The sequence below is a fragment of the Micromonospora rhizosphaerae genome (assembly GCF_900091465.1).
Lineage (GTDB): Bacteria > Actinomycetota > Actinomycetes > Mycobacteriales > Micromonosporaceae > Micromonospora > Micromonospora rhizosphaerae.
The window spans coordinates 2985115-3094735 of record NZ_FMHV01000002.1 but is presented as its reverse complement, the minus strand read 5'-3'; the positions used below and the strand labels follow the sequence as shown (position 1 = coordinate 3094735).

Annotated in this window: 112 protein-coding genes and 2 pseudogenes (2 of these 114 running past the window's edge); 47 read left to right on the top strand and 67 right to left on the bottom strand. The window is 73.4% G+C overall.

The window, feature by feature from the left end:
- The 6 genes from GA0070624_RS14870 to GA0070624_RS14845 all read right to left on the bottom strand — a co-directional run.
- Positions 1-118 carry the 5' portion of a branched-chain amino acid ABC transporter permease gene (locus GA0070624_RS14870; RefSeq protein ID WP_091341502.1) on the bottom strand. 905 nt of this gene lie to the left of the window's left edge, so 118 of the gene's 1023 nt are visible here — the first part of the coding sequence; the start codon lies at positions 116-118; its stop codon lies off the left edge, out of view.
- A complete protein-coding gene (locus GA0070624_RS14865) occupies positions 115-999 on the bottom strand; it encodes a branched-chain amino acid ABC transporter permease (RefSeq protein ID WP_091341499.1) in 885 nt (294 codons plus the stop codon). Before GA0070624_RS14865 ends, GA0070624_RS14870 begins: the two co-directional genes overlap by 4 nt.
- A gap of 7 nt (positions 1000-1006) precedes the next feature.
- Entirely contained in the window at positions 1007-2251 is a 1245-nt protein-coding gene (locus tag GA0070624_RS14860; protein WP_176731697.1) for an ABC transporter substrate-binding protein, read from the bottom strand.
- Between the two features lie 59 nt (positions 2252-2310).
- Positions 2311-3003 (bottom strand): ABC transporter ATP-binding protein, encoded by a 693-nt coding sequence (locus tag GA0070624_RS14855; RefSeq protein ID WP_091341494.1) that lies wholly within the window; start codon positions 3001-3003, stop codon positions 2311-2313.
- Positions 2990-3751 (bottom strand): ABC transporter ATP-binding protein, encoded by a 762-nt coding sequence (locus GA0070624_RS14850; RefSeq protein WP_091341492.1) that lies wholly within the window; start codon positions 3749-3751, stop codon positions 2990-2992. The genes GA0070624_RS14855 and GA0070624_RS14850 overlap by 14 nt, the downstream gene beginning before the upstream one ends.
- Before the next feature lie 239 nt (positions 3752-3990).
- Positions 3991-5190, bottom strand: coding sequence for an FAD-dependent monooxygenase (locus GA0070624_RS14845; protein WP_091341489.1), 1200 nt, complete (start codon positions 5188-5190; stop codon positions 3991-3993).
- Between the two features lie 184 nt (positions 5191-5374).
- Between GA0070624_RS14845 and GA0070624_RS14840 the strand changes: the two genes are divergently transcribed.
- Complete coding sequence (locus GA0070624_RS14840) at positions 5375-6304, top strand: TetR/AcrR family transcriptional regulator C-terminal domain-containing protein (RefSeq protein WP_091341487.1); 930 nt, start codon at positions 5375-5377, stop codon at positions 6302-6304.
- A gap of 10 nt (positions 6305-6314) precedes the next feature.
- Here GA0070624_RS14840 and GA0070624_RS14835 read toward each other — a convergent pair whose 3' ends face one another.
- From GA0070624_RS14835 to GA0070624_RS14825, 3 genes are read right to left on the bottom strand one after another with little or no spacing between them, the layout of a single operon-like run.
- On the bottom strand, positions 6315-7391 hold the full coding sequence (locus GA0070624_RS14835) for a Zn-dependent alcohol dehydrogenase (protein WP_245718793.1): 1077 nt from the start codon (positions 7389-7391) through the stop codon (positions 6315-6317).
- Positions 7388-8830, bottom strand: a complete 1443-nt coding sequence (locus GA0070624_RS14830) for an aldehyde dehydrogenase family protein (protein WP_091341485.1) — start codon at positions 8828-8830, stop codon at positions 7388-7390. The genes GA0070624_RS14835 and GA0070624_RS14830 overlap by 4 nt, the downstream gene beginning before the upstream one ends.
- Positions 8831-8871: 41 nt before the next feature.
- Complete coding sequence (locus GA0070624_RS14825) at positions 8872-9528, bottom strand: TetR/AcrR family transcriptional regulator C-terminal domain-containing protein (protein WP_091341483.1); 657 nt, start codon at positions 9526-9528, stop codon at positions 8872-8874.
- A gap of 90 nt (positions 9529-9618) precedes the next feature.
- Between GA0070624_RS14825 and GA0070624_RS14820 the strand changes: the two genes are divergently transcribed.
- A complete protein-coding gene (locus GA0070624_RS14820) occupies positions 9619-10791 on the top strand; it encodes an acyl-CoA dehydrogenase family protein (protein ID WP_091341480.1) in 1173 nt (390 codons plus the stop codon).
- 48 nt (positions 10792-10839) lie between these two features.
- Here the strand turns inward: GA0070624_RS14820 and GA0070624_RS14815 are convergent, their stop codons facing one another.
- Positions 10840-12030, bottom strand: coding sequence for a YVTN family beta-propeller repeat protein (locus tag GA0070624_RS14815; protein ID WP_245718792.1), 1191 nt, complete (start codon positions 12028-12030; stop codon positions 10840-10842).
- Positions 12031-12156: 126 nt separating this feature from the next.
- Entirely contained in the window at positions 12157-13194 is a 1038-nt protein-coding gene (locus GA0070624_RS14810; RefSeq protein ID WP_091341477.1) for an aminotransferase class V-fold PLP-dependent enzyme, read from the bottom strand.
- Between the two features lie 111 nt (positions 13195-13305).
- Between GA0070624_RS14810 and GA0070624_RS14805 the strand changes: the two genes are divergently transcribed.
- Complete coding sequence (locus tag GA0070624_RS14805; protein WP_091341474.1) at positions 13306-13647, top strand: NIPSNAP family protein; 342 nt, start codon at positions 13306-13308, stop codon at positions 13645-13647.
- A 188-nt stretch (positions 13648-13835) separates the two neighbouring features.
- On the opposite strand, the gene GA0070624_RS14800 is transcribed toward GA0070624_RS14805, so the two are convergent.
- A complete protein-coding gene (locus tag GA0070624_RS14800; RefSeq protein WP_091341472.1) occupies positions 13836-15227 on the bottom strand; it encodes a cation:dicarboxylate symporter family transporter in 1392 nt (463 codons plus the stop codon).
- A 149-nt stretch (positions 15228-15376) separates the two neighbouring features.
- Here GA0070624_RS14800 and GA0070624_RS14795 point away from each other — a divergent pair, with 149 nt between their 5' ends.
- Both GA0070624_RS14795 and GA0070624_RS14790 read left to right on the top strand, forming a co-directional pair.
- The gene (locus GA0070624_RS14795; RefSeq protein WP_091348865.1) at positions 15377-16963 is read left to right on the top strand and encodes an ATP-binding protein; all 1587 of its coding nucleotides are present in this window, start codon (positions 15377-15379) and stop codon (positions 16961-16963) included.
- The gene (locus GA0070624_RS14790) at positions 16960-17643 is read left to right on the top strand and encodes a response regulator (protein WP_091341469.1); all 684 of its coding nucleotides are present in this window, start codon (positions 16960-16962) and stop codon (positions 17641-17643) included. The genes GA0070624_RS14795 and GA0070624_RS14790 overlap by 4 nt, the downstream gene beginning before the upstream one ends.
- 18 nt (positions 17644-17661) lie before the next feature.
- Here the strand turns inward: GA0070624_RS14790 and dnaE are convergent, their stop codons facing one another.
- Positions 17662-21195, bottom strand: coding sequence for a DNA polymerase III subunit alpha (gene dnaE / locus GA0070624_RS14785; RefSeq protein ID WP_091341467.1), 3534 nt, complete (start codon positions 21193-21195; stop codon positions 17662-17664).
- A 164-nt stretch (positions 21196-21359) separates the two neighbouring features.
- Positions 21360-22040, bottom strand: coding sequence for a TetR/AcrR family transcriptional regulator C-terminal domain-containing protein (locus tag GA0070624_RS14780; RefSeq protein WP_091341463.1), 681 nt, complete (start codon positions 22038-22040; stop codon positions 21360-21362).
- Positions 22041-22088: 48 nt separating this feature from the next.
- On the opposite strand from GA0070624_RS14780, the gene GA0070624_RS14775 reads away from it, so the two are divergent.
- Positions 22089-22484, top strand: coding sequence for a hypothetical protein (locus GA0070624_RS14775; protein WP_091341460.1), 396 nt, complete (start codon positions 22089-22091; stop codon positions 22482-22484).
- Complete coding sequence (locus tag GA0070624_RS34725) at positions 22400-23086, top strand: glycoside hydrolase family 113 protein (RefSeq protein WP_091341458.1); 687 nt, start codon at positions 22400-22402, stop codon at positions 23084-23086. Before GA0070624_RS14775 ends, GA0070624_RS34725 begins: the two co-directional genes overlap by 85 nt.
- Positions 23087-23134: 48 nt before the next feature.
- Here the strand turns inward: GA0070624_RS34725 and GA0070624_RS14765 are convergent, their stop codons facing one another.
- The 7 genes from GA0070624_RS14765 to pgsA all read right to left on the bottom strand — a co-directional run bounded on the left by GA0070624_RS14765 (position 23135) and on the right by pgsA (position 29279).
- Positions 23135-23884 (bottom strand): YebC/PmpR family DNA-binding transcriptional regulator, encoded by a 750-nt coding sequence (locus tag GA0070624_RS14765; RefSeq protein WP_091341456.1) that lies wholly within the window; start codon positions 23882-23884, stop codon positions 23135-23137.
- Positions 23885-24205: 321 nt separating this feature from the next.
- Positions 24206-24805, bottom strand: coding sequence for a pyridoxal 5'-phosphate synthase glutaminase subunit PdxT (gene pdxT / locus GA0070624_RS14760; protein WP_091341453.1), 600 nt, complete (start codon positions 24803-24805; stop codon positions 24206-24208).
- Positions 24806-24882: 77 nt separating this feature from the next.
- Positions 24883-25800 (bottom strand): pyridoxal 5'-phosphate synthase lyase subunit PdxS, encoded by a 918-nt coding sequence (gene pdxS, locus GA0070624_RS14755; protein WP_091341451.1) that lies wholly within the window; start codon positions 25798-25800, stop codon positions 24883-24885.
- Positions 25801-25961: 161 nt separating this feature from the next.
- A complete protein-coding gene (locus GA0070624_RS14750) occupies positions 25962-26465 on the bottom strand; it encodes a hypothetical protein (protein WP_091341449.1) in 504 nt (167 codons plus the stop codon).
- Positions 26466-26546: 81 nt separating this feature from the next.
- On the bottom strand, positions 26547-27707 hold the full coding sequence (locus tag GA0070624_RS14745) for a glycosyltransferase family 4 protein (protein ID WP_091341446.1): 1161 nt from the start codon (positions 27705-27707) through the stop codon (positions 26547-26549).
- Between the two features lie 16 nt (positions 27708-27723).
- Positions 27724-28665, bottom strand: a complete 942-nt coding sequence (locus GA0070624_RS14740; protein ID WP_091341444.1) for a phosphatidylinositol mannoside acyltransferase — start codon at positions 28663-28665, stop codon at positions 27724-27726.
- Positions 28662-29279 (bottom strand): phosphatidylinositol phosphate synthase, encoded by a 618-nt coding sequence (pgsA, locus tag GA0070624_RS14735; protein WP_091341441.1) that lies wholly within the window; start codon positions 29277-29279, stop codon positions 28662-28664. Before pgsA ends, GA0070624_RS14740 begins: the two co-directional genes overlap by 4 nt.
- A 251-nt stretch (positions 29280-29530) precedes the next feature.
- Here pgsA and GA0070624_RS14730 point away from each other — a divergent pair, with 251 nt between their 5' ends.
- On the top strand, positions 29531-31693 hold the full coding sequence (locus tag GA0070624_RS14730; RefSeq protein WP_091341439.1) for an elongation factor G-like protein EF-G2: 2163 nt from the start codon (positions 29531-29533) through the stop codon (positions 31691-31693).
- Positions 31694-31857: 164 nt separating this feature from the next.
- Here the strand turns inward: GA0070624_RS14730 and GA0070624_RS14725 are convergent.
- From GA0070624_RS14725 to thrS, 4 genes and pseudogenes are all read right to left on the bottom strand, one after another.
- Positions 31858-32915: pseudogene (locus tag GA0070624_RS14725) on the bottom strand (aldo/keto reductase).
- Positions 32916-33001: 86 nt separating this feature from the next.
- Positions 33002-33631, bottom strand: a complete 630-nt coding sequence (locus GA0070624_RS14720) for a CG0192-related protein (RefSeq protein WP_091341437.1) — start codon at positions 33629-33631, stop codon at positions 33002-33004.
- Positions 33632-33669: 38 nt separating this feature from the next.
- Positions 33670-34227 carry an HIT family protein gene (locus GA0070624_RS14715; RefSeq protein ID WP_425413507.1) on the bottom strand — a complete coding sequence of 186 codons (558 nt, stop codon included), beginning with the start codon at positions 34225-34227 and terminating at the stop codon, positions 33670-33672.
- An 87-nt stretch (positions 34228-34314) separates the two neighbouring features.
- Entirely contained in the window at positions 34315-36330 is a 2016-nt protein-coding gene (gene thrS, locus GA0070624_RS14710; RefSeq protein ID WP_091341434.1) for a threonine--tRNA ligase, read from the bottom strand.
- Between the two features lie 216 nt (positions 36331-36546).
- Here thrS and GA0070624_RS14705 point away from each other — a divergent pair, with 216 nt between their 5' ends.
- Positions 36547-37395 carry a YcnI family protein gene (locus GA0070624_RS14705; RefSeq protein WP_091348859.1) on the top strand — a complete coding sequence of 283 codons (849 nt, stop codon included), beginning with the start codon at positions 36547-36549 and terminating at the stop codon, positions 37393-37395.
- 226 nt (positions 37396-37621) lie between these two features.
- Here GA0070624_RS14705 and GA0070624_RS14700 read toward each other — a convergent pair whose 3' ends face one another.
- Positions 37622-38542, bottom strand: coding sequence for an ADP-ribosylglycohydrolase family protein (locus GA0070624_RS14700; RefSeq protein WP_091341432.1), 921 nt, complete (start codon positions 38540-38542; stop codon positions 37622-37624).
- 73 nt (positions 38543-38615) lie between these two features.
- On the opposite strand from GA0070624_RS14700, the gene GA0070624_RS14695 reads away from it, so the two are divergent.
- Together GA0070624_RS14695 and GA0070624_RS14690 are read left to right on the top strand one after the other, a co-directional pair.
- Positions 38616-39305 (top strand): response regulator transcription factor, encoded by a 690-nt coding sequence (locus GA0070624_RS14695; protein WP_091341430.1) that lies wholly within the window; start codon positions 38616-38618, stop codon positions 39303-39305.
- A 29-nt stretch (positions 39306-39334) separates the two neighbouring features.
- Positions 39335-40717 carry a HAMP domain-containing sensor histidine kinase gene (locus GA0070624_RS14690; RefSeq protein ID WP_091341427.1) on the top strand — a complete coding sequence of 461 codons (1383 nt, stop codon included), beginning with the start codon at positions 39335-39337 and terminating at the stop codon, positions 40715-40717.
- Between the two features lie 238 nt (positions 40718-40955).
- On the opposite strand, the gene GA0070624_RS14685 is transcribed toward GA0070624_RS14690, so the two are convergent.
- Both GA0070624_RS14685 and GA0070624_RS14680 read right to left on the bottom strand, forming a co-directional pair.
- A complete protein-coding gene (locus GA0070624_RS14685) occupies positions 40956-41981 on the bottom strand; it encodes an adenosine deaminase (RefSeq protein ID WP_091341425.1) in 1026 nt (341 codons plus the stop codon).
- Positions 41978-42772 carry a trans-aconitate 2-methyltransferase gene (locus tag GA0070624_RS14680; protein WP_091341422.1) on the bottom strand — a complete coding sequence of 265 codons (795 nt, stop codon included), beginning with the start codon at positions 42770-42772 and terminating at the stop codon, positions 41978-41980. Before GA0070624_RS14680 ends, GA0070624_RS14685 begins: the two co-directional genes overlap by 4 nt.
- An 84-nt stretch (positions 42773-42856) precedes the next feature.
- On the opposite strand from GA0070624_RS14680, the gene GA0070624_RS14675 reads away from it, so the two are divergent.
- Positions 42857-43840: an aldo/keto reductase gene (locus tag GA0070624_RS14675; RefSeq protein ID WP_091341420.1), complete on the top strand. Its 984-nt coding sequence runs from the start codon at positions 42857-42859 to the stop codon at positions 43838-43840.
- 28 nt (positions 43841-43868) lie between these two features.
- Entirely contained in the window at positions 43869-44063 is a 195-nt protein-coding gene (locus tag GA0070624_RS14670; protein ID WP_091341418.1) for a hypothetical protein, read from the top strand.
- A gap of 117 nt (positions 44064-44180) precedes the next feature.
- Here GA0070624_RS14670 and GA0070624_RS14665 read toward each other — a convergent pair whose 3' ends face one another.
- From GA0070624_RS14665 to GA0070624_RS14635, 7 genes are all read right to left on the bottom strand, one after another.
- Positions 44181-44384, bottom strand: coding sequence for a cold-shock protein (locus GA0070624_RS14665; RefSeq protein WP_007075740.1), 204 nt, complete (start codon positions 44382-44384; stop codon positions 44181-44183).
- Positions 44385-44675: 291 nt separating this feature from the next.
- Entirely contained in the window at positions 44676-44948 is a 273-nt protein-coding gene (locus tag GA0070624_RS14660; RefSeq protein ID WP_091341416.1) for a DUF4235 domain-containing protein, read from the bottom strand.
- Positions 44945-45313 (bottom strand): DUF3618 domain-containing protein, encoded by a 369-nt coding sequence (locus tag GA0070624_RS14655; RefSeq protein WP_091341414.1) that lies wholly within the window; start codon positions 45311-45313, stop codon positions 44945-44947. Before GA0070624_RS14655 ends, GA0070624_RS14660 begins: the two co-directional genes overlap by 4 nt.
- Positions 45310-45744: a phage holin family protein gene (locus GA0070624_RS14650; protein ID WP_091341412.1), complete on the bottom strand. Its 435-nt coding sequence runs from the start codon at positions 45742-45744 to the stop codon at positions 45310-45312. The genes GA0070624_RS14655 and GA0070624_RS14650 overlap by 4 nt, the downstream gene beginning before the upstream one ends.
- 344 nt (positions 45745-46088) lie before the next feature.
- A complete protein-coding gene (locus GA0070624_RS14645; RefSeq protein ID WP_091341410.1) occupies positions 46089-47285 on the bottom strand; it encodes a mechanosensitive ion channel family protein in 1197 nt (398 codons plus the stop codon).
- Positions 47286-47364: 79 nt separating this feature from the next.
- Positions 47365-48186: a DUF1206 domain-containing protein gene (locus GA0070624_RS14640; protein ID WP_091341408.1), complete on the bottom strand. Its 822-nt coding sequence runs from the start codon at positions 48184-48186 to the stop codon at positions 47365-47367.
- A gap of 61 nt (positions 48187-48247) precedes the next feature.
- Positions 48248-48613, bottom strand: coding sequence for a hypothetical protein (locus GA0070624_RS14635; protein ID WP_091341406.1), 366 nt, complete (start codon positions 48611-48613; stop codon positions 48248-48250).
- Positions 48614-48690: 77 nt separating this feature from the next.
- On the opposite strand from GA0070624_RS14635, the gene GA0070624_RS14630 reads away from it, so the two are divergent.
- Both GA0070624_RS14630 and GA0070624_RS14625 read left to right on the top strand, forming a co-directional pair.
- Positions 48691-49914 carry a cysteine desulfurase-like protein gene (locus GA0070624_RS14630; protein ID WP_091341404.1) on the top strand — a complete coding sequence of 408 codons (1224 nt, stop codon included), beginning with the start codon at positions 48691-48693 and terminating at the stop codon, positions 49912-49914.
- A complete protein-coding gene (locus GA0070624_RS14625; protein WP_091341402.1) occupies positions 49911-50198 on the top strand; it encodes a GNAT family N-acetyltransferase in 288 nt (95 codons plus the stop codon). The genes GA0070624_RS14630 and GA0070624_RS14625 overlap by 4 nt, the downstream gene beginning before the upstream one ends.
- Before the next feature lie 4 nt (positions 50199-50202).
- Here GA0070624_RS14625 and GA0070624_RS14620 read toward each other — a convergent pair whose 3' ends face one another.
- Positions 50203-51705: a glycoside hydrolase family 3 protein gene (locus GA0070624_RS14620; RefSeq protein WP_091341399.1), complete on the bottom strand. Its 1503-nt coding sequence runs from the start codon at positions 51703-51705 to the stop codon at positions 50203-50205.
- 131 nt (positions 51706-51836) lie between these two features.
- On the opposite strand from GA0070624_RS14620, the gene GA0070624_RS36405 reads away from it, so the two are divergent.
- The 3 genes from GA0070624_RS36405 (at position 51837) to GA0070624_RS14610 (ending at position 54457) form a co-directional block, all read left to right on the top strand.
- Positions 51837-51959 (top strand): hypothetical protein, encoded by a 123-nt coding sequence (locus GA0070624_RS36405; RefSeq protein WP_281180977.1) that lies wholly within the window; start codon positions 51837-51839, stop codon positions 51957-51959.
- Between the two features lie 96 nt (positions 51960-52055).
- Positions 52056-53006, top strand: coding sequence for a TIGR03557 family F420-dependent LLM class oxidoreductase (locus GA0070624_RS14615; RefSeq protein ID WP_091341396.1), 951 nt, complete (start codon positions 52056-52058; stop codon positions 53004-53006).
- 11 nt (positions 53007-53017) lie between these two features.
- Positions 53018-54457: a vWA domain-containing protein gene (locus tag GA0070624_RS14610; RefSeq protein WP_245718791.1), complete on the top strand. Its 1440-nt coding sequence runs from the start codon at positions 53018-53020 to the stop codon at positions 54455-54457.
- Positions 54458-54478: 21 nt separating this feature from the next.
- Here the strand turns inward: GA0070624_RS14610 and GA0070624_RS14605 are convergent, their stop codons facing one another.
- Entirely contained in the window at positions 54479-55114 is a 636-nt protein-coding gene (locus tag GA0070624_RS14605; protein WP_091341394.1) for a TetR/AcrR family transcriptional regulator, read from the bottom strand.
- Positions 55114-55971 carry a class I SAM-dependent methyltransferase gene (locus GA0070624_RS14600; protein WP_091341391.1) on the bottom strand — a complete coding sequence of 286 codons (858 nt, stop codon included), beginning with the start codon at positions 55969-55971 and terminating at the stop codon, positions 55114-55116. Before GA0070624_RS14600 ends, GA0070624_RS14605 begins: the two co-directional genes overlap by 1 nt.
- A 113-nt stretch (positions 55972-56084) precedes the next feature.
- Here GA0070624_RS14600 and GA0070624_RS14595 point away from each other — a divergent pair, with 113 nt between their 5' ends.
- The 3 genes from GA0070624_RS14595 to GA0070624_RS14585 all read left to right on the top strand — a co-directional run bounded on the left by GA0070624_RS14595 (position 56085) and on the right by GA0070624_RS14585 (position 59484).
- The gene (locus tag GA0070624_RS14595) at positions 56085-57716 is read left to right on the top strand and encodes a RecQ family ATP-dependent DNA helicase (RefSeq protein WP_091341388.1); all 1632 of its coding nucleotides are present in this window, start codon (positions 56085-56087) and stop codon (positions 57714-57716) included.
- Between the two features lie 84 nt (positions 57717-57800).
- The gene (locus tag GA0070624_RS14590) at positions 57801-58304 is read left to right on the top strand and encodes a hypothetical protein (RefSeq protein WP_091341386.1); all 504 of its coding nucleotides are present in this window, start codon (positions 57801-57803) and stop codon (positions 58302-58304) included.
- A gap of 148 nt (positions 58305-58452) precedes the next feature.
- A complete protein-coding gene (locus GA0070624_RS14585) occupies positions 58453-59484 on the top strand; it encodes a helix-turn-helix domain-containing protein (RefSeq protein ID WP_245718790.1) in 1032 nt (343 codons plus the stop codon).
- Positions 59485-59605: 121 nt separating this feature from the next.
- Here GA0070624_RS14585 and GA0070624_RS14580 read toward each other — a convergent pair whose 3' ends face one another.
- Genes GA0070624_RS14580 through GA0070624_RS14545 form a run of 8 tightly spaced genes read right to left on the bottom strand, consistent with a single transcriptional unit; the run spans position 59606 to position 68231 of the window.
- Complete coding sequence (locus tag GA0070624_RS14580; protein ID WP_091341383.1) at positions 59606-60589, bottom strand: DNA topoisomerase IB; 984 nt, start codon at positions 60587-60589, stop codon at positions 59606-59608.
- A complete protein-coding gene (locus tag GA0070624_RS14575) occupies positions 60573-61541 on the bottom strand; it encodes a glycosyltransferase family 9 protein (protein ID WP_091341380.1) in 969 nt (322 codons plus the stop codon). Before GA0070624_RS14575 ends, GA0070624_RS14580 begins: the two co-directional genes overlap by 17 nt.
- Positions 61538-62239, bottom strand: a complete 702-nt coding sequence (locus GA0070624_RS14570) for an SDR family oxidoreductase (protein WP_091341377.1) — start codon at positions 62237-62239, stop codon at positions 61538-61540. Before GA0070624_RS14570 ends, GA0070624_RS14575 begins: the two co-directional genes overlap by 4 nt.
- Complete coding sequence (locus tag GA0070624_RS14565) at positions 62236-63717, bottom strand: PfkB family carbohydrate kinase (RefSeq protein WP_091341375.1); 1482 nt, start codon at positions 63715-63717, stop codon at positions 62236-62238. The genes GA0070624_RS14570 and GA0070624_RS14565 overlap by 4 nt, the downstream gene beginning before the upstream one ends.
- An 11-nt stretch (positions 63718-63728) precedes the next feature.
- A complete protein-coding gene (locus GA0070624_RS14560) occupies positions 63729-64436 on the bottom strand; it encodes a D-sedoheptulose-7-phosphate isomerase (protein ID WP_091341372.1) in 708 nt (235 codons plus the stop codon).
- A complete protein-coding gene (locus GA0070624_RS14555; protein WP_091341370.1) occupies positions 64436-65647 on the bottom strand; it encodes a glycosyltransferase in 1212 nt (403 codons plus the stop codon). Before GA0070624_RS14555 ends, GA0070624_RS14560 begins: the two co-directional genes overlap by 1 nt.
- Positions 65632-66606 (bottom strand): glycosyltransferase, encoded by a 975-nt coding sequence (locus tag GA0070624_RS14550; protein ID WP_091341368.1) that lies wholly within the window; start codon positions 66604-66606, stop codon positions 65632-65634. The genes GA0070624_RS14555 and GA0070624_RS14550 overlap by 16 nt, the downstream gene beginning before the upstream one ends.
- Positions 66603-68231: an HAD-IIIA family hydrolase gene (locus GA0070624_RS14545; RefSeq protein ID WP_245719156.1), complete on the bottom strand. Its 1629-nt coding sequence runs from the start codon at positions 68229-68231 to the stop codon at positions 66603-66605. The genes GA0070624_RS14550 and GA0070624_RS14545 overlap by 4 nt, the downstream gene beginning before the upstream one ends.
- A gap of 293 nt (positions 68232-68524) precedes the next feature.
- On the opposite strand from GA0070624_RS14545, the gene GA0070624_RS14540 reads away from it, so the two are divergent.
- On the top strand, positions 68525-68971 hold the full coding sequence (locus tag GA0070624_RS14540) for an SRPBCC family protein (RefSeq protein ID WP_091341366.1): 447 nt from the start codon (positions 68525-68527) through the stop codon (positions 68969-68971).
- A gap of 226 nt (positions 68972-69197) precedes the next feature.
- Positions 69198-69965: a polyprenol monophosphomannose synthase gene (locus GA0070624_RS14535; protein WP_091341363.1), complete on the top strand. Its 768-nt coding sequence runs from the start codon at positions 69198-69200 to the stop codon at positions 69963-69965.
- 33 nt (positions 69966-69998) lie between these two features.
- On the opposite strand, the gene GA0070624_RS14530 is transcribed toward GA0070624_RS14535, so the two are convergent.
- On the bottom strand, positions 69999-71603 hold the full coding sequence (locus GA0070624_RS14530; protein ID WP_091341360.1) for a phytoene desaturase family protein: 1605 nt from the start codon (positions 71601-71603) through the stop codon (positions 69999-70001).
- Between the two features lie 72 nt (positions 71604-71675).
- Here GA0070624_RS14530 and GA0070624_RS14525 point away from each other — a divergent pair, with 72 nt between their 5' ends.
- The gene (locus tag GA0070624_RS14525; RefSeq protein ID WP_091341358.1) at positions 71676-73109 is read left to right on the top strand and encodes an aldehyde dehydrogenase family protein; all 1434 of its coding nucleotides are present in this window, start codon (positions 71676-71678) and stop codon (positions 73107-73109) included.
- A 103-nt stretch (positions 73110-73212) separates the two neighbouring features.
- Here GA0070624_RS14525 and GA0070624_RS14520 read toward each other — a convergent pair whose 3' ends face one another.
- Positions 73213-73617 carry a ChaB family protein gene (locus GA0070624_RS14520; RefSeq protein WP_091341355.1) on the bottom strand — a complete coding sequence of 135 codons (405 nt, stop codon included), beginning with the start codon at positions 73615-73617 and terminating at the stop codon, positions 73213-73215.
- 140 nt (positions 73618-73757) lie between these two features.
- On the opposite strand from GA0070624_RS14520, the gene GA0070624_RS14515 reads away from it, so the two are divergent.
- From GA0070624_RS14515 to GA0070624_RS14500, 4 genes are all read left to right on the top strand, one after another.
- Entirely contained in the window at positions 73758-74735 is a 978-nt protein-coding gene (locus GA0070624_RS14515) for a YihY/virulence factor BrkB family protein (protein ID WP_091341353.1), read from the top strand.
- Between the two features lie 64 nt (positions 74736-74799).
- Positions 74800-75216 (top strand): DUF2795 domain-containing protein, encoded by a 417-nt coding sequence (locus tag GA0070624_RS14510; RefSeq protein ID WP_091341350.1) that lies wholly within the window; start codon positions 74800-74802, stop codon positions 75214-75216.
- A gap of 52 nt (positions 75217-75268) precedes the next feature.
- Positions 75269-75730, top strand: coding sequence for an SRPBCC family protein (locus tag GA0070624_RS14505; RefSeq protein ID WP_091341347.1), 462 nt, complete (start codon positions 75269-75271; stop codon positions 75728-75730).
- A 111-nt stretch (positions 75731-75841) separates the two neighbouring features.
- Complete coding sequence (locus GA0070624_RS14500; RefSeq protein WP_091341346.1) at positions 75842-76099, top strand: hypothetical protein; 258 nt, start codon at positions 75842-75844, stop codon at positions 76097-76099.
- Between the two features lie 58 nt (positions 76100-76157).
- On the opposite strand, the gene GA0070624_RS14495 is transcribed toward GA0070624_RS14500, so the two are convergent.
- The gene (locus tag GA0070624_RS14495) at positions 76158-77501 is read right to left on the bottom strand and encodes an MFS transporter (protein ID WP_091341342.1); all 1344 of its coding nucleotides are present in this window, start codon (positions 77499-77501) and stop codon (positions 76158-76160) included.
- A 162-nt stretch (positions 77502-77663) separates the two neighbouring features.
- Here GA0070624_RS14495 and GA0070624_RS14490 point away from each other — a divergent pair, with 162 nt between their 5' ends.
- Positions 77664-77876, top strand: a complete 213-nt coding sequence (locus GA0070624_RS14490; RefSeq protein WP_091341340.1) for a hypothetical protein — start codon at positions 77664-77666, stop codon at positions 77874-77876.
- A 304-nt stretch (positions 77877-78180) separates the two neighbouring features.
- Positions 78181-78543 carry a DUF6401 family natural product biosynthesis protein gene (locus GA0070624_RS14485; RefSeq protein WP_091341337.1) on the top strand — a complete coding sequence of 121 codons (363 nt, stop codon included), beginning with the start codon at positions 78181-78183 and terminating at the stop codon, positions 78541-78543.
- Positions 78544-78601: 58 nt separating this feature from the next.
- Here GA0070624_RS14485 and GA0070624_RS14480 read toward each other — a convergent pair whose 3' ends face one another.
- Positions 78602-79441 carry a mechanosensitive ion channel family protein gene (locus tag GA0070624_RS14480; protein WP_091341335.1) on the bottom strand — a complete coding sequence of 280 codons (840 nt, stop codon included), beginning with the start codon at positions 79439-79441 and terminating at the stop codon, positions 78602-78604.
- Positions 79442-79643: 202 nt separating this feature from the next.
- On the opposite strand from GA0070624_RS14480, the gene GA0070624_RS14475 reads away from it, so the two are divergent.
- The 4 genes from GA0070624_RS14475 to GA0070624_RS14460 all read left to right on the top strand — a co-directional run bounded on the left by GA0070624_RS14475 (position 79644) and on the right by GA0070624_RS14460 (position 84209).
- Positions 79644-81779 carry a SpoIIE family protein phosphatase gene (locus tag GA0070624_RS14475; protein WP_141715018.1) on the top strand — a complete coding sequence of 712 codons (2136 nt, stop codon included), beginning with the start codon at positions 79644-79646 and terminating at the stop codon, positions 81777-81779.
- A 41-nt stretch (positions 81780-81820) separates the two neighbouring features.
- Positions 81821-82498: an HAD family hydrolase gene (locus GA0070624_RS14470; RefSeq protein ID WP_091341332.1), complete on the top strand. Its 678-nt coding sequence runs from the start codon at positions 81821-81823 to the stop codon at positions 82496-82498.
- Between the two features lie 140 nt (positions 82499-82638).
- The gene (locus tag GA0070624_RS14465; protein ID WP_091341330.1) at positions 82639-83934 is read left to right on the top strand and encodes a cation:proton antiporter; all 1296 of its coding nucleotides are present in this window, start codon (positions 82639-82641) and stop codon (positions 83932-83934) included.
- 59 nt (positions 83935-83993) lie between these two features.
- Positions 83994-84209, top strand: a complete 216-nt coding sequence (locus GA0070624_RS14460) for a DUF3072 domain-containing protein (RefSeq protein ID WP_091348846.1) — start codon at positions 83994-83996, stop codon at positions 84207-84209.
- Between the two features lies 1 nt (position 84210).
- Here GA0070624_RS14460 and GA0070624_RS14455 read toward each other — a convergent pair whose 3' ends face one another.
- From GA0070624_RS14455 to GA0070624_RS14445, 3 genes and pseudogenes are all read right to left on the bottom strand, one after another.
- Entirely contained in the window at positions 84211-84711 is a 501-nt protein-coding gene (locus tag GA0070624_RS14455) for a metallophosphoesterase family protein (RefSeq protein ID WP_091341327.1), read from the bottom strand.
- Between the two features lie 33 nt (positions 84712-84744).
- Positions 84745-85193: pseudogene (locus GA0070624_RS14450) on the bottom strand (SDR family oxidoreductase).
- Positions 85190-87040 carry a glycoside hydrolase family 15 protein gene (locus GA0070624_RS14445; RefSeq protein ID WP_091341324.1) on the bottom strand — a complete coding sequence of 617 codons (1851 nt, stop codon included), beginning with the start codon at positions 87038-87040 and terminating at the stop codon, positions 85190-85192. Before GA0070624_RS14445 ends, GA0070624_RS14450 begins: the two are co-directional and overlap by 4 nt.
- A gap of 159 nt (positions 87041-87199) precedes the next feature.
- On the opposite strand from GA0070624_RS14445, the gene GA0070624_RS14440 reads away from it, so the two are divergent.
- Complete coding sequence (locus GA0070624_RS14440) at positions 87200-87787, top strand: general stress protein (RefSeq protein ID WP_091348842.1); 588 nt, start codon at positions 87200-87202, stop codon at positions 87785-87787.
- Positions 87788-87839: 52 nt separating this feature from the next.
- Here GA0070624_RS14440 and GA0070624_RS14435 read toward each other — a convergent pair whose 3' ends face one another.
- Entirely contained in the window at positions 87840-88427 is a 588-nt protein-coding gene (locus GA0070624_RS14435) for a DUF1684 domain-containing protein (protein ID WP_091341321.1), read from the bottom strand.
- A gap of 28 nt (positions 88428-88455) precedes the next feature.
- A complete protein-coding gene (locus GA0070624_RS14430; protein WP_091341319.1) occupies positions 88456-88986 on the bottom strand; it encodes a GNAT family N-acetyltransferase in 531 nt (176 codons plus the stop codon).
- A 161-nt stretch (positions 88987-89147) separates the two neighbouring features.
- Between GA0070624_RS14430 and GA0070624_RS14425 the strand changes: the two genes are divergently transcribed.
- Complete coding sequence (locus GA0070624_RS14425) at positions 89148-89630, top strand: MarR family winged helix-turn-helix transcriptional regulator (RefSeq protein WP_091341317.1); 483 nt, start codon at positions 89148-89150, stop codon at positions 89628-89630.
- 10 nt (positions 89631-89640) lie between these two features.
- Entirely contained in the window at positions 89641-90627 is a 987-nt protein-coding gene (locus tag GA0070624_RS14420) for a pirin family protein (RefSeq protein WP_091341315.1), read from the top strand.
- 65 nt (positions 90628-90692) lie between these two features.
- On the opposite strand, the gene GA0070624_RS36400 is transcribed toward GA0070624_RS14420, so the two are convergent.
- The gene (locus GA0070624_RS36400) at positions 90693-90821 is read right to left on the bottom strand and encodes a hypothetical protein (protein WP_281180976.1); all 129 of its coding nucleotides are present in this window, start codon (positions 90819-90821) and stop codon (positions 90693-90695) included.
- 136 nt (positions 90822-90957) lie between these two features.
- Here GA0070624_RS36400 and GA0070624_RS14415 point away from each other — a divergent pair, with 136 nt between their 5' ends.
- On the top strand, positions 90958-92541 hold the full coding sequence (locus GA0070624_RS14415) for a phospholipase D family protein (RefSeq protein WP_425413550.1): 1584 nt from the start codon (positions 90958-90960) through the stop codon (positions 92539-92541).
- Here GA0070624_RS14415 and GA0070624_RS14410 read toward each other — a convergent pair.
- Complete coding sequence (locus GA0070624_RS14410; protein WP_091341309.1) at positions 92490-93260, bottom strand: hypothetical protein; 771 nt, start codon at positions 93258-93260, stop codon at positions 92490-92492. The genes GA0070624_RS14415 and GA0070624_RS14410 overlap by 52 nt on opposite strands.
- 375 nt (positions 93261-93635) lie before the next feature.
- On the opposite strand from GA0070624_RS14410, the gene GA0070624_RS14405 reads away from it, so the two are divergent.
- Positions 93636-94460, top strand: a complete 825-nt coding sequence (locus GA0070624_RS14405) for a SigB/SigF/SigG family RNA polymerase sigma factor (RefSeq protein WP_091341307.1) — start codon at positions 93636-93638, stop codon at positions 94458-94460.
- 196 nt (positions 94461-94656) lie between these two features.
- Here GA0070624_RS14405 and GA0070624_RS14400 read toward each other — a convergent pair whose 3' ends face one another.
- Genes GA0070624_RS14400 through GA0070624_RS14390 form a run of 3 tightly spaced genes read right to left on the bottom strand, consistent with a single transcriptional unit; the run spans position 94657 to position 97441 of the window.
- Positions 94657-95247, bottom strand: coding sequence for a GNAT family N-acetyltransferase (locus GA0070624_RS14400; RefSeq protein WP_091341306.1), 591 nt, complete (start codon positions 95245-95247; stop codon positions 94657-94659).
- Entirely contained in the window at positions 95244-96767 is a 1524-nt protein-coding gene (locus tag GA0070624_RS14395; RefSeq protein ID WP_091341304.1) for an APC family permease, read from the bottom strand. Before GA0070624_RS14395 ends, GA0070624_RS14400 begins: the two co-directional genes overlap by 4 nt.
- 47 nt (positions 96768-96814) lie before the next feature.
- Positions 96815-97441: a GOLPH3/VPS74 family protein gene (locus GA0070624_RS14390; protein WP_245718788.1), complete on the bottom strand. Its 627-nt coding sequence runs from the start codon at positions 97439-97441 to the stop codon at positions 96815-96817.
- A 139-nt stretch (positions 97442-97580) separates the two neighbouring features.
- Here GA0070624_RS14390 and GA0070624_RS14385 point away from each other — a divergent pair, with 139 nt between their 5' ends.
- From GA0070624_RS14385 to hrpB, 3 genes are read left to right on the top strand one after another with little or no spacing between them, the layout of a single operon-like run.
- Positions 97581-98423: a helix-turn-helix domain-containing protein gene (locus tag GA0070624_RS14385; protein ID WP_091341302.1), complete on the top strand. Its 843-nt coding sequence runs from the start codon at positions 97581-97583 to the stop codon at positions 98421-98423.
- A 40-nt stretch (positions 98424-98463) separates the two neighbouring features.
- A complete protein-coding gene (locus GA0070624_RS14380) occupies positions 98464-98664 on the top strand; it encodes a DUF397 domain-containing protein (RefSeq protein ID WP_091341301.1) in 201 nt (66 codons plus the stop codon).
- A 23-nt stretch (positions 98665-98687) separates the two neighbouring features.
- Positions 98688-101267 carry an ATP-dependent helicase HrpB gene (gene hrpB, locus GA0070624_RS14375; RefSeq protein WP_091341300.1) on the top strand — a complete coding sequence of 860 codons (2580 nt, stop codon included), beginning with the start codon at positions 98688-98690 and terminating at the stop codon, positions 101265-101267.
- Positions 101268-101272: 5 nt separating this feature from the next.
- Here hrpB and GA0070624_RS14370 read toward each other — a convergent pair whose 3' ends face one another.
- The gene (locus tag GA0070624_RS14370) at positions 101273-101998 is read right to left on the bottom strand and encodes a PP2C family protein-serine/threonine phosphatase (RefSeq protein WP_091341299.1); all 726 of its coding nucleotides are present in this window, start codon (positions 101996-101998) and stop codon (positions 101273-101275) included.
- Between the two features lie 170 nt (positions 101999-102168).
- The gene (locus GA0070624_RS14365; protein WP_245718787.1) at positions 102169-102462 is read right to left on the bottom strand and encodes a flavin reductase; all 294 of its coding nucleotides are present in this window, start codon (positions 102460-102462) and stop codon (positions 102169-102171) included.
- 254 nt (positions 102463-102716) lie between these two features.
- Between GA0070624_RS14365 and GA0070624_RS14360 the strand changes: the two genes are divergently transcribed.
- The 4 genes from GA0070624_RS14360 to GA0070624_RS14345 all read left to right on the top strand — a co-directional run bounded on the left by GA0070624_RS14360 (position 102717) and on the right by GA0070624_RS14345 (position 105063).
- Positions 102717-103442, top strand: coding sequence for a DUF5753 domain-containing protein (locus tag GA0070624_RS14360; RefSeq protein ID WP_425413549.1), 726 nt, complete (start codon positions 102717-102719; stop codon positions 103440-103442).
- Positions 103430-103630 carry a DUF397 domain-containing protein gene (locus GA0070624_RS14355; RefSeq protein ID WP_091341296.1) on the top strand — a complete coding sequence of 67 codons (201 nt, stop codon included), beginning with the start codon at positions 103430-103432 and terminating at the stop codon, positions 103628-103630. Before GA0070624_RS14360 ends, GA0070624_RS14355 begins: the two co-directional genes overlap by 13 nt.
- A 99-nt stretch (positions 103631-103729) precedes the next feature.
- Entirely contained in the window at positions 103730-104050 is a 321-nt protein-coding gene (locus GA0070624_RS14350) for a DMT family transporter (RefSeq protein ID WP_091341295.1), read from the top strand.
- Between the two features lie 77 nt (positions 104051-104127).
- Positions 104128-105063 carry a hypothetical protein gene (locus GA0070624_RS14345; RefSeq protein WP_091348836.1) on the top strand — a complete coding sequence of 312 codons (936 nt, stop codon included), beginning with the start codon at positions 104128-104130 and terminating at the stop codon, positions 105061-105063.
- A gap of 181 nt (positions 105064-105244) precedes the next feature.
- Here GA0070624_RS14345 and GA0070624_RS36395 read toward each other — a convergent pair whose 3' ends face one another.
- Positions 105245-105367 (bottom strand): hypothetical protein, encoded by a 123-nt coding sequence (locus GA0070624_RS36395; RefSeq protein ID WP_281180975.1) that lies wholly within the window; start codon positions 105365-105367, stop codon positions 105245-105247.
- Positions 105368-105393: 26 nt separating this feature from the next.
- Here GA0070624_RS36395 and GA0070624_RS14340 point away from each other — a divergent pair, with 26 nt between their 5' ends.
- Positions 105394-105927: a GNAT family N-acetyltransferase gene (locus GA0070624_RS14340; RefSeq protein ID WP_091348832.1), complete on the top strand. Its 534-nt coding sequence runs from the start codon at positions 105394-105396 to the stop codon at positions 105925-105927.
- A gap of 56 nt (positions 105928-105983) precedes the next feature.
- Here the strand turns inward: GA0070624_RS14340 and GA0070624_RS14335 are convergent, their stop codons facing one another.
- The 4 genes in view from GA0070624_RS14335 to GA0070624_RS14320 are tightly spaced (at most 41 nt apart) and all read right to left on the bottom strand, a layout consistent with a single transcriptional unit that may run on beyond the window.
- On the bottom strand, positions 105984-106241 hold the full coding sequence (locus GA0070624_RS14335; protein ID WP_091341294.1) for a UBP-type zinc finger domain-containing protein: 258 nt from the start codon (positions 106239-106241) through the stop codon (positions 105984-105986).
- A 25-nt stretch (positions 106242-106266) separates the two neighbouring features.
- Complete coding sequence (locus tag GA0070624_RS14330; protein WP_091341293.1) at positions 106267-107847, bottom strand: Na+/H+ antiporter; 1581 nt, start codon at positions 107845-107847, stop codon at positions 106267-106269.
- 36 nt (positions 107848-107883) lie between these two features.
- On the bottom strand, positions 107884-108849 hold the full coding sequence (locus tag GA0070624_RS14325; protein WP_091341290.1) for a TIGR03885 family FMN-dependent LLM class oxidoreductase: 966 nt from the start codon (positions 108847-108849) through the stop codon (positions 107884-107886).
- Between the two features lie 41 nt (positions 108850-108890).
- A protein-coding gene (locus GA0070624_RS14320) for an NADP-dependent succinic semialdehyde dehydrogenase (protein ID WP_091341289.1) crosses the window boundary here: on the bottom strand, positions 108891-109621 show its 3' portion. Its footprint extends 682 nt past the window's final position; only the last 731 of its 1413 coding nucleotides appear in the window; the start codon falls outside the window, past its right edge — the gene reads right to left on this strand; it ends in the stop codon at positions 108891-108893.

Here is a 109621-nt window from a genome sequence, read left to right as displayed (position 1 = left end):
CGGCGGCGAGCAGCAGGTAGCGGACCCAGCCGGGAGCCCGGCTGACAGCGCCGAGCGCCGAGCGGGGCGCAGCCGCGGCGGGTTCTTCCGTCGGCTGCACAGTGGACGTCTCGGTCATGCCGGCGTCTCCTCCCGCCCGAACAGGCCCGCCGGGCGCCACAGCAGCACGACGGCCATCACGATGAAGACGAGCGTCTGCGCCAGGATGGGCATCCGCTCCGCCAGGTACGCCTCGCCCCACGCCTGCAACAGGCCGATGCCGAAGCCGGCGGCGACGGAGCCGAAGATCGAGCCGAGCCCGCCGATCACCACCACCGCGAAGACCACGATGATCAGGTCGGCGCCCATCAGCGGGTTGACCGCCCGCATCGGCGCGGCGAGGACTCCGGCGAGGCCCGCCAGGGCGATGCCGAAGCCGAACACCGGAGTGACCCACCGCCCGACGTTGATGCCGAAGGCCCGCGTCAGCTCGGGTCGTTCGGTCGATGCCCGCACCACCATGCCGATCCGGGTGCGGCTGAGCAGCCACCACACGCCGAGGCAGAGCAGGCCGGCGAAGACCAGCACGAAGACCCGGTACATCGGGAAGTCGAAGACTCCGAAGTCGACCGAGCCCTGCATCTCGGCGGGCGGGAGGTACTGGCTGGAGTTCACCCCGTACCTCGACTTGACCAGGTCCTGCAGGATCAACGTCAGCCCGAAGGTGAGCAGGAAGTTGTAGAGCGGGTCGAGCCGGGTCAGCCGGTGGATGAACGCCCGCTCGAGCGCCATGCCGAGCAGACCCAGCGCGACCGGCACGATCACCAGCGCACCCCAGAACGGCACCCCGGCCTCGGTCAGCAGCACGTACGCCCCGAATGCGCCGAGCATGTAGAACGCACCGTGGGCGAAGTTCACCACCCGCAGCATCCCGAAGATGACGGAGAGCCCGAGGGCGAGCAGGGCGTAGAACGCCCCGCTCACCAGCCCGTTGAACGTGTGTTGCAGGAAACCGCTCATCGCCTCGTCACATCTTGCATTCGCCCGACGGAGGCGCGAACGCCTCGGCCGCGGGGATCGTCTTGAGGACCTTCACGTAGTCCCACGGCTCCTTCACCTCGGCCGCCGGCTTGACCTGGGCCAGGTAGGCGTCGTGGATGACCCGGTGGTCCTCGGCGCGAATCTTGCCGTTGCGCAGGAAGACGTCCTCGATGCTCTTGCCCTCCAACTGCGCGACCACCTTGTCGGCGTTGTCGGTGCCGGCGGCCTGCACGGCCTCCAGGTACTGCATGGCCGCGGAGTAGTTGGCCGCGTGCGCGAAGGTGGGCCGGGCGCCCGTCTCCTTCTGGAACCGGTCGGCGAACTCGCGGTTCTTCTGGTCGAAGTTCCAGTACCAGGCGTCCGTGTAGGTGGTGCCGGCCAGCGCGGCGGGCGTCAGCGAGTGAATGTCGGTCAGGAACATCAGGCCGACGGCCAGGCCGATGCCCTTGTCCCGGAGCTTGAACTCGTTGTACTGCTTGACCAGGTTGACCAGGTCACCGCCGGCCTGCATGGTGGCCAGCACGTCGGGCTTCGGGCTGAGCGTGGGCGCCTTGAGCAGGAAGGTGGAGAAGTTGTCGTTCGGGAACGGCGTCGGGGCCTTGGAGATGACCTTGCCGCCGGCGCCCTCCACCGCGGTGGAGAACTTCTTCTCCATGTCCTGCCCGAACGCGTAGTCCGGGTAGACGACGTACCAGTTCTTGGCGCCCTGCTCGGTGACCGCCTTGCCCGTGCCGTGGGCCAGCATGTAGCTGTCGTACGCGTAGTGGAAGGTGTACTTGTTGCACGACTTGCCGGTCAGGTCGGTGGTCGCGCCGGTGATGTTGAAGTACAGCTTCTTCTTCGCCTTGGCGACGTCGGCGACCTTCAGCGCGGCGGAGGAGGTCGGCACGTCGAAGATGGCGTCGGCCGACTTCCGGTCGTAGAGCTCGGCCGCCTTGGTGTTGGCGATGTCCGGCTTGTTCTGGTGGTCGGCGGACTCGACGCTGATGTTGGTGGTCACCGCCTTGTCGCCGTACTTGGCCTTGAAGTCGGCGATGGCCATCTCCACGGCCTTCACCGAGTTCTTGCCGGAGAGGTCCGCGTAGACCCCGGACTGGTCGTTGAGGACGCCGAGCACGATCTTGTCGTCGGTCAGCTTCGAGTCGCCCGACGCGCTCGGCCCGCCACCACCGCATCCGGCGGCGAGCAGCACGGCGGCCGAAGCCGCCGCCAGACCTGCGGTTCTGCGCATGCCAATCCCTCCACATCCGCGCCGCGGCGCGGCTCACGGTCCGTCTTTGAATTTGGAAATCAGATGCCGAGGTACGCCAGCAGCTCGCGCTCCCGCGAGCGCACCTCGGAGTTGTCCATCGCCTCCGCGATCCGTCCCTCGGCCAGCAGGTAGTGCCGGTCGGCGACGCCGGTGGCGAAGTGCAGGTTCTGCTCGACCAGCAGCACGGTCACCCCGTGCTTCTTGGCCTCCCGCAGCAGGTCGCCGACCTGCTGCACGAGCAGCGGCGAGAGCCCCTCGGTGGGCTCGTCGCAGAGCAGCAGCCGGGCACCCATCCGCAGCACCCGGGCCAGGGCGAGCATCTGCTGCTCGCCGCCGGAGAGCATGGTCGCCGCCGAGTCGCGCCGGGCGTACAGGGCGGGGAACGCCTCGTACACCCGCTCCAGCGGCCACGGATCGGGCCCGACCCGCGGCGGGAGTGTCAGGTTCTCGGTGACGCTGAGGGTGGCGTACGCGCCGCGGTCGTCGGGGACCCAGCCGAGCCCGAGCCGCGCCCGCTGATACGCCGGCAGCTTCGTGATGTCGCGGCCGTCCAGGCTGACCGTGCCCCGCTGCCCCGGGTGCAGCCCCATCACGCAGCGCAGCAGGGTGGACTTGCCCGCTCCGTTGCGCCCGACCAGGGTGACCACCTCGCCGGCCGCGACGTCCAGGCTCACCTCCCGCAGCACCTGCGCCTCGCCGTAGAAGGCGGAGAGGTTCTCAATGCGCAGCATCAGCGGCTCCCAGGTAGGCGGTGATGACCCGCTCGTCGGCGCGGACCTGCTCGTAGGGCCCCTCGACCAGCACCTTGCCGGCCTGCAGGACGGTGACGGTGTCGGCGAGCCGGCCGACGACGCTCATGTTGTGCTCGACCATCACCACGGTCCGGCCCTGCCGGACCCGGGAGATCAGCTCGACGGTGCGGTCGACGTCCTCCAGCCCCATCCCGGCGGTGGGCTCGTCGAGCAGCAGCACCTTCGGGTCCAGGGCGAGCGCGATGGCCAGCTCCAGGGCGCGCTTGCGCCCGTACGCGAGCGCCTCGGCCGGTGCCTCGGCGAGCTCGGCGAGGCCGACCATGGCCAGCAGCTCGTCGGCCCGCTCCCGGTAGCGGCGCATCAGCTTCGCCGAACGCCAGAACCGCCAGCCCAGCCCGCTCGGTGACTGCAACGCCAGCTCGACGTGCTCGCGGGCGGACAGCTGCGGGAAGAGGCTGGTGATCTGGAACGACCGGGCCACGCCGAGCCGGGCGACCCGCTCCGGGGGCAGTCCGGTGACGTCCCGGCCGGCCAGCTCGATCCGGCCGGCGGTCGGCGGCAGGAAGCCGGTGAGCAGGTTGAACAGGGTGGTCTTCCCGGCCCCGTTGGGACCGACCAGGGCGTGTACGGTCTCCGGCGCCACGTCGAGGTCCACCCCGTCGACGGCCCGGAAGCCCCGGAAGTCGCGGGTCAGCCCGCGGGCCGACAGGAGCGCTTGCCCGGCCATCGCCACATCCTCCGCAGGTCTCCGGCGACGACCAGGTCGGTGATGGGGGTCACAGGGCCGTCGCGTGCAGGAAACCTACGTGCATCGCCGGAGACGGGCCATGTCGATCACCCACACATTCGGCCCGGATCGGACGGGCCCATCCCCCATACGGACGGGCCCGTCGACCCAGGTGACCGGCCGGCGGAAGCGATCGGTTGCCGCCGATCGGTGACGACATGTGGGGGCGCCACCGGAGGTCACCGGCTCGCGGCGTACTCCGGCAGGCTCAGGCCGTCGGCCTTGCTGAAGAACGCCCTGGCCGCCAGCCGGCGCAGCGGGCGGGAGGTCATCGCCCGCATCGACTGGCCGCGCAGCCAGATGGCGGCCCGGCTGGCCGGCAGGAAGCCGGAGACGCCGCCCCCGGGCAGCTCCTGGCCACGCCGGACGTGGTCCCGCAGGGCCTCCTCGTAGCGGGCGAAGGCGACCGTGTGGTCGCCTTCGGCGGCGGCCAGCTCACCGGCCAGCACGTACGCCCCGACCAGCGAGAGGCTGGTGCCCTGACCGGTCAGCGGAGACGGACACCAGGCGGCGTCGCCGAGCAGCGCGACCCGGCCCCGGCTCCACCGGTCCATCCGCACCTGGCCGTAGATGTCGAAGTAGAAGTCCCGGGCGGCGGGCATGGCGGCCAGCAGCTCGGACGTGCGCCAGCCGACGTCGGCGAACTGGTCGGCGAGGATCCGCTGCTGCTCGGCGACGTCCCGGCGGTCCACGTCCAGCGGCGGCGAGACGAAGCTGAACAGCGCGCTGGTCCGCCCACCGCGGGTCGGCCGGGTGCCCACCACCCGGCCACCGGGCGCGTTGTGCAACAGGAACCAGCCCTCATCTTCGGCGTACGGCGTGGTGAAGTACGCCAGGTACGCCCCGAGCGGGCGGAGGTACGCCGACTCCGGCCCGAAGGCCAGCGCGCGGGTCCGGGAGTGCACGCCGTCCGCGCCGACCACGAGGTCGAACGTTCGCGGGGCGGACCGCTCGAAGGTGACCCGCACCCCGTCGTCGGTCTGGATCAGCGTCTCGATCGAGTCGTCGAAGAGGTAGTCCACCTCGGCGCGGGTCTCCTCGTACAGCAGCCGGGCCAGGTCGCCCCGCTCGATCTCGATCTCCGCGACGATACCCTCGCCGTCGAACGCGTGCACCGGCATCCGACAGGTCACCGCGCCGTCGGCGGCCACGTACGCCATGCCACGCTCGGCGACGCACTCAGCGCGTACCCGCGCGGTCAGCCCCATCCGCTCGAGCACCTCTCGGGCCGTGCCCCGGATGTCGACGGCCTGTCCGCCGGGGCGGGCGCTCGGGGCACGCTCCACCACCGTGGAGTGGAAGCCGTGCCGGCGCAGCCACCAGGCCAGGGCCGGGCCGGCGATGCCGGCGCCGGAGATGAGGACGTTCCTGTTGTTCATCGCACCGCTCCCGAGATCCTGCGTACGCCGTCAACCCGGCGACCGCCGGGTGCGGGCGGAGTGCTTCGTCCGCACGGCGAACGGTAGATTCTGCAGGCAGTACGCGCTCAGCTCGTACTAGTACACTGCCCAGAGCGGCCGCCCACGGCGCCTCGTACTAGTACGCTCGTCCGGAGGTGTTCCCTTGCCCAGTTCCGGGTCGGAGCCGCCGTACCGGCGCATCGCCGCGGAGATCCGCCGCCGCATCCATGTCGGCGAGCTGCGGCCCGGGGATCCGGTGCCGTCCGCCCGGCGGATCACCCGCGAGCACGGCGTCGCCATCGCCACCGCCACCAAGGTCCTCGCGCTGCTCCGCGAGGAGGGGCTGGTGTTGACCCGACCCGGCGCCGGCACCATCGTCGCCCCCGACCGGGCGTCGGCACCGCGACCACGACGGGACCGATCCGACCCGGAGCTGAGCCGCGAGCGTGTAGTCCGTACCGCGATCGCGCTCGCCGACGCCGGCGGCCTGGCCGGGGTCTCCATGCGGCAGATCGCGGCCGACCTGGGGGTCGCCACCATGTCGCTCTACCGACACGTGCGCGGCCGGGACGAGCTGATCCTGGCGATGGCCGACACGGCGCTGGCCGACGCGCCACTGCCGGCCGCCCGGCCGACCGGCTGGCGGGCCCAGCTGGAGCTGCTCGCCCGGGCGCAGTGGGCGGTCTACCGGCGGCACCGCTGGCTGCCGCACGTCATCTCGATCTCCCGGCCGCAGCCGCTGCCGCGCGGCATGGCGCACACCGAGTGGGCGCTGGGTGCCACCGCCGGTCTCGGCCTCGACACGCACCTGCGCTGGCACGTCGCGGTGACGCTGATGGCCTACGTGCGCGGCATTGCCACCAACCTGGAGCCGCAGGCCCAGGCGGAGCAGGACACCGGCCTCACCGACGAGCAGTGGGTGGAAACCCACGAGATGGCTTTCCAGCGGATGTTCACCGGCGGGCACTACCCCACCCTCGCCGCGCTCGACGAGTCCGTCGACCTCGACCTCGGCAGCGTCTTCGAGTTCGGCCTGCACCGGCTGCTGGACGGCTACGCCATGCTGATCCACAGCGGGGGGCCGGCGGGCTGAGCCGGCGCCATCAGTCCGGGAAGGTGACCACCCAGCGGGCGCCCTCGCCCCGGGCCAGCCGGTCGAACGCCGCCGGCGCCTCGTCCAGCGAGATCCGCCCGCTGATCAGCGGGCGCAGGTCGAGCGTGCCGTCACCGACCGTCCGGGCCAGCTCGGGCACCTCCCGGTCCGGGTCGGACGAGCCGTACACGGAGGAGCGCAGCGTCCGGGCGGAGTGGAAGATGTCCAGTGCGGCCAGGCTGACCAGGTCGTCCTTCGCCCCCATGCCGACCACGGTGACCGCTCCCCCGCGCCGGGCGAGCCGCCAGGCCGCCCGGATGGTCGCCGACCGGCCGACGCACTCGAAGGCGTGGTCGACGCCGCGGCCCTCGGTGAGCGCCCGGACCGCCTTCGACAACTGGTCGTCGGAGAGGACGAAGTCGCTGGCGCCGGCGGCGACGGCCAGCTCGCGCTTGGCCGCGGAGACGTCGATCGCGATGATCGGCGTCGCGCCGGCGGCCCGGGCGGCGGTGAGCACGCTGAGCCCGACGCCGCCGAGGCCGATCACCGCGACCGACTCGCCGGCGGTCACCCGGGCGGTGTTGCGGACCGCGCCGGTGCCGGTGAGCACCGCGCAGCCGAGCAGTGCGGCCTGCTCCGGCGGCAGGTCGCCGGGGACCGCGACGGCGGCGTGCTCCGGGACCACCACCTCCTCGGCGAGGGCGCCGAGCCCGAGGGTGACGTGCAGTGGGGTGCCGTCGGCCGCCTCACCCCGGGCCGTCGCGGGCGCGCCGTTGGCGGCGCAGAGCCACGGTTCGCCCCGTCGGCAGAACCAGCAGGCCCGGCAGGCGGGCGCCCAGTTGAGCACCACCTGCGTGCCGACCGGCAGCCGGGTGCCCGGGCCGGCCTCGACCACCACACCGGCCGCCTCGTGCCCGAGCACCAGCGGGTACGCCGGCGCGAGCGTGCCGTCCACCATGGACAGATCGGAGTGGCAGATGCCGGCGGCCCGGATCCGGACCCGCAGCTCGCCGCGGCCGGGCGCGGGCAGGCGTACCTCCTCGACGGCCGGGGTGGCGCCCCGCCCGCGGACCACGAGGGCCCTCACCGCTGGATCGCCTTGAGCTCGCAGAACTCCTCGATCCCGTACGTGCCCAGCTCTCGGCCGAGGCCGGACTGCTGATAGCCGCCGAACGGTGCCAGGGGGTTGAACGCGCCGCCGTTGACGTCCACCTGGCCGGTGCGCAGCCGCCGGGCGACCGCGAGGGCCTGCTCCTCGTCCGCGGACCAGACCGCCCCGGCGAGGCCGTAGCGGGAGTTGTTGGCGATGGCTACCGCCTCGTCGGTGTCGGCGAACGGGATGACGGCGAGCACCGGGCCGAAGACCTCCTCCTGAGCGAGCGCGCTGTCCGGGTGCACGTCGGCGAAGACGGTGGGCGCGACGAAGTGCCCGCGCGGCGGCAGCGGTGCGTCGGGACCGCCGGCCACGAGGCGCGCCCCGTCGGCCAGGGCCCGCTCGACGTGCCCGCGCACCCGCTCTGCCTGGGCGGCGGAGACCAGCGGGCCGAGTCGGGTCGCCGGGTCGAAGGGATTCCCCAGGGTGTACGTCCCGACGGCGCGCGCGGCGAGGTCGAGCGCCTCGTCGTAGCGGTCGCGGTGCACCAGCATCCGGGTCCAGGCCGTGCAGGTCTGACCCGAGTTGAGGAAGGCGTTGCCGACGCCGACCTTCACCGCGGTGGCCAGGTCGGCGTCGGCGAGGATCAGGTTGGCCGACTTGCCGCCGAGTTCGAGGGCGACCCGGGCGATCCGGTCGGCGGCGAGGTGGGCGATCCGGCGGCCGGTGGCGGTGGACCCGGTGAACGACACCATGTCGACTCCCGGATGGGCGGCCAGGGCCTCGCCGACCACCGGACCGGTGCCGGGGACCAGGTTGACCACGCCGGCCGGCAGCCCGGCCTCGGTGACCGCGTCGAAGAGCAGGTACGCCGTCAGCGGGGTCAGCTCGCTGGGCTTGAGCACCACCGTGCAGCCGGCCGCCAGGGCGGGGGCCAGCTTGGCCACGACCTGGTGCAGCGGGTAGTTCCACGGGGTGATCGCGCCGACCACGCCGACCGGTTCGCGTACCACGAGGGAGTTGCCGACGGTCTCCTCGGCGGGCGGACGGGCGGCGAGGTCCACCATGCCGCGCAGCACGGTCAGCGGGAGGCCGGTCTGCACCCGGGCGGCGAGCTTGAGCGGGGTGCCGAGCTCCAGCGCGACGGTCCGGGCGATCTCGTCGGCGCGAGCGGCCAGCGCGGTGTGCAGCCGGTCGAGGTGGGCGGCGCGCTCCGCGGGTGCGGTGGCCGCCCAGCCGGGAAAGGCGTCCCGGGCGGCGGCGACTGCCCGGTCGACGTCGGCCGGGGTGGCGGCCGGCACCTGTCCGACGAGGTCGCCGGTGGCCGGGTTCTCGACCGGGATCGCCGCGCCGTCCGACGGGTCGACCCAGCCGCCCGCGATGTGCAGGTGGCGGCGGACGAGGAGGGCGGCGGGCGCGGCGGCGAGATCCATGTCGTCCTTCGCGGGGGAAACTAGCGCTGGGAGTTTTGACGCTACTCCGAACGGCCGGTCGACTCCAGCGGGCCGACGGTCCGCTCGTACTCGGCGGCGAGGCCGTGCAGCAGCGCGTCCAGGCCGAGCGCGAAGGCGCCCTCGTCCACACTGGCCTGATGGCCGGCGAGCCGGTGCGCCTGGGTCAGGTGTGGGTAGTGCGCGGCGTAGAGCGCCGGATCCTCGACGAAGCCGCGGGCGAACGAGCCGAGCGCGGAGCCGGCCACGTAGTAGCGCAGCGCGGCGCCGATGTGGGTGGCCCGGGCCGGCGGCCAGCCGGCGCGGACCAGTCCGCCGTAGACCGCGTCGGCCATGGCGAGCGCGGCCGGCCGCCGCCCCGGCCCCTGGGCAAGGTAGGGAACGATGTTCGGGTGCGCACTCAACGCCCGCCGGTAGGACAGGGCCCAGTGCCGCAGCGCCTCCCGCCAGTCCCGGCCGGCGAAGGCCGAGGTGTCGACGGTCGCGGTGACGCTGTCGGCGACGGCGTCGAGGATCTGGTCCTTGGTGGCGAAGTGGTTGTAGAGCGAGGGGCCGCGCACGCCCAGCTCGGCGGCGAGCCGACGGGTGGAGAGCGCGGCCAGCCCCTCGGCGTCGATCAGCGCGCGGGCCGCCTCGACGATCCGCTGCCGGTCGAGCAGGGGCTGCCGGGGTCGGGGCACGTGGCCTCCTCGCGGGTCTGGACGGGGCAAAACTTACACCGCTAGTTTAGGGCGACGGCGGCACCGAGGGCCTCCGGGGAGGGAAACGGCATGGACTTCTCACTGACCGAGGAACAGCGGGCGGTCCGGGACACCGTCCGGTCGTTCATCGCCCGCGAGGTGATGCCGCTGGAGCAGGAGGTGCTGCGCCGCGAGCGCGCCCACCAGCCCGGCCTGGACCGGTCCGAGCTGCGCGAGTTGCAGCTCAAGGCGAGGAAGTTCGGCTTCTGGGGGCTGGCCACCCCGGAGGAGTACGGCGGGATGGACCTGCCGGCGGTCATGCAGGCGCTGATCTGGATCGAGCTCGGCCGCACCTTCGTGCCGTTCCGCTTCGGCGGCGAGGCGGACAACATCCTCTTCCACGCCACCGAGGAGCAGAAGCGCGAGTTCCTCATCCCCACCATCGAGGGGGAACGGATCTCCTGCTTCGCCATCACCGAGCCGGGCGCCGGCTCGGACGCGGCCAACATCCGGCTCTCCGCCCGCCGGGACGGCGACGACTGGATCCTCGACGGCGAGAAGACGTTCATCACCAACGGCAACGACGCCGACTTCGCCATCGTGATCGCGGTGACCGACCGGGAGAAGGGCGCCCGCAACGGCGGCGCCACGGCGTTCCTGGTGGACCGGGCGATGGGCTGGCGTTCGGAGTTCATCCAGACCATGGGCGAGGGCGGGCCCGCGTCGCTGATCTTCGACGGCGTCCGGGTGCCGCACCGCAACATCCTCGGCGAGGTCGGGCAGGGCTTCGCGCTGGGCATGGAGTGGATCGGCAAGGGCCGCTACACCATCCCCTCGCACGCCATCGGCATCGCCGAGCGCGCCCTGCAGATGGCGATCGACCAGGCCAACACCCGGGAGACCTTCGGCGCGAAGATCGGCACCAACCAGGCGATCCAGTGGATGATCGCCGACTCGGAAACCGAGCTGGAGGCGGCCCGCTGGCTGGTGCTCCGCGCCGCCTGGACGGTGGACCAGGGGATGGACCCGCGGCACTCGTCGTCGATGGCCAAGCTCTACGGCGCCGGCATGGTGAACCGGGTGGTGGACCGGGTGCTGCAGATCCACGGCGGCATGGGCTACACCCGGGAACTGCCGATCGAGCGCTGGTACCGGCAGGTGCGGCTCTACCGGATCTTCGAGGGCACCGACGAGATGCAGCGGCTGATCATCGCGCGCGACCTGCTGCGCGGGTACACGAAGATCGGCGGCCACCTGGCCTGAAGGGGCGCTCCCGACCCGGCGGGCAGGCGGCGACGGGATGGCGGGCCGCTACCGGATGTTGGCGGTGTGGCCGAGGGAGTAGCGGCCGGGCTGTGGCCAGATCGTCAGCCCGTGCGGCCCGCGCCCCACCGGGATCCGGGCGAGGAGTCTGCCGTCGGCGGTGCTGAACGCGTAGACCTCGTCGTGGTAGCGGCCGGAGAGCCAGAGCACCCGGCCGTCGGCGGAGAGGCCGCCCATGTCCGGGCTGCCCCCACCGGGGATCCGCCAGGTGGTGGTGGGCTTCAGCGTGGCGAGGTCCAGCACGGTGATGGTGCCCGCGTCCCGGTTGGTGACGTACCCGAGCCGGCCGTCCCGGCTGAAGTAGATGCCGTGCGCCCCGCGGCCGGTCGGGATGAACCCGGTCTGCCGGGTGGCCTGGCCGTCGAAGACGTAGACGCCGTGGGCGTGCATGTCGGCGACGAGGAAGTGCCGCCCGTCCGGGGTGAGCCGGGTGTCCTGCGGCATCCCGTCGGACGCCCGGGTCAGCTGGAACTCCCGCAGCTTGCGGAGCGTGGCGGTGTCCAGCACGAGCATCCGGTTGGCGAACTCGCAGCTCCACAGCATCGTCTTGCCGTCGGCCGAGTAGTCCATGTGGTTGATGCCGCCGCACTGCGGGAACCGCACCGACCGGGTGCGGTGCCAGGTCCGCGGGTCGTATAGGTCCAACCGCTGGTACGCCTCGGCGACCACGATCGCCTCTCGGCCGTCAGGGGTGAAGTAGAGGTTGTAGACGTCCTGCAGGGTGACGAATTGCCCCGGTCTGCCGGTCCGCGGATCGACCGGCACGACCCCACCGTCGGGGATATGGCTGGAGGCGACGTAGAGCGTGCGCAGGTCGTACGACGGCACGACGTGCTGCGGTTCGGGACCGCCGGGAAACTTCGCCACCACCTTGTACGTGGCGGGGTCGATCACCCACACGTCGTTGCTCTTGGTGTTCGGCACGTAGACCAGGGCCCGGTCGCCCCGCACGGCCTCGCTGAGCATGCCCGGCCCCGCACCGGCGTAGACGTTGTCGCCCGCCCGGTAGGGCGGCATGCCGGGGAGCAGCGGGCCGAACAGCGCGGCGGACGCGGACGGCGTCCGCGAGCCCGGGGAGGGAGCCGCCACCCGGTCCCCTGCCTCCGTTTCGGTGCAGGCCGCTGGGGCGGCGAGGAGGACCGCCGCCAGTGCGGTGGCGGTCCGCGCTCGACTGGGCACGCGCCGACTTTAGCGGCAATTCGGGCAGATCTCCCCCGGTTCGGTCGACCCGTGAATCGCCCTCCCCCCGGGGCGGCCGCTGCCGCTGGCCGCCCGCGCGGCGGGCAGGTCGTGGCTGAACCCAGCTCAGCCGGTGAGCGCCGCCAGTGCCAGGTCCACGTCCTCTGTGGTCGAGTAGAGGTGGAAGGACGCGCGGACCCGGCCGGCCCGTACCGCCGCGCGGACCCCGGCCCGCTCCAGCTTCTCCTGCGCCCGGGGCACCTCAACGGTCACGATCGCGCTCTCGCCGGGCGGTCGGCCCAGCCCGGCGAGGAACCGGTTGGCCAGGCCCACGTTGTGCGCGCGGATCGCCGGCAGGCCGATCTCGGCAAGCAGTTCCAGGGCGGGCGCCGCCCCCACGTAGCAGAACCAGGCCGGGGAGATGTCGAAGCGCCGGGCATCGTCGGCCAGCCGCAGCGGCGGGCCGTAGTAGGCGGCGTGCGGGTCGGGGCCCGCGTACCAGCCGGCGGCGTCGGGACGCAGCCGGTCGCGCAGCGCCGGGGCCAGGTAGGCGAAGGCGGCGCCACGGGGGGCCATCAGCCACTTGTACGCCCCGACCGCCACCACGTCCGCCCGGCCCGCCTCGAAGGGCAGCCAGCCGCACGCCTGGCTGGCGTCGACCGCGACGAGCGCGTCGTACGCCCGGGCCGCCCCGACGATCTGGTCGTACGCGGCGACCGTGCCGTCGGCCGACTGCACCAGGCTGAACGCGACCAGGTCGGTGTCGGCGTCGATGGCGTCGACGAGCCGGTCCAGCGGGACCGTGCGTACCTTGATCCCCCGCTCCTCCTGCGCCAGCCAGGGGAAGAGGTTCGAGGTGAACTCGACCTCCGGGACGACCACCGTCGCGCCCGGCCGCAGCGCGGCCGCCACCGGGGCGAGCAACTGGGAGACCGTGCTGCCGATCGCCACGTCCGCCGCCGCCACCCCGACCAGGCCGGCGAACGCGGCCCGGGACCGCTCGGCCGCCTCGCCCCACCCCTCCCACGAGGTACGCCCCACCCGCCAGTCGGCCAGCGCCTCCTGCAGCGCCGCCCACGCCGGGTCGGGCGGCAGTCCGTAACTGGCGGTGTTCAACCAGCCGGGCTGCGGCTGCCACAGCTTCTGCGCCTGCTCCAGCTCCATGCCGGGGAGGGTAGTGCGGTCGATCGGCGGTGGTCAGCGCCAATTGCGCGATGGTGGCCCCTCGGACGCGGCGTTACGGTCGGGGTTACGCGCCACTCCCGGAGGCCGCCGATGTTTCTCGAGATCCGCACGTACCGCCTGAGGCCCGGCACCATCGACGAGTTCGTCCGGGTGATGCGCGAGGAGGCGATGCCGCTGCTGGCCCGCTTCGGCATCCGGGTGGTCGCCGCCGGGGCGTCCCTGGTCCGGGAGGACGGCCACGAGGAGGCGTACCTGATCCGGGCGTTCCCGTCCCTGGCGGTCCGCGACCGGCAGGAGGCCGCGTTCTACGGCAGCGACGCCTGGCGCGACGGCCCGCGCGAGGCGATCCTGTCCCGGATCGAGAGCTACCACACCGTGGTACTGGAGACCGCCGACCAGTCGGTCGAGGTGCTGCGACCGCGCCGGCCGTGAGGCTGGCAGCCGTTTGAAGGACTCGGTTTGCGGCAAACCGCGGCTTCCAGCCGCCCTGACACCCCGATCTCCCGCACGTCGAGTCGATCAAGCGGCCATCGCCCGGGATCCGGCGACGCCGCACCCGGGGTCGCACCGGAGAGCGTCCGTTGCGACCCCGGGTGCGGGGTGATCCTCGACCGGCCGGCTCAGGCCGGCGTGTCGGCCAGCGCCGGCGACTGCTGCGCCGGCACCTGACCGCCCGGCTGATCGGCCGGCTCGTCCTCGTCGAGCATGGTGGCCTCGTCGAACGGGCGCTGGCCGCTGAGCACGGCCTGCGCCTGGTCGCGGTCGAACTCGCCGGTCCAGGTGCCGACCAGCACGGTGGCGACCGCGTTGCCGGCGAAGTTGGTCAGTGCCCGGGCCTCGGACATGAACCGGTCGATGCCGACGATCAGCCCGACGCCGTCGACCAGGTCCGGCCGGTGCGACTGCAGGCCGCCGGCCAGGGTGGCCAGTCCGGCGCCGGTGACCCCGGCGGCGCCCTTCGAGGCGATGATCATGAACACCAGCAGCGAGATCTGCTGACCCACCGAGAACGGCTTGCCCAGCGCCTCGGCGATGAAGAGCGACGCCATGGTCAGGTAGATCGCGGTGCCGTCGAGGTTGAAGGAGTAACCGGTCGGCACCGTGATGCCGACGACCGGCTTGCTGACCCCGAAGTGCTCCATCTTGGCGATCAGGCGCGGCAGCGCCGACTCGGACGACGAGGTCGACAGGATCAGCAGGAACTCCCGGCCCAGGTAGCCGAGCAGCTTGAAGATCGAGATACGAGCGACGAACCAGAGCAGCGCACCGAGCACCACGAAGACGAAGACCGCGCAGGTGGCGTAGAAGCCGAACATCACCTGGGCCAGGCTCTTCAACGCGTCCACACCGGTGGCGCCGACCACGGCGGCGATCGCGCCGAACGCGCCGATCGGGGCCACCCACATGATCATCGCGAGCACCTTGAAGACCAGCCGCTGAAGCACGTCCACCGCCCGCAGCACCGGCTCGCCCCGGGCGCCCATCGCCTGGACGGCGAAGCCGACCAGCAGGGCGATCAGCAGCGTCTGCAGCACCGAGCCCTCGGTCAGCGCGGAGAAGAGCGAGGTCGGGATGACGCCGAGCAGGAAGTCGACCGTGTCGCCGGTCTCGCCACCGGCGGCGGCCTTGCCCGCGTCCGCCACCTCCGGGCCCAGGTTCAGGCCGGAGCCGGGGTGGATGATGTTGCCGACCACCAGGCCGATCGCCAGCGCGACCGTCGACATGATCAGGAAGTAGCCGAGGGCCAGGCCGCCGACCTTGCCGACCCGGGCCGCCTGCCGCACGCAACCGACACCGAGGACGATCGTGCAGAAGATGACCGGGCTGATCATCATCTTGATCAGGTTCACGAAGCCGGTGCCGAGCGGCTTCAGCTCCTTGCCGACCTCGGGGGCGACGAAGCCGACCACGATGCCGGCCAGCACGGCCACGATGACCGCCAGATAGAGGTAGCGCGTCCGGTCCCGGCGGGCCGGCCGGGCGGTCGCGGGGGTGGGTGTGGTGATGTCCATGCCGACAATGTGAAGCAGCTCTCACCCCGAGGCAGCCTTGCGTTCATTCTGTTCACCTCTGTGACCCGCATGTGACTTACGGGCGAAATCGGGAGCTGACCGGTGCGCCACACTTGCGAGCGGACGCCGAACGGTACGAGGAGGTGGGCGTGGCCCGACGGCAGTCGAGCATCGCGGGGCAGCTGTTCGCCCTCCAGGCCGTGGTGGTGACGCTGCTCGTGCTGGTCGGCGCGGCGGGCGCCGTGTGGCTCGCCCGCGACGACTCCCGGCATGCGGCAGAGGAGGAGGTGCTCGCGGTGGCCCAGACCGTCGCCCGCGCCCCCCACGTCCGCGCGGCCCTCACCTCCCCCGATCCGGCGGCCAGCCTCCAGCCGTACGCGGAAGCGACGCGGCTGGCGACCGGAACGCGTTTCGTGGTCGTAATGGCCCCCGACCGGACCCGGTACTCCCACCCCAACCCCGATCTGATCGGGCGGCCGTTCATCGGCGAGATCGGCCCCGCCCTCGCCGGTGAGCCCTTCACCACGACCAACGTCGGCACCCTCGGCGAGTCGGTACGCGCCGTGGTGCCGGTGTACGGCGACGACGGCCGGATCATCGGCCTGGTCTCCGTGGGCATCACCACCCAGGCGATCAACCGCAAGCTGCTCGCCAAGGTTCCGGTGCTGCTGGGCGCCGCCGCGCCGGCGCTCGCCCTCGCCGCCACCGGCTCCTGGCTGCTCAGCCGCCGGCTCCGCCGGCAGACGCACGGCCTCGGACCGGCCCAGATGACCCGGATGTACGAGTACTACGACGCGGTGCTGCACTCGGTGCGGGAGGGGCTGGTGGTACTGACCCGGGATCGCCGGGTGGCGCTGGTCAACGACGAGGGGCGCCGGCTGCTGGGGCTCGACGACGATGCGGCGGTGACCGATCAGCCGGTGGCCGGGATCGACCTGCCGCCAGCAGTAGCCGAGCTGCTGACCTCCGGCCGGGACGCGCACGACGAGCCGGTCCTGGCCGGCGACCGGGTGCTGGTGGCCAACCAGCGGACCACCCGCTTCGAGGGGACCGTGCTCGGCACCGTGCTGACCCTGCGCGACCAGACCGAGCTGCGCAACCTGGCCAGCGAGCTGGACTCGGTACGCGCGCTGACCGAGGCCCTGCAGGCGCAGACCCACGAGTCGGCCAACCGGCTGCACACCGTGCTGACCCTGGTGGAGCTGGGCCGCGCCGACGAGGCGGTCCGGCTCGCCACCCGGGACCTCGAGCTGGCCCAGCAACTCACCGACCGGGTGGTCGGCGCGGTGACCGAGCCGGCGCTGGCCGCCCTGCTGCTCGGCAAGTCGGCGCGGGCCGGCGAGCGCGGCATCGACCTGGTGATCGAGCCGGACTGCCGGCTCGACGACAGTCCCCTGCCCACCGCCGACCTGCTCACCGTCGTCGGCAACCTGGTCGACAACGCCCTGGAGGCGGTGGCCGGCACCCCGCCGCCGCGCCGGGTACGGGTCTTCGTCGGCGTCGTCGAGGACGAGATCGTGATCCGGATCGGCGACTCCGGTCCCGGGCTGGCCCCGGACCGGGTGGCGGACGCGTTCCGGCGCGGCTGGTCGACCAAGAGCGCCGGCCGGGGCCTCGGCCTGGCGCTGGTCGGCCAGGTGGTCAACCGGCACGGTGGGCGCTCCGAGGTCGGCCGCTCCGAGGAGGGCGGAACGCTGTTCACCGTCCGGCTGCCGATCAAGGAAGACCGGTCATGACCGACATCCGGGTACTGGTCGTCGAGGACGAACCGCTGCTGGCGGAGGCGCACAAGGCGTACACGGAGCGGGTGCCGGGCTTCGTGGTGGTCGGGGTGGCGCACACCGCTCAGGAGGCGATGGCGACGCTGCGGCACCGGACGGGCGAGGACGTCGACCTGGTGCTGCTCGACTTCCGGCTGCCCGACCTGCACGGTCTGGACGTCTGCCGGGCGCTGCGTGCGGCGGGCAGCAGTGTCGACGTGCTCGCGGTGACCTCGGTCCGCGACCTCGCGGTGGTCCGCACCGCCGTCTCCCTCGGGGTGACCCACTACCTGCTCAAGCCGTTCACCTTCGGCGCCTTCCGCGACAAGCTGGAGCGCTACGCCGACTACCGCCGCCAGGCGCTCGCCGACGGGGAGGTCGCCGCCCAGCACGAGGTGGACCGGATGTTCGCCACCCTGCGCGGCGCGGCCCAGCAGACCTTGCCCAAGGGCCTGGACGTGCAGACCTTGAACCGGGTGCTGTCTGCCCTCGCGGAGGGGGCGGGGCGCTCCGCGACCGAGGTCAGCCAGCGGACGGGCATCTCCCGGGTGACCGCCCGCCGGTACCTGGAGTACCTGGTGACCATCGACCGCGCGGTGCGCACGCCCCGCTACGGCACGCCCGGCCGGCCGGAGGTCGAGTACCGGCCGGTGTGACGGCGAGCCGGCTAGCGGTCAGCTGACGTTGGCCGGGCCGAGGACGCTCTTCAGGTCGCCCATCAGCGCGGTGGTGGCGGCCACCCGGAACGGCCCGAGCCGCAGCGTGGTGACCTTGCCGCCGTTGAGCAGCTTGACGTGTACCTCGGTGTCGCCGGGGTGCAGCACCAGGGTCTCCTTGAGCCGTTCGACCAGCGGCGGCGTGCACCGGTGCACCGGGATGGTCAGCGTGATGGGCTTGTTCGCCGGGTTGCTGCTGATGTCCGGCATGGACATGTCCATCGCCATGATCCGCGGGGTGTCGTCGCGCCGGTCCACCCGCCCCTTGACCACCACGATGGCGTCCTCGGCGATGTACTGGCCGATCACCTCGTAGGTGTTGGGGAAGAAGAGTGTCTCCACCCCGCCGGCGAGGTCCTCCAGGGTCGCCGACGCCCAGGCCCGGCCCTGCTTGGTGACCCGGCGCTGCACCCCGGAGAGGATGCCGGCGAGCGTGACCACCGCCCCGTCGGGCACGGTGCCCTCCTCGGAGAGCGCGGCGATGGTGGTGTCCGCCGCGGCGCCGAGCACGTGCTCCAGGCCGAAGAGCGGGTGGTCGGAAACATACAGGCCGAGCATCTCGCGTTCGAAGGCGAGCTTGTCGCGCTTGTCCCACTCCCCCTCGCCGATGGCGGGCATCACCGTCGTGCTGCCGCCGGTGTCCGCATCGCCGAAGCCGGCGCCGAAGAGGTCGTACTGGCCGACGGCCTCCTTGCGCTTGACGTCGGCGAAGGCGTCGATGGCGTCGGCGTGCACGGCGAGCAGGCCCTTGCGCGGGTGGCCCATCGAGTCGAAGGCGCCCGCCTTGATCAGCGATTCGATGGTCTTCTTGTTGCACACCACCGCGTCCACCTTGGACAGGAAGTCGTAGAAGTCGGCGTACTCGCCCTTCTCCTCGCGGCACCGCATGATCGAGGCGACCACGTTCGCGCCGACGTTGCGGATCGCGGCCAGGCCGAAGCGGATGTCCCGGCCGACCGGGGTGAACGGCCCGGCCGAGGTGTTGACGTCGGGCGGCAGGACCTGGATGCCCATCCGTCGACACTCCGACAGGTAGAGCGCCATCTTGTCCTTGTCGTCACCGACCGAGGTGAGCAGCGCCGCCATGTACTCGGCCGGGTAGTTGGCCTTGAGGTAGCCGGTCCAGTACGACACCAGGCCGTAGCCGGCGGTGTGCGCCTTGTTGAACGCGTAGTCGGCGAACGGGACGAGGATGTCCCAGAGCGTCTGGATGGCCTCGTCGGAGTACCCGTTGCGCCGCATGCCGTCGCGGAACGGGATGAACTCCTTGTCGAGAACCTCCTTCTTCTTCTTGCCCATCGCCCGGCGGAGCAGGTCGGCCTGGCCGAGGCTGTAGCCGGCGAGCTTCTGCGCGGCGCGCTGCACCTGCTCCTGGTAGACGATCAGGCCGTAGGTGGGGCCGAGGATCTCCTCCAGCGGCTCGGCCAGCTCCGGGTGGATCGGGGTGATGTCCTGCTGGCCGTTCTTGCGCAGCGCGTAGTTGGTGTGCGAGTTGGCGCCCATCGGACCGGGCCGGTAGAGCGCCAGGACCGCGGAGATGTCCTCGAAGTTGTCCGGCTTCATCAGCCGCAGCAGCGAGCGCATCGGCCCGCCGTCGAGCTGGAAGACGCCGAGGGTGTCGCCCCGGGCCAGCAGCTCGTACGTGGGCTTGTCGTCCAGCGGCAGCTTGAGCAGGTCGACCTTGCGGCCATGGTTGGACTCGATGTTCTTCAGCGCGTCATCGATGATGGTCAGGTTGCGCAGGCCGAGGAAGTCCATCTTCAACAGCCCGAGCGACTCGCACGTCGGGTAGTCGAACTGGGTGATGATCGCCCCGTCGGCGTCCCGGCGCATCAGCGGGATGTGCTCGATGATCGGCTCGGCGGACATGATGACGCCCGCGGCGTGCACGCCGGTCTGCCGGATCAGCCCCTCGATGCCGCGCGCGGTGTCGATGACCTTCTTGACGTCCGGATCCGACTCGTAGAGTCCGCGGATCTCGCCGGCCTCGGCGTACCGGGGGTGCTTCGGGTCGAAGATTCCGGTGAGCGGGATGTCCTTGCCCATCACCGCCGGCGGCATCGCCTTGGTGATCCGGTCGCCCACCGCGTACGGGTAGCCGAGCACCCGGGCCGAGTCCTTGATCGCGGCCTTCGCCTTGATCGTGCCGAAGGTCGCGATCTGAGCGACCTTGTCCTCGCCCCACTTCTCGGTGACGTATTTGATCACCTCACCGCGCCGACGCTCGTCGAAGTCGATGTCGACATCCGGCATCGAGACGCGCTCGGGATTGAGGAAGCGCTCGAAGATCAGGCCGTGCGGGATCGGGTCCAGGTCGGTGATGCCCAGGGCGTACGCGACCAGCGAGCCGGCGGCCGAGCCACGACCCGGACCGACCGCGATGCCCTGGCTCTTTGCCCACTGGATGAAGTCGGCGACCACGAGGAAGTACGACGGGAAGCCCATCTGGATGATGACGCCCAGCTCGTACTCGGCCTGCTTGACGTGCCCCTCCGGGACGCCGCCGGGGTAGCGGCGGGCTAGGCCGGCGAAGGTCTCCTTGCGGAACCAGGACTCCTCGGTCTCTCCCTCGGGCACCGGGAAGCGCGGCATCAGGTTGCGGAACTCGAACATCCCGGTGGGGTCGACCTTCTCGGCGACCAGCAGGGTGTTGCGGCAGCCCTGCTGCCAGAGCTCCGAGGTGTTGACCGCGCGCATCTGGTCGGCCGACTTGATGTAGTAGCCGCCGCCCTCGAGGCGGAACCGGTTGGGGTCGTCGATGTTGCTGGCGGTCTGCACGCAGAGCAGCACGTCGTGCGCCTCCGCCTGATCCTCGCGCGTGTAGTGCGAGTCGTTGGTGACCACCGGTGGGATGTCGAGCTTGCGGGCGATCTCGATGAGCCCGTCGCGGACTCGGCGCTCGATCTCCAGGCCGTGGTCCATGACCTCCAGGAAGTAGTTCTCCTTGCCGAAGATGTCCTGGTACGCGGCGGCGACCTTGAGCGCCTCGTCGAACTGGCCGAGCCGCAGCCGGGTCTGCACCGCACCGGACGGGCAGCCCGTGGTCGCCATGATCCCCTCGGCGTACTCGGCGATCAGCTCCATGTCCATCCGGGGCCACTTGATGTAGTGGCCCTCCATCGAGGCGCGGGAGTTGAGCTTGAAGAGGTTGTGCAGCCCGGTCCTGTTCTGCGCCCACATGGTCATGTGGGTGATCGCGCCGCTACCGGAGACGTCGTCGCTCTTCTGCTCCGGGCGACCCCACCTGACCCGCTGCTTGTGGAAGCGCGACTCCGGCGCCACGTACGCCTCGACGCCGAGGATCGGGGTGATCCCGGCGGCCGTCGCCTGCTTGTAGAACTCGTTCGCGCCGTGCATGTTGCCGTGGTCGGTCATCGCCACCGCCGGCATGCCGAGCCGGTTGGCCTCGGCGAAGAGGTCCTTGAGCCGGGCCGCGCCGTCGAGCATCGAGTACTCGGTGTGTACGTGCAGATGCGCGAACGAATCGCCCATGCGTGGCGCCCCCCGGGGTGTGATCACGGCTCCGTCGGAGCCGACCGACTCACCCTACCGAGGTCATCTGTCCGGCTCCACCGTGCGCGCCGACGGTGGTCGGCGTCTCCCTTGCACCAGTCGTCTCCGCCCCGGTCGAGGGGCAGGCGCCGGTGCGCCCGCGGTCAGCCCAGTTTCTCCGCGATGCCGTCGAGGACGATCTCCAGGCCGGCGTCGAACGCCTCGATCGCGTCCAGTTGGCGCCCCTCGCGGAAGAGCCGGGCCAGCGTGGGGTGCCGGCCGTCACCGACCGCCCGGGCGAGGTAGCGAAGCTGCTCCGGCGACGGCACGTGGGCGGTCGCCCCGGCCGGCACCCGGAGCAGTTCGAGGTGGAGTTGGCCGACCACGTAGCCGAGGAAGGTGTTCGCCACGTGCATCAGCGTCGCCGGATCCAGGCCGGGCCGGTCCACGGCGGCGAAGAGCGCCTCCTGGTACGCCAGCCCGTTCGGGCCGTACGGCGGGCGGCTGCCGAGCAGCGGCACGTACCAGGGGTGGCGGCGGGCCACCGTGGCGGTGGCGGCGGCGAGGGCGCGCAGCCGCGCCCGCCAGTCCCCGTGGTCCGGGCCGGGCAGCGCGATCTCACCGCACGCCGCGTCGGCGATCAGGTCGAGCAGGTCGTCCCGGGAGTCGAGGTGACGGTAGAGCCGCATCGGCAGCACCCCGACCCGGGCGGCGACCCCGCGCAGCGTCACCGCGTCAAGGCCGCCGGCGTCGGCGAGGGCCGATGCCGCGGCGACGATCGCGGGACGATCCACCGCAGGCGGGTGCCGGCGGGCCGGTTCGGGGCGTTCCCAGACGACGGTCATGCGATACAGTGTATCGGTACCGATACGGCGTATCGATAAGGAGCGGCCATGCGGATCCGCGGCGTCGTCTACGACACGGGCATTGAGCTGCTGCCCGGCCGGCCGTCCCGGCCCGACTTCGATCCGGACCAGGTCCGCGACGACCTGCGGGTGATCGCGACCGCGCTGGGGGCCACCGCGGTACGCCTGGTCGGGCAGGACCTGGGGCGGCTACGCCTGGCCGCCGAGGCCGCCGCCGAGGCGGGGCTGGCGGTCTGGCTCTCCCCCGGGCTGCCGGACGCTGAGCCGCCCGCCGCCCGGGCACACCTGGCGGCCTGCGCGGACGACGCCGAGCGGCTGCGGACGCGGGGCGCTGAGGTGTGCTGGTCGTCGGCTGGGAGGCCGCCCTGTTCCTGCGCGGCATCGTCACCGGTGCCACCGCCGCAGACCGGATGGCGACCATGACCACCCCGCGCCGGCTGCTCTGGAGCACGCTGCGGCACGGCCCCTTCCCCTGGGCACTCAACCGCCACCTGCGCCGAGCGGCGGCCGCGGCCCGGAAGCGCTTCGCCGGCCCGCTCACTTACGCGGCGCTGGGCTTCGAGAGCGTCGACTGGAGACCGTTCGACCACGTCGGCGTGGACCACTACCGCAGCGGGGAGCCGCTGGACGTCTGGGCCGCGCGGATCGCCGAGCGGCGCCGCCACGGCAAGCCGGTGGTGCTGACCGAGTTGGGCTGCGCCACCTACGCCGGTGCCGCCGCACGGGGCGCACTGGCCTGGACCGTGGTCGACCGGAGCACGGACCCGCCCCGGCTCGGGGAGCCGGTGGTCCGGGACGAGCGGGCGCAGGCCGAGGAGGTGGGCGCGCTGCTGGACGCGGCGCAGGCGGCCGGCGTGGACGGCGCCTTCGTCTTCACGTACGCGGCCTTCAGCTATCCGCACCAACCGGAACCGGAGTTCGACCTGGACACCGCCGGCTACGGCCTGGTCGCCGTGCTGCCCGACGGCAGTGTCCGCCGCAAGGCGGCCTTCGACGCGGTCGCCCGACGCTTCACCGCTGGTTGAGGGCGTTCGGCCGATGTCGGAGGTGCCGGGCTCGACGTGGACAAGAGATCAGCCGACGGCGGCCATGATCTCGTCGGAGACGTCGAAGTTCGCGTAGACGTTCTGCACGTCGTCGCAGTCCTCCAGGACGTCGATCAGCTTGAAGATCTTGCGCGCGCCGTCCTCGTCCAGCGGCACGTTGACGCTGGGGATGAGGGAGGACTCGGCCGACTCGTACTCGATGCCGGCGTCCTGCAGGGCGGTGCGCACGGCGATCAGGTCGCCGGGCTCGGAGACCACCTCGAAGGCCTCACCGAGGTCGTTGACCTCCTCGGCGCCGGCGTCGAGGACGGCCATCATCACGTCGTCCTCGGTGGTCCCGGCCTTGGGGGCGATCACCACACCCTTGCGGGAGAACATGTACGACACCGAGCCGGCGTCGGCGAACGAGCCGCCGTTGCGGGTCAGGGCGGTGCGCACCTCGGTGGCCGCCCGGTTCCGGTTGTCGGTGAGGCACTCGATGAGCAGGGCGACGCCGTTCGGGCCGTAACCCTCATACATGATCGTCTGGTAGTCGGCGCCGCCGGCCTCCAGGCCGGAGCCCCGCTTGACCGCCCGATCGATGTTGTCGTTCGGGACGGAGTTCTTCTTCGCCTTCTGGATGGCGTCGTAGAGGGTCGGGTTGCCCGCCGGGTCACCACCGCCGGTCCGGGCCGCGACCTCGACGTTCTTGATCAGCTTGGCGAACATCTTGCCGCGCTTGGCGTCGATGACGGCCTTCTTGTGCTTGGTGGTCGCCCACTTTGAGTGGCCGGACATCTCATACCTCCGTTTAATGATCCACGCCTGCGTCGACTGCCCGCGCCGATTCCACGGTCAACCGGTGCGAGTGGATCTGGCCGGTCGGCTCCGCGTGGAAGGCTGCGGCGAGCGGTGGCCCTGCCGAACCGCGGCAATCCTACCGAGACCGCATCCCCGCTTGTCACACCCGGCACCCGGACACGGGCGCGTCGAAGGGTCGGCGGGGTGGCCGAGCCATTGCCAGAAGACAACAACCACGGGCCGGAAAACATGCCCGCGGGCGTTAGGAGGGGCCCCTTCCTATACCAAAGACGATAGGAAGGGGCCCCTCCTAACACCTCAGGCGGCGCGGACCAGCTCCACGAAGTAGCGGTGCAGCCGCAGGTCGCCGGTGAGCTCCGGGTGGAACGAGGTGGCCAGCAGGTTGCTTTGCCGGACCGCGACGATCCGGTCGGCCGACGGCCCCTCGGTGACCCGGCCCAGCACCTCCACGCCGTCCCCGACCCGCTCCACCCACGGCGCCCGGATGAACACCGCGTGGAACGGCTCGCCCTCGACGCCGGCGATCTCCACCGGCGCCTCGAACGAGTCGACCTGCCGGCCGAACGCGTTGCGCCGCACCGTCATCTCGATGCCGGCGAAGCCGCGCTGGTCGGGACGGCCGTCCAGGACCTCGGACGCCAGCATGATCATCCCTGCGCAGGACCCGTAGACCGGCATCCCGCCGGCGATCCGCTTGTCGATCGGCTCACGCATCTCGAAGATGTCCGCGAGCTTGCTGATCGTGGTCGACTCGCCGCCCGGGATCACCAGCCCGTCCACGGCGTCCAGCTCGGTGGGACGTCGTACCGGACGGGCGTCCGCGCCCGCCGCGGCCAGGGCCGCGACGTGCTCGCGGACGTCGCCCTGCAGCGCGAGCACCCCGATGACGGGTGTCACGTTCGCTCCTCTCGTGGAGTGTTAGGAGGGGACCCCTGCTCTACCGGAGGCGTAAACAGGGGGCCCTTCCTTTCGCGTCACCAACCCCGCTCGGCCAGGCGGTGCGGCTGCGGGATCTCGTCGACGTTGATGCCGACCATCGCCTCGCCCAGGCCGCGGGAGACCTTGGCCAGCACGTCCGGGTCGTCGTGGAAGGTGGTGGCCTTGACGATCGCGGCGGCCCGCTGAGCCGGGTTGCCCGACTTGAAGATGCCGGAACCGACGAAGACGCCCTCGGCGCCGAGCTGCATCATCATGGCAGCGTCGGCGGGGGTGGCGATGCCACCCGCGGTGAAGAGCACCACCGGCAGCTTGCCGGTCTGGGCGACCTCCTTCACCAGCTCGTACGGCGCCTGCAGCTCCTTTGCGGCCACGTACAGCTCGTCCTCCGGCAGCGACTGCAGCCGGCGGATCTCCTTACGGATCTTGCGCATGTGGGTGGTGGCGTTCGAGACGTCACCCGTGCCCGCCTCACCCTTCGAACGGATCATGGCCGCGCCCTCGGTGATCCGGCGCAGCGCCTCGCCCAGGTTGGTCGCGCCGCAGACGAACGGGACGGTGAAGGCCCACTTGTCGATGTGGTTCTCGTAGTCGGCCGGGGTCAGCACCTCGGACTCGTCGATGTAGTCGACGCCGAGCGACTGGAGGATCTGCGCCTCGACGAAGTGGCCGATCCGGGCCTTGGCCATCACCGGGATGGAGACGGCGTTGATGATGCCGTCGATCATGTCGGGGTCGCTCATCCGGGACACGCCGCCCTGGGCGCGGATGTCGGCGGGCACCCGCTCCAGCGCCATGACGGCGACGGCGCCGGCGTCCTCGGCGATCTTGGCCTGCTCGGGGGTGACCACGTCCATGATCACACCGCCCTTGAGCATCTCGGCCATGCCCCGCTTGACGCGGGCGGTGCCGACGACGGGCGCGGCGTTGGCGTTCGGGGAGGTGGATTCGGACACGGGTCATCGCTCCTTGGGGCGTGCTCGGAGGGTGGCTGCAAAAAATGCTACGACGGGGCCAACGCCGGTCCGACAGCCAATCAGACCCACGGTGGCCTGCCCTGTGGCCCGCATCACGGCGGACCAGGGCCGGTGAGCGCGGCGGAACGGGGCCGCGGCGCTCAGCCGGTGGTGACGTCCGCGGGGGCGGCCAGGGTGGGGTCGTCGATGTCGAAGTAGCGCGGCCACTCGTGCTGGCGTCCCATCCGGAACAGCCGCACCAGAGGGCGACCGCGGGCCGCGCGGGCGTCCCGGACCAGGTCGGTGTGCACCTGCCGGGCCAGCGCGAGCCGCCGGCTGGCCGCGATCACCGCCTCGTAAGCCGGGTCGGCCGGGTCCAGCTCGACGCTGCGCAGCTGCCGGGTGAGGTCGTTCTCGGCCGCCTCACGCTCCTCCGGCACAGCGTCCAGGGCGATCCGCGCGGCTGCGTACAGCTCCACGCCGTAACGCTGCTCGGCCAGGACCGCCGCGGCCGCCGCGCGGCGCAGCAGGTGGGCGTCGAGCGCCCGGGCCGCCGACTCGGCCCGGGTCTGCAACCGCTCCACCCGGCCGGCCGTCCAGATCAGGTACGCCGCGACCAGCCCGACGACCAGGACCGCGCCCACCACCCACCACATGCCCGGCATCGTAGTGCTGCTCCGTTCCCACCCGTCCGGGCGCGGTCCGGGGCGACGCGCTCGTCACACCCGCCCCACCGGCCACGCCGATCAGTCCAGACCCACCCATTCCTGGTCGATGACCCGACCGTCGGTGGCCTCGATCGCCGCTGCGTATACCTCCAGAACGCGGCGGGCAACCACGGGCCAGTCGAAATTCGCCACCACCTGATCGCCGCAGGCGGTCAGGGTGGCCCGCTGCTCGGGGTCATCGAGCAGCTCGGCCAGGGCGGTACGCAGGGCTACCGGGTCGCCGGTCGGGAAGAGCCGGCCGGCCCGCCCGCCGTCGAGCACCCGGCGGAACGCGTCCAGGTCGCTGGCGACGACGGTGGTGCCGGCGGCCAGGGCCTCGGTGAGGATCATCCCGAATGATTCCCCGCCGGTGTTCGGTGCGACGTAAAGGTGCACGCTGCGCAGCATGCGCGCCTTGTCCTCCTCGGAGACCAGGCCGAGGAAGGTGACCCGGTCGCGCAGCTCGGCCGGGAACCGGTCGAACAGCTCGTCCGGGTCGCCCGGGCCGGCCACCAGCAGCCGCAGGCCAGGGCGCTGCCGGGCCAGCTCGACGAAGGCGTCGCGGAGGATCGGGAAGCCCTTGCGGGCCTCGGTGAACCGGCCGAGGAAGCCGATCGTGCCGCCGGTGCCCGAGCCGCACTCCCCCGGCCAGCCGGGCAGCGGCTCGACCCCCGCGAACTTCGCCACGGTCACCCCGTTCGGGATCTCCACCGCGCCGCCGTCCATGTGCTCGACCTGCACCTTTCGCGCGAGGGCACTGACCGCGATCCGGGCGGTGATCCGCTCCAGCACGATCTGCAGCACGCCCTGCGCGGCGGCGAGCACGCGGGAACGGGTGATCGCGGTGTGGAAGGTGGCCACCACCGGGCCGCGGGCGGAGAGCACGGCGAGCATCGACAGGCTCAGCGTCAGCGGCTCGTGCACGTGCAGCACGTCGAAGTCACCGCGGGTGATCCAGCGCCGCACCCGGGCGGTGGAGACCGGCCCGAACGCGATCCGGGCCACCGAGCCGTTGTACGGCAGCGGCACGGCCCGACCGGCCGGCACCACGTACGACGGCAGCGGCGAGTCCTCGTCGGCCGGAGCCAGCACGCTCACCTCGTGCCCCAGCCCGATCAACGCCTCGGCCAGGTCTATGACGTGGTTCTGCACCCCGCCCGGGACGTCGAAGGAGTAAGGGCACACGATGCCGATCCGCATTGGCGCGCCCTCTCCCTCAGACCGATCCGGTGGTGGCCGGGGGCTGCACCGAGGGGGACCCGCCGTCGGCGGCGCCGCGCTGGTCCAGCCACATCCGCTGCAACATGTGCCAGTCTTCCGGATGCCGGGCGATGCCCGCCGCCAGACCGTCGGCAATCCGCTGGGTCAGCACCCGGACCCGCTGGTCCAGCGGCCCGCTGTCCGGGCCGGGCAGCTCCAGCGGCCCCTCGAGCGAGGCGCGGGCCACGTCCAGCTCGTACCACATCGAGGCGACGTAGAGCGGCGCGCCGGTGCGCAGCGCGAGCAGGGCCGGCCCGGCCGGCATCCGGGTCCGCGCGCCGAAGAACTCGACCTCCACGCCCCGGGCGGAGAGGTCCCGGTCGGCGAGCAGCGGCACCACCGCGCCGGCCCTGAGCCGGTCCAGCAGCACATCGAACGTCGGCCGGTCGCCGCCGTGGGTGGGCAGGATCTCCATGCCGAGGCCCTGCCGGAACGCGAGGAACCGTTCGTACACGCCCTCCGGCTTCAGCCGCTCCGCGACGGTGGTGATCGGCCAGCCGCTGGCCGCCACCCAGGCCCCGGCGGCGTCCCAGTTACCGGCGTGCGGGAGCGCAACCACGGCGCCTCGGCCGGATTCCACGTCGGCGGCGAGCTTCTCCACCCCGTCGAGCCGAAAGCTGGCGAGGATCTGCTGGCGGCTCAGCGTGGGCAGCCGGAACGCCTCCATCCAGTACCGGGCGTACGAGCGCAGGCCGCACTTGACCAGCGCGTCCAGCTCGGCCTCGGGCAGCTCGGGGCCGACCACCCGGCGCAGGTTGGCGCGCAGTCGGGCCGTACCCTGGCCGCCCTTGCGGTGGGCGCGGTCCGCGCCCGCCCGGAAGGCCGCGGCCACCACGGGCCGGGGCAGCGCGCGGACCAGGCGCCAGCCGGCGACGAAGCCGAGCTCCGTGAGGTTCACTCCCGGCCGACCTGGGCCTGCCGGTACACGTGCGCCATGCGCTGCCCGACCGTGAAGATCGAGACGGCGGCGAGCAGCCAGAGCGCGATCGGCAGGGCGAGGTCGACGCCGAGGCCGGTGAGCAGGCCACCCACCCCGACGATCAGCAGCCGCTCGGTGCGTTCCGCGATGCCCACGTTGCCGCTCATGCCCAGCCCCTCGGCGCGGGCCTTGACGTAGGAGACCAGCGCACCGGCGGCCAGGCAGAGCAGCGCCGCGGCCACCCCGGCGTGGTTGCCCTCGGTGGCGAGCCAGTACGCGACCGCGCCGAAGACCGCGCTGTCGGCGATCCGGTCCATGCTGGAATCCAGGAAGGCGCCGAACCGGGTGGAGCCGCCACTCATCCGGGCCATCGTCCCGTCGAGCAGGTCGGTGAGCGCGAAGACCGTGACGATCAGGGCGCCGGCGACCAGGTCGCCGCGGGCGCCGAAGCCGAGCGCGCCGACGAGCACGCCGAGGGTGCCGGTCACGGTGACCGCGTTGGGGGATACGCCCGCGCGGAGCAGACCGCGCGCGACCGGCTCGACGACACGGGTCATCCCCGCGCGGGCCGTCACTTGGAAGATCTTCGCCATGGCGGTCCCACGATAACGGCCGGCAGCGGCCGGCGATACCGCCGGTCGGGCGACCCGCCCGGAGGAGGCTTGTGCCGGGTCGGCAACGGGTGTGAGATCGAGCGGGGAGGTGAGCCAGCTCACCGACCCGCCCATTGAGTACCCGTCGTCCAGGAGACCACCGGAGGATATCGCCGCGGCACCAGCTCGGGCCCGCTTCCCCGTCGCGCGCGGCGGTCGCCACCACCACCGGCTGAGGGAGGTGCGCCGCCATGGCGCAGAAAAATCAGGAGAAGGGTGTCACCGGCGCCGCGCCGGTGGTGACCGAGCCCGGCAGGGTTCGCAACGTGGTGCTCGTCGGGCACTCCGGAGCGGGCAAGACGACGCTGGTGGAGGCGCTGCTCGCGACCAGCGGCACGATCGGCCGGGCCGGCAACGTCACCGACGGCACCACGGTCAGCGACCACGACCCCGCGGCGGTGCGCCAGCAGCGCTCGGTGAGTCTGGCCTGCGCGCCGCTGATGCACCAGGACGTCAAGGTCAACCTCCTGGACACCCCCGGTTACGGCGACTTCGTCGGCGAACTGCGCGCCGGCCTGCGGGCCGCCGACGCGGCGCTCTTCGTGGTCTCCGCGACCGACGGGATGGACGCCGCCACCGCCGCTCTCTGGGAGGAGTGCGCCGCCGTCGGCATGCCGCGGGCCGTCGCGGTGTCCCGGCTGGACCACCCCCGCGCCGACTTCGACGAGGCGGTGGCGCTCTGCCAGCGGGTCTTCGGTGACAACGTGCTCCCGCTCTACCTGCCGATGCTCGGCGACGACGGCGTGACGGTCGTCGGCCTGATGGGGCTGATCACCCGACGGGTCTTCGACTACTCCAACGGGCTGCCCGCGACGGTGCGCGAACCGGACCCGGAGCACCTGCCGGCCATCCAGGAGGCGCGCAACGAGCTGATCGAGGGGATCATCGCCGAGAGCGAGGACGAGACCCTGATGGACCGCTACCTCGGCGGCGAGGAGATCGACACCCAGGTGCTGATCACCGACCTGGAGAAGGCCGTCGCCCGGGGCCACTTCTACCCGGTGGTGCCGGTCTGCGCGGAGACCGGCGTCGGGCTGGACGTGCTGCTGGACGGCCTGGTCGCCGCCTCCCCGTCGCCGCTGGAGCACGAACTGCCCGCGGTGACCGGGTTGGACGGCTCGCCTCGGCCGCCGCTGAGCTGCGACCCCGACGGCCCGCTTGTCGCCGAGGTGGTGAAGACGACGGTCGACCGACACGTCGGGCGGGTCTCCCTGGTCCGGGTCTTCTCCGGCACGCTCCGCCCCGACCAGACGGTGCACGTCTCCGGGCACGGCATGGCCGAGCGCGGGCACCCGGACCACGACGCCGACGAACGGGTCGGACACATCTACAGTCCCCTGGGCGCGACGCTGCGCGAGGTCAGCGCCTGCATCGCGGGCGACCTCTGCGCGATCACCAAGTCGGGCAGCGCGGAGACCGGCGACACCATCTCCGCCAAGGAGGAGCCGCTGCTCATCGCGCCATGGGAGATGCCCGAGCCGCTGCTGCCGGTGGCGATCGTGGCGAAGAGCCGGGCCGACGAGGACGCGCTGGCCCGCAACCTGGCCCGGCTGGTCGCCGGCGACCCGACGCTGCGGCTGGAGCGCAACCCGGAGACCCACCAGCTGGTGCTCTGGTGCATGGGCGAGGCGCACGCCGACGTGGTACTCGACCGGCTGCGCAGCGGCGGCGTCGAGCTGGAGACCGAGCCGGTACGGGTGGCGCTGCGCGAGACGCTGACCGTCGGCACCAAGGGGCACGGACGACACGTCAAGCAGTCCGGCGGCCACGGCCAGTACGCCGTCTGCGACATCGCGGTGGAGCCGCTGCCGCGCGGCGCCGGCTTCGAGTTCGTCGACAAGGTGGTGGGCGGTGCGGTCCCGCACAACTACATCCCGTCGGTGGAGAAGGGCGTCCGGGCCCAGATGGAGCGCGGCCTGGTCGCCGGCCACCCGGTGGTGGACCTGCGGGTGACCCTCTTCGACGGCAAGGCGCACAGCGTCGACTCCTCGGACGCGGCCTTCCAGACCGCCGGGGCCCTCGCGCTGCGGGACGCCGCCGACAAGGGGCAGCCGACGCTGCTGGAGCCGGTGGACGAGGTGACCATCCGGGTGCCCGACTCCTCGGTGGGCGCGGTGATGGGCGATCTCTCCGGCCGGCGCGGCCGGGTGCTCGGCACCGAGCCGGACCCGGACGCCGAGGGGCGCACCCTGGTTCGCGCCGAGGTCCCCGCCACCGAGCTGCTGCGGTACGCGGTCGAGCTGCGCTCGATGACCGCCGGCACCGGCACCTTCCGCCGCGAGTTCGCCCGCTACGACCCGATGCCCCCGCACCTCGCCGAGCAGGTCCGCAAGGAACACGCCGCCCGCACCTGACGCACTCACGCCCTCCGCTCGCCAACCCCTGGCCGCGCGGTCGGTGCGAATTCACGGAGAGAGTGGCCTCGCTGGCGCGGGCGGCCACGCATTCCGTGAATTGTGCCCACAGGCGGGCGGTGAGGTGGGGGCGGCGCGTGGGGCGTGGTCCCGGAGGGCGGGGGTCAGGGGCGGGCGGCGGGGACGGGGGGCATCGGCCAGTGGGGGCGGTCGGCGTCGCGGAGGGCCGCCGTACGCAGGGCGGCGAGCTGGCGTTCCACCTCGGCGAACTGGTCGGGGGCGAGCGGGCCCCGGCGCAGCGCGGCGGCGTTCTCCTCGACCTGGGCAACCGTCCGCGCGCCGGGGATCGGGACGCTCCGGCCGCTGCGCGCCCAGATCCAGCCCAGCGCCCCCTGCGCGAGGGTCCGGCCGTCGGCGGTGAGCGCGCCGCGGACCGCGGCCACCCGGCGCAGCCACTCCGGCGCCGGCCGGCCGCTGCGGAACCACTCGAGCCAGGTCGGAGCGGTCCCCCGCACGTCGTCCCGGGGCAGCGTCGAGTCGGTGGTGTACTTGCCGGTCAGCAGCCCCATGCCGAGCGGCCCCCGGGCGATGCTGGCCAGATCGTGCTTGTCGCAGGCGGCCAGCATGGCCGGGGCGTCGCGGAGCACCGACAGGCCGTGCTGCACGGCGGTGGCGTGCGGCGCCACCTGGGCGAAGGCCGCAGCTCGGTCGGCCCGGTCGGTGCTCCAGCGTACGCCCGGACGTGGCCGTCGGCGACCAGGTCCTCCAGGGTCCCGATCAGCGCCTCGGCCCGGGGCACCGGCAGGTCACCGAGGTGCAGCTGGTAGAGGTCGATCCGGTCGGTGTCCAGCCGACGCAGCGAGTCGGTGACCGCGCGCCGCAGGTACGCCGGGGAGGCGTCCTCCCCGGTGGCCTGCCGGGTCGCCTCGTCGAAGGTGTAGCCCCACTTGGTGGCGAGCACCGCCTCGTCGCGGCGGCCGGCGAGCGCCCGGCCGAGGACCCGCTCGCCGTGCCCCGCCCCGTACGTGTCCGCGGTGTCGAAGAGGGTCACGCCGAGGTCGAGCGCGCGCCGGACCGCCCGGACCGACTCCGCGTCGTCCACCGCGCCCCAGCCCAGCGGCCGGGCGCCCTCCGCCCACGGGCCGCCGATCGCCCAGCACCCCATGCCGAGCGCGCTGACCTCGATGCCGCTGCGGCCCAACGGCCGCGTGCTGACTGCCATCGCCGCATCCTGTCACCTTCCCGGCGGCCGCGGGCGGCATCGTCGCCGGGCGTTCCGGGACGACCCCTCGCGGCCGACGCCCCCGGTCAGCGGGCCACGGCGTACGCCAGCAGCAGCGGGGTGGCCTGTCCCGGCCAGGCGCCGGCCAGCCAGGCGTCGGACGGCGCCTCGGCGCCGGCCGGCTGCCGGACGACGGCCAGCTCGACCTGGTCGGTCCGGATCAGCGTCGGGTTGCCGTCGACCACCTCCCCGGGTACGCCGACGGCCGGCGGCTCGCCGCCGGGGTGGCTACCGGTGATCGTCATGTTGGGCGGGCGGACGTCCCGCCGGCCGTCCACCTCGAAGTACTCCTCGGCCGGCCCGGCACCGGCCAGCACGGCGGCGGCGAGGGCGGGCGTGTACACCGGGTCGGCGCAGGCGTCGTACACCCAGCGCGGGCCCAGCACGGAGTGCTCGGTGGTGCCGACCAGCCAGCGGTCGGCACCGGCCAGCGGCCCACCCCGGTAGGTGAGCGGCACCTGCAGGACCGGCCCGTCGCCGGCGCGGACGAGCAGCGTCTCGATCCCGACCTCGCCGGCCGGGTCGTCGAAGCGGAACGTCGCCACCCGGGTGACGTCCGCGCCCGCCGTCCCGGCGAACCAGGGGCGGCCGGGCAGCCAGGCGGTGAGCAGGTCGAGCTTCGAGGGGCGCAGTTCCGCGCGGTGCAGCAGAGCCATGCGCAAGATCGTAGAGCGGTCCACCGGCGGGGGCCGGGTCAGGCCGGCCAGGCCTTGGCAAGCAGGTCGCGGGTGTCGGCGAGCAGTTGCGGCAGGACCTTCGTCCGGCCGATCACCGGCATGAAGTTGGCGTCCCCGCCCCAGCGCGGCACCACGTGCTGGTGCAGGTGCGCGGCGATGCCGGCGCCGGCCACGCCGCCCTGGTTCATCCCGAGGTTGAAGCCGTGCGCGTTGGAGACCTGCCGGACCACCCGCATCGCGTCCTGGGTGAACGACGCCAGCTCGGCCGTCTCCGGCACGTCCAGCTGAGTGTAGTCCGCGACGTGCCGGTACGGGCAGACCAGCAGGTGCCCCGGGTTGTACGGGTAGAGGTTGAGCACCGCGAAGACGTGCTGGCCCCGGGCGACGACCAGGCTCTCGTCCGGCGGCAGCCCCGGGGCCAGGCAGAACGGGCAGCCGGTCGGCCTCTCGTAGCCATCCTCGGGCCGGTCCTCGCCCGAGATGTACGTCATCCGGTGTGGCGTCCAGAGCCGTTCCAGCCCGTCCGCCAGACCGTCGTCGATGCCGTGCTCAGAGTGCCGCGCCGCCCCAGTCACACCGCCGATCCTATGGTCCGGGGTGGGTTGCGGCGAATGGCGGTGCCCCGGGCCAGGGACACCGCCATTCGCGGCGAACCGGGTCGATCAGCTGTCGGCGGCGGACGGGCCCGAGTTCGTGCGGGAGTTCACCACGTCCAGCACGTGGGCGACCGCGTCGGGAATCGGCACCCCGTTGCGCTGCGAGCCGTCCCGGTAGCGGAACGAGACCGTCTCGGCGGCCACGTCGTCGTCACCGGCGATCACCATGAACGGGATCTTCTGCTGCTGCGCGGTCCGGATCTTCTTCTGCATCCGGTCGTCACCGGTGTCCACCTCGGCCCGGATACCTTCGGCGCGCAGGGCGGCGACGAACTCGGCCAGGTACGCCGCGTGCTCGTCGCGGATCGGGATGCCAACCACCTGCACCGGGGCCAGCCAGGCCGGGAACGCGCCCGCGTAGTGCTCGGTGAGCACGCCGATGAAGCGCTCGATCGACCCGAACTTGGCGCAGTGGATCATGACCGGCTGCTGCCGGGTGCCGTCCGCCGCCTGGTACTCCAGCCCGAAGCCCTTCGGCTGGTTGAAGTCGTACTGGATGGTCGACATCTGCCAGGTCCGGCCGATGGCGTCCTTGGCCTGCACGGAGATCTTCGGGCCGTAGAAGGCCGCGCCGCCCGGGTCGGGCACCAGGTCGAGCCCGGTCTCCCGGGCGCACTGCTCGAGCACCGCGGTCGCCGTGGCCCAGTCCTCGTCCGTGCCGACGAACTTGTCCGGCCGGGAGTCGTCCCGGGTCGACAACTCCAGGTAGAAGTCGTCGATGCCGAAGTCCTTGAGCAGGCCGAGCACGAAGCCCAGCAGGTGCTTGATCTCGGCCGGCGCCTGCTCCTGGGTGCAGTAGGAGTGCGAGTCGTCCTGGGTGAAGCCACGCACCCGGGTCAGCCCGTGGATGACGCCCGACTTCTCGTACCGGTAGACCGAACCGAACTCGAACAGCCGCATCGGCAGCTCACGGTAGGACCGCCCGCGCGACCGGTAGATCAGGTTGTGCATCGGGCAGTTCATCGCCTTGAGGTAGTAGTCGCTGCCCTCCATCTCCATCGGCGGGAACATCGTGTCCTTGTAGTAGGGCAGGTGCCCCGAGGTGTGGAAGAGCCCTTCCTTGGAGATGTGCGGCGTCCCAACGTACTCGAAGCCCTCTTCGATGTGGCGGACCCGGACGTAGTCCTCCATCACCCGCTTGAGCACCCCACCCTTGGGGTGAAAGACCGCCAGGCCCGAGCCGATCTCGTCGGGGAAGCTGAACAGGTCGAGGTCCGCGCCGAGCTTGCGGTGGTCGCGCCGGGCGGCCTCCTCCAGCAGCTTCAGGTACGCCTTGAGCTCGTCCCGGGTCGGCCAGGCCGTGCCGTACACCCGCTGGAGCTGCGGGTTCTTCTCCGAGCCCCGCCAGTACGCGGCGGCCGAGCGCATCAGCTTGAACGCGCCGATCAGCCGGGTGTTCGGCAGGTGCGGGCCACGGCACAGGTCCGACCAGCAGACCTTGTCCTCGTTCGCGGCGAGGTTGTCGTAGATGGTCAGCTCGCCGCCGCCCACCTCCATCACCTCGGAGGAGTCCAGCCCCTCCCCCTTGACCTCGATCAGCTCCAGCTTGAACGGCTCGTTGGCCAGTTCGCCCCGCGCCTCGTCCAGGTTCTTGAAGCGGCGCCGCCGGAACCGCTGGCCGGACTTGACGATCTCCTGCATCCGCTTCTCAAGCTTGCCGAGGTCGTCCGGCTGGAACGGCTTGTCGACGGCGAAGTCGTAGTAGAAGCCGTTCTCGATGGGCGGGCCGATGCCGAGCTTCGCCTCCGGGAAGACGTCCTGCACCGCCTGGGCGAGCACGTGCGCGGTGGAGTGGCGCAGCACGTTGAGCCCGTCCGGCGAGTCGATGCTCACCGGCTCGACGGTGGTCTCCTCGGCCGGCTTCCAGTCCAGGTCGCGCAGCACGCCCTGCGGGTCGCGGACCACGACGATCGCCTTCGGGCCCGTGGCGGGCAGCCCGGCTGCGGCCACCGCGTCGGCCGCCGTCGTCCCGGCGGCGACGACGACGGGGTCGGCCACGACGGGGGTACGGGGTGCGGACACGATGGCTCCTGTCGTCGATGGGGATCGAATGTGCCGGGTACCGGCTCCTGCGATGCTATCGGTCGCCCTTTCCGCACCGTCGGCGACGCCGCCGGCGTCCCAGTTCGCGGCATCCGGCCCGAGTTGGACGACCGTTGAACCTTTCCGCCCGCCCGGCCGAACTACCGGGTGCGGCCGGAACGAGTGCCGGCCGCCTGGAGACGGATGGGGACGATCATGACGATGACCCGTCGCGGCCGGGTCCGGACGGCGACTCTGCTGGCCGCCGTCGTCGCCAGTGTGCTGGGCTGGCCCGCCGCCGCCCGGGCGACCGAGGTGACGGTGACGACCGCCCCGGGGCAGGTCCACCAGGGCGACGCGGTGGAGGTGACCTTCGTGCTGCCCGAGGAGCGGCCCGGCGCCCGGACCGACCGGATCGAGATCACCCTGCCCGCCGACGCCCCGGTCGGGGAGGTCTACCCCATGTCGGTGCCCGGCTGGGCGCCCCGGATCACCACCCGCACGCTCGACCAGCCGGTGGCCGGCATGCATGCCGCCGGGGTGGACAGGGTCACCGACGCGGTCGTCTGGACCCGGGCCCCCGGCGCGCAAGCGGGCCCGGCCCGGCTCGCCCTCGCCATGGGCCCGATGCCGTGGACCGAGCGCCTCTCCTTCCGGGTCGTGCAGCGGTACTCGGACGGCACGGTGGTGCGCTGGGCCGACCCGGCCGGTGGCGCGCACCCCGCCCCGGCGCTCACCCTGCTGCCCCCGGCGCCGGGCTCCGACCTGGCCGGGCACACCGGCCATGGCGGCACCGGCGACTCGCCGGCAGGCGCGGCCGTTGAGGCCCCGGCCGCTCCCCCGGCCGCCGACGACCCGGACACCCCGAACGCGGACCTCCTGCTGGGCGCCGGGCTGCTCGCCGGGCTCGGCGGCGGCGCGGCGATCGGCTGGCTGCTCAGCCGGTGGCGACGGGGCGGGATGGCCTTCGCGCCCGAGGAGAACGAGGACCTCGGCGGCAGTGGGGCGCCAGCAGTGGTGCCGGCCGCGGCCGCGACGGCCGAGCCGGGCCAGCCCCGGCGATGACGACCGGCCCGTCGGCTGCTGCCCGACAGGGAGTCGTCTCCCCGCTTTGCTCTGCTGCAGCCCACGCAACATGGCAGCGCTCCCGGTGTTGCCATCGGGGCAGCAGAGCAAAGCGAGCGAAGGAGGTCCTGGTCAGGGGACGGGCTGACGGGCGGAGTCAGGCCGCCCCGCCGCTGCGGCCGCTGGTCAGCCGGGCGGTCGTCGTGGCGGAGGGCCCGTCCGGAGGTCAGGCCACCCAGTCCGGCAGTGGCTCGCGGGCGGCCAGCCAGCCGTCCGGCACGCCGCCGGGCGTGCCGACGCCGGTATGCGCGGCGACCACCGATCCGACGATCGCGCTGGTGGTGTCGACGTCCCCGCCGGACTCGACACACACCCGGATCGCCGCCGGGTAGTCGGCGAGGTGGGTGGCGGCCACCCAGAGGGTGAACGGGACGGTGTCCTGGGCGGTGACCCGGGAGCCGTTGCCGAGATCGTCGGCGACCTCCGCCGCCGGCCGGCCCAGCAGCGTGGCCGCCCGCCGTACGCCCCGATGCACCTCGCCGGCCGGGTCGAGCGCCGCCGCGACCGCGGCGAGCAGCCGGGCCGGCGTCGGTCGGTCGCCGTCCAGGCGGGCCCGGGCGGCGAGCGAGGCGGCCACCGCCACCGCGACCGCGCCGGCGATCCCCTCCGGGTGGGCGTGGGTCACCTCGGCCGAGGCCCGCGCCTGGTCGGCGGCCCGGCGGGTCGAGTCGGCGTACCAGGCGCCCAGCGGCCCGACCCGCATCGCCGCCCCGTTGCCGCAGGAACCCTGCCCGTCGAACGCGGACGCGGCGGCCACCGGCCACGGCGTCCCGGTCCGGATCAGCCGCAGAACGGTCACGGCGCCCGGCCCGTACCCGCGGTAGGGCTCGCAGCGCTCGGCGAAGTCCAGCGCCAGCCGGTCCCGCTCGATCTCCCCCTTGCCGGCCAGCGCGGCCACCACCGAGCAGGCCATCTCGGTGTCGTCGGTCCATGGCCAGGGCGGTCGCGGCAGTCGTCCGGCGGCCAGATCCGCGGGGTGCCGGCCAGGCACGAAGAACTGCGAACCGAGGGCGTCGCCGACGGAGAGGCCGGCCAGGGCGTCCCGGGCGAGCGCCAGCCGGGTGTCGGGGAAGAGGGTGAACGGCATGGTCGTCCCAGCTTGCCCGGTTCGCGGGAGTGCCGCAACGCGATCGACTTGCCACGCCAAGTACGGTCTTGACGTGGCAACCGTCATCCTGGTCGAAGACGATCACGTCGTCCGCGGCGCGATCCTCCGTTCCCTCACCGACCGGGGGCACGCCGTGCACGCCGTCGGTACGGCGTTGGACGCGCTGCGCCGGGTCGCCGCCGAGACCCCCGATCTGGTCGTACTCGACCTCGGCCTGCCCGACCTGGACGGCTCGGATGCCCTGCGGATGCTGCGCGGGATCACCGACGTGCCGATCATCATCGCCACCGCCCGGGACGACGAGCAGTCGGTGGTCCGGCTGCTGCGGGCCGGCGCCGACGACTACATGGTCAAGCCGTTCACCGGCGCCCACCTGGACGCCCGGATCACCAGCGTGCTGCGCCGGGCCGGCCGGGCCAGCCGTACGGCTCAGCCCGCCGTGCACAGCGTCGGTGGCCTGCGGGTGGACGTGGGTGAGCGCAGCGCGGTGCTCGACGGGGAGCCGCTGGCGCTGACCCGCAAGGAATTCGACCTGCTGGCGTATCTCGCCGCACGTCCCGGCCGGGTAGTGTCCCGGCGGGAACTCTTGGAGGAGGTATGGCGGCAGCCATCGGTCGGCGAGGACCAGACCATCGACGTTCATCTTTACTGGCTGCGTCGCAAAATGGGCGAGTCCGCGGCGAAGCCGCGCTACCTGCGCACCGTGCGGGGGGTGGGCTTCCGGCTGGTGGCACCGGACTGAGGCCGGCGCTGGCCTGGCTCACGGCCGGCATGTGCAGCCTCGTCGCGCTCGCTTTCCTCGTCCCGCTCGGGATCAGCCTGCACGACCAGGGGCGCGCGGAGAAGCTCGCCGACGCCGCCCGCCGCAGCGCCCTGGTCACCGGCGCCCTCGCCGTCAGCACCGACCCGGCGGTCGTCCAGCGGGCCGTGGCGGCCAGCGGTGGCGACCCGGCGACCCGCCCGGTCGTACACGGGCTCGGTGGTGACGAGTCCGCGGGCCGGGCCGACCCGGCGGCGCTGGCCCGCGCCGGCGCCGAGCGTCGCTCGCTGGTCATCGACGTGCCCGGCGGCGTGCTCCGGCTGGATCCCGTGGTGCTCGGCGACAAGGTCGCCGTGGTGGAGGTCTTCGTCCCGGAGTCCGTGCTCGAGGAGGGGGCCCGCGGTCGGTGGCTGCTGCTGCTCGCGGTGGCGGTGGCCCTGGTCGGCGCCGCGGTCATCGTGGTCGACCGGGTCGCCGCCCGCACGGTGGACGCGACCGGCGAGCTGGTCAAGGCCGCCCTGGCGATCGGCGACGGCGACCTCGGCGTACGCGTCGAGCCGAGCGGCCCCCGGGAGCTGGCCGAGGCGGGTCACGCGGTCAACCGGATGGCGGGCCGACTCGTGGCGTTGCGCGCCGACGAGCGGGAACTGGTCGCGGACCTCTCCCACCGGCTGCGCACCCCGCTGACCGCGCTGCGGCTGGACGCCGAGGCACTGGAGTCCGACGACACCAGCGTAGGCGCGTTCAGCGAGGCGGAGCTGGACCGCCGGCGTGGTATCCGGCGGATCCGGCAGGCCATCGTCACCCTCGAGGGCGAGGTCGACGAGCTGATCAAGACCACCCGCAAGGCGGTCACCCAGGAGACCGGCCCGGCGATGTGCGACGTGAGCGAGGTGGTCCGCGACCGGATGGTGTTCTGGTCCGCCCTCGCCGGCGACCAGAACCGCCCGCACCGGGTCATCGGGGCGCAGCTGCGGATTCCCGCGCCGGTGCCCCGCGCCGAGCTGGCCGCCGCGCTCGACGCGGTGATCGGCAACGTCTTCCGCTACACCCCGCAGGGCACCGCCTTCGAGGTTGCGGTGAGCCGGCGGGACGGGTACGTGGCGATCCGCATCGACGACGCCGGGCCGGGCATCGCCAACCCGGATCGGGCGCTGCGCCGGGGCGCCAGCGACCAGGGCTCGACCGGGCTGGGGCTGGACATCGCCAAGCGGGTGGCGCTGCAGGCCAACGGGTCCGTGAGCATCGACCGGGCCGGGCTGGGCGGCGCCAGCGTGGTGATGCTGCTGTCCGATCCGGAGGCGACGCCCCGACAGGTCAGCCGGTTCGGCCTGGTCGGGCGGATGGCCCGGGAGCAGAAGACCGGCCGTCGCTGGCCCCGGCAGCGCTCCTGACGGCGATCGATCCCCACCGGCGGCTGTGCGCCGGCGCAAGTCTTCCTTAGATCCGGGTTAACGACGGCGACGCGGCCGTCCTGGGCTGACAGGATCAGTGCCGAACCCATCAGTTCAAATCCGTCGGCCGGAACGCCCCGTAACACCCATCCGGTCGGTGGAGGCGGTGCGCGTGGCGGGAGTTGGTCCCCCCACACCTCACTCCCGCCGCGCGCCACTCCCCGCTCGACCCGCCGGCTCAGCGGGTCTCGGCCGCCAGGTGGGCGTCGATCTCGGCGCTGATCCGCGACTTCTCCCCCGGCTCCAGGAACGAGGCGGTGACCGCGTTGCGGGCCAGCCCGGCCAGCCCCTCCGGGCCGATGCCGAGCAGCCGGGCGGCCATCGCGTACTCGTCGTTGAGGGTGGTGCCGAACATCGGCGGGTCGTCGGAGTTGACGGTGACCAGCAGGCCGGCCTCGACGAGCTGCGGCAGCGGGTGCTCCTCGATGGTCGCCACCGCGCGGGTGCGGACGTTGGAGGTGGGGCAGACCTCCAGGGCGATCTGCCGCTCGGCGAGGTCGGCCAGCAGCTGCGGGTCGAGCACGGCGGAGATGCCGTGGCCGATCCGCTCCGCGCCCAGCTCGCGCAACGCGTCCCAGACGGTCTCCGGGCCCGTGGTCTCCCCGGCGTGCGGCACCGAGCGCAGCCCGGCCGCCCGGGCCTGGTCGAAGTACGGCTTGAACTGCGGCCGCGGCACGCCGATCTCCGGGCCGCCCAGGCCGAAGCTGATCAGCCCGTCCGGCCGCTGCTCCAACGCGATCCGCAGGGTCTGCTCGGCCGCGGGCAGGCCGGCCTCGCCGGGGATGTCGAAGCACCAGCGCAGCTCGATGCCGAAGTCGGCCTCGGCGCGCTTACGGGCGTCCTCGATGGCCTCGCAGAACGCCGGCGCGGGGATGCCCCGGTGCACGTGCGAGTACGGCGTGACGGTCAGCTCCGCGTACCGGACCTGCTGGCGGGCCAGCTCCCGGGCCACCTCGTGGGTGAGGATCCAGACGTCCTCCGGGTCGCGGATCAGGTCGACGACGCTCAGGTAGACCTCGATGAAGTGGGCGAAGTCGCGGAACGCGAAGTAGTCGGCGAGCAGCTCCGGATCCGCCGGGACCGGGCTGCGCCCCTCGTGCCGGGCGGCCAGCTCGGCGACGATCCGGGGCGAGGCGGAGCCGACGTGGTGCACGTGCAGCTCCACCTTGGGCAGTCCGGCGATGAAGGTGGGCAGGTCGGTCACGGCTTCTCCTCTGCGCGGGCGCCGGTGCGGGCGACGACGAAGATCCGGCGGAACGGGAAGTACACCTGACCCTGCCGGACCGGGTACGCCTCGGCGAGCCGCACGGCCAGCGCGGCGCGGAAGTCGGCCCAGCCGGCGGCGTCCAGCGCGGCCCGGACCGGGCGCAACGCCGTCCCCTCCATCCAGCTCAGCACCGGATGGTCCGCGTCGGCGGCGGCCGGGAGCAGATGCACGTAGGTAGTCTCCCAGGCGTCGACCGCGCAGCCGGCACCGACCAGCAGCGCCGCGTAGTCCACCGGGTCGCCGACGGGCGTCTCGCGCAGCAGGTGGCCCAGCTCGGCGCGCCACCGGTCCCGCCCGGCGACCTCGCGCAGCGCCCGGTGCGACGGCGCGTCGAAGTTGCCGGGCACCTGCATCGCCAGCCACGCCCCGGCCGGCAGCTGGCGGGCCCAGCGGCTGAGCAGCTCCTGGTGGCCGGGCACCCACTGGAGCACCGCGTTGGAGACGACCACGTCCACGTCGGCGGCCGGACGCCAGTCGCGGACGTCACCGACGGCGAAGTCGACCCCTCCGGCGAGGGCGGCGGCCCGGTCGATCATCTCCGGGGAGGAGTCCAGGCCGACGACCCGGCTCTCCGGCCAGCGCTCGGCCAGGGTCGCGGTGAGCGTGCCGGGTCCGCAGCCCAGGTCGATCACGGCCCGGGGCCGCTCGGCCGGGATCCGGGCCACCAGGTCGTGGAACGGCCGGGACCGTTCGTCGCCGTAGCGCAGATAGGTGGTCGGATCCCACATCACAGCCTCCCAAACCGTACGTCCGTCTTGTTTACCGTACGACCCCTCGTGCGGCCCGGCAAGCGGCTCACTAGGCTCGGTCGGGTGGAACAGCGCAGCTTCGACCGGCTCGGCCGGCACGTCGGCATCGTGGGACTCGGCGCCTGGCAGCTCGGCGCCGACTGGGGCCAGGTCACCGAGAGCGCGGCGATGGACGTCCTGGCCGCCGCCGTGGACGCCGGGGTCACCTTCCTGGACACCGCCGACGTCTACGGCGACGGCCGCAGCGAGCAGCTCATCGGCCGGTTCCTCCGGGGCCGGCCGGGGCACGGGCTGACCGTCGCCACCAAGATGGGCCGCCGGGTGCCCCAGACGCCGGAGGCGTACACGTTGGACAACTTCCGGGCCTGGACCGACCGGTCCCGGGCCAACCTCGGCGTGGACACCCTGGACGTGGTCCAGTTGCACTGCCCGCCGACCGAGGTCGTCAAGGACGACGCGGTCTTCGACGCGCTGGACACCCTGGTCGCAGAGGAACGGATCGTCGGGTACGGGGTCAGCGTGGAGACCTGCGACCAGGCGCTCACCGCCATCGCCCGGCCGGGCGTGGCCAGCGTGCAGATCATCCTCAACGCGGTCCGGCACAAGCCCGCGGAGCAGGTGCTGCCCGCCGCCGCCGCGGCCGGGGTCGGCATCATCGCCCGGGTGCCGCTGGCCAGCGGCCTGCTCTCCGGCCGGTACGACGAGCACACCACCTTCCCCGCCGACGACCACCGGAACTTCAACCGGCACGGCGAGTCCTTCGACGTCGGCGAGACCTTCTCCGGCGTGGACTACGACCTCGGCCTGGCCGCCGTGCGCCGCCTCACCCCGCTGGTCGGCGACGGCCGGACGATGGCCCAGTTCGCGCTGCGCTGGATCCTCGACCAGCCCGGGGTCACCGTGGTCATCCCCGGCGCCCGTAACGCCGAGCAGGCCCGGCGCAACGCCGCCGCGGCCGACCTGGCGCCGCTGACCGACGCGGAGCTGGCCGCGGTGCGGGAGACCTACGACGGGCTGATCCGGCCGCAGGTGCACGGCCGGTGGTGACCGGCGGCCGGCAGCCGAGGGGGATTCGATGAGGGGCTGGCTTCGGCTCACGCTCGGCCTGCTGGCCGTGGTGATCGGTGCGGTCTGGACCGTGCAGGGACTGGGCTATGTCAACGGCAGCGTGCTGACCGACCAACGGATCTGGGCGGTGATCGGCCCGGTCATCGTCCTGATCGGACTCGTGGCGCTCTGGTACGGGATGCGCGCCCGGCGGCGCGGCTGAGTCCGGCAGCCACGCCGCCGGGAACGCGGAAAGCCCCGCATCCCGGGGTGGGGATACGGGGCTTCACATCGATCCGGGTGCCGGATCGCACCGGCCGGCGCGGCCGGCCGGCACTGCTCAGATGGGGCGGACCTGCTCGGCCTGCGGACCCTTCTGACCCTGGGCGATCTCGAACTCCACCCGCTGGTTCTCCTCCAGCGTCCGGTAGCCGCTGGTCTGGATGGCCGAGAAGTGGACGAAAACGTCAGCACCCCCGCCGTCGACGGTGATGAAGCCGAAGCCCTTGTCTGCGTTGAACCACTTCACGGTTCCCTGCGCCATGTGTATCTCCTTCTAAAACTGGCGGCCGAGCACGCCGTGCGGCCGGTTGGCCGTTTTCGAGCAGCGGCGCCTGAGGCGGCCCCCCAAGGAAGGAGACTTCTCTCAACCCACGCCATCTCTCAACAGCGTGGAACAGCAAACCACGTACGCAAAAACTCTGCACAGCCTACCCGACGAATTTCTCCGACATGTGACCTGACGGATGCGGCAGATCCACTGTGCGGGCCGGGGGGACGATGCGAATGGCCCCTTCCCCGCCGACGGTGGGAAAGGGGCCGAAACGCTTGCGGGTCAGTTGGGCCATCGGCCGGTCAACCGGCGTACGCCCATCGCGCCGCCGCGATCGACGGCGGCCCGGACGACCGCGAAGATCGCCCCCTGCAACGCCGCGGCGGCCAGGATCTCCCCCCAGCCGCGGTCCTCGTCGGTGGCGCTCGGCGCCTCGCCGTCGCCCGCGGTCACCTTCCAGACCTGCCGGAAGATCACCCCGGCGATCGTGCCGGCGGCCAGACCGAGCAGCACGCCGACCGGCTTGTACGCGGCCTTGTTGATGCGCTTGCTCACCCGCGCCTCCCCCGGAGGATCAGCAGCACCACCGCGGTCGCCAGCGCGCCGGCCGCGACGGCCGCCCACGGCGCGGCGCTGCGGGCCGCCCCACCCTTCTCGTACGCCTGCACCCGCGCGACCCGGGCCTTCTGCGCGACCTGCCCGCGCACCCCGCCGGCCTTCTGCGCCTGCCCGCGCACCCGGGCCATGGTCAGTGCGGCCCGCTCGCGCATCCGTTCCTTCGTCTGCTCGGCGGATTCCCGCAGCCGTGCCTTGACGTCGGCCCTGGCGGCCAGCATCTCCATGGTCTCGCCCAGCTCCACCCGGGTCCGCCGGATCTCCTCGCGGAGCGCCTCGACGTCGCCGGTCCCGTTGCCCGTCATGCCCGCCTCCCGTCCTTCACTGCGGCGGTGACGGTGTCCACGTCCGCCCGCACGCTGCGGACCGTCGCCTCCGGCACCGGTGGGACGGCACGGCTGACCTGCTTCTTGCCGACCAGCGCGAGGATCCCGGCGAGCAGGAAGAGCGCCACCGCCACGATCAGTGCGGCCAGCCACCCCGGCATGACCAGCGCCAGCAGCAGGATCGCCGCGGCGACCAGCGCGCCCAGGCCGTAGAACGCCATCGCCCCGCCGCCACCGAAGAGGCCGATCCCGATGCCGGCGTGCTTGCCCTTCGCGGTCAGCTCCACCCGGGCGAGCGCCAGCTCGTCCCGCACCAGCCGGGAGACCTGCTCGGTGGCCCGCTGTACGAGTTCCGCGGTGGACGGCTCGCTCCCGTTCCGGGACGTGCTGCGACTCGCGACGTCAGCCATGCTGTCCTCCTTTCATCATCACCGCGCTGTATGCCCGGAGTCGCCGCCCGTCAATCCTGCGCGGATCGGCCGGTGGACCCGACCGCATCGCCCCCCGTCCGGCCTGCCTGCCGCGGGCCGGACACGGGGCGTGCGCAGCAGGTCCCCAGGAACCGACGAAACAAACGCACCAGGGGGCAGATCTCCCGCAACGGGCGACCCGACGGGCGCCGGCCGTCCCGGCAGATGCACCGGGCACGCGGCGGGGAGATCACGTCGTCGGCCGGGTCGGCGACGGGCGGAGACAGAGCCGAGCCCCCGGCGCCGCGCGGGGCGACGGCCGGGGGCTCCAAGGTGGTACGGGGTCAGCGACGCGAGTCGGCGTGCTCGTCGGGGCCGACGAAGACCTCGCTGCGGGCCTCGCCGTCCTCGCTGCCGCCGAAGAGCCGCGCGTCGTCCGGCATCTCGGTGTCGGGCAGCCGCCGGACCGGCCGGCGCGGCCGCACCGCCTGCCACGGCAGGGCGCCGGAGGCGTCGCCCACCTCGGCACGCATCCGCGGCAGCGCGGTCGGCCGGTGGTCGTTCACCCAGGCCACCAGGTGCTCGCGGACCAGGCAGCGCAGGTCCCAGAGGCTGCCGGCGTCGGCGGCGCTGACCAGCGCCCGGACCTTGATCATGCCGCCGGTGGCATCGGTCACCTGGAGCACGCAGACCCGGCCGTCCCAGAGCTCGCTGGACTCGACCAGGCGGCGCAGTTCCTCCCGCATCGCCTGCACCGGGATGGACCAGTCGAGGTCGAACTCGGCGGTGCCGAGCACCGCCGCCTCGGTCCGGGTCCAGTTCTGGAAGGGCGTCTTGGTGAAGTACGAGGTAGGCAGGATCAGCCGACGGTCGTCCCAGATCTGCACCACCACGTAGCTGAGGGTCAGCTCCTCGATCCGGCCCCACTCCCCCTCGACCACGACCACGTCGTCGAGGCGTACCGCGTCGCTGAAGGCGAGCTGGAGGCCGGCGAAGACGTTGCCGAGCAGGCTCTGCGCGGCCAGCGCGGCGACCACACCGGCCACGCCGGCACTGGTCAGCACGCCGGCGCCGAGGCCGCGGACGGCGGGGAAGGTCATCAGCATGACGCCGACCGTGAGGATGACGATCACCGCGATGGTGAGCCGGCGCAGCATCACCACCTGGGTGCGGACCCGCCGCGCGTGTCGGTTGTTCGGCACGTCCACCCGGAACCGGGCCAGCGCGGTGTCCTCGATCACCACCAGCAGCGCGGCGACCAGCCAGGCGGCGCTGGCGATGACGGCGAGCACGAGCGTGTGCAGCACCACCTGCCGCCACGGCGTGCCGACGGCGTATCCGGTGCTGAACCGGACCCCGAACTGGACGGCGAGGACGGTGACGGCCACCTGGAACGGACGGTGCGCGTGCTCGGTCAGCTCGGTCATCAGCAGTGAGCGCAGGCCGAGCCGACCGATGACCCGGTGCACCACCTCGACCAGCAGCAAAGCGATCGCCGCCGCGGCCAGCGCGGCGACGATCGTTTCGAGGTAGTTCTGCACGGGTTGTCTCTCCCTCCGGCCGGTCGGGATGCTTCGGGCAAAGACCCAATGGTGCCCGGGGCCGGTGGAATCGACCAGGTCAGACCTTCCGGTAGCGGGACTGGAGGAAGCAGTAGACGCCGAAGGCGGCAATGCCGAGCGCCATCAGCGTCAGCAGCACCGGGCCGTACGACTGGTCACGCAGCGTCCGCAGCGCGGCGTCCAGGCCGCGGGCCTTCTCCGGGTCGTACCTGACGGCGGCGACGACGATCAGCAGGCCGGTGACCGCGATGACGACGCCCCGGGCGGCGTACCCGGCCATGCCGAGGCGGCGGGCCAGCTTGTGCGCCTTCGGGCTCATCTCAACGGTCTTGAGGTTCCTGAAGAACTTCTTCTTCAGCCCGTAGATGACCATGCCGATGCCGACGGCGGCGATCACCAGGCCGGCCAGCCCGACCAGCCAGCGGCCGCCGGCGGACGCCATCAGCTTCTCGGTGAGGGCTTCCTGCCGGTTGGCGGCGTTGGAGCTGGCGTCTTGGAAGACCTTGACGGCGGTCCAGGCGAGCCAGAGGAAGACCACGGTGCGGACCACGGAGGCGATCCGCTCGAAGAGCCGGTCCTTGTCGCGCAGGGTGCGGTGGCCGAAGAGTGCCTCCAGCGCCTGCCAGATCGCCATGGCGAACAGGCCGACCGCGATCGTGATCAGCAGGAACTTCCCGAAGGGTTGGGCGCCCAGGGTGCGCAGCGCACCGTTCTGGTTGCCCTCCTCGCCCGACTTGCCGAAGGCGATCTGCAGCGCAAGCCAGGCGAAGAGGAGGTGCACGACGCCGTAGCCGATGAAGCCGACGCGGGCGAGTAGTTCCAGCCACCGGCTGTGAGCGGTGCGGGAGGCGGCGGCTTCGGCGTTCCAGGCGAGCGACATGGCGCCTCAATCACCAGATGCGAAGATTTCCAAACGTCGGGCCGCCGCCACCCGGGCCGCGTCAGCTCTCGGCGTTCTTCGCCACGCGGATCTTCACCTGCTCCTGGGTGACGCTGTCCAGGGTGACGGCGAGACCGCCGACCTCGGTGGCCTGCTGGCCGACGGTGAGGGTGACCTGCTCGCCGGCGACCTCGACGGTCACCTGGTCGCCCTGGGCGCCGACCAGCTTGGCCTCGACGCCGAGGATGTTGGCGCTCGCGTCGACGCCGCGGTCGAAGGTGACCGTGCAGGCGTCCAGGCCGCAGTCGGTGGAGGCGCCCTCCGAGCTGCAGCCGGCCAGCAGGGCCACGCCGAGCGTCAGGCCGGCCAGCAGGCCGGCGGCGCGACGGATGGGGGTCAGTGCGGGGGAAAGGGGTCGGTTCGTCACCCGGCCTAGGGTACGAGACGCCGCCGAGCCGGGCACCCGCCGGTGAACGTCGCGGGACACCGCACTAGGGTCCCGGCATGCCGTTCGACCCCGCCCGCACCCGGGCCGCCTACCCCGCCCTGCGCGAGGGCTTCGTTCACTTCGACGGTGCCGGCGGCACCCAGACCGCGCAGCCGGTGATCGACGCGATCGCCGACGCGATGGGCGCCGCGCTGGGCAACCGCAGCGCCTCGGTGCCCGGCCGGCGTTCGCTGGAGCTGATGGCGGCCGCCCGGTCGGCGGTGGCCGACCTGCTCGGCGCGCGACCCGAGGGCGTGGTCTTCGGGCCCAGCGCCACCGCGCTGACGTACACCCTGGCCCGGACGCTCGGCGCCGGCTGGCGGCCCGGCGACGAGGTGGTGGTCTCCCGGCTCGACCACGACGCCAACGTGCGGCCGTGGGTGCAGGCCGCCGAGGTGGCCGGTGTGACGGTGCGCTGGGCCGAGTTCGACCCGACCACCGGTGAGCTGCCCGCCGGCCAGTACGCCGACCTGATCGGCGAGCGGACCCGGCTGGTCGCGGTGACCGCCGGAAGCAACGCGATCGGTACCATGCCCGACGTCGCCGCGATCACCAAGACCGCGCACGCGGCCGGCGCGCTCGTCTGCGTCGACGGGGTGCACGCGGTGCCGCACGGCCCGACCGACCTCGCCTCCCTGGGCGCCGACTTCCTGTTCACCAGCGCGTACAAGTGGTCCGGGCCGCACCTGGCGGCGATGGTCGCCGACCCGGCGCGCTGGGAGCAGCTGCGCCCGGCGAAGCTGATCCCCTCCTCGGACGTGGTGCCGGAGCGGTTCGAGTACGGCACGCCGAGCTTTCCGCTGCTGGCCGGCGTGACCGCCGCGGTGGACCACCTGGCCACGCTGGACCCGACTGCCACCGGCGGCCGGCGGGAGCGGGTGCAGGCCGGGATGGCCGCCGCGCAGGCCCACGAGGAGCGGGTCTTCGACCGGCTGCTCGCCGGGCTGGCCGCGCTGCCCGGCGTGACCCTGTACGGCTCACCGACCCGGCGCTGCCCGACGGTGTCGTTCCGGGTGGCCGGGCTGGCGCCGGCCGAGACCGCGGCGGCGCTGGGCGAGGCCGGCTTCTGCCTCTCCTCCGGCGACTACTACGCCTACGAGTACTTCCGGACGATGGGGCTGCGGGACACCGGCGGGGCGGTTCGGGCCAGCATCTACCACTACAACACCGCCGACGAGGTGGATCGGTTGCTGGCCGAACTGGATCGGCTGTCCGCCGGTGGGGGGAGAATGGCCGGGTGAGCTTCCTGGTCAGGGAGAACCCCGCCAAGCACCGGTTCGAGATCCTCGTCGACGACGCGCTGGCCGCGTTCACCGCGTACATCCCGCGCGGCGAGGTGCTGGTCTTCACCCACACCGAGGTCGAGCAGCGGTTCCGGGACATGGGCGTCGGCTCGGCGCTGATCCGGGGCACCCTGGACCAGATCCGCGAGCGCGGCGTCCGGGTGGTGCCGCAGTGCCCGTTCATGGCCGCCTTCATCGACCGCCACCCCGAGTACGCCGACCTGGTCCTCGCTGTGGCCTGACCGGTCAGCGCGCCCCGGCGAGGAGTTCGGTGGCGGCCCGGGCGGCCGCGTGGGTGGCGCCGTGGGTGGCGAGGTGGACCGCGCCGATGATCAGCTCCGGCACGCCGAGCTCGATCACCACCGCGTCCGGCCGGGCGGCCAGCGCCCGGGCCACCGCGTCCCGCATCCAGTCGTGGCGGTGCAGGTCCCGCACGACCAGCAGCAGAGGGCGCCCGGCGGCGGCGACGGTCGGGTCGACCGGCACCTCCCGCTCGGCGTATCGGGCGGTGGTCGTGCCGGGCAGGAGGTCGGCGAGCGGTGCGCCGATCCCCCACGGCGTTTCCGGGCCGATCGCCATGTTGTGCGCCGGGGCGAACTCCACCACGTGCGCGGCCCGGGTCAGCGGCAGCGCGCCGGCGCCGGCCGGACCGGTGACCACGCGGATCGCCCGCCGGGCCGCGGCCAGCCCGATGGTGGACCCCGCGGTCGCGGGGCGGGGTGAGCCGGCGCGGCGGTCGGCGCGGGCGGCGACGGTCCAGGCCGCGAGCTGACCCACCCGCTTGGCCGCCTCGGCCAGCCGCTCCTCCGGCAGCTCACCGGCGACCACCGCCGCGACGATGGCGTCGCGCAGCTCCCGGGCCGCGTCCTCGTCGGCCCGCTCACCGCCCACGCAGATCGCGTCCGCCCCCGCGGCAAGGGCCCGGACCGCCGCCCCGGCAAAACCGTACCGGTCCGCGACGGCCCGCATCTCCACCGCGTCGGTCACCACCACCCCCTGGAAGCCGAGTTCCTCGCGGAGCAGCCCGCCGAGGATGCGTGGACTGAGGGTGGCCGGCAACTCGGGGTCCAGCGCGGGCACCAGCAGGTGCCCGGTCATCACCGCCTGCACCCCGGCGGCCACGGCGGCCCGGAACGGCGCCAGCTCGATGGCGTCCAGCCGGGCCCGGTCGCCGCCGATCCGGGGCAGGCCGTGGTGGGAGTCCACCCGGGTGTCGCCGTGCCCGGGGAAGTGCTTGGCGCAGGCGGCCACGCCGCCGGCCTGGAGGCCGCGTATCCAGGCGGCCGTGTGCCGGGCGACCAGGCCGGGCTCGGCCCCGAAGGACCGGACCCCGATGACCGGGTTGCCCGGGTTGGAGTTGACGTCGGCGTCCGGCGCGTAGTTGAGGGTGACGCCCACCGCGGCCAGCTCGGCGCCCAGGTCCCGGGCCACCTCCTCGGTGAGCCCGGGGTCGTCGACCACGCCGAGAGCGTAGTTGCCGGGGCGGGAGCTGCCCCGGGCCGACTCGATCCGGGTGACGTCGCCGGCCTCCTCGTCGATGGCGACGACGACGTCGGGCCGCTCGGCGCGCAGCGCCGCGGTGAGCGCGGCGAGCTGCTCGGGGTCGACGATGTTGCGGGCGAAGAGCACCACCGAGCCGAGCCCCTCGCCGAGCCACCGGCAGACCCAGTGCGGCGGGGTGGTGCCGACGAATCCGGGCTGCAGGACGGCGGCGGCCAGCCCGGCCAGGTCCCTGATCCGCTCGCTCATGCGCCCCCCGCCTCCCCCGCGGCCCGCCGGGCCGGCGGGTGCAGCCATGGTCACATCCGGGGGCGGAAATAGTCAATAAACCTTACTGTTACCGCCTGGCGTGGTCCGGGACACCGTGGGAGAGTGCCCGCATGCACCCCGCGCTGCTCGCCGACGCCACGAGCGCGGCCGACGTTCCCGGCGTCCGACTGCTCGGCCTGGTGGTCGGCGGCCTCTTCCTGCTGATCGCGATCCGGGCGATGTTCCGCCGCTGAACCCGCCGGTGCGGACCGGTTCGGGCCGCGCCCACGGGGGTACGGCGGTCGTTGTCCAGCGGTACGCCCGGCACCGGGACGCGGCGAGGGGAAACTATGAGAATCGGCTACTTCCTGTCCAGCGAGGAGTACAGCCCGGCGGAGCTGCTCGAGCAGGCGCGCGGCGCCGAGCGGGCCGGCTTCGAGGCACTGTGGATCTCCGACCACTACCACCCGTGGGTGGACGCGCAGGGTCAGAGCGCCTTCGTCTGGTCGACGATCGGCGCGCTCAGCCAGGTCTGCTCCGTGCCGGTGACCACCGCGGTCACCTGCCCGACGATGCGCATCCACCCGGCGATCATCGCCCAGGCCGCGGCCACCAGCGCGGTCCTGCACTCCGGTCGGTTCTGCCTCGGCGTCGGCAGCGGGGAGGCGCTCAACGAGCACATCCTCGGTGACGCCTGGCCGCAGACCGACCTCCGGCTGGAGATGCTGGAGGAGGCGGTCGAGGTGATGCGCAAGCTGTGGCAGGGCCGCTTCGTCAACCACTACGGGGACCACTACGTCGTCCAGCACGCCCGGATCTACACGCGGCCGGACACTCCCCCGCCGGTCTACGTCTCCGGCTTCGGCCCGAAGGCGATCGACCTGGCCGCCCGGATCGGCGACGGCTACATCTGCACCATGCCCGACGCCGACATGGTCCGCCGGTTCCGGGACAACGGCGGCGGCGACAAGCCGTGCCAGGGCGGCTTCAAGGCGGCGTACGCCGACAGCGAGGACGAGGGCGCGCGGATCGCGTACGAGAAGTGGCCGAACGCCGCCCTGCCCGGCGAGCTGTCCCAGGTGCTCGCCTCGCCACGGCACTTCGAGCAGGCCGCGCAGCTGGTGCAGCCGGAGATGATGAAGCGGTCGTTCGTCTGCGGCAACGGCGCCGAGGCGCACCTGGAAAAGATCGACAAGTACGCCAAGGCCGGTTTCGACGAGCTCTACGTCGCCAACACCGGGCCGAACACCCAGGGCCTGTTCGACCTCTACCAGCGCGAGGTGTTCCCCCGCATACGCTGATCGCGACTGTCGTGGTCGGCCAACCGCCGGCCGGCCGGGCCCGGTTGGCCCGGTGGCGCGAGACCGGGATCCCGGACGGCTACGCCGGCTGCGGCGTCGGCGGACACGGCTCCGACCTCGACCGCCGGCCCCGGCCGATGGAACGGCACTTCTGGCAGCCGCCCGCCGGCATCCGGTGGCAGAGCTGGCCGGAGCGGTTCGCGGTGGGGCTGGCGGCGGCGGCGAGCGCGGCGGTGGAGGCGGCCGGAGCGCCGAAGATCAGCTCCCGGGGCGTGGCCGGGGACGGGGTCTGGGAACGCGCTCGCCGCTGGTTCGTCTCGTCGTACCCACTGCTCGGGGCGCTGGCCGCGGGCTTCCGGATCGTCGCCGACGTGGAACTGGCTCGCTCCTGGGAGATCTCGATCGCGGCGGTGGACGCCCACGCCGGCGAGATCTACGTCAACCCGGTGCGGGTGCTGCCGGAGGAGGAGTGCCGCTTCGTGCTGGCCCACGAGATGCTGCACGCCGCCCTGCGGCACGCCGACCGGGTGGCGCACCGCGATCCGTACCTGTGGAACATCGCCACCGACTACGTGATCAACGGCTGGCTGGTGGAGATGGCAGTGGGCACCATGCCGGACGGCCTGCTGCACGACCCGCAGCTGCGCGGCATGTCGGCCGAGGCGGTCTACGACCGGATCGTCACCGACCTGCGACGGCACCGGAAGCTGGCCACCCTGCGCGGCGCCGGGCTGGGCGACATGCTTGGCGAACGGGCGCCGGGTCCGGGCGAGGCGCGGCGCGCGGTGGACCTGGACGAGTACTACCGCCGCGCGTTGACCAGTGGGCTGGCGTTCCACGAGTCGGCTGGTCGGGGTTTTCCCCCGGCCGGGCTGGTGGCCGAGATCCGGGTCCTCGACGCGCCGCCCCCGCCCTGGGACGTGCAGCTGGCCCGCTGGTTCGACGAGCGCTTTCCGGCCCGGGATCGGCAGCGGTCGTACGCCCGCCCGTCCCGCCGCCAGGCGAGCACCCCGGACATCCCGCGGCCCGGCTGGCATCGCCCGGAGGAGGAGGAACGACGGCCGACGTTCGGGGTGCTGCTGGACACCTCGGGTTCGATGGGCGTCCGGCTCATGGGACGAGCGCTCGGCGCCGTCGCCTCGTACGCGCTGGCCCGGGATGTGCCCACCGCGCGGGTGGTGTTCTGCGATGCCGTCGCGTACGACGCGGGCTACCTGCCAGTGGAGGAGATCGCCGGCCGGGTCCGGGTACGCGGTCGCGGCGGCACGATGCTGCAACCCGGCGTCCGGCTACTGGAGCGGGCCGCCGATTTCCCAGCCGACGGCCCGATCCTGGTCATCACCGACGGGGAGTGCGACGTGCTGAGGATCCGGCGCGACCACGCGTTCCTGGTCCCGCGCACCGCCCGGCTGCCGTTCACCCCGCGTGGCCCGGTCTTCCGCATCGGTTGAGACAGCCCAGGCTGGAACGGTTCACGGGGCGGACGGGAGGATCCCGCGCAGCAGGGTGCGGACCAGATCGTCGATCAGGTGCGGCGAGGGCTCGGGCGCCGGCCGGGACGGGTCGAGCAGGTGGCCGAGCACCAGGTCGTGGCAGACGCCGACGACCAGCGCGGCGACCGCCTCCGCGCTGGCGTCGCCGGCCACCCGGCCGAGCCGCTGCTCGCCGCGGACGTACCCGGCCAGCTCGGTCCGCAGCCCGTGCCCGCCGGCCATCGGGTTGGGCAGCCCCGCCAGGCGGGCGAGCACCTTCGGCTGGGTGACCACCCCGGCGAACGCCGGCAGGATCGCCGCGTGCAGGGCCAGCGCCCGGCTCAGGTACGCCCGCAGGTTCGCCTCGACCGTGCCACTGCCCGCCTCGGACGGCGCCTCGGTCAGGGCGGCCTCGGCGGAGCGGACGTGCGCGTGCAGGGCGTACGCCAGCAGCTCTTCCTTGTCGGCGAAGTGGTTGTAGAGCACCCCGTCGGCGACCTGTGCCTCGCGGGCGATGTCGCGCACGGTCAGCCCGCCCGCGCCGCGCCGGGCGATCAGCCGTTCGGCGGCGGCGATCAGGTGCTCGCGCAGACTCTGCTCCCCGCCACGCAGCGCGACCGCTCTTCTCGGTGACATCATCCCGCATCGTAGGGCTGGTCCGGGCGGCGGGCGCTGACCAGCCAGGCGGTGCCGCGCAGGCGTACCCCGTCGGGCTGCTCGTACGGACGCAGCGCCTCGGCCAGCGCCGCCCGGGCCCGGTCCGCCGTGGCGGGATCGACCCGGTCGAGCTGGTGCCGGATCGGTCCCCAGCCCGCGAGGAACCCGGCCGCGTCGGCGGCGTCCCGTCCCCAGACCTGTGGCGCCTCGACCGGGGCGCACTCCACCCCGGCGAAGCCGGCGGCGGTGACGACCCGGTGCACGACCGCCGGGTCGGCGAGGGAGAGCGGCTCGGCCGCGCCGGTGCCCTCGGTCTGCGGCGGTGGCAGATGAGCCGCGAGGGCGGCGAGCACCCGGCCCAGGTCGGCGCGGCGGAGATCGTCCAGGCAGACGAAGGCGAGCCGGCCGCCCGGGCGCAGCGCCCGCCCGATGTTGCCGAACGCGGCGACCGGGTCGGCGAAGAACATCACCCCGAACCGGCTGAGCGCGACGTCGAAGGCGGCGGCCGGGAACGGGTGGACCTGGGCGTCGGCGCGGACGAACTCGACGTTGCCCACGCCCTCGTCGGCGGCCGACGCCCGGGCCCGGTCGAGCATCGGCGCGGAGAGGTCGATGCCCACGGCGCGACCGGCGCCGGCCCGGCGGGCGGCGAGGCGGGTCAGCTGCCCGTTGCCGCAGCCGACGTCGAGGACCCGGTCACCGGGCTCCACCGCGGTGAGCAGTACGTCGTTGAACCCGCTGTTCACCGCGTCGTAGCGGGCCTGGTGGTCGGCCCAGTGCCGCCCCTCGTACCCGTTCCACGCCTCCGCCTGGTGCTGGTTGACGACCGTCCCCATGCGACCCTCCCCGTTATGAACGTATGTTCATGAATGCTCGTTCATGATGAGCCGGCGGATCCGGACGTGTCAACGGTTTCGGCGGTGATCGGCTCGGGTACCTCCGGCCACCGATGAAGCTGTCCACACACTCCACGACGCTGCGCCGCGCGGCACGGAGCCTCTTCGGCTGGACCGCGCTGCGGCCCAACCAACTGGCCGCGATGCGCGCGGTGATGAAGCGACGCGACGCCCTGGTGGTCCTGCCCACCGGCGCCGGCAAGTCGGCGATCTACCAGATCCCGGCCAGCCTGATCCCCGGGCCCACCGTGGTCATCTCCCCGCTGCTGGCCCTGCAGCAGGATCAGATCGCGGCGCTCAACGAACGGCAGCGCCCCGAGCTGCGGGCGGTCCGGATCAGCTCCGACGAGACCCCGGCGCAGCAGGCCGAGGCGATAGCCGAGGTCCGCGCGGGGCGGGCCGAGTTCCTCTTCATCACGCCGGAGGCGCTCAGCGACCCGGACCGGATGGCCGAGGTCAGGTCGCTGAAGCCGGCGCTGGTGGCGGTCGACGAGGCGCACTGCATCTCGGCCTGGGGCCACGACTTCCGCCCCGACTACCTGGCCCTCGGCCATCTCATCGAGGGCATCGGCCGGCCGCCCGTGGTCGCGCTGACCGCCACCGCCTCCCCGCCGGTACGCGACGACATCGTCGCCCGGCTGCGGCTGTGCGACCCGGAGGTGGTGGTCTCCGGGCTGGACCGGCCCAACCTCTTCCTCGAGGTGGCGTACTGCCCGACCGACGACTACCGCTGGCGCCGGCTGGTCGCGCTCCTCCGCGAGGACAACCGGCCGGGCATCAGCTACGTGCCCACCCGGCGGGCGGCGGAGGAGTTGGCCCAGCGCCTCACCGACGCCGGGTTCCCGTCGCGGTACTACCACGGCGGGATGCCCACCGGAGCCCGCAACGAGCTGCACGAGGCGTTCCTCGCCGACCAGGTGCCGATCATGGTGGCGACCTCCGCCTTCGGCATGGGCATCGACAAGCCGAACATCGCCTGGGTGGTGCACATGGCGCTACCCGACTCCCCGGACAGCTACTTCCAGGAGATCGGCCGGGCCGGCCGGGACGGCGAGCCGGCCCGGGTGCTGCTGCTCTGGCGCGCCGAGGACGTCGGGCTGCAGCGCTACTTCAGCGGCGGCCTGCCCGACCCGAACGAGCTGCGGGACCTGGCGGCGTTGCTGCGCAAGCAGGCCCGGACGAGGAAGGAGCTGCGCGAGCTGACCGGGCTCGGCCCCCGCAAGCTCGGCCAGTACCTGTCGCTGCTGGAGCACGTGGGCGCCGCCGAGCCGCGGGCGAAGCAGCACATCGCCGCCCCCCGGTACGCCCCGAAGCCGGCCGAGTCGGGCCGGGCGGCGCTGGCCGAGGCGGAACGGCAGCAGACGGTCACCCGGTCGCGCACCGACATGATGCGCGCGTTCGCCGAGACCACCGGGTGCCGGGGGCAGGCGCTGCTGGCGTACTTCGGCGAGCAGATGGGCGAGGTCTGCGGGCACTGCGACAACTGCCACGCCGGCACCAGCGTCGCCGACGACGGGGCGATCGGGCCGTTCCCGGTGCACAGCCAGGTCCGGCATCCGGAGTGGGGTCCCGGCCTGGTGCTGAGCTACGAGGAGGACCGGATGACGGTGCTCTTCGACGAGGTGGGGTACAAGACGCTGTCCGTGCGCGTGGTGTCCGAACAGGGCCTGCTGACGCTCGACTAGGGTGAGCCGGGTTCCGCGCGCTTGCGCCCTCGCCGGACCGGACCGGCGGAGCACGGGAGACCAGGTGAGAGGGGTGTTGTTGTCGTGATCGAGCAGCCGGCGTACACCGGGTTCGGTTTTTCCGACGAGGAGTGGGGGCTGCTGGTCGGCCTGCCGCAGTCGGTCCTGGCCGCGGCGAGCGCGGCGGAGTCCGACGGCACCCGGCGCACCATGGCCGAGAACGCCGCCGGGCTTGAGACCATCGCCGCCGGGCGCGAGTCGGCGAGCCCGCTGGTCGCCGCGGTCGCCGGCGAGGTCGTCTCCCGGGTCGGCGACCCGGAGGCCGGCGAGGAACTGCCGGTCATCGAGGCCGCCGATCCGCAGGCGATGATCGACGACGTGCTGGGCCGGGCCAGGCAGGCGGCGACCCTGCTGGCCGCCAAGCTGGACGAGGGTGCGGCCGGGGCGTACAAGCACTGGCTGGTGGAGATCGCCGAGCAGGTGGTGAGCGCGGCCTCCACCGGGGGCCTCCTGGGCCTCGGTGGCGACGTGGTCAGCGACTCGGAGCGCCGCTTCCGGGACCGGCTCGCGCACGTGCTCAACGACTGATCCCGCGGCGGAAGCAGCAACAACAGAAGAAGATACCGTCGTCAATGCCGGATGTCCGACGCCCCACGACGGCCGCTGCGCGGCCCCGTTGGGGCGTCGTCAAGAATGGCGGCTGACGAACCACGGGGATCGTGGCAAGGACGCGCAGGTGAAACGACACGTTTTCGACACGGAGCAGGTGCCCGCGCCCGACCGCTTCGGGCTGTGGCTGGACATGCTCGCCGACACGCCCGGGCTGGTGCGGGTACGCACCGAGCACGCCGACGACTTCGTCGCGCGGGCGGAGTTCATCGAGCTGGGCCCGGTGCGGCTGGTCCGCCACCGCTACCCCTCGTTGGACGCCGTCCGGACCCGGAAGCTGATCCAGCGCTCCGACGCGGACTTCTACCTGCTCGCGCTGACCCTCGCCGGCAACTCCAGCGCGGACCAGGAGGGACGGCGCAGCATCATCCGCCCCGGCGACTTCACCTTCTACGACTGCGCCCGGCCGCACGAGGTCAGCCACCACGGTGACGACCACGGGCGCGAGCGGGCCAGCTCCATCGTGGCCTTCATCCCGTACGACGCGGTGCCGCTGCCCCACCACCGGCTCAGCGCGCTCTTCGCCGCCCGGATGTCCGGCACCGAGGGGATCGGGGCGCTGCTGGCCGACTACCTCATCCAGCTCGCCGGCCATCCCGAGCAGTACCACGCGGCGGACGCGGAACGGCTGGCCGGCGTCGGGCTCGACCTCGTCTCCATGCTGCTCGGCCGGCACCTGGTCTCCGAGGACGCGGTGCCCACCGAGGTGCGGCGGCGGGCCCTGCTGTCCCAGGTACGCTCCCACATCCATCAGCACCTCGGGGATTCCACGCTGAACCCCCAGTCGATCGCCGACGCGCACCACATCTCGGTCCGGTCGCTGCACCGGCTGTTCGAGGCCGAGGAGACCACGGTCGCGGCGTACATCCGGGACCAGCGACTGGAGCGGTGCCGCCGCGACCTCACCGACCCGGCGCTGCGGGACCGGCCGATCCAGGTGATCGCCGGCCGCTGGGGCTTCCGGGACAAGGCCCACTTCAGCCGGGCCTTCCGCACCGCGCACGAAGAGACCCCTCAGGCGTACCGGGTGCGACACCTCGAACAGGCACGCATCGTCAACACTCCGGCGTCCCTGGTCAACTCGCGGCGGACATACTGATCGCGGGCCGACGGCCGGGAGACCGGCGCGGCCCACTGGTATCGGGGGGCCGTGGCGAGGCGCCCGCGACAGTCGACGTCGCGGGCGGCCGCCCGGTGTCCGACGGTCCCCCGGGGGCCGGTCACGCCTCCTCCAACAGCGCCAGGACGACCCGCTCCGCCGCGGCGCGCGGCATCTCCGGCTCGATCGGCGCCACCACCCCGTCGTGGTAGAGATCGACCACCCGTGGATCCACGTAGGACGTCCGGGCCACGGTCGGGGTATTGCCGAGCAGCTCGGCCACCTCCCGCATCACCGCGGCGACCGCCCTCCTCCGGGCCGTGACGGACTGCTGCGAGCCACGCGTGGCCAGCTCGGCCGCCGCCAGCACCGTCGCGTGCCAGGTGCGGAAGTCCTTCGCGGTCATCTCCCCGCCGCTGGCGTCGCGCAGGTAGTCGTTCACCTCGTCGCTGCGCACGTCTCGCCAGACGCGGCCGTCCCAGTAGCCGAAGAGGCGCTCCTCGGCCCGCCGTCGCCGACGCAGGTTGGTCAGTACCCGGCACAGCTCCGGGTCCTCGATCCGGCGTACCTGGTCGATGCCGCCCTTGGCCGGGAACTCCAGGACCACACATCCCCGCCGCGACCGGGCGTGCTCGGGGCGCAGCGTGGAGACGCCGAAGGTCGGGTCGTCGCCCGACGCGTACTGGTCGTTGCCGACCCGGAACATGCCCATGTCGAGCAGCCGGGCGACCGTGGCCAGCACCCGGTCCCGATTGAGCCCCCGGCCGGCCAGGTCCTGGTCGACCCGGTCGCGCAGCGCCGGTAGCCGGTGGGCCACCTCCAGCACGTGGTCGAACTTGGCCTCGTCCCGCTTCTGGCGCCAGTGCGGGTGGTAGAGGTACTGCTTGCGCCCGGCCGCGTCGATGCCGGTGGCCTGAATGTGCCCGTTCGGGTGCGGGCAGATCCAGACGTCCCGCCAGGCGGGCGGGATGACGAGGTCGCGCAGCCGGGCCAGTTCGCCGGGATCGCGCACCGGCTCGCCCTTCGGGTCGAGGAAGAGCCAGCCCTTGCCGCGCCGGCGGCGTCCGTACCCCGGCCTTCCCGGATCGCTACGCCGCAACCGCACCGGAGACCCGCACCGCCTCTTCCGCCCGGTCCACGGCGGCCAGCACCTCGCCGACCGGGATGGCCGCCAACGTCGGATGGCTTCGTACCCCGCCGGCCCCGCGCCAACCCCGGTCGGCTCCGGCCTCCCCGGTGGCGCCGAGCACCCGGTGCCGGGGCCGCTCCGGGGGCGGGCCCCACCGGGCCGCGGAGACCGGCCCGAACAGCACCACCGAGGCGGTGCCGTACCCGGTGGCCAGATGGGCCACCCCGGTGTCGCCGCTGACCACCACCCGGGCGTCGGCCACCAGGGCGGCCAGCGCGGCCAGGTCGGTCCGGCCGGCGAGGACCGCCTCCGCGGGCAGCCCGGCGTCGGCGGCCACCCGGGCGGCGAGGTCCCGTTCGTCGGCGGTGCCGGTCAACACCACCCGGTGTCCCCGGCCGGTCAGTGCGCGGGCGAGCGCCGCGAAGCGCCGGGCCGGCCAGCGCTTGGCGGCGATCTTGCTGCCCGGGTGCAGCACGGTGGCGCCGGCCGGGACCCGGGCGGCGGGCGGCCGGAGCAGGGCCAGGTCGGCGGGGTCGGCCGGCAGGTCGTACCAGTGCAGCAGCCGGCACCAGCGGCGGACCTCGTGTTCGTCGGAGTCCCACTTCGGCCCGTCGGGGTGCCCGGCCTCGGTGTTGGCGAACGCGAGCAGTCGGTCCGAGCCGGCTGCGGCCAGCATCCGGTGCGACTGCGGGCCGCGGCCGTGCAGGTTGACCGCCGCCTCGGGCGGCGGTCCCGGCCAGGCCGGCCGGCCCAGGCCGTCGGTGGGCAGCACCCGGTCGATCCCGCCGACCAGCTCGGCCAGCGGCGCCAGCCAGCCGGGGGCGGCCAGCACCAGCTCCCGGTCGGGGAACCCGGCCCGCAGCCCGCGCAACGCCGGGACGGCGGTGGCCAGGTCGCCGACCCCGAGCGCGCGCAGGACCAGGATCATGGGTACGACGACTCCCGCTGGGCGCAGACCACCATCTCCCGTACCGCGCAACCCGGCGGCTGGGAGAGCGCGAACATGATCGCGGCGGCGGTGTCGGCCGGCTCGTTGAGCGCCGCGTCCGGACCCGGCTGGTACTGCGGGTCCCGCTCGTCGAAGAACGCGGTGCGCATCCCACCGGGGATCAGCAGGGTGACCCCGACCGACCCGGCGAGTTCCGCCGCGAGGGCCCGGGTGAAGCCGACCACCCCGAACTTCGCCGCGCAGTACGCGGTGGCGTCGCTGACCGCCTTGACCCCGAGGGTGGAGGCGACGGTGACGATGCTTCCCCGGGACGCCTCCAGATACGGCAGCGCGGCCCGGATCACCGCGGCGGTGGCCAGCAGGTCGACGGCGACGATCCGCTCCCAGGTCTCCCGGGGGACGTCGGCCAGCCTGCCCGGCACGTCCACGCCGGCCGCGGTGACCACCGCGTCCAGGCCACCGGAGCGTTCGGCGAGTTCCCGGGTCGCCGCCTCGGCGGCCCGGGTGTCGGCGAGGTCGCACTCGACCCAGGGCACTCCGTCCCCCGGTCGCTGCCGGTCCAGGACGAGGGGCCGGCCGCCGGCGCGGGCCACCGCGGTGACCACCGCGGCGCCCAGCCCGCTCGATCCGCCGGTGATCAGGACGGTCTGGCCGGCGCCGGGTGCACCGCCGCTCATCGTGCTCCCTCCGCCGTCGACCGGATGACCGTCGCGCCGGGCCCGGCCGCGCTCGGGACGCCGCCCTGGCGACCCGACCGGGCCGCGGCGATCATGTCGGTGGTGGAGCGGCCGTCGAGGTACGGCACCAGCACGGTGTGCCCGCCCCAGCGGCCCAGGATCTCCGCCTCCGGCAGCGTCTCGTCGCCGCCGCCGGTGGCGTAGTCACCGCCCTTGACCCAGATGTCCGGGCGGAGCCAGGACAGGGCCGCGTCCGGGGTGGGCTCGTCGAAGATCATCACCGCGTCCACACAGCTCAACGCGGCGAGGAGGCGGCTGCGGTCGCCCTGCGACACGACCGGGCGGTCGGGCCCTTTCAGGCCGGCGACGCTCGCGTCGGAGTTGAGGCAGACGACCAGGCAGTCGCCGAGCTGCCGGGCGGCCTGGAGGGTGGCCACGTGTCCGGCGTGCAGCAGGTCGAAGCACCCGCCGGTGGCCACCACCGTGCCGCCCGCCGCGCGGACCTCGGCGACCACCGCCCCGGCGGCCGCCGCCCCGATCCGGTCCCCGCCGTGGCCGACGACCGTGGGCGGGGCGGCCCGGACCGGCTGCGGCAGCGCGGTGGCCACTCCCCCGGCCGCCACGTACGCGGACGCCTCGGCGACCGCCTCCTGCACCGCCTCGGAGACCAGGGCGCCCCGGGCCAGGGCGAGGCTCGCCGCAGTTGCGAACCGGTCCCCCGCCCCGCAGGTGTCCCCCTCGGCGCTGGCCGGGGCCGGCACCACCAGCGGGGTGGAGCCGGCGTGGCAGAGCAGCGCCCCCTCACCGCCGAGGGTCACCGCCACCGCGCCCGCCCGCCACCGCTGGCGCAGCGTCTGCGCGCCCCGCGACGCGGTGACCAGCCGGGACGCCCCCGGGGGCAGCTTCGCCAGCTCGCGCGCCTCGGACTCGTTCGGCGTGAGCAGGTGCACCCCGGGCACCGCGGCCGGGCCGCGCGGGTGCGGATCCCAGACGACCGGCGCCCGGGTGGCGGCGAGCGCGGCCCGCAACGCCGGCTGCCGGGCGACGCCCCGGCCGTAGTCGCTGACCAGCACGGCGGACGCGCGGGCAATCAGGCGCAGGACGGCCTCGCCCGGGTTGCCGGGCTCACCGGGCGACCCGCCCCGGTCATGCCGCAGCAGCACCCGGCCGCGCGCCCGCAGCCGGATCTTCTCCGGAGTTGCGCCGACCAGCGGCAGCGCATACAGCTGCACGCCCGCGGCGGCGAGCAGCGAGCTGAGCCGGGCGCCGCCGGCGTCGTCGGCGAGGCCGGTGACCAGCGCCACCTCACCGCCCTGGGCGGCGGCGAAGACCGCCGCCAGCCCCGCCCCGCCCGGCCGGTCGACGTACGTGGTCTCGTCGAGCACCGGGACCGGGGAGTCCGGACAGAGCCGGTTCACCACCCCCTCGACGTCCCGGTCCAGCAGGGTGTCGCCGATCACCACCACGGGTCCCGTCACGCTCGACCTCCTCATCGGGCCTGGACCTCCCGACCGGTGGCGTCGCCGAGCACCACCTCGACGCCGGTGCGCACCGGCCCGGACCGGGTCTCTCCGGTCGGCACCGGCTGCCGGGCGACGAGCGCCGCCGGCAGCATCCGCTCGACGTACTCGCAGAGCACGTGGACGGCGACCAGGTGGAGTTCCTGCACCACCTGCCGGTCCGGCGAGTCGATGGCGAGGGTCTCCTGGCAGGCCTCGGCGAGCGGGTTGGGGGCCGGTCCGGTGAAGGCCCAGCAGCGCAGGCCGGTGTCGCGGCCGGCGTGGGCGGCGGTGAGGAGGTTGGTGCTGGTGCCGCTGGTGGACATGAGCAGGAGGATGTCGTCGGCTCGGCCGTGGGCGCGAACCTGGCGGGCGAAGACCTCGTGGTAGCCGTAGTCGTTGCCGATGGCGGTCAGGGCGGAGGTTTCGGCGTGCAGGGCGATGGCGGACAGCGGTTCGCGGTCGTCGCGGAGTTTGCCGACGAGTTCGGCGGTGAGGTGCTGTGCCTCGGCGGCGCTGCCGCCGTTGCCGGCCACCAGCAGCCGGCCGCCGGTGGCCAGCCGATGCGCCAGTTCCGCGCCCCAGCGGGCCAGCAGCTGTTCGGACCGGCGGAAGGGCAGCAGCGCGGCGGCCAGGCTGGTCAGGTGGGCGTCCAGCACCGTCCCGGCGGCGCCGCCGGTCCCGCCGGCCGCCGTCATCAGGCGACCACCGGCCGTCGCACGGCCGCCACCGCGCCGTACACCTCCGCCAGCCGCTCCGCGGTGGTCGACCAGGAGTAGCACCGGCGGGCCCGTTGCTGGGCCGCCGTGGCGTACGCCAGGCGCCGGATCCGGTCGGTGAGCAGCCGGTTGATCGCGGCAGCCAGCGCCTGCGCGTCCCGGGGCGGCACCAGGTCGCCGGTCCGCCCGTCGACCACGGTGTCGATCAGCCCGCCGACCGCGCTGCCGATCACCGGCACGCCGCAGGCCATCGCCTCCAGCGGGGTGAGCCCGAACGGCTCGTACCAGGGGGCGGCGACCAGGACGTCGGCGGAGCGGTACCAGCGGCCCATCTCCTCGCGCGGCACCGCGCCGATCAGCTTGACCCGGTCGGCCACCCCGCACGACTCGGCGAGGGACCGCAGCCGCAGCGCGTACGGGTCGGTCTCCAGCAGTCCGGCCGGCGGACCGCCGACCACGACGCACTCGGCCCCGGGGACCAGGGCCGTCGCGCGGATGACGTCCTGGAAGCCCTTGCGTTCCACCAACCGGCCGACGGTGAGGATGCGGGGCCGGTCGCCGTCCCGCTCGGCGGCGGGACCGAGCGGCGCGAAGGTGGTGAGGTTGACCCCGGACGGGACCACCGTCATCCGGGCCCGGGGCACGCCCATCCGCACCAACTCGCCGACCTCGTCCTGGCACTGGGCGATCACCCGGTCGACCGACCGGCCGAGCTCCCGCTCGTAGCGGACCCGGCCGCGCGGGCTGGTGTCCTGCACGCCCTGGTGACGTCGCTTCACCGTGCCGAGCGCGTGGTACGTCTGCACCACCGGCACCCCGGTACGCCGGCCGGCGGCCAGCGCGGCGAGGCCGCTCATCCAGAAGTGCGCGTGGATCACCTCGGGCTGCCAGTCGCCGGTCTGCCACTGCGCCACCAGCCACCGGCCGAACTCCTTCATGTGCGGCAGGAGCGCGTCCTTGGCGACCGGCTCGGCCGGGCCGGCGGGCACGTGCACCACGTCGTAGCCGTCCGGCGCGCGTACCGTCACGGGCAGGTCCACGGCGTGGCGGCGGGTGTAGACACGGACGTCGTGGCCGGCGGCCGCGAGCGCGGCGGAAAGCTCCGCGACGTGCGTGTTCTGGCCGCCGGCGTCCTCGCCGCCGAGGACGGCGAGCGGGCTGGCGTGCTCCGAGATCATCGCGATGCGCATGTTTCCTCCTCCATCAGCCGGTCCCAGTCGGCGAGGAAGCGGTCCAGGCCGTAGCGGTTCGCGGCGGCCACCCGGGCCTTGGCGCCCGCCCGGCGGGCGGCAGCCGGGTCTTCGAGGAACCCCCGGGTCGCCTCCAGCAGGACGTCGACGCGGGTGGAGAGGGCGCCGGCGGACGCCGGCACCGCCTCCAGGGCCTCGGTGGTGGCGAGCGCGACGACCGGCATCCCCATGGTCATGGCCTCGATCAGGCTCAGCCCGAGCGAGGTCCACCGGCACAGGTGCAGGTACGCCCGCCGGCGGGCCAGCTCGGCGTGCATCTCGCGCTGCGGAATGTCGTCGTGGCTGGCCATCCGGTCCGCCGGCAGCCCGAGCCGGCCGGCCAGCCCGGCGACCCCCATGCCGAAGACGTCCAGCGGGGCGATCTCGGCGAACCGGGGCAGCAGGTCGGTGCCGGTGACCCGCCACCGGCGCACCGGTTCGTTGATCACCACCGCGAGCCGGTCCAGCTCGCCGCTCCACTCGACCTCCGGTGGGACGACGCCGTGCTCGATGACCTCGGTCCGGGTGCCGCCGTTGTCCCAGAACAGCTCGTTGAAGTGCGTGACGTGGGCGATCAGCAGGTCGTCGCGGTCGGCCATCGGGTGCCGGGTGTTCGGCACGTCCCCCTTGGGGGTGTTGTGCTCGACGTAGATCGCCGGCACGTCCCGTCCCACCCGGCGGCCCAGCCACTCGCAGGCCAGGTCGAACTCCTCGGGACGCTGGAGCAGGACCACGTCCACCTCGGTCTGGCGCAACTGCTGCGGGGTCACCTCGACGGCGCTCTCCGGCCACGGATAGGTCCGCGCCCGACCGAGCCCGTACGGGCCGCGGTCCGGCGTGACCGGCACCAGGTACCGGTGCTTCCCGTGCACGAACGACGTGGTCCACGACCCGTGCACGTGCCACAGGAGAATGTTCATCGCCCGCCCCCGCCGGTGCTGGTGACCGCGGGCGCGCGTGGCGGGACGGCGACCACCGTCCCGGCGCCCACCGGGCTGTCGGCGGGTACGCCGAGCAGCCGCAGCGCCTCCAGGACCCGTCCCGGCTCCACCGCGGAAAGGCAGGGGTGGCCCGGCACCGGGCAGCGGGTCGCCCGGCTGTCCCGGCAGGCCGCGCCGGCGTCGCCGAGCCGGACCGTCGGCACCCGGTACGGCCCCCACTGCCCGAACGGGACGGTCGGGGCGAAGAGGCTGATCACCGGCACCGCCAGCGCGGCGGCCAGGTGCGCCGGTCCGGTGTTGCCGACCACCAGCGCGCCGGCCCGCGCGATGATCGCCGCCAGCTCGCCGAGTCCGGTGCGACCGCCCAGGTCCAGCCCGCCGGCCCCGGCCACCCGGGCGGTCAGCTCCTGCTCGTCCGGCCCGCCGGTGACCACCACCCGGTACCCGGCGGCGCTGAGCACCCGGACGATCCGGGTGGCCAGCTCGGGCGGGCAGGCCCGGGTCTCGACCGACGAGCCCGGGTGCAGCACGACGTAGCCGGGCTCACCGAGCCCGGCCGGGGGCGGTGGCAGCGCGTCCGCGCGCAGCCGTAGCCCCGGTTCGTCGCCGGCCGGCAGCGGGAAGCCGGCGGCGGCGGCCAGCGACAGCGCCCGTTCCGGTTCCGGTACGCCGGCCGGGACGCGGTGCCGGACGTCGAGCAGGGAACCCGGGTAGTCGTCGCTGATCGCGCTGATCCTGTGCACGCCGGCCATCCGCAGCAGCAGCGCCAGGGGCAGCGGCGACTGGTGGAACGAGGTGAAGATGACCGCCTCGTCGGCGCCGACCTCGGCGAGGCGGTCGGTGAGCCGGCGCATGTCGTGCGGGTCCACCGGGGCGGGTGTGCCGTCGATCCAGGGCAGCGGCCACTCGACGACCTCGTCGACGCCGGGCAGCAGGTCGGCGGCGGCCCGCCCACGCGGGCCGCAGAGCAGCACCACCCGTTGCGCGCCGGCCGCCACCGCCCGGATGCCGGGGCCGGTGACCAGCACGTCCCCGGCCGCGTCGCTGCGTACCACCAGCACCCGCCCGTGCCGGACGGCCGGCGGGGCACCGCAGACCAGGCCGATCCGCCGCAGGATCTCCGTCACCGCGCCGGGCAGGTCATTGACCACCGTGGGCGCGAGCGACACCTCGGCCGAACGGGTCGCCGGCGTGGGCACCAGGATGCCGGCGGCGCCGGCCGCGCCGGCCGCGGTCATGTCGGCGCCGATGTCACCGACCAGCACGCAACGGCTCGGGGTCGTGCCGAGCGCGTGGGCCGCGACGTGCACCAGTCCCGGGGCCGGCTTGCGGCAGACGCAGCCGTCCCGCTCGCCGTGCGGGCAGATCTGCCAGGTGTCGAACGGCCCGAGCAGCTCCTCCACCCGCGCGTTCACCCGGCGCAGCTCCTCGGCGGTGAACAGTCCCCGGGCCAGCCCCGACTGGTTGGTCACCACCCCGAGCCGCAACCCGGCCGCGCGCAACCGGTCGAGGGCCTCCCGGGCGCCCGGCACCGGTCGGACCTTCTCCGGGTCCCCGTTGTAGGGCACGTCCTCGACCAGGGTGCCGTCCCGGTCCAGCAGCACCGCGTCGAACAGCCCGGGGCGGAACCGGTCGAAACCCGGGTCTACCCGGGCTGACCTGGACTGATCCCGCTCGCGGTCCCGTCGCACGGCGGGCGGGTTCCCGACCCCCCGAGGAGTAAACATCATCTTCGGCGGGGCCGCCTCCATCGCCGCTCGGCGCACCGCCGCCCTCAGCCTGTCCGGCCGGCCCATCACCGCCTTCTCGCCGACCCGGTGCGGCGTTACCCGTCGCCCCGGAGAAGCTAACCCGGCGGAGCCGTTAGCCCCGGACCGGGCGAGGGTATGGGGTCGCGGTGGCGATTGTGGAGAAAGTGATCGACGCACCCCCGCAGCAGGTCTTCGACGTGCTGGCCGACGGGTGGACGTACAGCGACTGGGTGGTCGGCACGGCGCACGTCCGGGGCGTGGACGACAGCTGGCCCCGCCCGGGCAGCCAACTGCACCACCGCGCCGGGCCGTGGCCGTTCTCGTTGCAGGACTCCTCCACCGTGCTGGCCTGCGAGCCGCCGCGCAAGCTCGTCCTCCGGGCGGGGCTGTGGCCGGCTGGCGAGGCGACGGTGGTCTTCACCCTGAAACCGGCGGGCGAGGGCGCCACCCGGGTGAGCATCGGGGAGGACTTCGCCGCCGGGCCGCTGCGCTGGGTCCGCAACAAGCTCAACGACCTGGTGCTGCACCTGCGCAACAAGGAGACCTTGAACCGGCTCTCCGACATCGCCAGCCGGAAGAAGGCGGCCCACTGACGCAACGGGTGGTGATCACCGGGCCCTGGGTGAGCGCGCACAAGCCGACGGTGTCCGTCCTGGCCCTCGGCGGACTGGCGACGGCCGCCACCGGACTGGCCCGCCGGCTACGCTGACCGCCCGCGCCGACGACGCGCGGGGCGCCCGTTCGGGCGTCCTTCGCAACGGGGCGATGGCCACTGGCTACCCTCTCAGTGAACCTGTCGGCGAACCGAGGATGTCCGTGATGATCGAACCCGTGCAGTTGCCCTCGCCCTGGCGGGACGCACGCCTGACCGTCGTCGTTCCCACCTACAACGAGGCGGGCAACCTCCCGGTGCTGGTCGAGCGGCTCCTCGCCCTCCCGCTGCCGGGGCTGAAGGTGCTCGTCGCCGACGACAACTCCCCCGACGGGACCGGCGAGGTGGCCGACAAGCTGGCCATCGAGCACCCGGACCGGGTCCAGGTCGTGCACCGCGCCGGCAAGGAGGGGCTCGGCCGGGCGTACGTGGACGGGATCGGGCGGGCGCTCGACGGCGGCGCCGACTACGTGGCGCAGATGGATGCCGACCTGTCGCACCCGCCGGAGGCGCTGCCCGGCATGCTGGGCGCGCTGCTCTCCACCCGGGCCGGCGTGGTCATCGGCTCCCGGTACGTGCCGGGCGGTCAGCTCGACGAGGCGTGGCCGCTCTACCGGCGGGCGCTCAGCGGCTGGGCCAACCTCTACGTGCACACCCTGCTGCAGGTGCGGATCCGCGACCTCACCGCCGGCTTCAAGATCTGGCGTGCCGACGCCCTGCGCGACATCGGGCTGGACCGGGTGCAGTCCAACGGCTACAGCTTCCAGGTGGAGATGCACTACCTCGCCACCAAGCTCGGGCACACCATCCTCGAGGTGCCGATCCGGTTCGAGGAGCGGCGGGAGGGCACGTCGAAGATGACCACCGCCACCAAGATCGAGAGCGCGCTGATGCCGTTCAAGCTGCGCGCCCGGCACCGCAACATCCAGCGCTGAGGCCCCGACCGAGGGCGGGCGGCGCGGGCGCGTTCAGCGGTACACCACCCGGTGCGCGGCGCCGATCACACCGGCGTAGAGATCGCCGGTGACCGCGCGGTCCCGGGCCAGGGCGGCCCGGGCGGCGTTCGCCCCGGGGGCGCCGTGCACGCCGCCCCCGGGGTGGGCCGACGAGCTCGCCAGGAAGAGCCGGTCCACCGGGGTGTCCGCGCGGCCCAGGCCGGGGATCGGGCGCAGGAAGAGCTGCTGGTACGCGGCCCCGGTGCCGCCGCCGATCGCGCCGCCGACCAGGCTCGGGTCGCCCTTCTCGAGCTCGGCCGGGCCGGCCACGTGCCGGCCCAGGATCAGGTTGCGGAAGCCGGGCGCGGCGTCCTCCAGCACCTCCTCCATCCGCTCGACGTGCGCCGCCACCTCCTCGGCCCGCCATTCCCGGCGGAACGGCAGATGGGTGTACGACCAGAGCGACTCGGTGCCCGCCGGGGAGTGGTTCGGGTCCGCCACCGACATCTGTCCGACCAGCAGGAACGGGTCGCGCGGCAGCTCGCCCCGGGCGAGCGCGGCGGAGTAGCTGGTCAGCCCGTTCAGGTCGGCGCCGAGGTGCACCGTGCCGGCGCCCGCCACGGCCCGGTTCTTCCACGGCACCGGCGCGGACAGGGCCCAGTCCACCTTGAGCGTGGACCCGTCCCACTTGAAGTGGGCAAGGTCCTCCACCAGCCGGGGCGGCAGCAGCGCCGCGCCGACCAGGTCCAGATAGAGGGCCGGCGCCGGCACGTCGGCCAGCACCGCGCGCCGGGCCCGCCAGGTGGCGCCGCCGACGGTGCGGACTCCCGTGGCCCGACCCCGCGCGACAAGCACCCGGTCGACCCGGGCGCCGTAGTCGATCCGGCCGCCGCGCTCCTTCAGCCGGGCCACCAGCGCGTCGGTGATCTTCTGCGCGCCGCCGACCGGGACCGGCCAGCCGACCTGCTGGCCGAGCATGGCGAGCAGCCAGCCGTACACCCCGGAGCCGGCTTCCTCGGGGGAGAGATCGGTGTGCAGCGCGCAGCCGGCGAGCAGGGCCGGCCCGCCCTCGCCGTCGAAGAGCTCCTCGCCCAGCTTCCGGACCGGCACCACCAGCCGGCGGGCCAGCCGGAGCGCGCCGGAGACGCGCAGCCGGCGCAGCAGGGTCAACCCGCCGCGCACCGGCGGGAAGGGCGTGGTGATGGTGGCGAGCATCGGCTCGGCCACCGCCAGCCAGCCGGCGTACGCGTTGCGCCAGCGCTGCCCGTCGCCGGGCGCGAACGTCTCCAGCGAGGCGGCGGTGGCGTCCAGGTCCCGGTTGATCACCGCGGCGCGCCCGTCGGGCAGCAGGTGGGCCAGGACGTCCGGGGCGTGGGTCCAGTTGAGGCCGTACCGGTCCAGGTCCAGCCGGCGCAGCACCGGCGAGGCGTACCCGAGGGGGTAGAAGGAGCTGTAAAGGTCGCTGAGGTAGCCGGGGACGGTCACAACGGCGGAGCGGACCGCGCCGCCCGGCACCTCGGTCGCCTCCAGTACCAGGACGTCCCAGCCCGCGTCGGCCAGCAGGTTGGCGGCCACCAGACCGTTGTGGCCGGCGCCGATGACGACGGCGTCCGCACTCTCCGCGCCGGTCGAAATCATCCGACCCGCCTACCCGGCCGGTTACCGGGCGAAACGCGTTTGCCTTGGCGGGGCCGGGGCATCCACTGCCGCATGTACACGGTTGCGCAGCTCATAGGTGGAGTGTGGGGCGCGGGCGGCGAGGGGGGCGAGCTGGTCGTACACGATCCGGCCGACGGCACCCCGGTCACCACCGTGCCGGTGGCGACAGCGGACGAGGTGGGCAAGGCGGTCGAGGCCGCCGGGGGCGTGGCGACGGAGTGGGCGGCGACCGCGCCCGCGGAGCGGGCGGCGGCGCTGCACCGCGCCGCGGACGCGGTCCAGGCCGTCGCCGAGGAGCTGGCGCAGGCGACGACGGCGGAGATGGGCAAGCCGCTGGGCGACGCGCGCGGCGGGGTGGCGGCCGGCGTCGGCACGCTGCGCCAGTACGCGGAGCTGGGCCCGCTCCGGGGCGGGCGGACGCTGCACGGCGGCCATGCGGCGATGGACTTCATGGCCCCCGAGCCGCGCGGCCTGGTCGCGGCGATCACCCCGTGGAACGACCCGGTGGCGGTCTCCTGCGGGCTGCTCGGCGCGGCCCTGGTCACCGGCAACGTGGTGCTCTACAAGCCGAGCGAGCGGACGCCGGGCACCGGCTGGCTGCTGGCGAAGGCCCTGGACTCCGCGCTGCCGGCCGGGGTGCTGTCGCTGCTCACCGGCGGCCCGGAGGTGGGCGCGGCGCTGGCCGGCCAGGAGGTGGACGTGGTGGCGCACGTCGGTTCCACGGCCACCGGCCGGACGATCGCCGCCGCCGGCGCACGGACCGGCGCCAAGGTGCTGCTGGAGAACGGCGGCAGTGACCCGCTGGTCGTGGACGCCAACGTCGACCCGGTGTGGGCGGCCGACCAGGCGGCGCTGGGGTGCTTCGCCAACGCCGGGCAGATCTGCGTGGCGGTGGAACGGATCTACGTGCACCGGGACGTGGCCGAGGACTTCGTCGACGCGCTGGTCGACCGGGCCGAGGCGCTGAGGACGGGGCCCGGCCGGGACCCGGAGACGCAGCTCGGGCCGCTGGTGGACCGGCGGCACCGGGACCACGTGCACGGGCAGGTCACCGCCGCGGTGGCCGAGGGAGCGCGGATCCGCACCGGCGGGAGGCTGCCGGACGGCCCGGGGGCGTTCTACCCGGCCACCGTGGTCACCGACTGCCGGCACGAGATGGCGCTGGTCCGCGAGGAGACCTTCGGCCCGGTCGCCCCGGTGATCGTGGTCGACTCGTTCAGCGAGGGGCTGCGCTGCGCCGCCGACTCCCCGTACGGGCTGGCGGCCACGGTGCTCACCGGGTCGATGAGCCACGCGCACCGGGCCTGGCGGGAACTGCCGGTGGGCACCGTCAAGATCAACGCGGTCTTCGGGGGCGCGCCGGGCGGTGCCGCGCAGCCGCGCCGCGGCAGCGGTCAGGGCTTCGGGTACGGCCCGGAACTGCTCGACGAGTTCAGCACGGTGAAGACGGTGCACATCGAGGCCCCCGGCGGCGGCCACTGGTGACCACCACCCCCTGGGCGACTCCCGCCCGGATTTCACCGAAAGAGTGGCTGTCCCGAGCCGGACAGCCACTCTTTCCGTAAATGTGCGCCTAGGGGGCGGCGGGTCAGCGGCCGCCGCGCGCCTCGCGGGTCGCCTTGGCGTTCGCCTTCTGGATCGCCTTGACCAGTTCCGGCTTGGTCATCCGGGACCGGCCCGGCACGTCGAGCTTCTTGGCGACCTGCATCAGGTGGTCCTTGGGGGCGTTGGCATCCACCCCGGTGGCGGTGGGCGCCCGCCGCGCGGGACCACCCCCGGCGGCCTGCCGGTCGCTCGGGCCCTTGCGCCCCTTCGGCTCCCAGTGGTCGCCCACCTTCTCGAACTTGTGCTTCACGGCGGCGAAGGCGCTGCGGTGCGCCCGCTCCCCCTCGCCGTACGTCTCCACGGCCGAGTCGTGCGTCTTCTCCCACGTCCGCTGGGCCTTGTCTGGGGAGCGCCGCAGCGTGCTGGGCAGTACCTCGCGCCCGGGCATCTCGTCCTCCTCCGCGTCGATAGCTTCTGTATTGACCGTTCCCCCAGGCCCCAGCGGCAAACCGATACCGGTTTGTCGATTCTCCCGGCGGGGTACCGCCCGGCCACGCGGCGGTGGGCGTCGGAACACAGGGAGCGGTCATGGCAGCGACGACGGAGCCGGCGGTCACCGGCCGACAGCGGGCCCGGATCCCCCGCCGGGTGCGCCAGCTGAGCTGGGCCACCTGGCGCGGCGTGCTGGTCCGCAGCGGGCGGAACTTCGTGACGGACAACTGCGCCGACTGGGCGGCGGCGCTCACCTACTACGGGGTGCTGGCGCTCTTCCCCTCCGCCATCGTGGTGGTCGCCCTGGTCGGGCTGGTCTCCGACGGCCAGCGCACCGTGGACACCGTGATCGACCTGGCCCGGGAGATCGGCGCGGGCTCGGTGGTGGGCAACGACGCCTTCGTCAAGGTGGTCCGCGGCGTGGTCAACCAGCAGGGTTCGGCAAAGGTGCTGCTCAGCTTCGGTCTGCTCGGCGCGCTCTGGTCCGCCTCCGGCTTCATCGGGGCCTTCACCCGGGCGTCCAACGCCGTCTACGGGGTCGAGGAGGGGCGGCCGTTCTACCGGCTGCGGCCGTTGCAGATCGGCCTGGCCGGGGTGTCCCTGGTCCTGCTCGCGGTGGTCGCCACCGGCCTGATCGTCAGCGGACCGGTCACCGACGCGGTCGGCGACCTGCTGCACGCCGGCGGGCTGGCCCGCACGGTGTGGAGCGTCACCAAGTGGCCGGCGCTCGCGCTGGTGATGATGACTCTGTTGTCGCTGCTGTTCTGGATCGCACCGAACGTCCGGCAGCCGCGGTTCCGCTGGCTCACCCCGGGCGGCGCGCTCGCCCTGCTCGCCTGGGTGGTCGCCTCCTTCGGCTTCGGCCTCTACGTGGCCAACTTCGGCTCGTACGACGTGACCTACGGCAGCCTGGGCGCGGTCATCGCCTTCCTGGTCTGGCTCTACCTGTCCAACTGCGCACTGATGCTGGGCGTGCAGGTCAACGCCGAGGTGCAGCGCGGCCGCGTGTTGCAGGCCGGCGCCGGGGACCCGGGCGAGCCGGTCCTGCCGCCCAGGGCGCCGGCCGATTCGTGACCGGATGACCGGCTCCACCGGCCGCCCCGGTTTACCGGCGGTCCCCCCGGGCATGTCTGTCGGCATGGAACGTGTCAGCAGCAAGCACTCGCCCAGGGTCGACGACAACATGAGCCAGGAGGTCAGCGGCCTGGTGCAGGGGCCGGGGGCCGGGGGCTCGCGGGTCGAGGAGGACCGCCAGCCGGAGCCGGCGGGCGAGGACCAGCCGGAGCCGAAGACGGTGACGGCCGGGCCGAGCCGCGGCGGCAACCCGCAGGGGATGAGCATGGACGACGTCGAGGGGCGGAGCCGCCTGGGCCGCTACATCACCATGTCGGCCCTGCCCGGCGACCGGGAGACGCTGATCGCCAACGCGCGGGAGAACGACGCGCCGGACGACATCATCGCCGACCTGGCGACCCTGCCGGACGGGACCCGTTACGAGACTGTCTCCGAGGTGTGGGCCGCGCTCGGGCACAAGAACGAGACGACACGCTGGTGACCGGATCGCCCCAGGATCCGAAGAGTCGCCGGCGGACAGAGGAGGAATCTTCATGAGTGGCGTTATGGAGCACGTGGACGTCTCCGTCCCGATCCGGACCGCCTACGACCAGTGGACCCAGTTCGAGGAGTTCCCGCACTTCATGGAGGGTGTCCAGGAGGTCCGACAGCTCTCCGACACGATGACCCACTGGACCGTCGAGATCGCCGGGGTGAAGCGCGAGTTCGACGCCGAGATCACCGAGCAGCTACCGGACGAGCGGGTCGCCTGGCGTTCCACCGACGGCACCCGGCAGGCCGGCGTGGTGACCTTCCACCGCCTCGACGAGGACAACACCCGGGTGACTCTGCAGATGGAGCTCGAGCCGCGCGGCGTGGTCGAGCGGGCCGGCGACAAGCTGGGCGTGGTCGACCGGCGGGCCAAGGGCGACCTGGAACGGTTCAAGCAGTTCATCGAGCGGCGCGGTCAGGAGACCGGCGCCTGGCGCGGCAGGGTCGACCGGCCGCAGCCGTGACCCCCGCTGACCCCCGCACGTGACCTCTCCGATGGCCGCCGGCGAACCGGCGGCCATCGCCGTGTCCGGCGGTGGCCGTTTGCGATCACCGCCCACGGGTACGGCAAAACCATGACGGACAACGACAGCGGCGTGTGGCGCGACGAGGAACGGATCCCCTTGCGGGAGCTGGACCGGGCCGTCGCCCGGTCGACCCCCGACGGGCAGGCCGACGACGTCACCGGCGGTGACGCCGGAGCCGAGGCCGGATTCGGGCACGGGCCGGAGGCGGTGGACCGCGGCGCGGGGGACGTGGAGCGGCGGGAGATGACCGACTCGGAGCGGGCGTACCGGCCCTCCACGACCGGACGGACCGGCCCGGACGTCTGAGGGGCCGGGGGCTCCGGCGCCCCTCGCCGTGCGGCGGTCGCTGAGCTCCGAAGGAGCGTCAGTGGGCGATCGGAGCGGGCCGCCGCGACCAGGCGGCGTGCAGGACGATCAGCGCCACCGCCAGCACGAGCAGCGCCGAGCCGAGCGCCTCCACCGACGTACGCCCGAGCAACACCCCGATCCCGGCCGGGACCAGCGCGCCGCCCAGCCCGGCCGCGCCGATCTGCAGGCCGATGGTCCGGTCGGCGTGCGCCCCGCCGACCCGTTCCGCCGTGGTGAGGGTCAGCAGCGGGAAGACCGGTGCCGCGGCGAAGCCGACCACCAGCAGCCCGGCCACCGCCACCCAGGCCGGCGCGGGCAGGGCGATCAGCAGCGCGCCCGCGGCCATCCCGAACAGGCTCCCCCGCAGCACGAGCGAGGTACCCAGCCGTTCGGCGACCACCCCCTGCACCACCCGACCCACGAACAGGCTGCCCCAGTAGCCGGAGACGCAGACTCCGGCGACCGCCGCAGCGAGCCCCCGCCCCTCGGTCAGCAGCAGGAACGCCCAGAGCCCGGTGGCCACCTCGATCGCCACGTAGACCGCGAAGGCGACCGCGCCGAGCCAGACGGCCGGCAATCGCAGAGTCTCCGCGATCCGCACCGGCCGCGACACCGGGGGCGCGTCCGGCACCTCCGCGGCCGGGCCGCGGTCCGGCACGGCCGCCCCGACCGGGACGGGCTCGCTGGCCTTCGCCACCGGCGCATGGCCGGGATCGCCAGCCGGCGACTCCGGACGGGCGGACGGCACGAGCGCCTCGGCGACGACCTCAACGCCGCGCGGCACCGCCGGTCCCCGTTCCCGCCAGGCCCGGACGGTGAGCGCGAACGCGGCCGCCAGGGCAAGCTGTGCCGCGGCGACGATCCCGTATCCCCAGCGCCAGGCCAGGCCGGCGCTGAGCGCCCCGGTCATGATCAGCGGACCGATCGCCACGCCGAGGCCGAAGAACGCATGCATCCAGTTCATGTGCCGCGGGCCGAAGGCCCCGGCGGCGTACGCGTTGAGCCCCGAGTCGATCGCCCCCGAGCCGAGACCGAGCAGCAGTGCGCACCCGGTCATCAGGGCGAGCGCGGGGGTCAACGCATACCCGGTGAGGGCCAGGCTGGCCAGCAGGGTGCTGCCGGCGAGCAGCCAGCCGACGCCGAGCCGGGCCAGGGTGAACCCGGCGAGCACGCTCGAGGTGAGGTAGCCCACGGTGCCCGCGGTGAGCACCACGCCGACCGCCTCGGTGGGCACGTCGAGGTCGGCCCGGATCGACGGCCACCCGACGCCGATCAGCCCGTCGGGCAGGCCGAGGCTGACGAAGGCGAGGTAGGCGAGCAGGAGCAGGGACGGACGGGGCGGGGCGGCGGCGGTGGACACGATCGACCATCCTGCCTTACCCGATGCGGACGGCCGACGCCGGCGGATGACTCCTCTGAAACGACAAAAACTGGGGTCCGGACGGCCGAGAAAACGGACAGCTCATCCAGAATCGGCCGAACGGGTGACGGCAATGCCGGGGTGCCGCGCAAGACTTTCGGGATGCAACAGGGCTCCGGCTTCCTCACCCCACGTCAGCGTCGCCTGGCTTGGCTGGGCTTCCTGCTCGCCGCCGTCCAGGCGCCCGTCGCCGCGAAACTCGTCTCCGACGATTCCTGGCTGTTCAGCCTCTGCGTCGCGCTGATGGTGGCCACAGTGATCATCGCCGACGACGCCATGCGTCGCCGGCCCGCCGACGCGCGCTCCTCCGAGTAGCCCTCGGCGCCGGGGCGCGCCTCGTGCCCCGGCCGCCCGTGGCTGCCCAGCGCGGCCACCGTGTCGTCGCTCACCCCGGCCGGGCGCCGGTGCCGCTCGTCGGGTCCGTCCGAGTGCTGCCCCATTCCGTCCCTCCACAGTCGCCGCTGCGCCCGTTCGCACGGTTTCCGTTCTGCCCTGCGCCGGCGGAGTCAATCCCCGGCGGGAGTCAATCCCCGGCGGGATCGGCCACCGCACGGACGACCCGTCAATCAGCCGATCGGCGGAGGTGTACCTGGTCAAAGCTTCGTTAGCCTCGGTGCCCATGCGTGTGCCGTACAACCGGGCCGCGACCCGCTCCGCCGCGGGCGCCGCGCGGTCCACCCTCGCCGTGCTCACCGCCTCCGTCGGCACCGCGGGGCTGGCCGCGGCAGCCGCCCGACCCGGGCTGCTCGCGATGGTCGACCAGCACGCGGCCGCGGTCCGGGACAGCCTCGACGGCGACCGCCGGCCGCTGACCGTGGCGACGCTCGCCGGGTACGCCGAGGGGGTCCGCGCCGCGGCCCTGGAGCACGGCTGGCAGCCCCCGGCCGGCCCGGCCGACTGGTCCGAGCCGGACTGGCTGCACACTCGCCTGCTGGCGGTCTGCGCCCTGGCCCGCTCGCTGGACCCGCGGCACCTCGCCTGACCGGACGGAGGGTGCCCGCGATCAGCCCACGGACACCCTCCCCCTGGCACCGGTCGACTCAGCCGCCCGGACGGGGGAACTGCTGGGTCTCCTCGCCCTGCCCGCCCCGCGCGCCGGACATCGCCTGGGCACGCTCGGCGGCGGCCCTCCGGTCGGCCATCTGCCGCTCGTAGTCGCTGCGCCCGGCGCCCCGCGCCTGACGCTGCTCCTGGATCGCCCGGGACTCCTCGGCCATCCGGTCCAGCCAGCGGTCCCAACGGTCCTGCATCGGCCGCACCAGGCCACCACCGAGGCCGACGATCAGGATGCCGGCCACGGTGGCGAGCACCGCGATCAGCACCGGCGTGGTCACCGTCGTGGCGATGCCCACCTGGTTCAGCGCCGCGATCACGCCGAGCGCCAGGATGAAGACCGCGGTCAGGTCGCCGAGAATCCTGCCGTACGAGAGCCCGCCCAGCGCGCCGGTGACCAGGTCCCGCACCGCGTTCGCGATGGCGGCCGCGACCACCACGATGACGATCGCCACGAAGGCCCGCGGCAGCCAGGCGACGACGCCCCGGATCAGGTCGCTGATCGCATTCGGCCCCCAGACGCCGAAGGCGAACTGCAGGGTGAACAGCAGCACCGCGTAGTAGGCCAACTTGGCCAGGATGTCGCTGGCGTCGTACTTGGTGCGTTCGAGCGCACGCTTGATGCCGCCCCGTTCGACCGCCCGATCGAAGTTCACCCGTTCCAGCACCTTGTCCACGATCTTCAGGACGGCTCGGGCGATAAGCCAACCGACCACCAGGATCGCGATGAACGCGATGGCCCTCGGGATGAAGAGCAACACGGACCTCCACATATCGGTCAGGGCGGTGCCGATATCGGCCTGCCCGACCGCGAGGGTTTTCGGCATGATGTCCCTCCTGTCGCGTGAACTGGCGACCCCGCATACCCGGTCGTCCCAAGGGCACGCCGCGCCGACACCGCGAATTTTCCGACATGTCCTACTGAACCGGCCCTGGACCGGCCCGATCGATCGGCCCGGACCCGAGTCTGCCGGCCTCCTCCGCGCATGATCGGAACGTCCACCCGGCGGCTCGGGCTACGCTGCGGTCATGCCAGGCACGGTCGGGCGAGTCCCCACGCCATCAGCTCCCGTCCCGGGAGCGCGTGCGGAATCGGGCACCACGCACTCCGGCGGCGCCGCCGTGCTCGCCCACCCGTGGGCCAGCACTCCGCTCGGCGCGCCCGAGCGGTGGAACCCGGCAGTCCGCGCCGTGGCCGACCTGATCCTCGCCTCGCCGGTGCCGATGGCCCTGCTCTACGGCGACGACCTCGTGCTGCTCTACAACGACGGGTACGCGGAACTTATCGGCCCGCGGCACCCGGAGGCGCTCGGGCGGCCGGCCGCGGAGGTGTTCGCCGACATCTGGCCCGACCCCGGCATCGGTGACGTGATCGAGCGCGCGTACCGGGGTGAGTCCTTCCTCGAGCGGGAAGCCGTGCTTCCGGTCGAGCAGCACCTGGGCGGCACCGCGGAGCCCGCGGTGTTCACCCGGGGTCACTCCCCGGTGCGGGACAGCACCGGCCGGATCATCGGCGTGCTCACCGTCGCCGCCCAGACCACCCAGCTCACCCAGCAGCTGCAGAGCCTGAGTGATTTCGCCGCGGCCCTCTCCGGCACCCTCACCCTGGACGACGTCGCGCGGGTGACCCTGCAGTACGCGATCAACTCGTTCGACGCCGACCGGGTGTCGTTCGCCATCGACGAGGGCGGCAACTGGCGGATGGTCCGGCGGATCCGCGGCGAGCTGCTCGACGAGGCCGACGAGCGGCTGCCGCCGCTGTGGCGGCGGGCACCGGCGGAGTCCCCCGCCCCGGTCGTGGTGACCGCCCGCAGCGGAGTGCCCTGCTACGCCAGCGACGGCCAGCCGCTGCGGGATACCGCGGTGGACCGGCACGACCAGAAGATCCGCGCGCTGGCCGCGCTGCCGCTGCGCTCCTCGGTGATCCGGGGCGGGCTGGAGGTCGGCTACCAGATCCCGCACACCTGGCCCGCCGCCGAGCGGGCACTCCTCGCCGCCGCGGCCGAGCTGGTCGGTCAGGCCGCCGAGCGGGCCCGCCGGTTCGAGACCCAGCACGGCACCGCCCAGCTGCTGCAACGCAGCATGCTCCCGGAGCAGCTGCCCGACCTGCCCCGGCTGCGGATCGCCGCCCGGTACGCCCCGGGCGTCGACGGCAACGCCGCCGGAGGCGACTTCTACGACGCCTTCGTGCTGCCCACCGGCGCGCTGGGCGTCGTCCTCGGCGACGTGGCCGGTCACGACGTCCAGGCCGCCGCCCGGATGGGGCAGGTCCGGGCCGCGCTGCGGGCGCTGGCACTCACCGACCCCCGCCCGGACGCGGTGCTCGCCGGACTGGACCGGCTGGTGGCCAGCCTCGGCACCGAGGGCGGGACGCACGAGCTCTTCGTGACGGTGGTGTTCGGCGTCATCGACGTCCACCGGGAGCGGATCACCCTGGCCAGCGCCGGCCATCCCGCGCCGCTGATCCGGCGCTGCCCCGAGGACGGTGAGCCCGCGGCCGAGTACGTCGAGCTGCCGGCCGGCGCCCCGCTGGGCCTCGGCTGCCGCCCGCGTACGGCCACCGTGCCGTTCCGCCCCGGCGACACCCTGCTGCTCTTCAGTGACGGCGTGGTCGAGCGACGCTGGCAGGACCTCACCGCCGGGCTCGACGGGCTGAGCATCGCGGTGACCGCCGCGAGCAGCGGCGACCCCCGCGCGCTCTGCGCGGTGGCCACCGGCGCCGTGCCGGGCGCCACCGAAGACGATGTCGCGGTCCTCGCCGTGGAGCACGCGGTCCGGCCGAGCCGGTCGGCCAGCATGGAGGTCCCGGCCGAGCCGACCGCGCCGAGCCGGGTGCGGCACTGGATGACCGCCCAGCTCACCGACTGGCGGGTGGCCGAGGCCGTGGTCGGCGCCGCCGTGCTCTGCACCAGCGAACTGACCACCAACGCCCTGCTGCACGCCGGCACCGCCGCCCGAGTGGAGATCGACCTCAGCGCGGAGCGGTTGCTGGTCTCGGTGGCCGACTCGGGCACCCGGGGTACGGTGACCCGGGCGCAGACCGACACGCTGAGCAGCCGGGGTCGGGGTCTGGGGCTGATCGAGGAGCTCAGCGACGCCTGGGGCACCGACCCGACCGTGCGCGGCTCGACCGTCTGGTTCGAGATCCTGATTCCCGCCGAGTGAGTCACGCGTCGGTGCGGGCCCGGATGGGTAGAACGGGACCCATGCCTACCGACAACCGCCGCGGCGTCCTCTTCGACGTGGACGGCACCCTGGTCGACACCACCTATCTGCACACCGTGAGCTGGTGGGAGGCGCTGCGCCAGGCCGACCACCGGGTGCCGATGGCCCGGATCCACCGGTCGATCGGGATGGGCTCCGACAAGCTCCTCGACCACCTGCTCGGCCCGGAACGGGAACGGGGCGGCGACGGCAAGCTGCGGGACGCGCACGATACCCGCTACGCCGAGTACTGGGACCGGCTCGTGCCCCTGCCCCGGGCCACCGAGCTGCTCCGCGCCTGCGCCGGACGTGGGCTGCGGGTGGTGCTCGCCACCTCCGCGTCGGAGCACGAGGTGGCGGCTCTGCGCTCCGCCCTCGACGCCGACGACGTCATCGACACGGTCACCTCCTCGGCGGACGCGAAGGAGAGCAAGCCGGCGCCGGACATCGTGGTCGCCGCGCTGGACCAGTCCGGGCTCCCGCCGGACCGGGTGGTGTTCGTGGGCGACTCGGTCTGGGACGTCGTTGCGGCGGGCAAGCTCGACATCCCGTGCATCGGGCTGACCTGCGGCGGCACCAGTCGCGGCGAGCTGGCGGGCGCCGGGGCGGTCGCGGTCTACGAGGATCCGGCCGCCCTGCTGGACGGCCTCGCCGACAGCGCCATCGCCGCCCTGACCTGACCACACCACCTCGCCCCGGTGGCGGCCCGCCGGAGTGACCGGCCCCACGGGGACAAGCCGGACAGCCAGGCATACCCGACTCCGGGACGGGGCACTGCTGACCACCTGGCCGCACCCCGGGCGGCGGGAAGGGTGGTGCCGTGGAACCGGTGGATGTTGCGTTCGCGCTGGTGGGGGTCGGCGCGCTGCTGGCAGGGATCCTGCCGCGGGTGCTGGAGCGCCGGCCGCTCTCCATGCCGATCGCCTTCCTCGGGCTCGGCATGCTGGTCTTCCTGCTGCCCACCGGACTGCCCACGCCGGACCCGCTCGCCTGGCCGGAGGTCACCACCCATCTCACCGAGGTCGGTGTGACTGTGGCGCTGATGGGCGCCGGGCTCAAGATCGACCGACCGCTGAGCTGGGCCCGCTGGTCGTCGACGTGGCGGCTGCTGGCGATCGCGATGCCGCTCTGCATCGCGGCGGTGACGCTGCTGGGCTGGTGGTGGGCCGGGCTGGTGCCGGCGGCGGCGGCGCTGCTGGGCGCCGCGCTCGCCCCCACCGACCCGGTGCTCGCCTCCGACGTGCAGGTGGGCGAGCCGACGGACGTGGAGGATTCCGAGGACGAGGTCCGCTTCGCGCTCACCTCTGAGGCCGGGCTGAACGACGGGCTGGCCTTTCCGTTCGTCTACGCGGCCATCGCGATCGCCACCACCAGCCTGGCCCCGGCCGACTGGATGGCGCGCTGGTTCACCGTCGACGTGCTCTACAAGCTCGCGGTCGGGGTCGGCGGCGGGCTGCTCATCGGCTGGCTGCTCGGCAGGCTCTTCTTCCGGGCCCCCAGCGACCTGCGGCTGGCCCGGCACGCCGAGGGCTTCCTCGCGCTGGCCGCCACCTTCCTGGCGTACGGACTGGTGGAGGTGGTCGGGGGGTACGGCTTCGTGGCCGTCTTCGTCGCGGCGCGGGCGATCCGGGCGGCGGAACGCACCCACGAGTTCCACTCGGTGCTGCACGACTTCGCCGAGCAGATCGAGCGGCTGCTCACCGTGCTGTTGCTGCTGCTCTTCGGCGGCGCGGTGGTCGGTGGCCTGCTCGCCCCGCTGACCTGGCCGGCGGCGCTGGTCGGGCTGGCCCTGGTCTTCGTGATCCGGCCGCTGTCCGGCTGGCTGTCGCTGCGCGGGGCGCCGGGTCGACCGGCCGAGCACTGGGTGATCGCGCTCTTCGGCATCCGCGGCGTCGGCTCCTTCTACTACCTGGCGTACGCGACCAGCACGATCGACTTCCCGCAGGCGGACCTGGTCTGGGCCACGGTCGGCCTGGTGGTGATCGTGTCGGTGGTGGTGCACGGGATCGCCGCCACCCCGGTCATGCGGCTGCTCGACCGGGCGGGTGAGCGGACCCAGGATCCGGCGGAGCGGCGGCGCGAGGACGAACCCGCCCTGGGCGGCGCCCGGGGCTGACCGGCATGACCGGCGGGCACCCGGGTACTGGTACAGGTGTTCGAGAAGAGGTGATCACCATGACCGACCGCACCAACCGCAACGCCAACCCGCAGGGCGCCATCAAGGACCCGGACGAGTGGGTGACCGGCGAGGAGCCACCGACCGCCGCCCAGGAGTCGTACCTGCACACCCTGGCCCGGGAGGCCGGCGAGGAGGTGCCGGAGGGCCTGACCAAGGCGGAGGCCTCCCGGCGGATCGACGAGCTCCAGGCGGAGACCGGGCGCGGCCAGTGACTCAGCGCGGCGGCAGGCGGTGCAGCTCGACCTCGTCGAGCCGCCCCGCCGCCACCCGCGCGGTCAGGTAGGTCGCGTACGGCTGCGCCCGCCGGTCGGTGGGCGAACCGGGGTTGAGCAGCCGCAGTCCGTTCGGGGCGACGCTGTCCCACGGGATGTGGGAGTGCCCGAAGACCAGCAGGTCGCAGTCGGGGAAGCGGGCCGCGCACCGCTCCTCCCGGCGGGTACGCGGACCGGTCTCGTGCACCACCGCCACCCGCAGTCCGTCCAGCTCCACCCGGGCCACCTCGGGCAACCGGGCCCGCAGCGGCGGTCCGTCGTTGTTGCCGTACACGGCGACCAGCCGGCGGGCCCTCGCCTGCACCGCGTCCAGCAGGGTGACGTCCACCCAGTCCCCCGCGTGCAGCACCACGTCGGCGGCGTCGATCGCCGCCCAGAGCGGTACGGGCAGATCCCGGGCCCGCTTCGGCACGTGGGTGTCGGCCGCGATCACGAGCTGCATCCCCCGATCCTGCCCGCCGGTGGTGGCCGGGGCTCAGGCGCCCTGCCCCTGGTTCTGCATGAGGCCGCCGTCGATGAAGTACGTCGACCCGGTGACGTAGTCGGCGTCGTCGCTGGCCAGGAAGACGGCCACCTTGGCGATCTCCTGCGGCTGCGCGGCCCGCTTCCAGGGGATGCTCTGCACCTGCTCCGCCAGGTAGGCCGGGTCGTCGATGGCCCGCTGGTTGAACGGGGTGAGCACCATGCCGGGACCGATGTTGTTGACGTTCATGTGCATCGGCGCCACCTCCAGGGCGAGGCTCTTGGCGAACTCGAGCATCGCGCCCTTGCTGGCGTCGTAGTCCGCGCCGCCGGCCCGGGCGACCTCTCCACCCCGGCGTCGTTCATCACGCCCTCGCGGCCGAACTCGATGGCGGTGGCCTGTCCGATGCCCGAGTCCGAGCCGGTGATCAGGGCGGTCTTCCCCGCCAGTCGTCCGGTCATCTGCGTGCTCCCTCCGTGGCTCCCGTACCGGCCGGCACGAGGTGTCGCGCGGACGTGGCGCCGAACCGTTCGACGGCCTCGGTGAGCCGGCCCGCCGCGATGATCAGGCCGATGTGGGAGAAGGCCTGCGGGAAGTTGCCCAGGTGTTCTCCGGTGTCCTGGTCGATCTGCTCGGCGTAGAGGCCCAGGTCGTTGACCCGGGCGGCGAGCTGCTCGAAGAGCCGCCGCGCCCGGTCCACCTCGCCGGCCTCGGCAAGGCAGCCGACGAGCCAGAACGAGCAGATGACGAAGCCAGCCGGATCATCCTTCCAGCGGCGCAACAGCCCGTCCCGGGAGAGCCGCCGTTCCACCACGTCCATCGTCGAGCGCATCCGCGGATCGTCCGCGGGCAGGAAGCCGACCAGCGGCATGATCAGGACCGAGGCGTCCAGCTCGTCGGAGTCGAAGGCCCCGGTGTACGCGCCGAGCCGCTCGTTCCAGCCGCGGGTCAGCACCGCCGCGCGCACCTCGTCCCGGGCCGCCGCCCAGCGGGCCACGTCGGCCGGCTCCCCGAGCCGGGGGCCGAAGCGGACCGCCCGGTCCAGCGCGGTCCAGCACTGCACCTTGGACGACAGGTAGTGCCGCTCGACGTCCCGGGCCTCCCACATCCCGGCGTCGGGCCGGCGCCAGTTCAGCACCGCCTGGTCGGCGAGGGCGTGCAGCAGCTGGCGTACGTCGGGCGACATCGGGTCCAGGTAGTACCGCATCAGCCAGGCGGCGTCGAGGATCTCGCCGAGCACGTCGGTCTGCCGTTGCTTCCAGGCGTCGTTCCCGATGAAGACGGGCCGGCTGTCGGCGTACCCGGAAAGGTGGTCGAGCGTGTGTTCGGTGAGGTCCCGCTCGCCCTGGACGCCGTACATGATCGGCACCGGCTCGTCGCCGATCCAGCCCATCGCCCGGGCCACCCAGCTGAACTGCCGGTTCGCCTCGTCGGGGCAGGCGGCCAGCCAGAGCGCCTGGAGGGTGAGGCTGAAGTCGCGGACCCAGACGAAGCGGTAGTCGTAGTTGCGGTCGCCGCCGAGTTCCTCGGGCAGCGAGGTGGTCGCCGCCGCGACGATCGCGCCGCTCGGCTGGTAGGTCATGCCCTGCACCACCAACGCGCTGCGCCGCACCTGGTCCCGGTAGAGGCCCCGGTACTGGTCACGATGCAGGTCAGCCCAGGACCGCCACCCGGCGACGGTCTCGGCCACCACCCGGTCGGCGTCGGGCACCGCGGGCGGGCCGCCGCCGTAGGTCTCGGCGTGCCCCAAGGTGAAATGGTGGCTGGTCCCGGCGCGAGCGGTGAACCGCCCGGTGGCCCCGCCGTCGCCGAGGTCCATCGGAACGTTGGCGCGCAGGCTCAACCGGCAGGCGCCGGCGGTGGCGGCGATCTCCCCGGCGGAATCGGTGAGGTACGCGCGGACCCGCCCATACTCGAATCGGGGCTGGTACTCCACCCGCATCGGAACCTCACCGGTGAGTCCCTCGACCAGCCGGGCCAGCACGCGGGGTGAGCGCAGGCCAATCTCGTGACCGCGCGCACCGGGCTCCAGCGCCAAGGCGTCGGTCACCGCCACCGAACCGGTCCGGGTGGTGAATACGGTACGCAGCACGAGCGTGTCGTCCAGATAGGACCGCTCGCTGGTGAAACCGTCCTCCTCCGGGCGGATGGTCCAGTGCCCCGCACGGTCGTCGAGCAGCCGCCCGAACACGGCGGGAGCGTCGAAGCGCGGCGGGCACCACCAGTTCACCGAACCGGCCCGGTCGACCAGCGCCGCGCTGCTGCCGTCGGCCAGGAAGCCGTGCTCACCTATCCGTCCGCTGTCCACCCGGATGCCTACCCGGCTGCCGCGGCGGCATTCCCTGCGGCCGGCATCCGCCGAGCGCACGTCCTGGCGGCCAGGACCGTCCGCCGGGCATCCGGCGCCGGCAATGCGTTACCGGCGGACGACGGTGGGAACGCGGGCGGTTGACGAAGGAGGATGCTCATGACCAGACCCTCGACTCCGACCTCGGCCTGGCGACCCGGCATGCCGGGCGGCGCAAACCTCCCGTCCGGCCCGGCCGGCCGACCGGCGGCGCCCGGCGGTGACGGATACGGACCGGAGGCCGGTCGACCGACCGTGACGATCGGCTCATACCCGGACTACCCGGCGGCCCAACGGGTGGTGGACTACCTGGCCGACAACCGGTTCCCGGTGGAGCGCACGGCGATCGTCGGCACGAACCTGACCCTGGTGGAGACCGTGCTGGGCCGGATGACCACGGGCCGGGCCGGCCTGATGGGCGCGGGCACGGGTGCCTGGTTCGGACTCTTCATCGGGTTGCTCTTCGGCATCTTCACCGCCGGCAACTGGGTGGCGGTGATCCTGGCCGGGTTGGTGATCGGCGCGATCTGGGGTGCCGTGTTCGGCGCGGTGACGCACGCGATGACCGGGGGACAGCGCGACTTCAACTCGGCCAGTGCCCTGCGGGCCAGCCAGTACGCGGTGACCGTGGACGCGGACCTGGCCGATCAGGCCCGGCAGCTGCTCGGTCGGATGCACCTGACGCCGACCGGCGCGACCGCCCGCTGACCGCACCATTCGCCCGACGCCCCGGCGCGCTCCCGCGCCGGGGTGTCTCGTGTCAGCCCCGGTACGCCAGCTCCCCGGCCCGGATCGGCACCGCCACCCGGTTCTCCGGCGGGGCGAGCGGGCAGGCCCACCGGTCGTCGTACGCGCAGCTGGGGTTGTAGAGGTAGTTGGCGTCGATTCGGACCCGCCGCCCCGGCAGCACGGTCAACCCCCGGCCGAAGGTCCCCTTGACCGTGTCGGTCAGGTACCGGCCGCCGCCGTAGGCCTCCGTGCCGCAGGTGGCGTCGCGCACCGGCACGAACAGCCCGCCGCCGTACGCCTCGATCCACCACAGCGTCAGCGGTCCCCACGGTGTCTCGGCGATCGCCACCCGGCGGTAGCTCACCACCCCGTCGGGCCCGCCGGTGTCGATGCTCAGGCTGCCCGAGGCGGGCCGTAGCTCGGCCTCGACCACCGCGTCCGGGTTCGGCGGGAACCAGGGCAGCCCGGTGAAGCTCGGCCGGTCGGCCGGCGGCACCGGGCTCTGCGGATGGGTGGCGAACAGCTCGTCCCGGGCCGCCCGGAACCCGGCGAGATCCAGGTCCGACAGGTAGAGCCGGGCCACCCGTTCCCGCCAGTCGAGCACGTCGAGATCGTCCACGGCACCTGAGCCTAGCCCCCGGCCCCGGTCAGGCGTCCGTGGCCAGGCGGGCGTGGAGGTGCTCGTCGTACCGGCGGCCGTCCCCGTAGCGGTAGGACTCGCGCAGGGTGCCCTCGGCCGGGTAGCCGGCCCGGGCGGCGACCCGGCAGGAGGCCGGGTTGGCCACGGCGTGGCAGAGCTCGATCCGGTGCAGCCGGAGGTGGGCGAACGCCCAACTGGTGAGCGCGGTGACGGCCCGGGAGGCGACACCGTGGCCGCGGGCCTCGGCGACCGTCCAGTAACCGATCGAGGCGTCCCCGTCGTGGATGCGGTGCAGCGACACCGAGCCGAGCAGCGGGTTCCCGTCCGGCCCGGTCACCGCCAGCGAGACGTGGTCGTCGGCGGACCAGTCGGCGCGCCGGCGGATCCACTCGCGCGCTCCGGGCAGGTCGACGCCGCCGGGCGAGGGGTTCCATTGCGCGATGGCCGGCTCGCGCAGCGCGGCGAGGACGGCCGGGGCGTCCTCCTCCCGCCATGGGCGCAGCAGCAGGCCGGGGGCGGTCAGCTCGACGTGATCCACGGGCGGGAGTCTCGCACGGCCCGACCCTCGGACGCCCGCGGGTTAGCGCCAGCCAAGCTCCTTCAAATTGGAATGGTGGTTGCACTACGAGGCACAGAGCATCCTCCAGCGGGCACGGGAGGGGGCTTGTTTAAATTTGAAATAGTGCTACTCTCAAGGCCATGACCGAGAGCCTGAGCCCCGAGCGGCTGGCCTGCTGGCGCGCGTACATCGAGTCGAGCCAGCGGTTGTTCACCCGGCTCGAGGAGGACCTGCGCGCGGACAGCGAGCTGAGCTTCGCCGACTACCACGTGCTGGTGCTGCTCTCCGAGGCGCCCGGGCAGCGGCTGCGGATGGGCGAGCTGGCCAGCCGGCTGGTCTTCTCGCCGAGCCGGCTGACGTACCAGATCTCGTCCATGCAGAAGCGCGGTCTGGTGGCCAAGGAGTCCTGCCCGGCGGACCGGCGCGGCAGCGAGGCGGTGCTCACCGCCGCTGGTCTGCTCACCCTCCGCGAGGCCGCGCCGCACCACGTGCGCTTCGTCCGCACGAACCTGATGGATGACCTCGACGACGCCGAGGTCGCCTGCCTCACCCGGGTCTTCGAGCGGCTCGGCCGGCGCCTGCGCGCCGCCCGCGACGCGTCGTCCACCCCGGCCGACAAGTAAGGAGCCCGAGATGCCCGCCATCACCGTCGACGACGTCCTCGTCCTGCCTCGCCTGCCGAAGCTGGACGAGTCCACCACCTACCGCCCGGTCCGCCGGCTGACCACCGCGCCGAGCGGCTACGAGGGCGAGGGCTTCCCGGTCCGCCGGGCCTTCGCCGGGGTGCCGCTGACCGAGCTGGACCCGTTCGTCCACCTCGACCAGATGGGCGAGGTCGACTACGCGCCCGGCGAGCCGAAGGGCACCCCGTGGCACCCGCACCGCGGCTTCGAGACCGTGACCTACATGATCGACGGGATCATGGACCACCAGGACTCGCAGGGCGGCGGCGGCACCATCACCGACGGCGACACCCAGTGGATGACGGCCGGCAGCGGCCTGCTGCACATCGAGGCGCCGCCGGAGCACCTGGTGATGAGCGGCGGCCTCTTCCACGGCCTGCAGCTCTGGGTCAACCTGCCCCGGGTGGCCAAGATGAACCCGCCGCGCTACCAGGACATCCGCGGCAAGGAGTCGGCGCTGCTGACCACCCCGGACGGCGGCGCGCTGATCCGGGTGATCGCCGGCGAGGTCGCCGGGCACCGGGGCCCCGGCTCCACCCACACCCCGATCACCATCACCCACGTGACGCTGCAGCCGGGGGCGGAGCTGAGCCTGCCCTGGCGGCCGGACTTCAACGCGCTGGTGTACGTGCTCGCCGGCCGGGGCACGGTCGGCACCGACCGGCGGCCGTTCCACACCGGGCAGCTCGCGGTGCACGGCCCGGGCGACGCGCTCCGGGTGACCGCGGACGCCCAGCAGGACGGCAACACCCCGGCCCTGGAGCTCTACATCATGGGCGGGCAGCCGATCCAGGAGCCGGTGGCGCACTACGGGCCGTTCGTGATGAACACCCGGGCGGAGCTGATCCAGGCGTTCGAGGACTTCCAGGCCGGCCGGCTCGGCGTGATCCCGGCCGGGCGCCTGCCGCACACCGGCGGCGAGGGGGCCCGTCCCTGACGCCCCTGATGATCCCGTACGAGGTGGGCGTCCCGGATTGACCCCGGAGCGCCCACCCCGTCCGGTCAGGAGACGGCGAATATGCCGGCTACGCCGAGGATCACCATCACCAACAGCGCCACGAGCGCACCCCGTTCACCCTCCACCGCCTGCTCGCGGTACTCGGTCACGGCGTTCGTCGTCTCGGCGGACATGGGGTGGCCTCCTCGGCTTTCTCTCGTCACGTTCGGCTGACCACCACGAGGCACTCACCGGAAAGCCGGCGTGCGTACCCGTCGCGGGGGTTCTACCGTGAGGACGTAATCGACCTCCGGAGGCTGGAACGTGTCGATGCAGGAGTGGTTCCTCACGGCACCGGAACGCGCCAACCCGGTGTCAGAGTTACCGGTCTGGAGGAACGGAAACCTCGCCGAGCCGTTGATTCACGGCGCCGCCTACTTCGACCGGCTGGTCCGCGAGGTGGAGGCGCTGCGGGCCGGTGACCACCTCTTCTTCACCGACTGGCGGGGCGACCCGGACCAGCGGATGCGCCCGGACGGTCCGACGGTGGTGCAGCTCTTCTCGCAGGCCGCCCAGCGCGGGGTGGTGGTCAAGGGCCTGATCTGGCGGTCCCACCTCGACGCGCTCTCCTACAGCGAGGAGGAGAACCGCAACCTCAGCGAGGCGATCTGCGCGGCCGGCGGCGAGGTGCTGCTCGACCAGCGGGTCCGGCGCGGCGGCTCGCACCACCAGAAGCTCGTCGTGCTGCGCCACCCGGACGCGCCCGAGCGGGACATCGCCTTCGCCGGAGGCATCGACCTGTGCCACAGCCGCCGCGACGACGCCATGCACCGGGGCGACCCGCAGGCGGTGAACATGTCCCCGAAGTACGGCGACCACCCGCCCTGGCATGACGTGCAGCTCGCGGTCCGCGGGCCGGTGGTCGGCGCCCTGGACACCACGTTCCGGGAGCGGTGGACCGACCCGATGCCACTGGACTCGGAGAACCCGCTGGCCTACCTTCGGGACCGGCTGCGCGGCGACGACCTGAGCCCCGACCCGCTGCCCGACCAGCCCGCCGATCCCCCGCCCTGCGGCCCCCACCACGTCCAGGTGCTGCGCACCTACCCGACGGTCCGGCCCCGATACTCCTTCGCCCCGGACGGCGAGCGGACCGTCGCCCGCGCCTACACCAAGGGCATCCGCCGGGCCCGCCGGCTGATCTATCTTGAGGATCAGTACCTGTGGTCCACCGAGGTGGCGGACCTCTTCGCGACGGCGCTGCGGGACAATCCGGAGCTGCACCTGGTGGCCGTGGTGCCGCGCCACCCGGACGTGGACGGCCGGCTGGCGCTGCCGCCGAACATGGTGGGCCGAGAGCAGGCGCTGTCGCTGTGTCACGGGGCCGCGCCGGACCGGGTGCACGTCTGCGACCTGGAGAACCACGAGGGCACCCCGGTCTACGTGCACGCGAAGGTCTGCGTGGTCGACGATGTCTGGGCCAGCGTGGGCAGCGACAACTTCAACCGCCGCTCCTGGACGCACGACAGCGAGCTCTCCTGCGCGGTGTTGGACGAGACGCGGGACGAGCGGGCCCCCACGGATCCGGCCGGGCTGGGCGACGGCGCCCGGGTCTTCGCCCGTGAGCTGCGGCTGCGGCTGTTGCGGGAGCACCTGGACCGGGACCCGGAAGGCGGCGAGGATCACGACCTGCTCGACCCGGCCGCCGCGGTCGAGGCGCTCACCTCGGCCGCGGACGCGTTGCAACGCTGGCACGACTCGGGTCGGGTCGGCCCACGGCCACCGGGCCGGTTACGCCCGCACCAGCCGGAGCGGCTGCCCTGGCACACCCGGATCTGGGCGGTGCCGGCGTACCGGCTGATCTACGACCCGGACGGCAGGCCGCTGCGGGCCCGACGCGCCGGCACCTGGTGAACCGGCTGGGGCTCGCCGCGCGCTGACGGCACGTGCCCGGTCGGCGGCGCGTCGAGGGCGTTCTGCGCGGCCGGGTAGGCGAACGACACCCGCGGGGAGTAGAAGCCCCAGGCGATGGTGAGCGGGTTGGCCGGGCGTAGCGGGTAGACCGGGTCCTCCGGCGCGAGGAACTCCACCGACTCGATCTCGAACGGCGTGACCGGCTCGGCGACGTACGGGTAGTCGGCGCTGACCAACTCTCCATTCCGGGCGGTCAGGTAGCGGTGGTGCCCGCTCCGGATCACGTGGCTGGTGTGGCCGACGCGGGCCCGCACCCGGATCACCGGCCTCCCGTCGGCACGGGTCTCCGCGGTGAGCTGCTCGCCCCGCACGTCGAGGCTGGTCTGCCCCGCCCCGGCCGGGGCGCCGCGGGCGGCGGCGTACTCCCGGACCACCGGGCTGGAGGCGAGGTAGTGGGTCCACCACCCGGCCGGCGTGTCCCCCTCCGGCGGGTCCAGGCCGACCAGCGACACCCCGAGGTAGGTGAGCGAGTACGCGCCGAAGCCGGAGGTCTGGCTCGCGTCGTCCACCACGTACTGACAGAGGAAGACCTGGCGGTCCGGACGCGGCCGCAGACCCGCCGGGACGAGTGCCGCCACCGCGTCGGGATCCGCGGGCAGCCAGCTGAACAGCAGCACCCGGGAGTTGACGACGAGTTGCGGAGCGGCGGGATCGAGCACGGTGCCTCCGTAGACGTGTACTCACGGACGCTACGGGCGGTCTCGCCGACGGGACAACGACGAAAAGTCGACAATGTGAGCCGCTTGTCGGTTTTCACGTTGGCCGCTCGGCCCGAGCGACACGACGACCATCCACCGCCGCACCGGTCGTCCGGTGGGCCTGGCCGGACGACCGGGCCGGTAACCGTGATCACAAAACCGGCGGAGTTATGTCCACTGCCTGCCGCTTAGGGCCGTAACACGACTTAAGTACATCGTCCGTTCGGCTAGATTTCTGCAAGCCGATCAGGCTAGGGTGAGTCCCGAACGGACAACTCGAGCCTAAACCGAAGCGTCACGTCTTTATCCGCGGACGAGGTGCAGGGAGGACCACCCATGACCGCGTCAACGATCAGCGAGCAGACGGCCACACCGCCGTCCACCACCGAGAAGCTCGACCCGCGCGCGCTCACCGACAGCGCCGCCGATCTGCTCAACGCGATGGCCGCGCTGCCCGCCAACCACCCGTCGCGCGCCGCGCTGCGCGACAAGGCGATCGAGGCCTGGCTGCCGCTCGCCAACCACCTCGCCCACCGCTACAGCGGTCGCGGCGAGCCCACCGACGATCTCGCGCAGACCGCGGCCGTCGGCCTGATCAAGGCGATCGACAAGTTCGACCCGTCGCGCGGCGTCGACTTCGCCGGTTACGCCATCCCGACCATCATCGGCGAGCTGAAGCGGCACTTCCGTGACCGCACCTGGGACATCCGGGTGCCGCGCCGCCTCCAGGAGCTGCGGCTGGCCATCTCCGACGCCAACAGCTCGCTGCTGCAGACCCTCGGCCGTTCGCCGACCGTCGCCGACATCGCCGCCCACCTCAAGCTGACCGAGGAAGAGGTCCTGGAGGGCCTGGAGGGCGCGCGCGCGTACAACGCGGTCTCGCTGTCCACCCCGACCGGCGACGGCGACCGGGCGACCGAGCTGGGCGACATGCTCGGCGGCGAGGACAGCGAGTTCGAGCTGGCCGAGCTGCGGGTCGCCCTGGGCCCGGCGCTCGCCACGCTGGACGAGCGCGAGCAGAAGATCCTCACGCTGCGCTTCTACGGCAACCTGACCCAGTCGCAGATCGCCGAGCAGATCGGCGTCTCGCAGATGCACGTGTCCCGGCTGCTGGCCCGGGCGCTGACAAGGCTGCGGGGGCAGCTCGACGGAACGTACTGAGGGGGTGGTGGCGATGGCCGGGTCGGCGGGCCCGGCCATCGCCACGTCTGCGGGGCCCGGTCGGCGGTTCGCCGGCCGGGCCCTTTCGTGTCCACGCTCGGCTCATGCACCAGCAGGTCGAGCGAGCCGACCGTCGGGCGGGGGGATCGGCGGCGATCCCCGGCCTCAGTGGACAGCCGGGGGTCGCCGACAACGCTCAGCCGAGCGCGTCGCGCCACATCGGATAGAACGGGGTGTCGTCGGGCAGGCGGAACGGCTCGGCGACCCGGTAGCCGTGCCGGGCGTACAGGTCGCGGCTGCGCTCGCTGCTCGCCTCCAGGTACGCGGGCACACCCCCGGCGTCCAGCAGGGCGTGGTGGTGTCGCAGCAGCACGCTGCCCAGCCCCTGCCCCTGCCGCTCCGGCGCGACCGCGAGGAACGCCAGGTGGTGGTGATCGGCGTGCGGGTGGTGGGTCTCGAACAGTTCGTCGAGGTGCTGGAACCGCGGGGTCCACTCGCCGCAGGCGGCCGCGAGCCGGGCGTCGTAGTCGGCCGGCGGCGGAGCCGGCTCGCCGATCTGCGGAAACCAGACCGCGATCGCCGCCCGGTCTGCCGTGCCGTGCACCATCCCGTGCCGCATCGCGTGGTCGACCAGGATCTCGAAGTTGTCGGCGAGCACCGCCTCCCGCTTCGCCTCGTCCGGCACCAGCCAACGGGTCACGTCGAGGACCCGGAAGGCGCCGGCGATCCGCTCGGCAACCGCCCGGGTCTCCGCCGGACCCAGCCGCTCGACCGGCAGGTCAGTCACCGCGACGCCTCCGCCCCGGCCGGCACCACCTCGTCTGAGGCGTGCGGCAGGCCGGCAACGGCGCTCTCCGCGCCCAGCCCGATCCGGGCATACACGTCCGGCCGGGTGCCGCGCAGCACCAGCCCCCAGAGCAGCCCGAGCAGCGCCGCGACCGGGTAGACCGCCGGGATCGCCCAGCGCAGCGGCGAGTCCGGGGCGACTCCGAGAAGAATGGCGAAGTTGTCCACCGCGACCACGATGACGGCGGCCAGCGCGATCGCGGCGAGGGTGGGGGCGATCATTCGCCGCCACAGCGTCTCCTGGATCCGGGTGCGGGCAAAGAAGGCGATCACCGCCACCGAGGTGGCGGCGATCAGCAGCAGCACGCCGAACCCGCCGCCGGTGCCGCCCCAGAAGAACAACTGCACCAGCGGGTCCCAGCCGGCGACCGCGTAGAGGACGATCACGACCAGGCCGAGCGCGCTCTGCGCCAGTGAGGCGACCCGCGGCGCCCCGGTGAGCGGCGAGGTCTGCCCGAACAGCGCCGGCAACACCCGCTCACGGCCGAGCGCGAAGGCGTACCGGGCGGTGGTGTTGTGGAACGAGATCATCGCCGCCAGCAGCGAGGTGAGAAAGAGCGCCTGGCCGATGGTCACCGCTGTGTCGCCGAGGTGCGCGCCGGCGAGGTTGAAGATGAGGGCCGTGCTCTGCTCACGGGACGCCTCGACGATCCGGTTCGGCCCGGTCGCAACGGTCATCGTCCAAGCCGAGAAGGCGTACAGACCGGCGATGATCGCCACCGACAGGTAGGTGGCCATCGGGACGGTCCGCTTCGGGTCCTTGCTCTCCTCGCTGAACACCACCGCGGACTCGAACCCGGTGAAACCGGTCGTGGCCAGCACCAGGATCGCGCCGGCCCCCGGCACCAGCAGGTTGTCCGGCGACAGGGTGGCGAAGCTGACCGAGCCGCCGGCCGGGTGGCTGACCTGCGCCAGGTCGAAGACCAGGATCACCGTGATCTCGGCCACCAGCAACACGGCCAGCACCAGGCCGTTCACGTCCACCCGGAGCACGCCCAGCACCGCTACCAGCGCCCAGGCGACCAGGGCCACCACCCACCAGGCGGGCGAGCCGCCGAAGAGCTGCTCCAGCACGGGCTCGGCGGCGGCGCCGATCGCGCCGTAGAGCCCGACCTGCAGCGCGTTGTACGCGATCAGCGCCACCCACGCCGCGCCGACCCCGGCGGGTCGGCCGAGCCCCCGGGCGATGTACGCGTAGAACGCGCCAGCGTTGGTCAGCCGGCGGGCCATCGCCACGTATCCGACCGAGAAGACGGCGAGCACCACCGCGACCACCAGGAACGCCAGCGGGATGCCGGTGACCCCGGTGACGGCGTACCCGGTGGTGACCACGCCGGCCACCACGGTCAGCGGGGCGGCGGCCGAGAGAACGAAGAAGATGACCGACGGTACGCCGAGCCGGCCGCGGGCAAGGGCCTCGGAGACGTTGCTGGGACGTTCGGCTGTGACTGTAGGGGTCATGGGGCTGCTCCGGTTCGAGGGGAAGGTTGGGGGCGGTGACACGGAGGTCAGGGGAGGCCGCGCAGCACCACGGCGCCGACGGCGGCCTCGGTGTGCCCGACCAGTTCCTTCAGCGGCGCGGGCAGCGCCGGGATGAGCGCGTTCAGCCGCTGGTGGACCGGCGGTCCGGCGCTCCAGAGCACCTCGCGCGTCAGCCCGGTGGCGGCAATCAGGCCGAGCAGCAGGGCGTCCGGCACGGAGACGGGATCCGGGCGCTCCAGCAGGGTCCGCAGCCGGGTCGCCGGCCAGGCTGGCGTGTTCAGGTCGATCGGTTCGTAGCTGAGGCTGGACCGCAGCAGCCGCCGGCTTTCCTGGCGGCGCAGCACCCCGGCGCGGACCAGCCGCTCGCCGACCGAGGTCACCCCCGTCTGGGCCAGGAAACTGAGCCAGGTGCGGACCGCTTGGTGCTGGGGCTCGCCGACCAACTGGTCGAGCACGGTGTGCGCGAGCGCGTCGGCCGGCGGTCGCCGGTCGAGCACCGTTACCATTCCAGACGCGACGGTGATCCGTCCGAAGAGGATCAGCTCGCCGATGAGGCCGGCGGCGAGCCCGAGCCCGGTCGCCGCCGGGTGCAGCCTGGCCCTGCCCCGACTGTCGTTGTGGACGATGAGGAAGAACTCGTCAGCGATGAGCAAACGAGCCTCCCGACCGTCCACAAGTGATCGTATATCGGAAAGAGAATGCACCTCGCGTCCCTGCGATGCAACTCCCGAATTCAAAGGTTGCACTCCGTGCCTGCGCGACCTGCGGATCTTGGCGTGACAGACTCGGAGGGTGACCGCCAGCCCGACCGTCCGCCGCCGCCGCATCGCCCGAGAACTCCGTCAGCTGCGCGAATGCGCAGGGATGACCCTCGATGTCGCTGCCCGCCAACTCGACATGTCCAAGAGCAACCTCTCCCGGATCGAGAACGCGCAGATCGGCATCAAACCGCGGGACGTCCGGGCCGCACTCGCCCTCTACGAGGTGACCGGCGTCGACGCCGAGGCGCTGATTGAGATCGCCCGGGGGGCGCAGCAGCGCGGCTGGTGGCAGAAGTACAGCGACGTCCTGCCGGAGTGGTTCGAGTTCTACGTCGGGCTGGAGGCAGAGGCGGCGACCCTGCGCACGTACGAGGCCGAGGCGGTGCCGGGGCTGCTGCAGACCGAGGCCTACGCCCGGGAGATCTATCGGATCACCGCGGGCGAGGACGGCATCGAGCGCAAGGTCGCCGCCCGGCTGCGGCGGCAGGACGTGCTGCACCGGGAGTCGCCGGTGCAGCTGTCGGTGGTACTCAACGAGGCGGTGCTGCTGCGCCCGGTCGGCGGGACGGCGGTGATGGCGGATCAGCTCACCCACATGACGCGGCTCGCCCAACTACCCAACGTAGCCATCCAGGTGCTTCCACTCGGTGCCGGTGGCCATCCGGCGATGAGCACCCCGTATGTCATCCTCGGCTTCGCCGAGGCGGCCGACGCCTCCGTGGTTTACCTGGACAACCTCACCATGGGGCTGGCTCTGGAGGATGTTGCACAGGTGCAACGGTATAGCCTGCTGCATGAGGAGCTGTGCCGAATGGCACTGGATCCAGCGGCGTCGTTGGCCCGCCTGGCGGAAGCTTCTCGTAACTTTGCGTGACCGCCCGGCGGCACGCCAACGGAAGACGAGAGGTGCGGGGATGACTGCGCTCGACCTGTCCGGTGCGGACTGGCGCACCAGCACGCGCAGCAGTGGCAACGGCAACTGCGTGGAGGTCGCCGCCGTGGGCGGTCGGATCGCCGTGCGGGACAGCAAAGACCGCCGCGGTCCCGCCCTGATCTTCGCGCCGGCGGCCTGGGCGGCCTTCGTCACCGGCGTGGACGGGGTGCGCCCGGCCTGAGCGCCGCGTGCGAGATTGGGATCGTGCTCTCCGACGTACCCCTCGACCTGCCGGTCCGGCCGGTGCTGCCGGCGGTGGTCGAGGCGCTGCGGGCGACCGGCAGCGGGGTGCTCGTGGCGCCTCCCGGCACCGGCAAGACCACCCTGGCGCCCCTCGCGGTGGCCGACGCGGTCTCGGGGCGGCGGGTGGTGATCGCCCAGCCCCGCCGGGTGGCCGCCCGGGCCGCCGCCCACCGAATGGCCGCCCTGCTCGGTGAGCGGGTCGGCGGCCGGATCGGGTACGCCGTCCGTGGCGAGCGCCGGGTCGGGCCGGACACCCGCATCGAGGTGGTCACCACCGGGCTGCTGGTCCGGCGGCTGCACCACGACCCCGAGCTGCCCGGGGTCGGCGCGGTGCTGCTCGACGAGATCCACGAGCGGCAGCTCGACGCCGACCTCGCGCTGGCCTTCGCGGTGGAGGCCCGGGCGACCCTCCGCCCCGACCTGTGGCTGCTGGCGATGTCGGCCACCCCGCAGGCGGACCGGTTCGCCGCGCTCCTCGGCGGCGCCGGGCGACCCGTACCGATCGTCGAGGCGCAGGCCGCCCTGCACCCGGTGGAACGGATCTGGGCGCCGCCGCCCCGGCCGGTGGCCGCGCCGGGCGCGGGCCGGGTCGACCCGGCGCTGCTCGACCACGTGGCGGCGACCGTCCGGCGGGCGCTGCACGAGCGCGGCGGGGACGTCCTGGTGTTCCTGCCCGGGGCTGGCGAGATCGCCTCGGTCGCCGGTCGCCTGGCCGACCTGCGCGACGAGGTGGCGTTGCTGCCGCTGCACGGCCGGCTCCCGGGGACGGCACAAGATGCGGCGCTGCGCCCGACAGGCCACCGGCGGGTGGTGCTCGCCACGGCGGTGGCGGAGAGCAGCCTGACCGTGCCCGGAGTGCGGGTGGTGGTGGACGCCGGGCTGAGCCGGGTGCCCCGGACCGACCTGGCCCGTGGCCTCGGCGCGTTGGTGACCGTCCCGGTGTCCCGGGCGGCGGCCACCCAGCGGGCGGGCCGGGCCGGGCGGGAGGCCCCGGGTGCGGTCTACCGGTGCTGGTCCGAGGCCACCCACGCCCGGCTCGCCCCGCAGCCGGAGCCGGAGATCGCCACCGCCGACCTGACCGGGTTCGCGCTGGAGCTGGCGGCCTGGGGCGACCCGGACGGCACCGGGCTGGCGCTGCCCGATCCCCCGCCGCCGGCCGCCATGACGGTCGCCCGGGAGACCCTCACGACCCTCGGCGCGGTCGACGCGGACGGGCGGATCACCGCGCGGGGGCGGGCGATCGCCGCAGCCGGGGCGCATCCCCGACTGGCCCGGGCGTTGTTGGACGGGGCGGGCCGGGTGGGCGCCAGCCGGGCCGCGGAGGTCGTCGCGCTGCTGGCCGAGGAGACCGTCGCCGGGCCGGGCGACGACCTGACCGCGCTCTGGCGCCGGCTGCGCGCCGGCACCGACCCCGCGGCCACCGCCCGCTGGCGGGCCGAGGTACGCCGACTCCGCGCCGCCCTTCCCGCCGATGTCCGGCCGACCGAGGGCGCGCCGCCCGGGCGGCTGCGCCGGGAGGGTGCCACCGACGGCGCGTACGCCGGGGCCGGAGGCCGACTCCCCGACGATCTGGCGGCCGGGCTGCTGGTGGGTCTGGCGTACCCGGAGCGGCTGGCCCGGGCGCGGCGGGCCGGCGGGTCGTCGTACCTGATGACGGGTGGGACCGCGGCGGAGCTGGCGCCCGGGTCCGGGCTGGCCGGGTCCGCGTGGCTGGCGATCGCGGTGGCCGACCGCTCCCCCGGCGCGCCGACCGCCCGGGTGCGGCTCGCCACCCCGGTGGACGAGGCGACCGCCCGGGAGGCCGGCGGGTCGCTGCTGCGCGAGGAGCGGGAGGTGGCCTGGTCCGGCGGCGACGTGGTGGCCCGGGAGGTGGTCCGGCTGGGCGCGATCGAGCTGGCCGACCGGCCGCTGGCCGCGCCGGAGCCGGAACTGCTCGCCGAGGCGGTGCTCACCGGGCTGCGCCAGGATGGATTGGGCCTGCTCACCTGGACCCCGGCCGCCACCGCGTTGCGGGAGCGGTTGGCGTTCTGCCGGCAGGCGCTCGGTGACGGCTGGCCAGAGGTGACCGATCCGGCGCTGCTGGCGGACGTGCCGCGCTGGCTCGGGCCGGAGCTGGCCCGGGCCCGCCGGCGGGCGGACCTGGCCCGGATCGACGTCGCCGCCGCGCTGCGCCGGCTGCTGGACTGGCGGCAGGCGGCCCGGCTGGACGAGCTGGCGCCGGAGCGGCTCGCCGTGCCAAGCGGTTCCCGGATCCGGGTGGACTACGCCGACCCGGCCGCGCCGGTGCTGGCGGTGAAGCTCCAGGAGACCTTCGGCTGGCAGGACGCACCACGGATCGCCGGCGGCCGGGTGCCGGTGCTGCTGCACCTGCTCTCCCCCGCCGGCCGCCCGGTGGCGGTCACCGCGGACCTGGCGTCCTTCTGGCGAGTGGGCTACCCGCAGGTCCGGGCGGAGCTGCGGGGGCGCTATCCGAGGCACCCGTGGCCGGAGGACCCGACCACCGCCGCGCCCACCCGGCACGCCACGCCGCGGCGTCGCTGAGCCGACTACTCTTCGACTATGTCGGCGATCACCACGGTGATGTTGTCCGGGCCCCCGGCCCGCAGGGCCAGGTCGATCAGCTTGCCGGCGCAGGCCTCCCGGTCGGGATAGCCGGCCAGCACCTCGGCGAGGGTGTCCGAGCGGACGACGTTGGAGAGGCCGTCGCTGCACAGCAGCCAACGGTCGCCGGCCTGGGGCACCATCGTGGCGTACGTCGGGGAGATCTCGTCGCCCTGCAACGCCTGGGTCACCACGGCCCGTCGCGGGTGGCTGGTGGCCTGCTCGGGCGTGATCACACCCTGGTCGACGAGCATCTGCACGAAGGTGTCGTCCCGGGTGACCTGCTTCATCACTCCCTCCCGGAACAGGTACGCCCGGGAGTCGCCGACGTGCGCCAGAGCCAGGCAGCTGCCGGTGCGGGCAAAGAGCAGGGCGGTCAGGGTGGTGCCCATGCCCTGGCGTTCCGGGTCCTCGGCGACGGCCTGGCGGATCCGGGCGGTGGCCAGCTCGATCCCGCTCTGCAGGGCGGCGACCAGCGCGTCCTCGGGGGTCTCGACGTCCAGCGGCCCGAATGCGTCGATGGCGATCCGGCTGGCGAGGTCGCCGGCCGCCATGCCGCCCATGCCGTCGGCGACGGCGACTAGCCAGCAGCCGGCGTGGAGAGCGTCCTGATTCCCGCTGCGGATCAGCCCACGGTCGCTCGCCCCCACGGAACGAAGCTTCAGGGTCATGGGAGGCAGCCTGCCAGGCGAAGGGCGCAGTTGTCTCTAGGAGATCAGGACGAGGCTTCGTGGCGCGGCGAATCTCACTGCCGCCCCGCGGTCGATCGCTGTGGCCGCAACCTCGGGGAACCTGCTGCCTCCGCGCGGCCCGAGGCAGCAGCTTCCCGGACGTTGCCGGCCTATCGGAGGCCGCTCGACCCTCGGGGATCTTCCTCCGGGTCACGGCCGCGGGGGAGGGCCCAGGAGAGGAATCGGTCCGGCAGGTCGGCGGGGCGGGCGTGGCCGTTGAGCTGGGCGAGCTGCTCCCCCGCCTCGTGCATCAGCGTCCCCAGGTAGACCAGCAGCGCGGGCCGGTCGTCCCGGTACTCGACCAGCAGCGCCAGCCGCGCCGGCTGACACGGCCACTCCGCGCCGCACGCCCGGCACCGCCACAGCGGCCGCATGGGCACGTGCGGTCGCGCCGACCGGCTCACCCGGGCGTCCCACGACGGCCGAGCGGTGACAGGAAACGCACGAGGGGCCTCCTTCGGGTATTGCTGGGCGGACCGCCCCGGCGCCGTGGACGGGGCGGCCCGCGGTCCCGCCGACGGTTCGGGCCACGCCGGCGGTTCCGCTGACAGGAGCGTGCCGCGCGTCGCGGGACGGGCACACCGCGTAGCGGTAGGGTCGGCGGACGTCCGGGACGTCCTGCGTGGAGGCGGATGTGAACGACGCGCTGCGGGTCGCCATGGCCGAGGCGGGCGAGACGGCCGAGTCCCTGGCCGAGCGGGTCGGTGTCGACCCGAAGACGGCCGCCCGCTGGGTGACGCCGGGACGCGTCCCGCATCCCCGACACCGGGCGGCGGTGTCCAGGGCGCTCCACCGGGAGGTCGGGGACCTGTGGCCGGAGGTCGTCCGCCGACGCGAGCCGACCTGGTTCCGCCCCTGGGCCGAGGTGGAACAAGAGGCGACCTCGCTCCGCTCGTTCGAGACCTCGGTGCTGCCCGGCCTGCTGCAGACCGAGGCGTACGCGCACGCGGTGCTGAGCAGCGGACCCCTGGCCGACGACGAGGTGGAGGGCTACGTGGCCGCCCGGATCGCCCGGCAGGCGGCGGTCTTCGACCGACCCCGCCCGCCGCTGACCGTCTTCGTCGTCGACGAGGCCGCGCTGCGCCGCGGCGAGCCCGAGATCATGCAGCCGCAGCTCGACCACCTGATCGCCATGGCGCACCGCCCCCGCGTCCTGCTGCACGTGCTGCCGCTGCGCGCCGGCTTCCATCCCGGCCAGGCCGGCCCATTCGTGATCGCGAGCGTGGACGGCGGCGACGACGTGGCCTACCTGGACGACCAGGCAGCCGGGCGGATGACGGAAGACGTTGCTGCCCTGTGGCAGGTCTGGGACACTCTCAGGTCGGTGGCGCTCCCGCGTGACCAGTCGATCCAGCTCCTGAAGGCACGACCATGGCTGACCTGACCGGCGCCCGCTGGCGCACCAGCACTCGCAGCAGCTCCAACGGCGGCAACTGCGTCGAGGTCGCCGACAACCTGCCCGGCGTGGTGCTGGTCCGCGACTCCAAGGACCGCGCCGGCGGCACGCTGACCTTCCCGCCGAGCGCCTGGCGTACCTTCATCGGTCAGCTCGCGACGGCTCGCCGGCCCTGACTGGGCGCGGCAGCGCCGGACGCCGCAGTTCGAACAGGACGCTCGGCCGGCCGGGGGTTACGGTCGTCCGGTCCGTGCCGCCGCATCGGGAGGAGACCCGTGGCGTACCTGTTCCTGCTGGCCGCGATCACCGCCGAGGTGATCGGCACGAGCCTGCTCAAGGCGACGGACGGCTTCACCCGACTCTGGCCGACGCTCGGTCTGGCGGTGGCTTACCTGGCGGCGTTCGGGCTGCTCTCCCTGGCGGTCAAGGAGATCCCCGTAGGCGTGGCCTACGCCGTATGGTCCGGGCTCGGCACCGCCGCGATCATGGCCATCGGCGCGGCCTTCCTGGGCGAGCCGCTGAGCCTCGCCAAGGTCGTCGGCGCTGGCCTGGTGATCGCCGGCGTCGTCGTGCTCAACCTCGGCGGCGCCCACTGAGCCCGGCCCGGCCGACGGACGGCGGGACAGCCGTAATCCGGTGGAAGCGACCGCCCACGTACGCGATGGTGGCGGCCATGGACGGGGATGAGCTCTCCGACGCGGAGCGGCGGGTGTGGGCGGCGATGCCGGCGGGGGCACGGGCGGCGCTGGCCGGCCTTCCCGCCGCGGACCTGCGCACGCTGCTGCTGACCGTGGCCCGGGATCGCGTCGCGAGGGTGCGCCCGGCGGACGTCGTGCGCCGCTGGCGGGAGGATCGCTTCGTTCGCCCGGCGGCGGTCGACCCGCGCGCGCTGGCGGCGGTGGAGGCGCGCATGTGGCGGCTGCTGCCGGCCGACGTCGACGGGGTGGAGCTCTCCCCGGTCGCCCCCGTCGGCACCTGCTCGGCCGTCGCTCCGGTCGCCCAGAACCGGATCGTCACCACCATGCGCGCGGCCGAGGTGCTGAGCGATCCCACCAACGCCCTCGCGGTGGAGGCGGCCACCCGTCGCCGGAATCAGCCACCGACCGGGGAGGTGCACCTGGCCGCGGCGCACCGCGTGTTGCGGGCCCAGGACTTCGGGTCCGGGTTCTCCGCGCACTTCCGGCTGTTCGCCCTGGTGTCCAGCGCCCGGGACGTCGGCTCAGGGATCACCGAGGCCCGGCTGCTCGTCCGGCACCTCGCCTACTGGCAGACGGTCCTCGCCGACCTGGCACCCTCGGCCGCGCCCCGGCTGCACGTCACGGTCTTCGACCACCCGGTCATCCGGGAACGGTTGACCGACACGGTCCGACCGGCGCTCGCCGCCGACGAGGTGCCGCTGCTGGACGAGCCGGACCGGGAGCGCGGTCGCGGCTACTACGCCGGTTGTGCGCTGCGGATCACCGCCCTCGACGGCACCCTCGAACTCGGCGACGGCGGCCTCACCGACTGGACCGCCCGGCTGACCGGCGACGCCAAGGAACGCTGCCTCATCTCCTGCCTCGCCACCGAACGCCTCATCGCCTGCGGCGGGTCCGCCGGCGGGAGCTGAGTCGCGTTCAACGGCACCCGACGTTCCTCAGGTGGCTGCACTGTGGAGTCTGCGGGCCAGCTCCCGGCTCACCGCTCGGCCCGTCGTCGGAAGCGCAGGCATGGCGTAACGCGGAGTACGACAGTGACCCGAGCGAGCAGCCGGATCAAACCGAAGCTCCCATACCGCTCAGGAAAACAGGTCACCCGAGGAGGGCGCGGCGCATGGCGACCCGTTCGGCGAGGTCCAGGCCCATCGCGGCCTCGGCAGTCGGCGGCCCACCCGGCCACATGGTCGAGCAGTCGCCGGCCGATGATCGTCCCACCGCCGGCGTGTAGCAGCATGGCGACCATGACCGACCAGCAGACGCTCACCATCCGGCCCGGCGGCCCGGCCGACGCGGCCACCATCCTGCGCCTGCTCGACAGCGCCACCGCGTGGCTGGTCGCGCGCGGGCGGACCGGCCAGTGGGGCACCGAGCCGGCGTCCACCGACCCACGCCGGATCGCCCAGGCCGATACCTGGGCGAGCAGCGGTGGCCTGCACCTGGCCATGCTCGGCGACGCCCCGATCGGCGCGCTGGTGGTCGGCGCGGCCACCGACTACGTCCCGCCGGCCACCGAGCCGGAGCTGTACGTGAACCTGCTGGTCACCGACCGGGCGTACGCCGGGCTGGCGATCGGGGCGAGGCTGCTGGCGCACGCTGCCGACCTGGCCCGGGCGCGCGGCCTGGGGCTGCTCCGGGTGGACTGCTACGGCGGCGACGACCGGGCGCTGGTCCGCTTCTACGAGGGCTGCGGCTTCACCGCCACCGACCCGTTCACCGTCGAGCGGCCGGGCCGGGAGCCCTGGCCGGGTCAGGTCCTCGCCCGCCGGCTGGACTGAGGCGGTCGGGACGGCGCCGCCCAGCGTGCCTCCCGTCGCGCCGGGGCGGCGGCCGGTCAGCCGATCTCCTCGTCCACGAAGCACCAGCGCCACGCCTCCCCCGGCTGGATCGAGCGCATCACCGGGTGCCCGGTGGCCTCGAAGTGCTTCGTCGCGTGCTGGAGCGGCGAGGAGTCGCAGCAGCCGACGTGCCCGCAGGTCAGGCAGCACCGCAGGTGCACCCAGTCGGCGTTGCCGACGGCGACGCAGTCCGGGCACTCCTCGGTGGTCTGCGGTTCGGCCGTCCCCGCCTCGGTCAGGTGCTGACAGCTCATCCGTCCCTCTCCCCCTCGACCCGGCTCACTCGGCGATCTCCTGGCGCAGCAACGACTCCTCCAGGTCCAGGTCACGGTAGGCCCGCACCAGCACCTCCTCGGGGATCTTCCCCGAGTCCCGGGCGGCCCGGTACACCTCCCGCTCGGCGTCGATCATCTCCTGCCGCAGCCGACCGTACGCCTGGGACGGGGTTTCCCGCTCGATGCCTCCCAACCGCTCCCACGCCAGGTTGGTGCGGTCCTCCAGCGCCCGGCGCAGCCGGTCCACCACCGCCTGCGGCGCGGTGTCGGCCAGTTCATCGAGGCGGTTCCGCGCGGCCCGGCTGGCCTGCTGCTGGACCCCGGCGGCGGAGAGCGCGTCCCGCACCGGGTCGTCCGGCGGCAGCTTCAGCCGGCGGGCCACGGCCGGCAGGGTGGCGCCCTGGGCGACCAGGGTCACCACGATCACCGCGAACGCGAGCCAGATGAAGAGCGGCCGCGGGTAGGGCCGGCCCTCGGCCAGGGTGAGCGGCAGGGCGAGCGCGGCCGCGAGGGTGACAACGCCGCGCATCCCGGCCCAGCCGATGACGATCGGGGCCTGCACCGGTGGCGCCGGGTCCCGGTGCCGGACCCGGGGCACCAGCCGGGGCAGGTAGGTGGCGGGGAAGAGCCAGACGAAGCGGGTCAGGAAGACGGCCAGCAGCACGGCGACGGTGATCCCGGCGAGGAAGCCGAAGGGCTCGTTCAGGTCGCGCAGGACCTCCCGGAGCTGGAGGCCGACGAGCAGGAAGACCAGCCCCTCCAGCAGGAACTGGGTGAGCCGCCAGAACGCGGCGACCTGCAGCCGGGAGGCGGCCGACATCAGCAGCGGCTGCTTGTGGCCGATGCCGAGGCCGGTCACCACCACCGCGACCACTCCGGAGGCGTGGATCTCCTCGGCGACGAAGACGACCGCGAACGGGACGATCAGCGACAGCGCGTTGTCCAGCACCGGGTCGGTGATCCGCTTGTGCAGGAAGCCGAAGACCACCACGCCGAGCACCCCGACGAGGATGCCGCCGCCGGTGGAGACCAGGACCTCACGGGCCACGTCCCCGAAGCCGACGCCCCCGTTGGCCGCGGTCGCGGCGACGATCGCCACCCGCAGCAGCACCAGCGCGGTCGCGTCGTTGACCAGGCTCTCCCCCTCGAGGATGGTCACCACCCGGCGGGGCAGCCCGACCCGCCGGGCCACCGCGGTGGCGGCGATCGCGTCGGGCGGCGCGACCACCGCACCGAGGGCCAGGCAGATCGCGTACGGCACCTGGGGCAGGAACAGGTGCACGACGGTGCCCACCACGAACGCGGTGAAGAGCACCAGCCCCACCGCCAGCAGCAGGATCGGCCGCAGGTTGAGCCGGAACGCCGGCACCGAGGTCTTCAGGGCCGCCACGTAGAGCAGCGGCGGCAGGATGCCCGTCAGCACGAGATCGGGGTCGAGCCGGACCTGGGGGAAGCCCGGCACGAAGGAGAGTCCGAGGCCGAGCACGACCAGCAGGATCGGGGCGAGCAGGCCCAGCCGCCGGGCCAGCGCCACGCCGAACGTCGCGATCGCGAGGAAGAACACGACCTCGATCAAGGGCTCCATGGGTACGAGCCTAGGCGGCGCCGCGGCGCACCGAGATCAGGCGGCGCTGCGCAGCTTCGGCAGGACCTCGGCGCCGAACGCGTCGATGAAGGCCCGCTGCTCCTGCCCGACGTGGTGCAGGGCGATCTGGTCGAAGCCGAGCTCCACGTACCGCTCCAGCCAGCCGGCGTGCCGCCCCAGGTCGGCGGAGACGTTGACCGTGGCGGTGACCTTCTCCATCGGCACGTCCTGGCTGACCACATCGAAGTGCTCGGCCAGCTCCAGATCCCAGCAGACCGGCGGGGCGAAGACGTTGCTGCGCCACTGGTCGTACGCGATGGCCTCGGCCTCGGACTGCTCCGGCGCCCAGCTCACGTGCACCTGGAGGTGCAAAGGCCCCCGCCCGCCGGCGTCCCGGTACGCGTCGATCATCTGGCGCAGGTGGTCGATCGGCGCGTTGACGGTGATCAGACCGTCCGCCCATTCCGCGCACCAGCGGGCGGTGGCCACGCCGACCGCCGCGCCGATCAGCGCCGGCGGCTGCTCGGGCCGGGTCCACAGCTTCGCCCGGTCGACCCGGACCAGGCCGTCGTGGCTGACCTCCTCACCGGCGAGCAGCGACCGGATGATGTCGACGCACTCGCGCAGCCGCGCGTTGCGGATGTCCTTGCGCGGCCAGCCGTCGCCGGTGATGTGCTCGTTGCTCGCCTCGCCGGTGCCCAGGGCCGCCCAGAACCGCCCCGGGTACATCGCGCCGAGAGTGCCGATGGCCTGCGCGATGATCGCCGGGTGGTAGCGCTGGCCGGGGGCGTTGACCACGCCGAACGGCAGGTTGGTGGCCTGCAGGGCGGATCCCAGCCAGGACCAGGCGAAGCCGGACTGGCCCTGCCGGGCGCTCCACGGGGAGAAGTGGTCGGAGGACATGGCGGCGTCGAAGCCGGCCCGCTCGGCGTGGCTCACCGCCTCCAGCAGCTTGCGCGGGTGGATCTGCTCGTGGGACGCGTGAAAGCCGAACGCCGTCATGGGCGCAACTCCTACCCATGACGGCGTTCGGCCAATCGCTGCTACTCGGCGTGCGCGCCGGCACCGGCCGACGGTGCGCCCTCGCCCATCCAGACGGTCTTGATGTTGCAGAACTCCCGCATGCCCAGCGCCGAGAGCTCCCGTCCGTAACCCGAGTTCTTCACCCCGCCGAAGGGCAGCTGCGGGAAGGAGGTGGTCATACCGTTGATGAAGACGCTGCCGGCGTCCAGGTCGGTGGCGAAGCGCTCCTGCTCCTGCGGGTCCCGGGTCCAGGCGTTCGAGCCGAGGCCGAACTTGGTGCCGTTGGCCACCTCGATCGCCTCCTCGTAGGACGACACCCGGAACAGCCCGGCGACCGGCCCGAAGACCTCCTCGGACCACATCCGCATCTCCGGCCGCAGGTCGGTCACGATGGTCGGCGGGTAGTACCAGCCGTCGCCGGAGGGCAGCTCGCCGCCGCAGAGGACGGTCGCGCCCTTGTCCACCGCGTCCCGCACCTGGGCGTGCACCTCGTCGCGGCCGCGCTCGGTGGCCAGCGGCCCGATCTCGGTCCCGTCCTCCATCGGGTCGCCGACCCGCAGCGCGCACATCCGCTCGGTGAACTTCTGCGCGAACGCGTCGAAGATGTCGGTGTGGACGATGAAGCGCTTGGCCGCGATGCAGGACTGGCCGTTGTTCTGGCAGCGGGCGGTGGTGGCCACCTCGGCGGCCTGGTCCAAATCGGCCGAGGGCATCACCACGAACGGGTCGCTGCCGCCCAGCTCCAGCACCG

What these genes read in the sequence shown, in the direction of transcription:
- GA0070624_RS14865 (WP_091341499.1), bottom strand. Translation starts at nt 999, where the DNA reads ATGAGCGGTTTCCTGCAACACACGTTCAACGGGCTGGTGAGCGGGGCG.
- GA0070624_RS14860 (WP_176731697.1), bottom strand. Translation starts at nt 2,251, where the DNA reads ATGCGCAGAACCGCAGGTCTGGCGGCGGCTTCGGCCGCCGTGCTGCTC.
- GA0070624_RS14855 (WP_091341494.1), bottom strand. Translation starts at nt 3,003, where the DNA reads ATGCTGCGCATTGAGAACCTCTCCGCCTTCTACGGCGAGGCGCAGGTG.
- GA0070624_RS14850 (WP_091341492.1), bottom strand. Translation starts at nt 3,751, where the DNA reads ATGGCCGGGCAAGCGCTCCTGTCGGCCCGCGGGCTGACCCGCGACTTC.
- GA0070624_RS14845 (WP_091341489.1), bottom strand. Translation starts at nt 5,190, where the DNA reads ATGAACAACAGGAACGTCCTCATCTCCGGCGCCGGCATCGCCGGCCCG.
- GA0070624_RS14830 (WP_091341485.1), bottom strand. Translation starts at nt 8,830, where the DNA reads ATGGATCTCGCCGCCGCGCCCGCCGCCCTCCTCGTCCGCCGCCACCTG.
- GA0070624_RS14820 (WP_091341480.1), top strand. Translation starts at nt 9,619, where the DNA reads ATGGACTTCTCACTGACCGAGGAACAGCGGGCGGTCCGGGACACCGTC.
- GA0070624_RS14810 (WP_091341477.1), bottom strand. Translation starts at nt 13,194, where the DNA reads ATGGAGCTGGAGCAGGCGCAGAAGCTGTGGCAGCCGCAGCCCGGCTGG.
- GA0070624_RS14805 (WP_091341474.1), top strand. Translation starts at nt 13,306, where the DNA reads ATGTTTCTCGAGATCCGCACGTACCGCCTGAGGCCCGGCACCATCGAC.
- GA0070624_RS14800 (WP_091341472.1), bottom strand. Translation starts at nt 15,227, where the DNA reads ATGGACATCACCACACCCACCCCCGCGACCGCCCGGCCGGCCCGCCGG.
- GA0070624_RS14790 (WP_091341469.1), top strand. Translation starts at nt 16,960, where the DNA reads ATGACCGACATCCGGGTACTGGTCGTCGAGGACGAACCGCTGCTGGCG.
- dnaE (WP_091341467.1), bottom strand. Translation starts at nt 21,195, where the DNA reads ATGGGCGATTCGTTCGCGCATCTGCACGTACACACCGAGTACTCGATG.
- GA0070624_RS14780 (WP_091341463.1), bottom strand. Translation starts at nt 22,040, where the DNA reads ATGACCGTCGTCTGGGAACGCCCCGAACCGGCCCGCCGGCACCCGCCT.
- GA0070624_RS14775 (WP_091341460.1), top strand. Translation starts at nt 22,089, where the DNA reads ATGCGGATCCGCGGCGTCGTCTACGACACGGGCATTGAGCTGCTGCCC.
- GA0070624_RS14765 (WP_091341456.1), bottom strand. Translation starts at nt 23,884, where the DNA reads ATGTCCGGCCACTCAAAGTGGGCGACCACCAAGCACAAGAAGGCCGTC.
- GA0070624_RS14750 (WP_091341449.1), bottom strand. Translation starts at nt 26,465, where the DNA reads ATGCCGGGCATGTGGTGGGTGGTGGGCGCGGTCCTGGTCGTCGGGCTG.
- GA0070624_RS14745 (WP_091341446.1), bottom strand. Translation starts at nt 27,707, where the DNA reads ATGCGGATCGGCATCGTGTGCCCTTACTCCTTCGACGTCCCGGGCGGG.
- pgsA (WP_091341441.1), bottom strand. Translation starts at nt 29,279, where the DNA reads ATGGCGAAGATCTTCCAAGTGACGGCCCGCGCGGGGATGACCCGTGTC.
- GA0070624_RS14730 (WP_091341439.1), top strand. Translation starts at nt 29,531, where the DNA reads ATGGCGCAGAAAAATCAGGAGAAGGGTGTCACCGGCGCCGCGCCGGTG.
- GA0070624_RS14720 (WP_091341437.1), bottom strand. Translation starts at nt 33,631, where the DNA reads ATGGCTCTGCTGCACCGCGCGGAACTGCGCCCCTCGAAGCTCGACCTG.
- GA0070624_RS14705 (WP_091348859.1), top strand. Translation starts at nt 36,547, where the DNA reads ATGACGATGACCCGTCGCGGCCGGGTCCGGACGGCGACTCTGCTGGCC.
- GA0070624_RS14700 (WP_091341432.1), bottom strand. Translation starts at nt 38,542, where the DNA reads ATGCCGTTCACCCTCTTCCCCGACACCCGGCTGGCGCTCGCCCGGGAC.
- GA0070624_RS14690 (WP_091341427.1), top strand. Translation starts at nt 39,335, where the DNA reads ATGTGCAGCCTCGTCGCGCTCGCTTTCCTCGTCCCGCTCGGGATCAGC.
- GA0070624_RS14680 (WP_091341422.1), bottom strand. Translation starts at nt 42,772, where the DNA reads ATGTGGGATCCGACCACCTATCTGCGCTACGGCGACGAACGGTCCCGG.
- GA0070624_RS14670 (WP_091341418.1), top strand. Translation starts at nt 43,869, where the DNA reads ATGAGGGGCTGGCTTCGGCTCACGCTCGGCCTGCTGGCCGTGGTGATC.
- GA0070624_RS14665 (WP_007075740.1), bottom strand. Translation starts at nt 44,384, where the DNA reads ATGGCGCAGGGAACCGTGAAGTGGTTCAACGCAGACAAGGGCTTCGGC.
- GA0070624_RS14655 (WP_091341414.1), bottom strand. Translation starts at nt 45,313, where the DNA reads ATGACGGGCAACGGGACCGGCGACGTCGAGGCGCTCCGCGAGGAGATC.
- GA0070624_RS14650 (WP_091341412.1), bottom strand. Translation starts at nt 45,744, where the DNA reads ATGGCTGACGTCGCGAGTCGCAGCACGTCCCGGAACGGGAGCGAGCCG.
- GA0070624_RS14640 (WP_091341408.1), bottom strand. Translation starts at nt 48,186, where the DNA reads ATGTCGCTCGCCTGGAACGCCGAAGCCGCCGCCTCCCGCACCGCTCAC.
- GA0070624_RS14630 (WP_091341404.1), top strand. Translation starts at nt 48,691, where the DNA reads ATGCCGTTCGACCCCGCCCGCACCCGGGCCGCCTACCCCGCCCTGCGC.
- GA0070624_RS14620 (WP_091341399.1), bottom strand. Translation starts at nt 51,705, where the DNA reads ATGAGCGAGCGGATCAGGGACCTGGCCGGGCTGGCCGCCGCCGTCCTG.
- GA0070624_RS36405 (WP_281180977.1), top strand. Translation starts at nt 51,837, where the DNA reads ATGCACCCCGCGCTGCTCGCCGACGCCACGAGCGCGGCCGACGTTCCC.
- GA0070624_RS14615 (WP_091341396.1), top strand. Translation starts at nt 52,056, where the DNA reads ATGAGAATCGGCTACTTCCTGTCCAGCGAGGAGTACAGCCCGGCGGAG.
- GA0070624_RS14605 (WP_091341394.1), bottom strand. Translation starts at nt 55,114, where the DNA reads ATGTCACCGAGAAGAGCGGTCGCGCTGCGTGGCGGGGAGCAGAGTCTG.
- GA0070624_RS14600 (WP_091341391.1), bottom strand. Translation starts at nt 55,971, where the DNA reads ATGGGGACGGTCGTCAACCAGCACCAGGCGGAGGCGTGGAACGGGTAC.
- GA0070624_RS14595 (WP_091341388.1), top strand. Translation starts at nt 56,085, where the DNA reads ATGAAGCTGTCCACACACTCCACGACGCTGCGCCGCGCGGCACGGAGC.
- GA0070624_RS14575 (WP_091341380.1), bottom strand. Translation starts at nt 61,541, where the DNA reads ATGATCCTGGTCCTGCGCGCGCTCGGGGTCGGCGACCTGGCCACCGCC.
- GA0070624_RS14570 (WP_091341377.1), bottom strand. Translation starts at nt 62,239, where the DNA reads ATGAGCGGCGGTGCACCCGGCGCCGGCCAGACCGTCCTGATCACCGGC.
- GA0070624_RS14560 (WP_091341372.1), bottom strand. Translation starts at nt 64,436, where the DNA reads ATGACGGCGGCCGGCGGGACCGGCGGCGCCGCCGGGACGGTGCTGGAC.
- GA0070624_RS14555 (WP_091341370.1), bottom strand. Translation starts at nt 65,647, where the DNA reads ATGCGCATCGCGATGATCTCGGAGCACGCCAGCCCGCTCGCCGTCCTC.
- GA0070624_RS14550 (WP_091341368.1), bottom strand. Translation starts at nt 66,606, where the DNA reads ATGAACATTCTCCTGTGGCACGTGCACGGGTCGTGGACCACGTCGTTC.
- GA0070624_RS14535 (WP_091341363.1), top strand. Translation starts at nt 69,198, where the DNA reads ATGATCGAACCCGTGCAGTTGCCCTCGCCCTGGCGGGACGCACGCCTG.
- GA0070624_RS14530 (WP_091341360.1), bottom strand. Translation starts at nt 71,603, where the DNA reads ATGATTTCGACCGGCGCGGAGAGTGCGGACGCCGTCGTCATCGGCGCC.
- GA0070624_RS14525 (WP_091341358.1), top strand. Translation starts at nt 71,676, where the DNA reads ATGTACACGGTTGCGCAGCTCATAGGTGGAGTGTGGGGCGCGGGCGGC.
- GA0070624_RS14520 (WP_091341355.1), bottom strand. Translation starts at nt 73,617, where the DNA reads ATGCCCGGGCGCGAGGTACTGCCCAGCACGCTGCGGCGCTCCCCAGAC.
- GA0070624_RS14515 (WP_091341353.1), top strand. Translation starts at nt 73,758, where the DNA reads ATGGCAGCGACGACGGAGCCGGCGGTCACCGGCCGACAGCGGGCCCGG.
- GA0070624_RS14510 (WP_091341350.1), top strand. Translation starts at nt 74,800, where the DNA reads ATGGAACGTGTCAGCAGCAAGCACTCGCCCAGGGTCGACGACAACATG.
- GA0070624_RS14505 (WP_091341347.1), top strand. Translation starts at nt 75,269, where the DNA reads ATGAGTGGCGTTATGGAGCACGTGGACGTCTCCGTCCCGATCCGGACC.
- GA0070624_RS14500 (WP_091341346.1), top strand. Translation starts at nt 75,842, where the DNA reads ATGACGGACAACGACAGCGGCGTGTGGCGCGACGAGGAACGGATCCCC.
- GA0070624_RS14490 (WP_091341340.1), top strand. Translation starts at nt 77,664, where the DNA reads ATGCAACAGGGCTCCGGCTTCCTCACCCCACGTCAGCGTCGCCTGGCT.
- GA0070624_RS14485 (WP_091341337.1), top strand. Translation starts at nt 78,181, where the DNA reads ATGCGTGTGCCGTACAACCGGGCCGCGACCCGCTCCGCCGCGGGCGCC.
- GA0070624_RS14480 (WP_091341335.1), bottom strand. Translation starts at nt 79,441, where the DNA reads ATGCCGAAAACCCTCGCGGTCGGGCAGGCCGATATCGGCACCGCCCTG.
- GA0070624_RS14475 (WP_141715018.1), top strand. Translation starts at nt 79,644, where the DNA reads ATGCCAGGCACGGTCGGGCGAGTCCCCACGCCATCAGCTCCCGTCCCG.
- GA0070624_RS14470 (WP_091341332.1), top strand. Translation starts at nt 81,821, where the DNA reads ATGCCTACCGACAACCGCCGCGGCGTCCTCTTCGACGTGGACGGCACC.
- GA0070624_RS14460 (WP_091348846.1), top strand. Translation starts at nt 83,994, where the DNA reads ATGACCGACCGCACCAACCGCAACGCCAACCCGCAGGGCGCCATCAAG.
- GA0070624_RS14455 (WP_091341327.1), bottom strand. Translation starts at nt 84,711, where the DNA reads ATGCAGCTCGTGATCGCGGCCGACACCCACGTGCCGAAGCGGGCCCGG.
- GA0070624_RS14440 (WP_091348842.1), top strand. Translation starts at nt 87,200, where the DNA reads ATGACCAGACCCTCGACTCCGACCTCGGCCTGGCGACCCGGCATGCCG.
- GA0070624_RS14425 (WP_091341317.1), top strand. Translation starts at nt 89,148, where the DNA reads ATGACCGAGAGCCTGAGCCCCGAGCGGCTGGCCTGCTGGCGCGCGTAC.
- GA0070624_RS14420 (WP_091341315.1), top strand. Translation starts at nt 89,641, where the DNA reads ATGCCCGCCATCACCGTCGACGACGTCCTCGTCCTGCCTCGCCTGCCG.
- GA0070624_RS36400 (WP_281180976.1), bottom strand. Translation starts at nt 90,821, where the DNA reads ATGTCCGCCGAGACGACGAACGCCGTGACCGAGTACCGCGAGCAGGCG.
- GA0070624_RS14415 (WP_425413550.1), top strand. Translation starts at nt 90,958, where the DNA reads ATGCAGGAGTGGTTCCTCACGGCACCGGAACGCGCCAACCCGGTGTCA.
- GA0070624_RS14405 (WP_091341307.1), top strand. Translation starts at nt 93,636, where the DNA reads ATGACCGCGTCAACGATCAGCGAGCAGACGGCCACACCGCCGTCCACC.
- GA0070624_RS14395 (WP_091341304.1), bottom strand. Translation starts at nt 96,767, where the DNA reads ATGACCCCTACAGTCACAGCCGAACGTCCCAGCAACGTCTCCGAGGCC.
- GA0070624_RS14380 (WP_091341301.1), top strand. Translation starts at nt 98,464, where the DNA reads ATGACTGCGCTCGACCTGTCCGGTGCGGACTGGCGCACCAGCACGCGC.
- GA0070624_RS14370 (WP_091341299.1), bottom strand. Translation starts at nt 101,998, where the DNA reads ATGACCCTGAAGCTTCGTTCCGTGGGGGCGAGCGACCGTGGGCTGATC.
- GA0070624_RS14360 (WP_425413549.1), top strand. Translation starts at nt 102,717, where the DNA reads ATGGCCGAGGCGGGCGAGACGGCCGAGTCCCTGGCCGAGCGGGTCGGT.
- GA0070624_RS14355 (WP_091341296.1), top strand. Translation starts at nt 103,430, where the DNA reads ATGGCTGACCTGACCGGCGCCCGCTGGCGCACCAGCACTCGCAGCAGC.
- GA0070624_RS14345 (WP_091348836.1), top strand. Translation starts at nt 104,128, where the DNA reads ATGGACGGGGATGAGCTCTCCGACGCGGAGCGGCGGGTGTGGGCGGCG.
- GA0070624_RS14340 (WP_091348832.1), top strand. Translation starts at nt 105,394, where the DNA reads ATGACCGACCAGCAGACGCTCACCATCCGGCCCGGCGGCCCGGCCGAC.
- GA0070624_RS14335 (WP_091341294.1), bottom strand. Translation starts at nt 106,241, where the DNA reads ATGAGCTGTCAGCACCTGACCGAGGCGGGGACGGCCGAACCGCAGACC.
- GA0070624_RS14330 (WP_091341293.1), bottom strand. Translation starts at nt 107,847, where the DNA reads ATGGAGCCCTTGATCGAGGTCGTGTTCTTCCTCGCGATCGCGACGTTC.
- GA0070624_RS14325 (WP_091341290.1), bottom strand. Translation starts at nt 108,849, where the DNA reads ATGACGGCGTTCGGCTTTCACGCGTCCCACGAGCAGATCCACCCGCGC.